The sequence below is a fragment of the Pseudopedobacter beijingensis genome (assembly GCF_042678145.1).
Lineage (GTDB): Bacteria > Bacteroidota > Bacteroidia > Sphingobacteriales > Sphingobacteriaceae > Pseudopedobacter > Pseudopedobacter beijingensis.
This window is the reverse complement of sequence record NZ_JBHUDG010000005.1, coordinates 57,672-173,014: the sequence shown is the minus strand read 5'-3', so window position 1 is coordinate 173,014 and position 115,343 is coordinate 57,672. Positions and strand designations below refer to the sequence as shown.

Annotated in this window: 91 protein-coding genes and 4 tRNA genes (2 of these 95 cut by a window edge); 63 read left to right on the top strand and 32 right to left on the bottom strand. The window is 36.2% G+C overall.

Going from position 1 to position 115,343, the window contains the following annotated elements; translation table 11 throughout:
* On the bottom strand, positions 1–569 hold the 5' portion of the coding sequence (locus tag ACFSAH_RS07040) for a glutamine--tRNA ligase/YqeY domain fusion protein (protein ID WP_379662001.1). 1,105 nt of this gene lie to the left of the window's left edge; 569 of the gene's 1,674 nt are visible here — the first part of the coding sequence; its start codon is at positions 567–569; its stop codon lies beyond the left edge, outside the window.
* 224 nt (positions 570–793) lie between these two features.
* Between ACFSAH_RS07040 and ACFSAH_RS07035 the strand changes: the two genes are divergently transcribed.
* From ACFSAH_RS07035 to ACFSAH_RS06985, 11 genes are all read left to right on the top strand, one after another.
* The gene (locus tag ACFSAH_RS07035) at positions 794–1,576 is read left to right on the top strand and encodes an MlaE family ABC transporter permease (RefSeq protein WP_379662000.1); all 783 of its coding nucleotides are present in this window, start codon (positions 794–796) and stop codon (positions 1,574–1,576) included.
* On the top strand, positions 1,576–2,346 hold the full coding sequence (locus ACFSAH_RS07030) for an ABC transporter ATP-binding protein (RefSeq protein ID WP_379661999.1): 771 nt from the start codon (positions 1,576–1,578) through the stop codon (positions 2,344–2,346). The genes ACFSAH_RS07035 and ACFSAH_RS07030 overlap by 1 nt, the downstream gene beginning before the upstream one ends.
* A 7-nt stretch (positions 2,347–2,353) precedes the next feature.
* Positions 2,354–3,328 (top strand): MlaD family protein, encoded by a 975-nt coding sequence (locus ACFSAH_RS07025; RefSeq protein ID WP_379661998.1) that lies wholly within the window; start codon positions 2,354–2,356, stop codon positions 3,326–3,328.
* Between the two features lie 213 nt (positions 3,329–3,541).
* Positions 3,542–4,312 (top strand): DUF3575 domain-containing protein, encoded by a 771-nt coding sequence (locus ACFSAH_RS07020; RefSeq protein ID WP_379661997.1) that lies wholly within the window; start codon positions 3,542–3,544, stop codon positions 4,310–4,312.
* Positions 4,313–4,452: 140 nt separating this feature from the next.
* Positions 4,453–5,232: an enoyl-CoA hydratase/isomerase family protein gene (locus tag ACFSAH_RS07015; protein ID WP_379661996.1), complete on the top strand. Its 780-nt coding sequence runs from the start codon at positions 4,453–4,455 to the stop codon at positions 5,230–5,232.
* A gap of 97 nt (positions 5,233–5,329) precedes the next feature.
* Complete coding sequence (locus ACFSAH_RS07010) at positions 5,330–6,757, top strand: sigma-54-dependent transcriptional regulator (RefSeq protein WP_379661995.1); 1,428 nt, start codon at positions 5,330–5,332, stop codon at positions 6,755–6,757.
* Between the two features lie 195 nt (positions 6,758–6,952).
* Entirely contained in the window at positions 6,953–7,861 is a 909-nt protein-coding gene (locus ACFSAH_RS07005; RefSeq protein ID WP_379661994.1) for an acyloxyacyl hydrolase, read from the top strand.
* A 72-nt stretch (positions 7,862–7,933) separates the two neighbouring features.
* Positions 7,934–8,941 carry an AI-2E family transporter gene (locus ACFSAH_RS07000; RefSeq protein WP_379661993.1) on the top strand — a complete coding sequence of 336 codons (1,008 nt, stop codon included), beginning with the start codon at positions 7,934–7,936 and terminating at the stop codon, positions 8,939–8,941.
* Between the two features lie 96 nt (positions 8,942–9,037).
* Entirely contained in the window at positions 9,038–9,304 is a 267-nt protein-coding gene (locus tag ACFSAH_RS06995) for a YtxH domain-containing protein (protein ID WP_379661992.1), read from the top strand.
* A gap of 30 nt (positions 9,305–9,334) precedes the next feature.
* The gene (locus tag ACFSAH_RS06990; RefSeq protein WP_379661991.1) at positions 9,335–9,679 is read left to right on the top strand and encodes a phage holin family protein; all 345 of its coding nucleotides are present in this window, start codon (positions 9,335–9,337) and stop codon (positions 9,677–9,679) included.
* 5 nt (positions 9,680–9,684) lie between these two features.
* On the top strand, positions 9,685–10,125 hold the full coding sequence (locus ACFSAH_RS06985; protein ID WP_379661990.1) for a hypothetical protein: 441 nt from the start codon (positions 9,685–9,687) through the stop codon (positions 10,123–10,125).
* A gap of 66 nt (positions 10,126–10,191) precedes the next feature.
* Here the strand turns inward: ACFSAH_RS06985 and fcl are convergent, their stop codons facing one another.
* Both fcl and ACFSAH_RS06975 read right to left on the bottom strand, forming a co-directional pair.
* Complete coding sequence (gene fcl, locus ACFSAH_RS06980) at positions 10,192–11,124, bottom strand: GDP-L-fucose synthase (protein ID WP_379661989.1); 933 nt, start codon at positions 11,122–11,124, stop codon at positions 10,192–10,194.
* A 2-nt stretch (positions 11,125–11,126) separates the two neighbouring features.
* Positions 11,127–13,151, bottom strand: coding sequence for a site-specific recombinase (locus ACFSAH_RS06975; RefSeq protein ID WP_379661988.1), 2,025 nt, complete (start codon positions 13,149–13,151; stop codon positions 11,127–11,129).
* A 54-nt stretch (positions 13,152–13,205) separates the two neighbouring features.
* Here ACFSAH_RS06975 and trmB point away from each other — a divergent pair, with 54 nt between their 5' ends.
* From trmB to ACFSAH_RS06905, 14 genes are all read left to right on the top strand, one after another.
* Positions 13,206–13,856 carry a tRNA (guanosine(46)-N7)-methyltransferase TrmB gene (gene trmB, locus ACFSAH_RS06970; protein WP_379661987.1) on the top strand — a complete coding sequence of 217 codons (651 nt, stop codon included), beginning with the start codon at positions 13,206–13,208 and terminating at the stop codon, positions 13,854–13,856.
* Between the two features lie 81 nt (positions 13,857–13,937).
* Positions 13,938–14,564, top strand: a complete 627-nt coding sequence (locus ACFSAH_RS06965; RefSeq protein ID WP_379661986.1) for a response regulator — start codon at positions 13,938–13,940, stop codon at positions 14,562–14,564.
* A gap of 86 nt (positions 14,565–14,650) precedes the next feature.
* Entirely contained in the window at positions 14,651–15,535 is an 885-nt protein-coding gene (locus ACFSAH_RS06960) for a hypothetical protein (protein WP_379661985.1), read from the top strand.
* A 1-nt stretch (position 15,536) separates the two neighbouring features.
* Positions 15,537–16,862, top strand: coding sequence for a sensor histidine kinase (locus ACFSAH_RS06955; protein ID WP_379661984.1), 1,326 nt, complete (start codon positions 15,537–15,539; stop codon positions 16,860–16,862).
* Positions 16,863–16,897: 35 nt separating this feature from the next.
* Positions 16,898–17,194, top strand: a complete 297-nt coding sequence (locus ACFSAH_RS06950; protein WP_379661983.1) for a hypothetical protein — start codon at positions 16,898–16,900, stop codon at positions 17,192–17,194.
* 50 nt (positions 17,195–17,244) lie between these two features.
* Positions 17,245–17,769: a hypothetical protein gene (locus tag ACFSAH_RS06945; RefSeq protein ID WP_379661982.1), complete on the top strand. Its 525-nt coding sequence runs from the start codon at positions 17,245–17,247 to the stop codon at positions 17,767–17,769.
* Between the two features lie 241 nt (positions 17,770–18,010).
* Positions 18,011–18,553 carry a hypothetical protein gene (locus ACFSAH_RS06940; RefSeq protein ID WP_379661981.1) on the top strand — a complete coding sequence of 181 codons (543 nt, stop codon included), beginning with the start codon at positions 18,011–18,013 and terminating at the stop codon, positions 18,551–18,553.
* A 31-nt stretch (positions 18,554–18,584) separates the two neighbouring features.
* Positions 18,585–19,028 carry a lipocalin-like domain-containing protein gene (locus tag ACFSAH_RS06935; RefSeq protein WP_379661980.1) on the top strand — a complete coding sequence of 148 codons (444 nt, stop codon included), beginning with the start codon at positions 18,585–18,587 and terminating at the stop codon, positions 19,026–19,028.
* 78 nt (positions 19,029–19,106) lie between these two features.
* On the top strand, positions 19,107–19,832 hold the full coding sequence (locus ACFSAH_RS06930; protein ID WP_379661979.1) for a WG repeat-containing protein: 726 nt from the start codon (positions 19,107–19,109) through the stop codon (positions 19,830–19,832).
* Positions 19,833–19,866: 34 nt separating this feature from the next.
* Entirely contained in the window at positions 19,867–20,694 is an 828-nt protein-coding gene (locus ACFSAH_RS06925; RefSeq protein WP_379661978.1) for a WG repeat-containing protein, read from the top strand.
* Positions 20,695–20,789: 95 nt separating this feature from the next.
* Positions 20,790–21,347 carry a DNA-3-methyladenine glycosylase I gene (locus ACFSAH_RS06920; RefSeq protein WP_379661977.1) on the top strand — a complete coding sequence of 186 codons (558 nt, stop codon included), beginning with the start codon at positions 20,790–20,792 and terminating at the stop codon, positions 21,345–21,347.
* 79 nt (positions 21,348–21,426) lie between these two features.
* Positions 21,427–22,212 (top strand): TerC family protein, encoded by a 786-nt coding sequence (locus tag ACFSAH_RS06915; protein WP_379661976.1) that lies wholly within the window; start codon positions 21,427–21,429, stop codon positions 22,210–22,212.
* A gap of 54 nt (positions 22,213–22,266) precedes the next feature.
* Entirely contained in the window at positions 22,267–23,970 is a 1,704-nt protein-coding gene (locus ACFSAH_RS06910; protein WP_379661975.1) for a S41 family peptidase, read from the top strand.
* Between the two features lie 117 nt (positions 23,971–24,087).
* Entirely contained in the window at positions 24,088–25,074 is a 987-nt protein-coding gene (locus ACFSAH_RS06905; RefSeq protein ID WP_379661974.1) for a pyruvate dehydrogenase complex E1 component subunit beta, read from the top strand.
* 751 nt (positions 25,075–25,825) lie between these two features.
* Here ACFSAH_RS06905 and ACFSAH_RS06900 read toward each other — a convergent pair.
* Positions 25,826–27,364, bottom strand: coding sequence for a Do family serine endopeptidase (locus tag ACFSAH_RS06900; RefSeq protein ID WP_379661973.1), 1,539 nt, complete (start codon positions 27,362–27,364; stop codon positions 25,826–25,828).
* Positions 27,365–27,585: 221 nt separating this feature from the next.
* Between ACFSAH_RS06900 and dapF the strand changes: the two genes are divergently transcribed.
* A complete protein-coding gene (gene dapF / locus ACFSAH_RS06895; protein WP_379662060.1) occupies positions 27,586–28,371 on the top strand; it encodes a diaminopimelate epimerase in 786 nt (261 codons plus the stop codon).
* 37 nt (positions 28,372–28,408) lie between these two features.
* Here the strand turns inward: dapF and ACFSAH_RS06890 are convergent, their stop codons facing one another.
* From ACFSAH_RS06890 to ACFSAH_RS06880, 3 genes are all read right to left on the bottom strand, one after another.
* On the bottom strand, positions 28,409–30,022 hold the full coding sequence (locus ACFSAH_RS06890) for a PAS domain S-box protein (protein WP_379661972.1): 1,614 nt from the start codon (positions 30,020–30,022) through the stop codon (positions 28,409–28,411).
* Positions 30,023–30,190: 168 nt separating this feature from the next.
* Positions 30,191–31,621 (bottom strand): pyruvate kinase, encoded by a 1,431-nt coding sequence (pyk, locus tag ACFSAH_RS06885; protein ID WP_379661971.1) that lies wholly within the window; start codon positions 31,619–31,621, stop codon positions 30,191–30,193.
* Between the two features lie 182 nt (positions 31,622–31,803).
* Positions 31,804–32,220, bottom strand: coding sequence for an IPExxxVDY family protein (locus ACFSAH_RS06880; protein WP_379661970.1), 417 nt, complete (start codon positions 32,218–32,220; stop codon positions 31,804–31,806).
* A 144-nt stretch (positions 32,221–32,364) separates the two neighbouring features.
* Between ACFSAH_RS06880 and ACFSAH_RS06875 the strand changes: the two genes are divergently transcribed.
* The 3 genes from ACFSAH_RS06875 to rnc all read left to right on the top strand — a co-directional run bounded on the left by ACFSAH_RS06875 (position 32,365) and on the right by rnc (position 34,675).
* Positions 32,365–32,601 (top strand): acyl carrier protein, encoded by a 237-nt coding sequence (locus ACFSAH_RS06875; protein ID WP_013633783.1) that lies wholly within the window; start codon positions 32,365–32,367, stop codon positions 32,599–32,601.
* Positions 32,602–32,620: 19 nt separating this feature from the next.
* Positions 32,621–33,874, top strand: coding sequence for a beta-ketoacyl-ACP synthase II (fabF, locus tag ACFSAH_RS06870; protein WP_379661969.1), 1,254 nt, complete (start codon positions 32,621–32,623; stop codon positions 33,872–33,874).
* 72 nt (positions 33,875–33,946) lie between these two features.
* Complete coding sequence (gene rnc / locus ACFSAH_RS06865; RefSeq protein WP_379661968.1) at positions 33,947–34,675, top strand: ribonuclease III; 729 nt, start codon at positions 33,947–33,949, stop codon at positions 34,673–34,675.
* 242 nt (positions 34,676–34,917) lie between these two features.
* Here the strand turns inward: rnc and ACFSAH_RS06860 are convergent, their stop codons facing one another.
* Complete coding sequence (locus tag ACFSAH_RS06860; RefSeq protein ID WP_379661967.1) at positions 34,918–35,634, bottom strand: hypothetical protein; 717 nt, start codon at positions 35,632–35,634, stop codon at positions 34,918–34,920.
* A 229-nt stretch (positions 35,635–35,863) separates the two neighbouring features.
* Here ACFSAH_RS06860 and ACFSAH_RS06855 point away from each other — a divergent pair, with 229 nt between their 5' ends.
* The 5 genes from ACFSAH_RS06855 (at position 35,864) to ACFSAH_RS06835 (ending at position 39,373) form a co-directional block, all read left to right on the top strand.
* Positions 35,864–36,154 carry a hypothetical protein gene (locus ACFSAH_RS06855; protein ID WP_379661966.1) on the top strand — a complete coding sequence of 97 codons (291 nt, stop codon included), beginning with the start codon at positions 35,864–35,866 and terminating at the stop codon, positions 36,152–36,154.
* Positions 36,155–36,570: 416 nt separating this feature from the next.
* On the top strand, positions 36,571–37,446 hold the full coding sequence (locus ACFSAH_RS06850) for a YicC/YloC family endoribonuclease (protein WP_379661965.1): 876 nt from the start codon (positions 36,571–36,573) through the stop codon (positions 37,444–37,446).
* Between the two features lie 68 nt (positions 37,447–37,514).
* Positions 37,515–38,084, top strand: coding sequence for a guanylate kinase (gene gmk / locus ACFSAH_RS06845; RefSeq protein WP_379661964.1), 570 nt, complete (start codon positions 37,515–37,517; stop codon positions 38,082–38,084).
* Between the two features lie 98 nt (positions 38,085–38,182).
* Positions 38,183–38,755: a nicotinate (nicotinamide) nucleotide adenylyltransferase gene (nadD, locus tag ACFSAH_RS06840; protein WP_379661963.1), complete on the top strand. Its 573-nt coding sequence runs from the start codon at positions 38,183–38,185 to the stop codon at positions 38,753–38,755.
* A gap of 9 nt (positions 38,756–38,764) precedes the next feature.
* Entirely contained in the window at positions 38,765–39,373 is a 609-nt protein-coding gene (locus ACFSAH_RS06835) for a MiaE family protein (RefSeq protein ID WP_379661962.1), read from the top strand.
* 264 nt (positions 39,374–39,637) lie between these two features.
* Here the strand turns inward: ACFSAH_RS06835 and ACFSAH_RS06830 are convergent, their stop codons facing one another.
* Together ACFSAH_RS06830 and ACFSAH_RS06825 are read right to left on the bottom strand one after the other, a co-directional pair.
* Entirely contained in the window at positions 39,638–40,708 is a 1,071-nt protein-coding gene (locus ACFSAH_RS06830; RefSeq protein ID WP_379661961.1) for a hypothetical protein, read from the bottom strand.
* Positions 40,705–41,418 (bottom strand): SAM-dependent methyltransferase, encoded by a 714-nt coding sequence (locus tag ACFSAH_RS06825; RefSeq protein WP_379662059.1) that lies wholly within the window; start codon positions 41,416–41,418, stop codon positions 40,705–40,707. The genes ACFSAH_RS06830 and ACFSAH_RS06825 overlap by 4 nt, the downstream gene beginning before the upstream one ends.
* Before the next feature lie 262 nt (positions 41,419–41,680).
* Here ACFSAH_RS06825 and ACFSAH_RS06820 point away from each other — a divergent pair, with 262 nt between their 5' ends.
* The 6 genes from ACFSAH_RS06820 to ACFSAH_RS06795 all read left to right on the top strand — a co-directional run bounded on the left by ACFSAH_RS06820 (position 41,681) and on the right by ACFSAH_RS06795 (position 46,705).
* Positions 41,681–42,934, top strand: coding sequence for a DUF6600 domain-containing protein (locus ACFSAH_RS06820; RefSeq protein WP_379661960.1), 1,254 nt, complete (start codon positions 41,681–41,683; stop codon positions 42,932–42,934).
* Positions 42,935–43,589: 655 nt separating this feature from the next.
* Positions 43,590–44,348: a UDP-2,3-diacylglucosamine diphosphatase gene (locus ACFSAH_RS06815; RefSeq protein ID WP_379661959.1), complete on the top strand. Its 759-nt coding sequence runs from the start codon at positions 43,590–43,592 to the stop codon at positions 44,346–44,348.
* A 22-nt stretch (positions 44,349–44,370) separates the two neighbouring features.
* On the top strand, positions 44,371–45,171 hold the full coding sequence (locus tag ACFSAH_RS06810; protein ID WP_379661958.1) for a hypothetical protein: 801 nt from the start codon (positions 44,371–44,373) through the stop codon (positions 45,169–45,171).
* A 48-nt stretch (positions 45,172–45,219) separates the two neighbouring features.
* On the top strand, positions 45,220–46,296 hold the full coding sequence (prfA, locus tag ACFSAH_RS06805) for a peptide chain release factor 1 (RefSeq protein WP_379661957.1): 1,077 nt from the start codon (positions 45,220–45,222) through the stop codon (positions 46,294–46,296).
* A 65-nt stretch (positions 46,297–46,361) separates the two neighbouring features.
* Positions 46,362–46,438, top strand: a tRNA-Asp gene (locus ACFSAH_RS06800).
* A 196-nt stretch (positions 46,439–46,634) separates the two neighbouring features.
* Positions 46,635–46,705, top strand: a tRNA-OTHER gene (locus ACFSAH_RS06795).
* A 64-nt stretch (positions 46,706–46,769) separates the two neighbouring features.
* Here ACFSAH_RS06795 and ACFSAH_RS06790 read toward each other — a convergent pair.
* Together ACFSAH_RS06790 and ACFSAH_RS06785 are read right to left on the bottom strand one after the other, a co-directional pair.
* Positions 46,770–50,807 (bottom strand): hybrid sensor histidine kinase/response regulator transcription factor, encoded by a 4,038-nt coding sequence (locus ACFSAH_RS06790; RefSeq protein WP_379661956.1) that lies wholly within the window; start codon positions 50,805–50,807, stop codon positions 46,770–46,772.
* A gap of 255 nt (positions 50,808–51,062) precedes the next feature.
* Complete coding sequence (locus ACFSAH_RS06785) at positions 51,063–52,244, bottom strand: glycoside hydrolase family 88 protein (RefSeq protein WP_379661955.1); 1,182 nt, start codon at positions 52,242–52,244, stop codon at positions 51,063–51,065.
* A 344-nt stretch (positions 52,245–52,588) separates the two neighbouring features.
* Between ACFSAH_RS06785 and ACFSAH_RS06780 the strand changes: the two genes are divergently transcribed.
* The 4 genes from ACFSAH_RS06780 to ACFSAH_RS06765 all read left to right on the top strand — a co-directional run bounded on the left by ACFSAH_RS06780 (position 52,589) and on the right by ACFSAH_RS06765 (position 61,978).
* Positions 52,589–54,202: a hypothetical protein gene (locus ACFSAH_RS06780; protein WP_379661954.1), complete on the top strand. Its 1,614-nt coding sequence runs from the start codon at positions 52,589–52,591 to the stop codon at positions 54,200–54,202.
* Between the two features lie 231 nt (positions 54,203–54,433).
* Positions 54,434–57,571 carry a SusC/RagA family TonB-linked outer membrane protein gene (locus ACFSAH_RS06775; protein ID WP_379661953.1) on the top strand — a complete coding sequence of 1,046 codons (3,138 nt, stop codon included), beginning with the start codon at positions 54,434–54,436 and terminating at the stop codon, positions 57,569–57,571.
* A gap of 27 nt (positions 57,572–57,598) precedes the next feature.
* Positions 57,599–59,320, top strand: a complete 1,722-nt coding sequence (locus tag ACFSAH_RS06770; protein WP_379661952.1) for a RagB/SusD family nutrient uptake outer membrane protein — start codon at positions 57,599–57,601, stop codon at positions 59,318–59,320.
* Positions 59,321–59,407: 87 nt separating this feature from the next.
* The gene (locus tag ACFSAH_RS06765) at positions 59,408–61,978 is read left to right on the top strand and encodes a heparinase II/III domain-containing protein (protein WP_379661951.1); all 2,571 of its coding nucleotides are present in this window, start codon (positions 59,408–59,410) and stop codon (positions 61,976–61,978) included.
* Positions 61,979–62,073: 95 nt separating this feature from the next.
* Here the strand turns inward: ACFSAH_RS06765 and ACFSAH_RS06760 are convergent, their stop codons facing one another.
* Together ACFSAH_RS06760 and ACFSAH_RS06755 are read right to left on the bottom strand one after the other, a co-directional pair.
* The gene (locus tag ACFSAH_RS06760) at positions 62,074–63,321 is read right to left on the bottom strand and encodes a M14 family zinc carboxypeptidase (RefSeq protein ID WP_379661950.1); all 1,248 of its coding nucleotides are present in this window, start codon (positions 63,319–63,321) and stop codon (positions 62,074–62,076) included.
* A gap of 23 nt (positions 63,322–63,344) precedes the next feature.
* Complete coding sequence (locus ACFSAH_RS06755; RefSeq protein WP_379661949.1) at positions 63,345–65,567, bottom strand: heparinase II/III domain-containing protein; 2,223 nt, start codon at positions 65,565–65,567, stop codon at positions 63,345–63,347.
* A 360-nt stretch (positions 65,568–65,927) separates the two neighbouring features.
* Between ACFSAH_RS06755 and ACFSAH_RS06750 the strand changes: the two genes are divergently transcribed.
* From ACFSAH_RS06750 to ACFSAH_RS06740, 3 genes are all read left to right on the top strand, one after another.
* Positions 65,928–69,023: a heparinase II/III domain-containing protein gene (locus ACFSAH_RS06750; protein ID WP_379661948.1), complete on the top strand. Its 3,096-nt coding sequence runs from the start codon at positions 65,928–65,930 to the stop codon at positions 69,021–69,023.
* A 35-nt stretch (positions 69,024–69,058) separates the two neighbouring features.
* Positions 69,059–71,281, top strand: a complete 2,223-nt coding sequence (locus tag ACFSAH_RS06745) for a hypothetical protein (RefSeq protein WP_379661947.1) — start codon at positions 69,059–69,061, stop codon at positions 71,279–71,281.
* Between the two features lie 82 nt (positions 71,282–71,363).
* On the top strand, positions 71,364–72,674 hold the full coding sequence (locus tag ACFSAH_RS06740; protein WP_379661946.1) for an acetylxylan esterase: 1,311 nt from the start codon (positions 71,364–71,366) through the stop codon (positions 72,672–72,674).
* Positions 72,675–73,002: 328 nt separating this feature from the next.
* Here ACFSAH_RS06740 and ACFSAH_RS06735 read toward each other — a convergent pair whose 3' ends face one another.
* From ACFSAH_RS06735 to mobA, 7 genes are all read right to left on the bottom strand, one after another.
* Complete coding sequence (locus ACFSAH_RS06735) at positions 73,003–75,429, bottom strand: AAA family ATPase (protein ID WP_379661945.1); 2,427 nt, start codon at positions 75,427–75,429, stop codon at positions 73,003–73,005.
* On the bottom strand, positions 75,413–75,604 hold the full coding sequence (locus ACFSAH_RS06730) for a hypothetical protein (protein WP_379661944.1): 192 nt from the start codon (positions 75,602–75,604) through the stop codon (positions 75,413–75,415). The genes ACFSAH_RS06735 and ACFSAH_RS06730 overlap by 17 nt, the downstream gene beginning before the upstream one ends.
* 6 nt (positions 75,605–75,610) lie before the next feature.
* Positions 75,611–76,090, bottom strand: coding sequence for a hypothetical protein (locus tag ACFSAH_RS06725; protein ID WP_379661943.1), 480 nt, complete (start codon positions 76,088–76,090; stop codon positions 75,611–75,613).
* 6 nt (positions 76,091–76,096) lie between these two features.
* Positions 76,097–78,859 carry an N-6 DNA methylase gene (locus tag ACFSAH_RS06720; RefSeq protein ID WP_379661942.1) on the bottom strand — a complete coding sequence of 921 codons (2,763 nt, stop codon included), beginning with the start codon at positions 78,857–78,859 and terminating at the stop codon, positions 76,097–76,099.
* Positions 78,860–78,861: 2 nt separating this feature from the next.
* Positions 78,862–80,085: a DNA methyltransferase gene (locus ACFSAH_RS06715; protein ID WP_379661941.1), complete on the bottom strand. Its 1,224-nt coding sequence runs from the start codon at positions 80,083–80,085 to the stop codon at positions 78,862–78,864.
* Positions 80,086–80,201: 116 nt separating this feature from the next.
* On the bottom strand, positions 80,202–81,467 hold the full coding sequence (gene mobB / locus ACFSAH_RS06710) for a conjugal transfer protein MobB (protein ID WP_379661940.1): 1,266 nt from the start codon (positions 81,465–81,467) through the stop codon (positions 80,202–80,204).
* Positions 81,468–81,471: 4 nt separating this feature from the next.
* Positions 81,472–81,906, bottom strand: a complete 435-nt coding sequence (gene mobA / locus ACFSAH_RS06705) for a conjugal transfer protein MobA (protein WP_379661939.1) — start codon at positions 81,904–81,906, stop codon at positions 81,472–81,474.
* A 15-nt stretch (positions 81,907–81,921) separates the two neighbouring features.
* Between mobA and ACFSAH_RS06700 the strand changes: the two genes are divergently transcribed.
* The 4 genes from ACFSAH_RS06700 to ACFSAH_RS06685 all read left to right on the top strand — a co-directional run bounded on the left by ACFSAH_RS06700 (position 81,922) and on the right by ACFSAH_RS06685 (position 85,054).
* Positions 81,922–82,128 carry a hypothetical protein gene (locus tag ACFSAH_RS06700; RefSeq protein ID WP_379661938.1) on the top strand — a complete coding sequence of 69 codons (207 nt, stop codon included), beginning with the start codon at positions 81,922–81,924 and terminating at the stop codon, positions 82,126–82,128.
* Positions 82,129–82,433: 305 nt separating this feature from the next.
* Positions 82,434–82,880 carry a DUF3408 domain-containing protein gene (locus tag ACFSAH_RS06695; protein ID WP_379661937.1) on the top strand — a complete coding sequence of 149 codons (447 nt, stop codon included), beginning with the start codon at positions 82,434–82,436 and terminating at the stop codon, positions 82,878–82,880.
* Positions 82,881–83,269: 389 nt separating this feature from the next.
* Positions 83,270–83,431 (top strand): hypothetical protein, encoded by a 162-nt coding sequence (locus ACFSAH_RS06690; RefSeq protein ID WP_379661936.1) that lies wholly within the window; start codon positions 83,270–83,272, stop codon positions 83,429–83,431.
* 57 nt (positions 83,432–83,488) lie between these two features.
* Positions 83,489–85,054 (top strand): recombinase family protein, encoded by a 1,566-nt coding sequence (locus ACFSAH_RS06685; RefSeq protein WP_379662058.1) that lies wholly within the window; start codon positions 83,489–83,491, stop codon positions 85,052–85,054.
* Here ACFSAH_RS06685 and ACFSAH_RS06680 read toward each other — a convergent pair.
* Together ACFSAH_RS06680 and ACFSAH_RS06675 are read right to left on the bottom strand one after the other, a co-directional pair.
* A tRNA-Glu gene (locus ACFSAH_RS06680) sits at positions 85,017–85,088 on the bottom strand. The two genes, ACFSAH_RS06685 and ACFSAH_RS06680, sit on opposite strands and share 38 nt — an antisense overlap.
* Positions 85,089–85,114: 26 nt before the next feature.
* Positions 85,115–85,190: transfer RNA gene (locus ACFSAH_RS06675), tRNA-Met, on the bottom strand.
* A gap of 132 nt (positions 85,191–85,322) precedes the next feature.
* Here ACFSAH_RS06675 and era point away from each other — a divergent pair.
* The gene (era, locus tag ACFSAH_RS06670; RefSeq protein ID WP_379661935.1) at positions 85,323–86,201 is read left to right on the top strand and encodes a GTPase Era; all 879 of its coding nucleotides are present in this window, start codon (positions 85,323–85,325) and stop codon (positions 86,199–86,201) included.
* Between the two features lie 94 nt (positions 86,202–86,295).
* Entirely contained in the window at positions 86,296–87,597 is a 1,302-nt protein-coding gene (gene der / locus ACFSAH_RS06665) for a ribosome biogenesis GTPase Der (protein WP_379661934.1), read from the top strand.
* 82 nt (positions 87,598–87,679) lie between these two features.
* Here the strand turns inward: der and ACFSAH_RS06660 are convergent, their stop codons facing one another.
* The 3 genes from ACFSAH_RS06660 to ACFSAH_RS06650 are packed head-to-tail and all read right to left on the bottom strand — an operon-like array spanning position 87,680 to position 92,201.
* Positions 87,680–89,350 carry a sodium/sugar symporter gene (locus ACFSAH_RS06660; RefSeq protein ID WP_379661933.1) on the bottom strand — a complete coding sequence of 557 codons (1,671 nt, stop codon included), beginning with the start codon at positions 89,348–89,350 and terminating at the stop codon, positions 87,680–87,682.
* Positions 89,351–89,383: 33 nt separating this feature from the next.
* On the bottom strand, positions 89,384–90,715 hold the full coding sequence (gene xylA / locus ACFSAH_RS06655) for a xylose isomerase (protein WP_379661932.1): 1,332 nt from the start codon (positions 90,713–90,715) through the stop codon (positions 89,384–89,386).
* Between the two features lies 1 nt (position 90,716).
* Positions 90,717–92,201, bottom strand: a complete 1,485-nt coding sequence (locus ACFSAH_RS06650) for a xylulokinase (protein WP_379661931.1) — start codon at positions 92,199–92,201, stop codon at positions 90,717–90,719.
* 104 nt (positions 92,202–92,305) lie between these two features.
* Here ACFSAH_RS06650 and ACFSAH_RS06645 point away from each other — a divergent pair, with 104 nt between their 5' ends.
* Together ACFSAH_RS06645 and ACFSAH_RS06640 are read left to right on the top strand one after the other, a co-directional pair.
* On the top strand, positions 92,306–93,322 hold the full coding sequence (locus ACFSAH_RS06645; RefSeq protein WP_379661930.1) for a LacI family DNA-binding transcriptional regulator: 1,017 nt from the start codon (positions 92,306–92,308) through the stop codon (positions 93,320–93,322).
* 58 nt (positions 93,323–93,380) lie between these two features.
* On the top strand, positions 93,381–93,845 hold the full coding sequence (locus ACFSAH_RS06640; protein ID WP_379661929.1) for a response regulator: 465 nt from the start codon (positions 93,381–93,383) through the stop codon (positions 93,843–93,845).
* Between the two features lie 125 nt (positions 93,846–93,970).
* Here the strand turns inward: ACFSAH_RS06640 and ACFSAH_RS06635 are convergent, their stop codons facing one another.
* The 5 genes from ACFSAH_RS06635 to ACFSAH_RS06615 are packed head-to-tail and all read right to left on the bottom strand — an operon-like array spanning position 93,971 to position 100,688.
* Positions 93,971–94,252 (bottom strand): response regulator, encoded by a 282-nt coding sequence (locus tag ACFSAH_RS06635; RefSeq protein ID WP_379661928.1) that lies wholly within the window; start codon positions 94,250–94,252, stop codon positions 93,971–93,973.
* Between the two features lie 7 nt (positions 94,253–94,259).
* The gene (locus tag ACFSAH_RS06630; protein ID WP_379661927.1) at positions 94,260–95,351 is read right to left on the bottom strand and encodes a hybrid sensor histidine kinase/response regulator; all 1,092 of its coding nucleotides are present in this window, start codon (positions 95,349–95,351) and stop codon (positions 94,260–94,262) included.
* 26 nt (positions 95,352–95,377) lie between these two features.
* A complete protein-coding gene (locus ACFSAH_RS06625; RefSeq protein WP_379661926.1) occupies positions 95,378–97,537 on the bottom strand; it encodes a sensor histidine kinase in 2,160 nt (719 codons plus the stop codon).
* A 3-nt stretch (positions 97,538–97,540) separates the two neighbouring features.
* Positions 97,541–99,850: an Rv1355c family protein gene (locus ACFSAH_RS06620; RefSeq protein ID WP_379661925.1), complete on the bottom strand. Its 2,310-nt coding sequence runs from the start codon at positions 99,848–99,850 to the stop codon at positions 97,541–97,543.
* Positions 99,851–99,869: 19 nt separating this feature from the next.
* Complete coding sequence (locus tag ACFSAH_RS06615; protein WP_379661924.1) at positions 99,870–100,688, bottom strand: hypothetical protein; 819 nt, start codon at positions 100,686–100,688, stop codon at positions 99,870–99,872.
* Between the two features lie 353 nt (positions 100,689–101,041).
* Here ACFSAH_RS06615 and ACFSAH_RS06610 point away from each other — a divergent pair, with 353 nt between their 5' ends.
* From ACFSAH_RS06610 to ACFSAH_RS06580, 7 genes are all read left to right on the top strand, one after another.
* The gene (locus ACFSAH_RS06610; protein ID WP_379661923.1) at positions 101,042–104,230 is read left to right on the top strand and encodes a SusC/RagA family TonB-linked outer membrane protein; all 3,189 of its coding nucleotides are present in this window, start codon (positions 101,042–101,044) and stop codon (positions 104,228–104,230) included.
* 21 nt (positions 104,231–104,251) lie between these two features.
* Positions 104,252–106,063, top strand: coding sequence for a RagB/SusD family nutrient uptake outer membrane protein (locus ACFSAH_RS06605; RefSeq protein ID WP_379661922.1), 1,812 nt, complete (start codon positions 104,252–104,254; stop codon positions 106,061–106,063).
* A gap of 12 nt (positions 106,064–106,075) precedes the next feature.
* Positions 106,076–107,677 (top strand): DUF5123 domain-containing protein, encoded by a 1,602-nt coding sequence (locus ACFSAH_RS06600; protein ID WP_379661921.1) that lies wholly within the window; start codon positions 106,076–106,078, stop codon positions 107,675–107,677.
* Between the two features lie 273 nt (positions 107,678–107,950).
* On the top strand, positions 107,951–109,465 hold the full coding sequence (locus tag ACFSAH_RS06595; protein ID WP_379661920.1) for a pectate lyase: 1,515 nt from the start codon (positions 107,951–107,953) through the stop codon (positions 109,463–109,465).
* A gap of 91 nt (positions 109,466–109,556) precedes the next feature.
* Positions 109,557–110,975, top strand: a complete 1,419-nt coding sequence (locus tag ACFSAH_RS06590; protein WP_379661919.1) for a pectate lyase family protein — start codon at positions 109,557–109,559, stop codon at positions 110,973–110,975.
* Positions 110,953–111,702: a rhamnogalacturonan acetylesterase gene (locus tag ACFSAH_RS06585; RefSeq protein WP_379661918.1), complete on the top strand. Its 750-nt coding sequence runs from the start codon at positions 110,953–110,955 to the stop codon at positions 111,700–111,702. The genes ACFSAH_RS06590 and ACFSAH_RS06585 overlap by 23 nt, the downstream gene beginning before the upstream one ends.
* Positions 111,703–112,102: 400 nt before the next feature.
* Positions 112,103–113,068, top strand: coding sequence for a pectinesterase family protein (locus tag ACFSAH_RS06580; protein ID WP_379661917.1), 966 nt, complete (start codon positions 112,103–112,105; stop codon positions 113,066–113,068).
* A 384-nt stretch (positions 113,069–113,452) separates the two neighbouring features.
* Here the strand turns inward: ACFSAH_RS06580 and ACFSAH_RS06575 are convergent, their stop codons facing one another.
* Positions 113,453–114,187, bottom strand: coding sequence for a DNA-binding domain-containing protein (locus ACFSAH_RS06575; RefSeq protein ID WP_379661916.1), 735 nt, complete (start codon positions 114,185–114,187; stop codon positions 113,453–113,455).
* 491 nt (positions 114,188–114,678) lie between these two features.
* Here ACFSAH_RS06575 and ACFSAH_RS06570 point away from each other — a divergent pair, with 491 nt between their 5' ends.
* A protein-coding gene (locus tag ACFSAH_RS06570) for a T9SS type A sorting domain-containing protein (RefSeq protein WP_379661915.1) crosses the window boundary here: on the top strand, positions 114,679–115,343 show its 5' portion. 355 nt of this gene lie beyond the right edge of the window; 665 of the gene's 1,020 nt are visible here — the first part of the coding sequence; the start codon lies at positions 114,679–114,681; the stop codon falls past the right edge of the window.

Below are 115,343 nucleotides of genomic sequence, written 5' to 3'. Positions count from 1 at the left end.
TAAATAATAGGATCACGCATGTGCATATTAGGACTTGCCAGATCTATTTTTGCCCTTAAAACTTTTTCTCCGTCGGCATATTTTCCAGATTTCATCTCTTCAAAGAGAGTCAAATTTTCCTCTATGCTTCTGCTTCTAAAAATATTAGGGGTTCCCGGTTGTGTTGGCGTACCTTTTCCTTTAGCTATTTCTTCAGAAGAAGAATCATCTACATAGGCAAGACCTTTATTTATCAGCGTTATTGCAAATTGATAAAGCTGATCAAAATAATCAGAAGTATAAAGCTCTTCGGCCCATTCAAATCCCAGCCAATTAACGTCTTCTTTAATACTTTCAACATATTCAGTATCTTCCGTTACGGGGTTAGTATCGTCGAAACGTAAATTTGTAGTCCCGTTGTACTTTTTTGCCAGACCAAAGTTTAAGCATATAGACTTGGCGTGTCCAATATGTAAATAACCATTTGGTTCGGGTGGAAAGCGGGTTAAAACACGACCTCCATGTTTACCTGTTCGGATATCCTCCTCAACAATTTCCTCAATAAAATTAAGTGACCTTTCTTCAGACATTTTTTCAAAACAAAATATCCTGCAAAAATAGCAAAACCTTAGCTATGAGCGAAATTCTGGAATAGCATATTCATATTTAAAACAAGAATGTTATTTTTTTGTTAAAATTCTCTAATAGTGGCTTAAATGTTGAGATAATGATATTTTTGCAAAATTGGTTTTTAAGATCTACATAGATTTGATTTCTTTTGTAAATTACAAATCAACAATAAACTTTTTTTAACTTGGAAAAACCGAAGTCACGTTTCAGGAAAAAACTAAACAGTATATTCTATGAGTTATATCTTATTCACAGATTTATACTACGTTTCTTCAAGGAGGCATTTTCTACCCCAATAGAAGGTAAAGAAATTATAAGACAGTGTTATCAGGTAGGTTTTAAATCTTTAGGATTGATAACATTAACGGGCTTTATTACGGGGATAGTTTTTACAAAACAATCAAGACCTAGCTTGTCTGAGTTTGGAGCTACTTCTTGGTTGCCATCATTGGTGGCTATAGCCATACTTAGATCTTTGGCACCTTTGCTAACAGCTTTGATTACCGCAGGTAAAGTAGGGTCTAGTATAGGGGCTGAATTAGGTTCTATGAAAGTTACAGAACAGATAGATGCTATGGAAGTGTCTGGAACAAATCCATTTAAATTCTTGGTAGTTACCAGAACATTGGCAACAACAATCACTATTCCTATTCTTACTTTTTATACGGCTTTGGTAGCCATGATTGGAGCGTTTTTAAATGTATATGCGTTTGAAAACACCAGTTTTCAAGCTTTTATCCAATCGGCATTTGAAGCTATAAGTTTTCTAGACATCTTTTCTTCGACTATTAAGGCCATTATATTTGGTTTTACTATAGGGATAGTGGGGTGTTATCAAGGATATAATTCGTCTAAAGGGACCGAGGGGGTAGGTAGAGCTGCAAATGCTGCAGTAGTGATGGGGATGTTTTTAGTGTTTTTAGAAGAAATTATTGGTACTCAGATCACATTTATGTTTAGGACCTAATGAAGAAGCAACAGCATATAGATATGAACACAAAGGTGATAACCATTAGAGATTTACATAAATCTTTTGGAGACTATCATGTGCTCAAAGGTGTAGATCTAGATCTTTATCAGGGAGAGAATCTGGTTGTGTTAGGTAAATCTGGGACGGGAAAATCTGTACTTATAAAAATAATATCTGGTTTATTGACACAGGACTCGGGAACAGTTAATGTTTTAGGGCAAGAAGTCAATAAAATATCACCCAAAGAATTACAACAATTACGTTTGAATATAGGTTTTTCATTTCAGAATAGTGCGCTTTATGACAGTATGACTGTAAGGAAAAACCTGGAATTTCCTTTGGTTAGGAATAAAAAGAACCTAAGCAAAGCGGAGATAGATTATGCGGTAGAGTCGGTTTTGGATGCCGTTAGTTTAAGTCAGACTATTAATCAAATGCCTTCTGAGCTATCGGGAGGGCAACGAAAACGGATTGGTATTGCCAGAACATTAATATTACAGCCAAAAATTATGCTGTATGATGAGCCTACAGCAGGGCTTGATCCCATAACCTGTATAGAGATTAATAACCTTATTAATGAAGTGCAGGAGAGGTTTAGTACCAGTTCAATTGTTATTACGCATGACTTGACTTGCGCAAAACAAGTTGGCGACAGAGTAACTATACTTTTGGATGGCCAATTTAATAAAGCAGGTTCATTTGAAGAAGTTTTTGATACTGACGATGAACGTGTGAAATCTTTTTATGATTATAATTTTATACAATAAATAAAATATGGAAAATACGGAGAAAAAAAGAGGAATAACCGTAGGGATTTTTATTTTTATAGGTATTGCTATATTTCTTTTAGGGGTTTTTACATTAGGTGGACAGAAAAAAACCTTTGTAAAAACCTTTGAGCTTAGTGTGGTTTTTGACGATATACAGGGACTTAAATCAGGGAATAATGTATGGTTTTCCGGAGTTAAAATCGGGACAATCAAAAAAATTCAATTCTATGGGACTTCTCAGGTGCAGGTAATCTTAAATATAGATGAATCTGCACACCAATACATTCATAAAGATGCGAAAGCAAGTATTAGTTCAGACGGTTTAATTGGGAATAAGATTGTTGTGATAGATGGAGGTTCTCTTAAATACCCCTTTGTAGAAGATGGAGATGAATTACAGGTGAATAAAACCTTATCTACCGATGATATTATGAAGACCTTACAGACCAATAATAAAAACCTGGTGGAGATTACCGGAGACTTTAAGGTACTGGCGAGAAGTTTGGTAGAGGGTAAAGGAACTGTGGGAGCACTATTGACGGATGACCAGATAGCTCATAACTTTAAAGCAATTGTAGCTAATTTGAATGCTACAACGCAGTCTGCAAATAATATGGCCATGGAATTGAATAAGTTTAGCAATAAACTAAACAATAGTGAGGGTTTTGTGTCAAAAGTACTGGAAGATACGGTGATGTTCAGGAAATTAGAATCTTCAGTTGAAGAATTTCAGAGCATGGCAAAATCAGCATCAGCAGCTACAGAGAATCTAAATAAGGCTACGGCACAGCTTAATAATAGTAATAATGCTATTGGAGTATTGTTAAACGATGAAGAAGCGGCTCAGCAACTGAAATCTGTGATGGGGAATTTGGAAACCAGTACTCAGAAATTGGATGAAAATATGAAAGCACTGCAAAGTAATTTTTTGTTTAGAGGTTATTTTAAGAAAAAAGCTAAAGAAGAAAAATCTAAGTAGTACCCTTTAAAAGAAAATACAATATAAAGCCCCGTGACATTTTGTCACGGGGCTTTATGTTTAAATATATAAGTAGGGAACTGGTTATGATTTCTGGTAAGAATGAATGGGCTTTTTTCTGAATGATATCAGAGATTTAGTAAAATACCTAATAAGTAGTATTTTTTTATGAATATAATTAAGTTATTTTTGCAAAATTAAACCAATATAAGTATGAATAAAAAACTACTTCTTACAGTTGTTATAGCTATGCTGGTAACTGTGACAAAAGCAGCGGATAAAAAAGAGTCTGTAAAATCAGATGATGGAAAAAATTTAATAAAGCTTAATTTAACTGGGCTGCCATTGAGGACTTACTCTGGTACTTATGAAAGAGCAATAGGTAAAAAAATATCGGCAGGAATAGGTTTCCGATATATGGGGGAAGGAAAACTTCCTTTTTTAGATGATATAAAAAGTGCTATTGATGATCCAGAAACTAATAAGCACATCAGTAATCTGAAATTAGGGAACTATGCTATTACCCCTGAAGTAAAATTCTACATGGGAAAAGGTGTATTTAGAGGGTTTTATATAGCTCCATTTGTACGCTATGCAGTTTATTCTGCAGATCTCCCTTTTGAGTTTACATATGAGGATCAAAATAATATAGAAAAGACTGAAAAAATTCCTCTATCTGGAAATGTTACTACTATTACTGGTGGTTTAATGTTTGGAGCACAGTGGAAATTGAGTAAAAGAATTTATCTGGATTGGATGATTTTAGGGCCAAATGCGGGAAGTGCTAAAGGAGATATTACTGGTAATAAAACATTGTCAGATGATGAGCGTGATGGATTGCAAAAGGAAATTGATAAGTTAAAAGATTCCGATATTCCTATGTTAAAATTATCTGGAGAAGCAACTAATAATGGAGCAAGAATAGATTTTTCTGGTCCGTGGGCGGGGTTAAGAGCAGGTATTAACCTAGGTTTTAGATTCTAATCTTTTTTAAAGATATTTTGAAAGCCCTGATCAGCATTGGTCAGGGCTTTTTGTTTTATGTAGGTTCAACTAAACTTTAATTTTTTATAATATGTGACACAATCTCAGTAAATTTATAATAAGCCCTAATTATAGAGATTATGAGATATGAAACCTTAAGGATAAGCATCGAAGAGAAAATCCTAACCATTACTATCGATAGAGAAAAACAGCTCAATGCATTGAATACGCAAGTGATAGATGAACTTCACCAAGCTCTAAAAGAAGCTTATGGAGATGAAAAGGTAAAGGGGATTATAATAACAGGAGCGGGTAATAAAGCATTTGTAGCAGGAGCAGATATAAAAGAATTTGTAGGTTTAAATAAAGAAGAGGCGTTCCGCTTAGCTAAAAAAGGCCAACAGCTTGTGTTCGATTTTATTGAAAGTGGATCTAAGCCTATACTGGCCGCTATTAATGGGTTTGCATTAGGAGGGGGATTTGAATTGGCATTAGCCTGTCATTTTCGTGTCGCTTCTGCGAATGCACAGTTTGGTTTTCCAGAGGTTGGATTAGGAATTATTCCTGGCTACGGAGGAACCCAACGACTGCCACAAATTGTAGGGAAAGCTAAGGCTATGGAACTTGTCCTGACCGCCAATAGAATAAATGCTGAGGAGGCGAAAAGTCTTTCTTTGGTGAGTCAGGTTGTGCTACCGGAATATTTAATAGAAACCAGTAAACAATGGATGAGTCAGGTTCTGTCTCAATCTCCCGAGGCAATTTCCTCGGCGATAAAAGCTATAAATGCATTTTATAAAGAAGACAGAGATGCAGGTTTTAATACAGAAGTTGAAGAGTTTTCCACCTGTTTTTTAACTACAAATTATACGGAAGGAGTTGATGCGTTTATTAATAAGCGCAAGCCCCAATTTAAGTGAGCTATCTAAAACATTTTCAGCATATTTAAAAAATAAATGCCTGTTTTAGAAGAATAAATTTATAGTTATATTAGCAAGCCCAAAGTAAGTAGCGTTGATGAAAAAAATCCTCATTGTAGATGATGAAGTTAATATAGGACTCTTGCTCTCAAGATTCCTTGGAAAGAATGGTTTCGAGGTGAAAACAGCTTCTACCGGAGCCTCAGCATTTGAGATTTTATCAAAAGAGACCTTCAATTTGGTAATGTGCGATTTTCGCCTGGAAGATACCGATGGAAGAGAAGTATTAAAGAAGATAAAACATCAGTATCCACGTACGGGGGTTATTATTATTACAGGGTATTCGGATATAAAACTTGCAGTAGAATTAATCAAGATGGGGGCTTATGATTATATTACTAAGCCTTTGTATCCTGATGAAATACTCAATACCGTAAATAAGGCTATAGAAACCCAGCAAGCCCTAAACGAGGAATTAGAAGAAAATAAGACTCATAAGAATATCTCTAAGTCTAACGGCGAGAAGAAAAATATTCAATTATTGGATGATTATGTCGTTGGGCAAAGTACAGCGGCAAAAGAGCTTATGCGTCAAATAGATTTAGTTGCTCCCACAAATTATAGTGTCATTCTTATCGGTGAAAGTGGAACTGGGAAAGAGTCTGTAGCAAAAAGTATACACCAGAAAAGTAGCAGAAGAGACAAGCCCTTTATTGCGATGGATTGCGGTTCTTTAACTAAAGAGTTGGCGGGATCGGAGTTTTTTGGGCATGAGAAAGGATCCTTTACCGGAGCCCTATTCACTAAAATAGGACACTTTGAAATGGCTAATGGCGGGACTCTTTTTCTGGATGAGGTAGGAAACCTTTCATACGAAATTCAGGCATCATTGTTAAGAACAGTACAAGAAAGAAAAGTTAAACGTATAGGATCTACCAAAGAGATAGATTTGGATGTGAGAATAATTGTGGCTACTAACGAAAATTTGGTAGACGCTATTTCAAAAGGGAGATTCAGGGAAGATTTGTATCATAGGTTTAATGAATTCGGTATCTACTTGCCCCCTTTGAGGGAAAGAGGAAAGGATATTTTGACTTTTGCCTATTATTTTCTTGATCTAGCGAACCAAGAGCTGAATAAAACCGTAAAAGCATTTAGTGAAGAAGTGGAAGAATGTTTTTTAAACTACTCCTGGCCCGGGAATGTGAGAGAATTGAAAAATGTAGTCAGGCGTTCTGTTTTATTGACAGAGGGAGATACCGTACAGGAGAAAGCTTTACCTTTGGAGATATCTACTTTTATTAAGCTGGCTGCATTAGAATTAGGGAGTAGTGGAGATAATTCTACGAATAGTCCAAAAAAAGAGAAAAAATTAGACCTTAAGAACGCCGCCTTAGAGGCCGAGTACGAAACGATACTTAAGGTGCTAAAAGAAGTTAACTTTAATAAGACAAAAGCAGCTAAACTATTAAAGATAGATCGTAAAACATTGTATAACAAAATGAAAGCGATAAGCCTTGAATAATAGAAGATTACGTGTTGAAAAACTAATATTGCGTTTTTAAATAAAATCTATCGAAAAAGAAGAAAAACAAGAATACAGTATGCTAAATTGAAGTAATTTTGCTAACATTGTATTAATATTGAAATTTGGTACAGCGTTTGTGTATCAAAAACAAAATACAAAACGTATTTTTAACAATTGAACTAAATGACAAAAATGAACTTAAAAAGAACACTAGCAGTAGCTTCAGTATTGTCTGTGGCTACATTGTTTGCGCAGGCTCAAGAGTCTGTTAAAGTATTTGGTGGTGCAAAACAGTACAGAACTTGGTCTATCGGTGTAAATGCAGGCGTTGTTTCTCCGATAATTCCTTTTGGAACAAATGACTATTCAGAATGGGAATCAAAATTAGGATACGGTTTGTTTGTTAAAAAACAATTGGCTCCGTCTTTTGCCCTTAAATTAGATGCACATAGAGGTGAACTAGCAGGTAAATTAAGCGATGCGGGTAATGCGCCAAGCTTTAAAACTGATTTAACTTACGCAGCAGCTTTAAAAGGTGTGGTGAATGTAGGTACAATTTCTTTCTTGAAAAAAGAGAAATCTCTAGGTTTCTTTGTACAAGCGGGTGCTGGTTTAACAGGTTACGATCTTAAAAATAATGCATCAAATAATACAGGGAAAAGAACAGAATTATATATTCCTGTAGGTGTTGGTGCTAACATTAAATTAGGACAAGTAGTAGCGTTAAACTTAGGTTACGATGCTAATTTCTTAGATGCTGATAACTTAGATGGAGGTTGGTTTAACGGACCGTCTAACAAAGACAGATGGTCTTATGCTTATGCAGGACTTGAATTTACTTTAGGATCTAAATCAAAACCAGCGCTACAATGGAATAATGCAGTTTCTACATTATATAACGAATTGCAAGATCCAGCTTTAAGAAACGACCTAGATCAATTGAAATCTCGTACATCAGCGGTAGAAGGTCAGGTTGATAAATTGAAAAAAGATTCAGATGGTGATGGCGTATCAGATCAATTTGATAAATGTCCAAATACACCGGCGGGAACTAAAGTAGACGGATCAGGATGTCCGATAGTTTTCCCTCAAGCACAATAATAAATTAAATTTATTATATTGAAAGCTCCGGACATTGTGTTCCGGAGCTTTTTTTTTGAAAAGAATATTCGTATGCCTGTTTTTACATACAAACAACGAAATAATATAGTTTTAATAGTAATTCTTGCTTCAGCAGCCCTGATTTTATATAGTTTAAAGGCATATATTACAGCTTTCTTAGGTGCAATTGTTATATATACTATTTTTAAGCCTATTTATTTATTCATGGAAAAAAGGATACCGGCATATATTGCGGCAACAATAGTAATTGTTGTCTCTTTTATAATTATGGTTATTCCCTTTTTTGCATTAGGGTATATGGTGGTAAGTAAAGTAGCTGATTGGCGAAGCGATAGTTTTCAATTAAAAGCCCTACTTTATAAATTAGATGATGTAGTAGGAATGCAGTTAAATCAGCCTAATTTAACCAATAAATACTTAGATAAACTAACCGTAATAACACAAGAGATGTTTCCTTCGTTTGTGGGGGGAGCCTTCGATATATTTATAGGCTTGGTATTGATGTATTTTGTTCTCTATTTTATGTTTATTAAAATGGACCTTTTTGAAAGAACTCTAATTAAATATGCCCCACTAAAAGAATATCATGCCAGACAATTTGGCATCGAGCTTAAAAATGCAACTTATTCCAATATTTTGGGACAAGGTTTAATCGCTGTAGTTCAGGGGATGTTGGTTAGTTTAGCATTTTATTTTGTAGATATTAATGATGCTTTCTTTTGGGGAGTAATCAGTATTTTTCTGTCCTTTATGCCGGTTGTTGGAGCGCCTATGGTCACTATTCCTGCTGCAATAATACTTTATCTGAACGGAGAAACGAGCAGTGCAGTCTTTATTGTTCTTTTTACCCTCATTATTTTAATTAATATTGATAATGTAATCCGCTTTATTGTGAGTAAAAGAATGGGGGATATCCATCCGTTGGTGACCATAATAGGTGTGCTTATTGGGATTCCACTTTTTGGTTTTGTAGGTATTGTATTTGGCCCTTTGTTATTAATCTGGTTTGTCCATTTGGTTGAAATATATGAGCAAGACCGTTTAGTAGACAAGGGATGATAAGTTTTTGGTAAAAAAAAACTAAAAATCAAATTTTGGCAAGGTATTTTCTTTATATAAAATGTAAGAATTGAAAACAATTAAACTTGTATTGACATGACAGATAACACAAAAACCGCAATTGCATTATTAGCAGGGTTAGCAGCAGGTGCTGCCTTAGGATTATTATTTGCTCCGGATAAAGGCTCCGAAACCAGAGATAAGATTTCAGATTCTTTAAAAAATTTAGGAGACAGTATAAGAGAAAAAGCAGCAGAGGAGATAGATAACCTTTCTGATTTAAAAGAAAAAATAGTGAAAAATATCAAAGCGAAAGTAAAACAAGCTGAAAGCGAATTGGAAGAAGAAATAACGGGAGTTTGATTTTTATAAAGGCCCTTTAACGATAGAAATATGCAGGAAATCATAGATAAACTTAAAGAATATGTTGATACTCGTTTAAGGCTGGCCAAGTTGGTGGCGATAGAAAAAAGTTCATCTGCTATAGCAGAGATTATAGCTATACTGATAATTTCGGTATTTCTATTACTGGCTTTTTTGTTCGTTAGTCTGGCATTGGGTTTCTATATTTCAGAGTTATTAGGGAACTCTTATTCAGGATTCTTCATTGTCGCACTGTTTTACTTCTTAGTTGCATTAGTTGTCTTCTTGATAAAGGGGAATGTTTTGGAAAGAACCATCGTGAATACCATTATTAAAAAGACATTTAAAGAAGATAGCAAGGAGGATAAGGAATGAGTGTAATGCCGAAAATACAAAACTTACAGCAACTTAGAGCCGAAATTCAGGTACTGAGACAAAAGAAGATAGAGCAAGAGCTTTATTTTAGTCAAAAAAAAGAAAGTTTGCAGGAAGCGGTTCGTTCTCCTTTTAAATTTGCCAGAAAAATGGTTAATTTCTTTAGTGGAGGAAAAGCTAATGAAATTCAGGCAGATTGGACTACTGCGATGTTGAGATTTGCAATTCCCTTTTTACTTAATAAAACCTTGTTGAAAGGTAAAGGGGGGATAATTAAATCAGCAATAGCTTTAATTTCTCAGAAAGCAATAAATCCTTCGTTGTTTAATCAGGCTACCATAAGCGGGCTAGTAGATAAAGTTTCGGGGTGGGTAAGTAACATTCTGCCCGGTAGAAAGAAAAAAGAGGTGGATTATGGGATTCCGCCCGACAGCGAAACTTCTTAATATATCAAATAAAGGATTGTTTGAAAAGCCTGTTTTCTATTTTAATTAAAGAACAGGCTTTTTTGATTATATAGTGTATTTCGTTTTAAAGTCTTCGTAGGCAAGTTTGATTCCTTCTTCAAGTTCGGTTTTATATTTCCAACCTCTTGAAAGAAGTTTACTCACATCCATCAGTTTTCGAGGAGTTCCATCTGGTTTAGAAGTGTCGAAATTAATATGACCGGTATAGCCTACAATTTCTTTAATCATAAAAGCAAGCTCTTTAATACTGATGTCTTTTCCAGTGCCAATATTAATCAGGTTTTCTTCGTCATAATTTAACATCAGGTAAAAACAAGCATCGGCTAAATCATCGGCAAATAAGAACTCTCTTTTAGGTGTGCCTGTTCCCCAAATAGTTACTTCAAGAGAATTGCTGACTTTTGCTTCATGAAATCTTCTGATTAAAGCAGGTAGTACATGAGAGTTTTGTGGATGATAATTATCATTATACCCATAAAGATTAGTAGGCATAACAGATATGAAATTACAACCATACTGACTACGATAGGCATCGCACATCTTAATGCCCGCAATCTTTGCTATGGCATAAGGTTCGTTGGTTTCTTCCAATAATCCGGTTAATAAATAATCTTCTTTAAGGGGCTGTGGGGCCATTTTGGGATATATACAGCTAGAGCCTAAAAACATCAGCTTTTTTACCTGGCTAACATAAGAGCTGTGTATAACATTGTTTTGGATCTGAAGGTTGTCATACAAGAAATCTGCCCGATAGGTATTGTTTGCTACAATTCCTCCAACCTTTGCGGCAGCTAAAAATACATACTCAGGTTTTTCTGCTTCAAAGAACAGGGAAACTTCATTTTGGTTTCTTAAATCAAGTTCTTTAGAGTTTCTGGTGATAATATTACTAAAACCTTCTGCTGTAAGTTTTCTCAATATGGCAGAACCAACCATGCCGTTATGTCCCGCTACATAAATTTTTGATGTCTTTTCCAAGTCTATTCAGTATTTTCACCGTCAAAATTAACATTCTTTTTCTCTTTAGGAGGATAAAAGAAGTCTCTGGTGCTAAAAATAAAGTGAGCAAATACCCTATGCACCAACTCGCTGGATTTGTCAAAATTAATGCGGAGAGACTTGATGGCTACAATAAGTGTCAGCGAAAAACTAACTGTAATGTTTATAATACCCACAAGTAATACACCTATTGCAGAATAAACCATAATGTCGGCAATAGGATTGTGAATCATTGTATAGGTGCTTAAACCATAATTACCCGCAGAAATTGTGATATGCCGGATATCGAAAGGTATTCCTGTGAGTTTACCTATACCGCCTGCACAGCCTAACATAAATCCCAGAAAAAAATTGCCGGCTAATCCACCAGTGTTTTTTTCTACAAAGGCAGCTACTTTGTTAAGCCTTCGTTGTCCTATTCTTTTAGATAAGTATTTATGCTCCCGTATTCTTTTAGGAATTTGATGGGTTATAATCTTGTTTTCGTAGTATCCGGTAATTAGTCCTGAGACAAAAAGAAAAAAACCAGCTATAGCCGCATAAATAACCATCAGGCTTTCGAATGGGTTGTTTTCATTTAAGGCTTTTATAGCATGTGAGCGGCTGTAAAAATAGTCACCTGTTAAATGATAATATCCCCAGGCAAATAAAAAGGATACAGGGACTACTACTATTAAATTACCGATGATTGAAGCAAACTGGCTTCTGGCCATTCTAATAATTATATCGGTAGCCTCGTCAATATTAACCCCGCCCTTTCCACTTCCAGATAAGGCGTTAGCAATGTAAGAACCGGTCATGGAAGGTTGCTTTGTTGCTAAAGAGGAATGGGTGAGATAGATAATAATAAAAGCAGTAGCATAATTTAAGCTATATAAAATATAAGTAGGAACGAGGGGGAGATCCTTAAGCTCTCCAATATAAGCTTTGATAAGTACGGCGAAAACAATAATAAAGCCTCCCTTCATAGCTGCCCATATAGCGTTAAAATATTCTTTTTTTGTAACAGCTACATATTTTTTACCTACAGAAGAGGTATGTTCTATAATCTGATAGGCTAATAAATCGGTGTTTTCTTTAACATGGGCTCGTACACCTTTGCTTTTGTTTTCAGCATATACTAGTTTCTTGAACAGCTCAACAGTAAAATCTAATTGCCTTTGCTTGTCAGTATTGTTAAAATCCAGAAATTGGAGCAACAGTTGCAATCGTTCAATATTTTGTTTTATCCTGAGTATAATGTATACCTGGGCAATAGAAGTACCTCTGTTTTTTTGAGATTTCCTAATTCTTTCTAAGCTATTTAAACATTGCGTCAGAATAACTTTTACTTGTTTTAAGGAATCATTTGCTTCCTGATGATGATCTAAGCGGTGCGCATTTAAAAAAATATGCATTTCTGTACTTAAAGCCAGAAAATCGCTATGGTATTTCTCTACATGCGGCATCCGAGTGAGGATCTCAGGTTCAAGTCCCAAAGATGAAATTCTGTTGGTTAAAATATGTACAGAATTAACTATGGGCATATAGAACGGATCGGGAAGAATAAGATCCTGTGATTTTGGAAGCTCTATCAGGGAAAAGAATTCTTTCCATGTTTCGTCATCAATTCCATTAACCCAAATATGGTCGTGTTTATTGTAAAAAACTTCCTGAAGCAAATCAGTTAGCTCAGATTTGTCTATTGCCGGCGGTAATATTTTTGCGTTCAGCCTTTTCCTCAGTTCTTCCATGAAGTTGGTATTGGAAGAAATACCTAATTCTGTAAAAAGCCTGATGTGGTTTTTTGATTTAAGTAAGTCTGAGATGTATTTTGAGAAAACCTGTTGATATTCAGGGGTATCTTTTAAAAGATTAATGAATATTATTAACCTTTCTTTAGCTCGTTCGCTATTTTTGTAGTCGTATGGCCTTATAATTTTAAAAATAGAAACAAGGTATTCCTGCGATGTTGAATCCTTAGCTTCACGTATTTCGTCTAATATGTTTCTAAAACGAGCTATCATTCGGTTGTAATATAAGAATTGAATCCCTTATTTTTACCAAAATTTTAAAATATCGTGGCCAAAAGAAAATTACAAAGATTTGCAGAAATAGGAACCTTTAAAAATGTAGTTCAGCTTGATGAGGGAAAACCTTATAAAGGAAAATGGAGAGAAGAGTTTTTTAAAAACGATAAACCATTGATATTGGAACTGGCTTGTGGAAAGGGAGAATACAGTGTTAATTTGGGAAGGAAATATCCTGAAAAGAATTTTTTAGGGATAGATTATAAAGGAAATCGTATTTGGGTAGGCGCCAAGATGGCCTTAGATGAAGGGCTTGATAATGTAGGTTTTTTAAGAATTCAGATACAGAATATACTCGATTATTTTAATGAAGGCGAAGTAGATGAAATTTGGATTACGTTTCCTGATCCGCAACCACAAAGCCCATTAGAGAGAAAAAGACTTACCAATCCTACTTTTTTAGAGAAATATAAAACAGTATTGAAAGCACCGGGGATTATGCATCTGAAGACAGATAACGATGGCTTTTTTGAGTATACGATGGAAAAAGTATCGGAGGGAAAATATCCGGTACAGGACCATTCTGTTGATGTTTATAAAACTCATCCTAACGATGAAATCCTTTCTATAAAAACACATTATGAGAGAATTTATCTTCAGAAAGGGAAAAATATCAATTATGTGAGATTTTCTTTTTCTTAGGGGAAAGTGAATTTTTTATACCTATAAAATACTACTAAAATGTAGTTTTTGTGTAGGTTGGCATTAGTTATAATTGTGCTAATGAATATCAGGATTGCTATTGTTGAAGATGAGACCGATACGCGTGAGTTGTTGGTAAACCTTATAAGTGGTTATGAGGGGTATTCGTGTGTAAGTGCCTATAGAAATGCTGAAGAAGCTTTAAAGAATTTACCTTTGATAGAAGTGGATGTTGTGCTTGTCGACATCCACTTACCCGGAAGATCTGGTATTAGCCTGATTGAACAACTTAAAGCTTCTATGCCTCGTACACAATTTATGGTATGCTCGTCATTAGAAGATTCGAACCATATTTTTTCGGCGTTGAAGGCAGGCGCCGCAGGATATATCAGCAAAACTACTACATCCGAAAAGATTATCCAGGCTATATATGAGCTTTACCACGGCGGATCGCCTATGAGTAGTCAGATTGCCCGGAAAGTAGTTGCATCTTTTCAAGAACAAAAAAGTGTAAAGTATGAATCTTGCAAAGACCTTACTAAAAGGGAGCTTGAAGTATTGGATTTTCTTTCTAAAGGTTATCGCTATAAAGAAATAGGAGATAAGCTTTGTATAAGTGTAGAAACTGTTAGAAAACACATTAATAATATTTATAAGAAGCTGCAGGTTAACTCTGCAATAGAAGCTATTAATTTAATGAAAGGTTGAATTGGTTTGTTAATAAAAAGTCGGTTTGAATTAAAAAATATACTATATTTATATTTCAATTCAAACCGTGTTAAGCCAAAACCAAAATGTCTTTATATCAGGCAATCTCTTGGGTGTCTTTTGTGCATCTGTTTATTTTAGGATTTTTGGTGCTTTTTAAAGCAAGAAAGCATCAGGCATTTAAATTTTTTGCTGTTTTCCTGTTCTCTTTTTCCTATGTCCATTTAAATCATCTTTTTATTCTTTACCATAAGGCAGCAGATTTATGGATGATCAACGAAATTGTATTCTTGGCAATATTCATATTAGGACCTTCGTATTTACAGTTTGTGGCCCAAATGGTTGGAATAAAGATTCTCTGGAGAAAATATTTCTGGATACATCTTGTGCCTGTTTTCTGTTTTTTAATCTACTATTTTTCTTTTTTACTGACCAGTAAGCAGGATTTGCAAAGTTTTTATGAGCAATCAATATATCGGCAGCCACTGTCCAATACCCTATTAACGTCTTTTGCTGCATTGCAAAAAGGTATGTATGTTTTGTGGAGTCTTTATATTTTACATCAACATTTTAAAAAGACAGGAGATTATACCCTTAAATGGTTAATGTATGCAACTAAAGGATTGCTTGCTTTATGTTTTGTGATAGCGCCAATAATGATTTTTATTGCCGATAAAGAAGCGGATATTATCTATGTGGCTATGCCTATAACAACAGGGGTTTTGTATTTGTATTTTTCATTTAAGATACTAACGCATGGTGTGTACAATGAGGAGAAAATATTGGCGGTTATAGAACAAAAGTATGTTGCTAATAATTTATCGGGTAGTTTTAAAGAAGAGCTGGATAAACTACTGTACTTTTTTGATAACCCTAATAAGAAAACATTGCCAGGTACGGAACTGAAGCAAAAGGTTTATGATATCAATAATTCATTCAAAAAATTTCTAAGATTACTTAACGAAGACTGATATGGATACACAGGTAACTGCATATTATCTGGCGTGGATTTGTATTATACATCTCAGCGTTTTTTCGTTTATTCTATTTTTTAAGAAAGATAATAAAAAAGCAAATGTAACCCTTGCCATATTCATGCTTATGCTGGTAGCAATACATGCATCGCATCTTTTGTTGCTAACAGATATGGTATATAAGTATTACTGGTTAAATAACCTGTGTTTTTTGTTGTTATTTTTAGAAGGACCGGTTTATTTTAGATATACCACTTTAATGGCCGGTGCTGTTATAGATTGGAAAAAATATTTATGGTTACATATTTTACCATTTTTATTTCCCGTTTGGTATATTCTTAGTTTTTTGTTTAAAGATGCATTAGAGATAAAAACTTATTATCAGTATGCAAAACATGTACAACCTTTAGATGCAACTATTGTCCTTGCCGTTGTTACTATACAAGCTGCGGTTTATTGGTTATGGAGTGTTAAAATATTAAATCAGTATAATAAACGGCTTAAATCTAAGCTGTATAAATCTCAGTTGAGTCTGCAATGGCTTACGGTACTTACCATTATATTGCTGATATCTGCACTGTTGGTTGTTCCGATGTTGTTGTTTGTCATCCAGTCAGACATCTCTGTGCTGTATATCTATATGCCTGTAATAACCATGACAATTTACCTGACCTTATTTTATAAGTCTATCAACTTTCCGGGAACAGAATATGAAAAAAGATTGATAAGAGAACAGGTTAGACAAAGGATTAGCAGAGATATGCATGATGAACTTGGAGCTGGAATAACTAAAATAGCTTTATTGTCTGAGCTGGCTAGAAAAAATAATGAGGAAGATGATCTTAAACTGAGTGAGATATCGGGAAATGCCAAGCGGCTTTCAGAAAATCTTAAAGAAATTATTTGGGATCTAAATCCCGAAAGTAGTCTGTTTTCCAATATGCTAAGTTGTATAAGAGAATATGCATCAGATTTTCTATACGATTCGGGAATAAATTACTTTATAGAACTTCCCAATCAGGAACCTGATTTTATAGTCTCTTACGAAGCCAAGCGTAATCTGATAATGATTATTAAAGAATCATTGAATAATATTTTGAAACATTCAGGAGCTAATCAGGTAAATCTTAGGTTAGAAGCGGTAGACGGACTATTTTTATTAACAATTGAAGATAATGGGAAAGGAATAGGACATTCTAAGGGATCTCAGGGAAATGGGTTGAAGAACATGGCTATAAGAGCCTCACAGATAGGGGCAGATTTTACTTATCAGTCAAATAATGGAGGTCTTTCTGTTCGTGTTAAAAATATCAATCTGAGCTAATGGAAATAATGGTCTTTTTAGGTGTTTTAAGCACAATGAATCTACTTATTTTTGCATTTGTTCTGCTTTTTAAGAAACGTAGTAGCCAAGCGCATAAATTATTGAGTGCTATCCTGGTTGTTTTTTCGGGAGTACATATAGATGATGTACTTATTTTTACAGGGATAGCATGGAAATATCATTTCGTAAATGAAATTGTGCATGTGCTGTTTTTCCTGTTGGGGCCATTGTATTGGATGTATACACTATGTATGGTAGGTAAGCAAATTGTTGTTACCAAAAAAATATATTTATACACGCTTTGCCGCTTTTGTTTGGGTTTCTGTATGTAGCTCTTATTAATGGAAAATCGCCCGAAGAGATCAAGCACATATATGATACCATGAAAACCGAACCGATTGAGTTATTGTTAATAGTGAATTTTATAACAGGACTGCAGATGGGTGTATATCTATTACTTTCTTTAAGATTACTTAATAGATATAATAAATCTCTACATCCCAATTTTAGAAATATTTTAGGTTTGTATTGGTTACGTGATCTTACACTTTATTTGATTTTATTGTGTTATATTATAGCTCCGTTATTGCTTTTATTCGCCCAAACAGATTCCTGGCCGCTGTATGCCTTTCAGCCAATTATGACCACCATTATTTACTTTATACTTTATTATAAGTCGGTGACGTTTATGAATCTGGATGAATTAAACGCTCTGAAACTGCAACAGCAAGAAGTGGTTAAAGAAAGTTCTTATACAGAATTAGAACAGCAAATAACAAATATTATAGAGCTTAGTAGTTATGAGTCTGGTAAAGAGAAATCAGAAAATACGGACCTGATTAGCTATCATGCAAGAAAATTCAAAAGAGCTTTATACGAATTGATTTATGCGGATAAGTATCCATAACTGTATCATCTGGTAGAAGGACACTTCCCTTAAAATATTTAGAACCTTTTAAATAGATCCAAATTAATAGGTTTTTAAATATTACAATAAATACCACTAAAGTGTAATTGAGAAAAATGTAATATATCTTTTCATTTGCTATGAGAACAATGAAAAAGATATTAATCATAAATACATTAATTAGATTAAGTTCTTTTTCAATAAAAAACAACCGAATTAAATGTTTAAAAATTTATTGAAGATGAAAAAATGTCAATTACTATTATCAATTGTTTCATTATTTATATTAAGTAGTTGTGGTAGTATATCCACTCTTTTTATGAAAGAGCGTCCGGTCCACTTAATGGGGGCCCCTTCAGATTTACAGGTTAAAGTCAATGGAGAATCTAAAAATATAAGTAGTGAATATTTTGGACAATCTTTAGATGGTTATTCTACACGTTTTGATGGTTCATCGGTAAGGCATACAACAGATTATTATACAGCAGCTGTTAAATTACCTTTTAAAAATGGTCCCGTAACAATGGAATTATATTCGCCATCTAAAAAACAAAGCGCAACAGTAGAATTAACGCCTAAAAGATGGTCGATTATTTTTTGGGGCAATATGTTCTCATTTCCGCTTAGCGGTCATATCCTTGATGGGATTACGGATAATAACAAAATACTTAAACCAAACTACATTGATGTAGAATATGCTTTGCAGGGAAAGCCTGTTTCTGAATGGAGAGGTAAAGCAAAGCTTAAAAGCAAAGAAAAGAAAGCTATCAGAAAAGGAAAATAAACCAAATAAGTTCATCTAAAAACAAAATGAGATGAAAAACGCAGATAAATACTTTAAAATTGGAACACTGGCACTATTGATTATTGCATCTGTATCATGTAAAAAGGATAAAGGAACCGATTTAAGCAATGACTTGTTAGTTGGAACCTGGAAAATGACCGAAAGAATAGAAGATGAGGCAAGTACAATGGATAATTGTGCCAAATCAAATATTTTTAAGTTTAATGCAGACGGTACAGTGCAGTCGCAAGATTGGATAGACGATGGAACAGGTGGCTGTAAAGACGCTACCCCATCTTCCATAAATATTAAATGGGCAAAAACAGGAGAAAATAAATATAAGTACATTATGAGTTTCGGAGGACAGTCTGAAGAACTTGCATTTACTACTCAATTTTCGGAAAGCAACAATAAAGTGATTATTACAGAGAGTGACGAGGATGGAGTCGCCCATATTACTTTTATAAGGCAATAATAGCGTTTCTTCTATTCTAAGAAAAGTCTTAGAATAGAAGAAACTATTCAACACATCCGCCACTAAAAAGCTAAGGATATGAAAAAAACACTACTTATTATTCTATCCCTGATATACTTTGGGATAACTACACAAGCTCAGGAGTTGATACGTTTTGAAAAAACCGGGAAGTATGGATATACAAACCAAAATGGAAAAACAGTAATATCGGCTAAATATAGTCAGGCATACGATTTTTCGGAAGGTTTGGCTTTAGTGAGAGATAACAGTAAATGTGGCTTTATAGATGAAAAAGGCAAAATTATTATTCCCTTGCAATACTATGCAGGTACTCCTTTTCAGGCAGGAGTTGCTGGAGTTATGGCAATGGTTGGTTCGAAGTTTAAATGGGGGCTTATAGATAAGTCGGGAAAAGAAGTCGCCCCTTTTACCTACGATGGAGCAAAAACTTTCTCTGAAGAAATGTTAGCAGTAAACACCGGTGGAGAAGGACTTTTACTGAAAGGTGTTCCTTTTACCAAAGGGGGGAAATGGGGATTTATAGACAAAACCGGGAAAGAAATTGTAGTTCCTGCGTACGATGCGGTATATAACTTTTCAGAAGGATTGGCCGCAGTTAGTATGGGAGGAAAAGGACTTTTAGGGATAGGCGGAAAATGGGGTTTTGTAGATAACGCTGGCGTAGAAATTATTCCTTTGAAATATGATGCCCTTTTGGAATCTTTTAAGAATGAAAAGGCAAAAGTGAAATTAAATGGGAAAGAACTTTATATTGATAAAGCTGGAAAAGAGCTAAAAGAATAAAGGATTGGAATTAAGAAATAAAGTACCGTTCAGCATGAAAATTAGAAATATATTGATCCTTATTATGGTGATTTTATTGTTCGTTCCGATTCTATCGCATAGTCAGGAATTAAAAGGATTTGTAGATTTACAAACCTCCAGATATGGATTTAAAAACGCTTCGGGTAAAATTATTGTTCCTGCAAAATACAACTATATATCGGACTTCCATAATGGATTAGCTATAGTTTCGCTAGATAAAAAAACAGGGTGTATTGATAAAACCGGAAAAGAAGTTATTCCATTGGAATACAATTCTTTGCTTGGAGATTTTTTTGATGACGTGGTTATTTATTTGTTGGATAATAAGTATGGTATATTACACAAAAGTGGAAAAAGAATAACATCTCCTGTTTACGAATATGCCACCCATTTTGCAGAAGGCTTAGCAGTAGTGAAGAAAAGTAAAGATGGCAATGTGCTTTTTATCGATAAAAAAGGAGATGTTGTATTGGAGACCTCATATACACAGGCAAAATCTTTTTCAGAAGGGATGGTAGCGGTTAGTGCCACAACAAATAGTCTGGGCATCGGAAAATGGGGTTTTATAGATAAACAGGGAAAAGAGATTATTCCACCCAAATACGAGCGTGTGGAAAGCTTTTCAGATGGTTTGGCAGCAGTGTCGGTTTCTGATTACTTTACAGATGATTGGTCGGGAAGTCGAAAATGGGGTTTTATAGATAAAGAAGGGAAAGTTGTAATTCCTTTGCAATTTGAGAATGGAATGTTTGGTCCGGAGTTTCGAAAAGGAAAAGCAAAAGTAAAATTGAAAAACAGAGAGTTTTATATAGATAAAACCGGAAAAGAAGTAAAAGAATAAAATCAGTTATTACTATGTAATAAATTGGACAAGCTCTAGCTGTGCGAAATAGTCTCAATTTCTCTATTTTTGGAGAGAAAATATCAATCCAAAAAATGAATATTAACAGATGTTCCTGGTGTGGTACCGATCCGCTTTATGTAGATTATCATGATAATGAATGGGGAAAACAAGTAACAGATGATAAAATCTTGTTTGAATATTTAGTGCTGGAATCGGCACAAGCAGGGTTAAGCTGGATTACCATTCTTAGAAAAAGAGAAGGCTATAGAAGAGTGTTTTCTGATTTTGATGCCCAAAAGGTTGCCGGTTTTACCCAGAAGGATATTGATAAAGCTCTGAAAGACGAAGGAATAGTAAGAAACAAATTGAAGGTAGTTTCCACTGTTTCCAATGCCCGGCTATTTCTGGAAATACAGCAAGAGTACGGTAGCTTTTATGAGTATCTGTATTCATTTATGCCCTCAAAAGAACCAATCAATAACTTCCCCAGAAGTATGAAAGAAGTACCGGTAAGTACTCCCATATCAGACGCAATAGCTAAAGATATGAAAAAAAGAGGGTTTAAGTTTTTTGGTACAACAATATGCTATGCTTTTATGCAGGCAGTAGGTATGGTAAATGACCATTTTAGGGAGTGCAAATTCAAATAATATTTTACAAGAAAATGTTTAAACAAATTAAAAACCATAATAACATTTTAATATTTTTAGGATGTAAAAAAAATGAATTATGGAATGGCTAAGTAGCCCGGAAATTTGGATATCGTTATTCACATTAACAGTCCTTGAAATAGTATTAGGTATAGATAATATTGTTTTTATATCTATTTTAGCAGGTAAGCTTCCTGTAGATCAACAGAAGAAAGCCCGAACTTTAGGCCTGGCTTTAGCATTAATAACCAGAGTGCTTCTTTTATTCTCCTTAAAATGGGTGATGTCACTTACCGAACCGTTGTTTAATCTGGCAAGTATTGTAGGAATAGAGAATGCTACATTGCTGGGCAAGTTTGAAATTTCAGGACGAGATTTGATACTGATTATTGGAGGACTTTTTCTGATTTATAAGAGTACTTCAGAGATACACGAAAAACTGGAAGGAGCAGAACATGAACAACAGTTAAAAAAGAATTATTCTTTTTCACAGGTAATTATTCAAATTTTAATTCTGGATATTGTTTTCTCGTTAGATTCAGTTATTACCGCAGTAGGTATGGCTAATCAGTTGGGTGTAATGGTTGCTGCTGTTATTATAGCTGTTATTGTGATGATGTTCTCTGCAGCATCTATCTCTGACTTTGTGAATAGACACCCAACAGTAAAAATGCTTGCGTTGTCATTTCTTTTGCTTATAGGGGTATCTTTGCTGGCAGAAGGATTCGATCAGCATATACCTAAGGGTTATATTTATTTTGCAATGGCATTTTCCGTTCTGGTGGAGGTATTAAACCTGAGATCTAAAAAAGGAAAAGATAGTACACCCGTAGAACTGAGAAATCCCAAAGAAAAAGAATTCTAATTAGAGTGGTAACGCTCAAAAAATCATATATTGGCTAAAAAGACGTATAAAGAGATGAAGTCGAGATCAACTATAAGGAAAGTACTTTTTGCGGGTATAATTGTTTTAGGAGCAGGACTGGTCTTTTCATTTAAGACAGATCTTTTTCAGGTATCAAAAAACTTAGAGATTTTCGCCTCGGTATACAAAGAACTTAATCTGCATTATGTAGATGAGGTAGAGCCATCCAAGTTAATGAAAACGGCAATAGGTTCTATGTTGAATGATTTAGACCCTTACACAGAATTTGTAGCAGAGTCCGAGATTGAGGATTATAAAATGAGGTATGTAAGTACACAGTACGGAGGTATAGGTGCAGGTATTTTACATAGAGATGGGAAAGTGTTTATTGCCGAAACTTTTGAAGGTTATCCTGCTCAAATGAACGATTTAAGAGCCGGAGACCAGATTGTGTCCATTAATAATCAATCCTTGAAAGGAAAAAATAACGATGAGGTAAGCCTTTTGCTAAAAGGGCCAAAAGAAACTCCGGTTAATATAAAGTTGTTGCGGGGCGATAAATCTATTGAGAAACAAATAAAAAGGGCCGAAATAAAACAACCCAATGTAAGTTATTACGGGATGCTGGATAATGGTATTGGGTATATTAAACTGGATAAGTTTCTCGAAAACTCAGCTCAGGAAGTTAAAGACGCATTTTTGGCATTAAAGAAAAATAATCCTTCAGGTATGGTTCTTGACCTGAGGTTCAATGGCGGTGGTATATTACAGGAAGCTGTTAAAATAGTGAATTTATTTGTAGGTAAAGATGTAGAGGTGGTGTCGCAAATAGGCAGAGATGCAGAAAAAAAAGTAACTTATAGAACGCCTTCATCAGCGTTAGATGCCGAGATTCCGTTAGTGGTGTTAATTAATGGCAGGTCAGCCTCGGCCTCAGAAATAGTTTCGGGATCGTTGCAAGATTTAGACAGAGCCGTTGTTATTGGACAAAGAAGCTTTGGCAAAGGGTTGGTGCAACAAACCTTTAATTTACCCTATAATACTTTAGTGAAGGTGACGGTAGCCAAATATTATACTCCTTCGGGCAGATGTATTCAGGCGTTGGATTACACCCATCGTTTAGAAGATGGTTCCGTAGAAAAAGTAGCCGATTCGTTAATAACAGAATATAAAACCAAAGGAGGAAGATCTGTTTATGATGGAAGCGGAATCTATCCGGATGTTTTTGTAGAACCCTATAAATACCATCAGATTACACAAACCCTTTCCGGTAAATACCTGATATTTGATTATGCTACAAATTACCGGATAGCTAATAACTCTATTAGTGCTCCAAAAACATTTAAACTTTCTGATGCCGACTATGTGAATTTTACCAATTTTTTGAAAGGAAAAGATTATAGTTATAAAACCTCTTCGGAAGTTATATTGGAATCTTTTGTAAAGGAGGCTTCAGAAGATAAGAGATTGAATGATGTAAAGGCAGAAGTAAATGTGTTGGAAGATAAACTTAAGAAAATTAAAAGTAACGATCTGACAACTTATAAGCCGGAAATAAAACGTATTCTGGAATCGGAAATTGTTCAGCGGTATTACTTTGAAAAGGGGCGCATTCTTCAGGCGTTTCAATATGATGCCGAATTACAGAAAGCCTACGAAGTGTTTAAAGACAAAAGCTTGTATGCATCTGTAATAGAAGGTAAGGGAGTCTACAAAACAATTGGCAAACCCAAACAGGTTACCGCTAAATTAGATTAATGGTAAAGACCTCATGTTTTTATATCCTTTGTTAAATGATGATTATCTGATTGTATTTGAATGAACAATCTCCTATATTTGCGGACGTTCCCTTAAAAATAATTTTAAGATATAGAAATGAGAGTAATACAATATAGAGAGGCGCTTCGTGAAGCAATGAACGAAGAAATGCGCAGAGATGATAAAATCTTCTTAATGGGAGAAGAAGTCGCAGAGTATAACGGAGCTTACAAAGTAAGTCAGGGAATGCTTGATGAATTCGGACCAGAAAGAGTGATTGATACGCCAATCTCTGAGCTGGGTTTCGCAGGTATCGCTGTGGGAGCTGCAATGAGAGGTTTGCGCCCAATTGTAGAGTTCATGACATTCAATTTTTCATTAGTAGCTATAGACCAGATTATTAATGGTGCGGCTAAAATGTTGTCTATGTCAGGAGGTCAGTTTTCAGTGCCAATTGTATTCCGCGGTCCAACAGGAAATGCAGGACAATTAGGAGCACAGCACTCTCAAAATTTTGAAAATTGGTATGCTAACTGTCCGGGACTTAAAGTTGTTGTACCTTCAAACCCTTATGATGCAAAAGGTTTGTTAAAATCATCTATACTAGATCCAGATCCGGTTATATATATGGAATCTGAATTGATGTATGGCGATAAAGGAGAAGTTCCTGAAGAAGAGTATTATATAGAAATAGGTAAAGCTAAAGTAGTTCAGGAAGGTTCAGATGTTACTATTGTTTCTTTTGGTAAAATGATGTCCAGAGCTGTACAGCCGGCAGTAGAAGAACTTACAAAAGAAGGAATCAGTGTAGAGGTAATTGATTTAAGAACTGTAAGGCCAATTGATTTTAAAACTGTTGTAGAATCTGTTAAGAAAACTAATAGATTAGTTGTGGTAGAAGAAGCATGGCCTTTGGCATCTATCTCTTCAGAGATTGCATTCCATGTGCAAAAAAATGCTTTCGATTACTTAGATGCACCAGTGTTAAGAATCACTTGTGCAGATGTGCCGCTTCCGTATGCGCCAACTTTAATTGCTGCTAGTTTGCCTAATGCAGAACGTATTGTTAAAGCAGTAAAAGAAGTAATGTACGTTAAGAAATAAATTTCTTATTTGATATAGAGGATATTTGAAATCCCAACGATGTCAATCGTTGGGATTTTTTTATGGATATATTTAATAATATATCGGTAAGAATGAATGCTAACATAAGTTGCTGTATAAGGGGGTAAACATTGTGTTTGAGCGATGTTTGGTAAAAGCGCTTGGATGAATAAGGGATGTGTTGTGCTGACCTTATATCGAATGTATGGGGTGATGATGTATGTCTGTAGCAGTATGCTCCTTAGAGAATTTAAAAATTTAAGCTTTCCAATACCTGAAAAAGGGATATGGAAGATTTTATTATCGCCTATTTAAAAGGAAGATGTTGTGAATAATCAATTGTAACCAGATGTGATTTTTGAATATTTTGTGATTGTTTTGAACCCTTAGGTCTAAAAATGTTTAAGCTCCAAACGGGGAGAATGGAGCCTAAACTAACCAATTATAAACCAAGTACAAATATAAGGTTTTTTGGATAATCTAGGAGGTAATATGTTTGTTACATTAATGCTACAATAATATAAATGTTGAATGAGAAACAAAAAAGCCTCTATTTGGTGAATAGAGGCTTATTAGATTTATATTTGGATAGTAACAATAACTAAAGTTATGTTTATTTTATAAATAATACAATTTATTTTAAAAAATAATTAACAATAAAAAAGGGACAAAGTAACTTGTTATTCCGATCGAAGTCGAAAAAGACAAGTTACTTTGTCCCTCTATAATAAATTAGAGCTTTTGTTAATCCTTATTGCTTAATGGGGAACGTAAATCTAAACTGTCCTCCATCCGGGCTAATACCTTGAATAGAAATCATGTTTCCTTTGCTGGCAGAGAGGGCTGCATTTACCTGATCCACGTTGTTTACACCTCTTCCATTTATGCTGGTAATGATGGTGCCTTTAGGAACCTCATATATATCAAATAATTTACCAGCGGCAACAGATGTAACCTCAACTCCAGAGCTGATGCCATATTTCTTTTTCTGAGCATCTTTTAATGGAGCAAATGTTGCACCCAGATTGTTTAATACTTCTGCAGCAGCAACAGAGTTTTCTGAACTACCTTTGCTTGCCTCGGCCCCTTTTAATGTTAGTTCAAAAGTTTTTAAACTACCATCTCTCAACACGGTCAGAGATACCTTGTCACCAGGCCTCATTCTACCAATTCTCTCTTGTAGTTCGGCAGAAGTTAGCGCATTTTCGCCATTTAGCTTCTTAATAATATCGCCTTTTTTGATTCCGGCTGTAGCTGCAGCACCGCCCTCAACGGTCGAACTTACATATAAGCCGGTAATTTCTTTAACGTTTAATTGTTTTGCCAGGTCAGAATTTAATTCCTGGAAAGTAACGCCTATAAATCCTCTTTTAACCTCGCCAAATTTGATGAAATCATCCATTACCTTTTTGGCCAGATTTACTGGGATAGCAAAACCGTATCCTTCATAAACTCCGGATTGAGAAGCAATGGCAGAGTTTATACCTATTAACTCACCATTGGTATTTACTAAAGCCCCTCCGCTATTTCCTCTGTTAATTACAGCATCTGTCTGAATAAAAGATTCTATAGAAGAATTTACAGGAGGGTTTTGTGGATCATAATTATTAGGGTCAACATTATCCTGAGCTAATATTCCAATTTGACGAGCTTTTGCGCTAACAATACCAGCTGTAACAGTTGACTCTAGTGTTAGAGGGTATCCAACGGCTAAGACCCATTCTCCAACTTTAACATCGTCTGAGTTGCCCAATTTTACCACAGGAAGATTAGAGGCTTCAACCTTAATCAAGGCTAAATCGGTGTTCTTGTCTTTTCCGATAACTTTAGCTTGTAAAACACGTTTATCAGTTAAGATTACCTCAATTTTGTCCGCATTGTCTACTACGTGATTATTGGTCATGATATAACCATCATCCGTAACAATAACTCCCGAACCTTTACCCATGGAAGGAGTGTTTGATTGAGGTCGCATTCTTCTTCCGAAGAAATCTTCAAACATATCTCCAAATGGATCTCCTCCTCCTTGTCTAGAACTTGCTGAACGATTATAAGTCGTTCTTACGTGTACTACACCCGGAGAAACTGCTGCTGCGGCAGCTGTAAAATCTAAAGATCCTGTTGATGAAACTAACTTAGATGGGTTGTTTGCAAAATAAACTTTTTGCCTTTCATCTAAACTTAAATTACCAATTGATTTGTCTTCAAATAACTTGTAAGCGCCTATTGCTACTGCCCCACCAACAAAGGCAGTAAGTAATGTCAGGCCAATCGACTTCATGTTCTTCATCTATTATTGAATTTTTTAATAAACAAGTGAATACTAATACCTTGAAAACTCCTATTCCCAAAAATAATACCATTAAGACGTCATTAGCAAGTTTATGTTGTTAATTGCATAGTTAAAAAATGTTAATTAATGTATTTAAAGTTAAAAGGCCTCAGAATGTCATAAATATGTTTCCTATTGCATGCGAAAATTATATTATCGATTTTTGTTCATACGAAAATATAAAGATGAAATTCTATAAATATCAGGGGGCTGGAAATGATTTTGTTATCGTTGATAATAGAAAAGAGGGTATCAACCATCATAACCCAGCTTTTATAGCTAAAATTTGTGACCGAAGATTTGGTGTGGGAGGTGACGGGATGATGTTTTTACAGGATAAACCAGGGTATGATTTTGAGATGGTTTACTATAATTCCGATGGTCAACCCAGTAGTATGTGTGGAAACGGAGGAAGATGTATTGTTGCTTTTGCCCATGATTTAGGGGTGATACAAGGTGAAACTAACTTTTTGGCAGTTGATGGGGAACACTATGCCAAAATTTCTGATTCTGGGACATGGGTAAGTCTGCAAATGATAGATGTGGATGTGATAAAAAATGATGGAGAAGATTATGTTTTAAATACAGGGTCTCCGCATTATGTACATCTTACTTCCGGTTTAAATCAACAAAATATGTTCGAAGAAGGTAGAAAAATCCGTTATAACGATGTTTACAGAGAAGAAGGCATTAATGTGAATTTTGTGGAGGACAAAGGAAATTACCTCTTTGTAAGAACTTATGAAAGGGGAGTTGAGGATGAAACATACGCCTGTGGTACAGGAGTAACAGCAGTTGCTTTGGCTATGGCCAAACATCGTCAAACAATCGGTACTATTTCTACGCCAATTAAGGTGTTGGGAGGCGACCTGAATATTCGTTTTGATTATGATGGCAAAAGATTTTATAATATTTACTTAGAGGGGCCTGCAAAAAAGGTATTTGAAGGAAATATTAATGTATAAATACTGAGTCCTGCATAATCCTCAAATCTTTTACAGTTTAGTCGACTTTTTGCGTATAAGTAATATTGATAGAAGTTTTGATGATTTCATCTAATTCATTGCTGCAAATTCTTAATAAACGTAGATATTCCTGTAATTCCTGTTCATTGTCTGTATTGGACATTAAGTCTATCAGTCCTAGGATAGAAGCCAAAGGTTTTCTAACCTGATGAGAATTGATCCATGCCGCTTTATCAAGTAGCCTGTTCTGTTCCTTTATTTTAGCCTCTTTTTGTTTACGCTCTGTTATTTCGTTTTCTATGGCAATATAACCGGCATAGTTTCCATTTTCGTCATAGATAGGACTGCCATCTATTTGTAGCCAAAAATGTCTCCCCTCTCTAGATAAGTTCTCTATCTCCACATCAAAATCCTCCACATTTTCTATAGCCCTTTTGATTTTCATAATCTGTTTTTGGCTGCTTTCCGGAACCTCTATAATGTCCCAGGGTTTTTTTCCAATAGTTTCTTTGCTGGAATATCCGGTAATTTCATAAAAAGAAGAGTTTGTCCACTCTATTTCTCCTTGTTGGTTAGTGATAATCACGAGTGTTTTAATTCTGTTAATGATTTCGTCCAGTCTTTTGTTTTGGAGGTTGACTTTAGCTATCTCATCAATATTTTGGGTAAAACCCTCTAAATAATGAGTTGTTTGGGATTCTTCGGAGGAAAGGAAAGCTTCAAATCTCATAAACAACCAGTCGTCAGCATTTTTAATTCTTACAATACACTCCTTTTCTTTAGCGCCTTTGTAAAAAGTATTGATAAAATCAGTAAGAATAAAAAAATCATCAGCATGTATAAATGGTTGTAATTGTTCTAAAGAGAGCGGTTCATTAGATCTTGGGATCTGGGTAAGCTTAAAGAATTCAGCGTCAAAATCAAACACTCCATTGGTCATATTGTAATTCCATCCGGCAATTTTGGCGATTCTTTGAGTATTATAAAGCGTATTTTGACTAAGTTTAAGTTGTCTGATGTTTTCCTTAAGCTCTATGTTGATAGCCTGCAAAACAATTTGTTGTCTTTCTAGCTGCTGTTCATACTGTTCTTTTTCGCTAAGGTCCAATGCTAATACTAACTTAGAAGGGCGACCGTTATAGATTATGGTATGCGAAATAAGATTTACATTAATAGTGCTGCCGTCTTTGAGCGTGTTTTTCCAAATACCTTTTGATTGTAGCTCTTTTTCGTTTCTGTTAGTTAGGAATTCTTTTAATCGGTTAGCCTCTTCGGGAGGACATATATCAGCCAGTGTCATACGCATAAATTCTTTTTCAGAATATCCGTATCTGAGTGTGGTGGCTTTATTTACCTTTACGAAAGAATAATTTTCCAAATCATACACCCACATTGGATTGGGTGTTTTTTCGAACATGTTCTTGTACTGTTCTTCAGATTTTTCTAAATTCTTGTAATAATAGTTTATCAGTTTATATAATAGCAGTGCACTAATAAGAATAAAAGTGGAGCCTTTGGCTACTTCTAGCCAATGTCTGTTGTGGATAATATTGGCATTAAATAAGTACTCCATCAGTTCGCTGCCAAAATATATCCAGCAAAAGCTAATAAGAGTGTATGATAACACAATTTTTCCAGAACTATTTTTCATACAGGTAGTTTATTGAGCATCAATTTAAGAATAAAAATTGATGCTTAATGGGATTAATAAGATTTACTGCCAGAGATCTTCCTGTTATCCCTATGTCAATTTTTAAAAACCAAAGAAGCCATCTTTTACGAAAGATGGCTTCTTATGGCTAATATTTTAATTGTAAGGTTAATCGATAATATTAACCTTAATCATGTTTGTTTTTCCTTTTTTCTGGATTGGAATAGATGCCGTATTGATAACCACATCACCAGACTCAACCAGTTTCTCAGCTTTTAATATATTGTTAACCTCGCTGATAGTTTTGTCGGTACTGTCAAACTTATCGTAGTAGAAACCTCTAACACCCCAAAGTAAGCTTAAAGTATTCAACAGATTTCTGTTAGAAGTAAATATATATGTATTCGCTTTTGGTCTTTGGCTGGAAATCTGGAATGCTGTATATCCCGAAGATGTCATAGCGATGATTCCGGCAGCTTTAGTTTTGTCGGCAAGGAATACGGCAGAACTGCAAACAGCATCAGCCATATAAGTAGGACAATTCTCATCCAGTTCTTTGTTTTTGTAGTACGGGTAAGAAGTGTTTTCTACGTGAGTGATAATGTTGCTCATAGTTTCTATAACGATTTGAGGGAAATCTCCAACCGATGTTTCACCACTTAACATTACTGCGTCAGCACCATCTAAAACAGAGTTAGCTACGTCATTTACCTCAGCTCTGGTTGGGCGAGGAGTAGTGATCATGCTCTCTAACATTTGTGTTGCAACAATTACCGGTTTTGAAGCTTTGCTACATTTTTGGATAATCATTTTTTGTAGTACTGGTACTTCCTGCATTGGACATTCCACACCCAAATCTCCACGGGCAACCATTACGCCATCAGTAACAGCTATAATAGAGTCTATATTGTCAATAGCTTCAGGTTTTTCGATCTTAGCAATTACTCTTGACGTTTTTCCGCTGCGGCTGATAATTCTTTTTAAATCGATAATATCTTCTGATTTTCTAACGAAAGAAAGACCAATCCATTCAACATCGTTAGCTAAAGCAAAGTCAAGGTTAACTAAATCTTCCTCAGTTAAAGAAGGAATAGAAACTTTAGTGTTCGGAAGGTTTACACCTTTTCTGCTGGTTAATATACCTCCGTGTACAACCTCGCATATAACCGTATCTTTTCTGTTGGTTTCCACTACACGCATCTGAAGTTTTCCGTCATCTAATAAAATAACTTCTCCGGCTTTTACATCTTGCGGAAAGGCAGGGTAAGTAATATAGATCTGGTTATCATCACCAATACACTCGTTAGTAGTGATTTTTATTTGCGTACCGTTGATTAAATTGATACCTCCGTCTTTAACCAGACCTATTCTGATTTTAGGGCCTTGTAAATCTGCCAGGATACCAATGTTTGTTTTGTATTTATTGTTTATTTCACGGATGATATCGATAACTTTTTGATGGTCTTCTTGTTTACCGTGAGAGAAATTTAAACGACAAACATCTACACCAGACTTGATTAGTGATAATAAAACGTCTTTATTAGAGGTAGCGGGACCTAAAGTTGCTACAATTTTTGTTCTTTTTTGAGGAATCTTCATTCGAATTTGCGTGTTATTAATAATAGAGACATAAGAGCTGTCGCTGTTCATATCCAATTGAGTCGAATATATGAATTTAAACGTTTCTTTCCAGATGTCTCCTGATTGATCAATTTAAAAGTACCTAGAAAAATTGAAATCCAAAAATAGTGTATTTTTTACACCAACCCAAGTTAAAAATGTTAAAAGATGAGATTTTCTTTAGATTTGAGTTTCGTAGGGTCAAGTTCTACTAATGCCTGTACATCCGGGATAGATTTAGCTGTTTGTATCAAGAAAGTTAGGTCCTCATCATCGATAAAATCTTTGATAATTATAAAATAATCAGAGCCTTTTAATTCCGGAATAAGGTATCCGTCGGGACTTTTATTGGAGATTAAATAGTAAAAAGGGGTAATATCTTCTATGTAATACAGGTATTTTGAATAAAATTTTGGTGACTGACCCTTTAGGCTTATTTCGTGGTCGTCAATCTTTACGAAGTCAAAATTCAGTACTTTGTTAAGATAATGGCATAGTCTGTAATCCCTTAACTGTGAGGTGATTGAAATTAAAATAAAATCAAAATCAAGTTCTAGCTTTAAAAATTTCTTATTCAAAATAATAAAGATTAAATTCGTCCAGTAAACGTTTTTACTGCTTTTATGTTAAAATCAAAAATAGGTAAAAACAAAAAGGTTTGATATTTAATAGAATTTATTTTTCTTTGCACAGAATTAATTAACCATAAAAATTAAAGTATTATGTCTGATATCGCTTCAAGAGTAAAAGCAATCATCGTTGAAAAATTGGGTGTTGACGAAAACGAGGTTACACCAGAGGCATCTTTCACCAACGATCTTGGTGCTGACTCATTAGACACTGTTGAGTTGATCATGGAATTTGAGAAAGAATTCAACGTGGCTATTCCAGACGATCAGGCTGAAACGATCAGCACTGTAGGTCAAGCAATCTCTTATTTAGAAAAAAACGTAAAGTAATTAACTCTTAATCGAATAGATGGAGCTTAAAAGAGTTGTTGTAACGGGACTAGGTGCGCTTACCCCTATTGGTAATACTGTCGAAGAATACTGGAACGGTTTAATCAATGGAGTAAGCGGCGCTGCTCCTATTACTCGTTTTGACACAGAAAAGTTCAAAACAAAATTTGCCTGCGAAGTAAAGAATTTTGTTGTTGAAGATTTTCTCGACAAAAAGGAAGCCCGCAAATTAGATCCATTTGTACACTATGCATTGGTGAGTACGGCGGAGGCGGTTAAAGATGCAGGTTTAGATTTCGAAAAGTTAAATACAAATCGGATTGGGGTGATATGGGGTGCCGGTATTGGTGGTCTGAAGACGTTCTTAGATGAAGTTACCAACTTTGCTAAAGGCGACGGGACACCAAGGTATAATCCATTCTTTATCCCTAAGATGATTGTAGATATCGCTGCTGGACATATTTCTATGAAATATGGTTTGAGAGGACCTAATTATGCATGTGTTTCGGCATGTGCTTCTTCTACAAACGCACTGATTGATGCTTTTACCTACATTCGTTTGGGAAAAGCTGATATGATTGTTTCAGGAGGATCGGAGGCTATCATTAACGAAGCAGGTATTGGAGGTTTCAATGCTATGCATGCGCTTTCTACCAGAAATGACAGCCCGGAAACTGCTTCTCGTCCGTTCGATAAAGATCGTGACGGTTTCGTAGCAGGAGAAGGTGCCGGAACAATTATTCTGGAAGAACTGGAACATGCTAAAGCAAGAGGAGCCAAAATTTACGCTGAAATTGTTGGTGGTGGAATGAGTGCAGATGCTTATCACATTACCTCTACCCATCCGGAAGGGTTGGGAGCAAAATTGGTAATGCAGGCCGCTTTGGACGATGCAGGTTTGACAACCGGAGATATTGATTACATCAATGTTCACGGAACATCTACACCTGTTGGAGATATTAGTGAGTCAAAAGCAATCGCAGATTTGTTTGGGGAAGACGCTTACCGTTTAAACATTAGCTCAACAAAGTCTATGACAGGTCACCTATTGGGAGCTGCTGGAGCTGTGGAGTCTATTGCTGCTATTTTAGCCATCAGGAACGGAATTGTACCTCCAACAATCAATCATTTTACTGATGATCCGGAATTTGATCCAAACCTTAACTTTACCTTCAATAAGGCACAAGAAAGAGAAGTAAATGTTGCGTTAAGCAATACCTTCGGCTTTGGTGGACACAATGCTTCGGTGATTTTCAAGAAATTTGAAGATTGATAGAGTGTGGTAGTCATAAATTACCTGCGTTTTATAAAACTTTTATAGTATTGTAATTACGTTTGTTATTGTATGCTTTTGCCAAAATTCTATAAGCTATATTTTTCTCCGGACCGTAAGTACGTTAAGGTCCTAAGGAATTTAATAGGATTTGTGCCTGGAAACCTTTCTTTATACAGAATGGCTTTCAGGCATAAATCTATTGCTACTGGTTTAAAAAAAGGAGTCAAAAATAGCAACGAAAGGTTGGAGTTTTTGGGCGATGCCGTATTGGGAGCAGTAGTTGCAGAAGTTCTGTTTAAAATGTACCCTTATAAAGACGAGGGCTTTTTAACAGAAATGCGATCCAAGATTGTAAGCAGAGCTAATTTAAATCAGTTAGCCAAGAAACTGGGATTTAGTGAACTTATAGAGTTCGATTCTACCAGTGTAAACATTACATCTAAACAAAGCTCTTTACTGGGCGATGCTTTTGAAGCCTTAATAGGGGCTGTTTATCTGGATAAAGGTTATAATTTTACCAAAGGTTTTATAACCAATCGTATCCTTGCCGCACATGTGGATATCCATACACTGGAAAATACCGAAACAAATTTTAAAAGCCGATTGATAGAATGGTGTCAGCGCCAGTCTAAAGAGATTTTATTCAGCCTGATTCCTAATCAGGAGGGAGAGAGCGATAAATTGTTTACCATCCAGATTGTAATAGATGGAGAAACTATGGCAAGTGGGGTCGACTACAATAAAAAAAATGCTGAAAAACTAGCTGCTGAAAAAACCTGTGAAATGTTGGGCATTTAGGCTTTAGTATATCTATCGGGTTGTATCCCTTTTATCAGACTCAAGGCAAATTTAATCGAAGCCTTTATAAACAGACTTTTATTTTATTCCGGCAGACCCCTCTATTGAAAAGTAAGGAGGTGTTGATTTGGTAGAAGTGTTGGATAAGATGTGCTCTAATCATGAAGTTTAGAATCCCAATAACAATAACTTTCCATTCCCTATTCATTCAATATTAAAATTTAAAACTCACCATTCCAACCCTACTTAATTTCCTCCAAACTGTCCCTTTCGCTTTTCTCCTGCACAAACTTTTTATAAGAATCCTGTATGTAACGAATGTTATCGTATTGATTCCATTTTTTGACAAGATCTAAAGTTGGTCGGTAGTAGTACATAAATTCCGCAACATTTTCTTCTTTTATGGGGGTATGTTCTAAAATCAGTCGTTTGTTAAATTTAATGTCAACTGCGGTTTGTGCATTCTCTCTGGATATATAACTGCTGAAACGCTTTGCATTTGCTGCATCTTTACTCACCAATTCGTGTATGGCTGTTAAGGGGTGGAATAGAGAAAACAATAGGGGCGGACTCCCATTAAAATATATTCCTTTTGCTCTGTAATCATTCAAGGCATCTTTTTGTTCGGCTGCTTTGCTCTTTTCTTTAACAATAACCTCGTTTAGTGTAATACCCTGATTGAGATAAATTACCAGATTCTGTTGAGTAGCAATAAACTTGGCGGCATCCTGAAAACCACTTTTTTTAAAGAAAAGAGAGTCTCCTACGGCAACCTCAATAGAGAAAGTACCCCATTGATCGGAAGTTGCCAACCTACCGTTTCTTTGGTTTTCTATATTAACACCTTCTACCCTTTGTTTACTCTGATTGAAAATAATTCCCTTTACTTCGAAAGTATTCTGCGCGAAAGCCAGCGAGGCGAAGACCAGTAAAACAAAAGATAGAAATAACTTTTTCATCGGTTCCGATATCAATTATAAACTAAATTAGCGTATATCCTGTAAAAGTTCTAAAATTTAAGATGTTTTAACAAATAGAGCCTTCCTGTGTAGAGCATGGTGTCAGCGATTTGTAATCTTGATGTATTCCTATGCTTTTTTGAAAGTTTACTGGTTTATTTTGCTGGTTGTCTTTGGGTTACATTTTTATGCTTCGGGTATTAACCTATGTAAACCTTAAGTTTTAATCATGGCAAAAGTGAAAAGAAATGTAATCATGCAAGGCATGAGCGGTAAAATTTGTGACCAGTTAGTTTTAAAGACTTATAATTATGGGACTGTGGTGAGTAAAATACCGGATATGAGCAAAGTGGTGCCCAGCAGTCATCAAAAAGATAAACGCAATAGATTTAAAGAAGCAGTAGCTTATGCGAAAGCTATTATTGCCGATGTACATAAGAAAGCAGAAGTAGCCTATCGTACACCTAAAGGTAAATTGGTATATCATCAGGCTATTCGGGAGTACCTGGCCAATTATTAGAAACCTCAATTCGATTATTATTGTGTTGTTTGAATGGTCTTGAATGAGATTGCTTCGTTGTTTCTTTCCGATAAAGCGGAACAGGCTCTCGCAAAGACACTCTTATTTTTCGTTCATTACGAGCCTGCGAAGTAATCTTTATAATACAAGCATGAAGAACACCCATTTTCAGTTTGTTATTAATCGAATTCAGGATAGAAGGCTATACTCTAAAGCTTCTCTTAACGAAAGATGAACGAAAGATGCTTTTTCTTAAGACCATCTCTAGCTATTGTGGTACCTTAACTTTAGGGCGCTGATTTCTATCTATCCTACCAATTCTCATTCAGGTTTTCTCCTTTATACTATCAGGTAAGGCTGCTCTTCAATCTTTTTACTTACTATTAAATACTTGCCGCTTATTTTTATCTTTGTAAATGATAAAATCAATGACAGGCTACGGAGTCGCATCTACAGATATAGCAGGCGGCAAATACACCGTAGAAATTAAGTCCCTGAACAGTAAATTTCTGGAGCTAAATCTTAAGCTTCCCAAAGCATATTCGGAAAAAGAATTTTTCTTACGTAACGAGTGTAACAGATTAATTGAGCGCGGTAAAGCCACTGTATCTATAATCAATGAAAATAATAGCGTTGAGGCTAAATCTGGAGCCATCAATCATGAGTTACTGAAATTTTATTATAAAGAACTGAAACAAACAGCCACCGATTTAGGAGAAAATGCCAATAACTTACTAGGACTTACATTGGGGCTGCCAGAGGTTATTAAATTTGACGAAGCATCTATTTCTGAAGAAGAATGGAAAGCAGTATTAGATGTATTTTATCAAGCTGTACAAAACTTTCAAGATTTTAGAGCGAGTGAAGGAAAAGAGTTAGAGAAAGATTTGACCCTGAGAATTCAAAATATCCTGTCCTATCTTGCAGAAGTGGAAGTTCATGAGCCCAAGAGAGTGCCTGTTTTTAGAGAGCGATTAGATAACTACCTTAAAGATGCGGTAGGTAAAGAAGTTGTTGATTATAACAGGTTAGAACAAGAGTTGATCTATTTTGTAGATAAATTTGATATTACGGAAGAGAAAGTCCGTTTAAGAACGCACTGCAACTATTTTATACAAACACTGGAACAAAAAGACGCAGGAGGTAAAAAATTAGGTTTTATTTCGCAGGAGATAGGCAGAGAGGTAAATACCATGGGATCTAAGGCTAATGACGCCAATATCCAGAAACTGGTAGTGGGAATGAAAGAAGAACTGGAAAAAATAAAAGAGCAGTTGTTGAATGTATTGTAAATATGCTTAGAGCAGAAAGCTTAAGGCCAAAAGCTTTAAGCATTTAGCTTTAAGCCTTTAGCTTAAAAATGAAACAAGGCAAATTAATTATATTTTCGGCACCATCCGGAGCCGGCAAAACCACCATAGTACACCATCTGTTAAATAAGTATCCGGAAAAAATAGCATTTTCAATTTCGGCAACAACCAGAAGTGCAAGAGGAGAAGAAGTAGATGGTAAAGATTACTACTTTATCAGTAACGAAGATTTTTTGCATAAGGTAGCCAAACACGAATTTATTGAATTTGAAGAAGTGTATGCCGGAACATTTTACGGGACTTTAAAAAGCGAAATACAGCGAATTTGGGACGAAGGTAAACATGTGATCTTTGATATTGATGTAGAAGGCGGATTGAGATTGAAAAAGAAATACGAAGAAAATGCCTTAGCTATATTTGTACAGCCGCCATCTTTGGAAGTATTAAAACAACGTTTATCTGGCAGGGGGACAGACTCTGAAGAGAAATTAAAAGAACGTTTTGCCAAAGCAGAGAAAGAGCTGGCTTACTCGCCAAAGTTTGATGTACAGTTGAAAAACTTTGATTTGGAAGTTGCCTGTAAAGAAGCGGAAGATTTGTTGTTAAATTTTATTGGATAAAGTCGGAAGACCGATGTCTGGAGTTTGCATGCCCATTAATGGTCAATAGTCTGTACGTGGTCAAGTAATTAAAGACTTATTTACGAATAAACAAAATAATGAAAATAGGTTTGTTTTTTGGATCTTTTAATCCTATACATACAGGACATCTGATTATTGCCAATTATATGGCAAATCACACTTCCTTGGATAAAGTATGGTTTGTAGTATCGCCACATAATCCTTTAAAAGAAAAAAAAGACCTTATACATGTTTACGATAGGTTAGAAATGGTGAGGTTGGGAATAGAGAAGGCAGAAAATATAGAGGTAAGTGATGTAGAACTACGTTTGCCGCAACCCTCCTATACTATAGATACATTAACCCATTTAAAGGATCTTTATCCGGAACATGACTTTGTTTTGATTATGGGTAGCGATAATTTAAAGACCTTGCATAAGTGGAAAAATTACGAGCTGATTTTGAGAGATTACGAGATTTATGTATATCCGCGTCCCGGCTATGAAGGGAGTGAACTGGCAACGCATTCATCAGTAACTTTAACAGATACGCCATTGATGGAGCTGTCGTCAACATTTATCAGGAAAGCGGTACACGATAAAAAAGACATCAGGTTTTTTATTCCCGATAAAGTTTTTGATTTTATAGATAGTAAAGGTTTATATAGTTGAGTTAAAGATATGAGCGAAAAAACGATGTTTAAATTGCAGTTACCAACAGATCCGTTCTGGGTTAAAAACGTGGTAGAAAGTAATATAGAAGAGTTATTAACCGATCATGCTTTTTGCGAACAGAAGGCAGCTTCTAATGCCATTACGCTGATTGTACAGAACCCTGAACTTTCTGATCTGGTACAGGAAATGTCTTTGCTTGTACAAGAAGAGATGGACCATTTTAAAAGAGTTCATGATATTATTTTACAACGGGGATATACCCTCGGCAGAGAACGTAAAGACGATTATGTAAATGAACTGGTTAAGTTTCTTAAAAAGGGGGGAGGACAGGCCAGAAAAACAGAAAGTTTAGTAGACAGACTGTTGTTTGCTGCGATGATAGAGGCCAGAAGCTGCGAACGATTTAAGGTGCTTTCCGAAAATGTGGAAGACAAAGAGCTTTCCGAGTTTTATCATGAATTGATGATATCAGAAGCTAACCATTATACGCTTTTTATTGGTTTGGCCAGAAAATATGGTGAAGGGGTAGATGTGGACCAACGATGGAAAGAGTGGCTGGATTACGAAGGAAAAGTAATACAGAATTATGGTAAGAAAGAAACTATTCATGGTTAAATTTAAGACGATGGATATATCATAATCCGGGTCTTTGTCCGGCTCAGGGTAAACTGAGTCAACGCCTTTCCTTACTGATTAAGGTAAAAAAATTTACTGCTAAAATATTGCCTCATTCCGTTCGTAATAACAGCCTCATTGCAAACGAGGTGAAGTAATCTCTAATAGCAACGTTATTCATATTGATTCTCAGGGAGAGGGGGTAAAGGCTGCTGTTTTCAGAATTACACCCCCTCTCTTCACAGACAGCAGGTGCTCAAAAAATCAGGGTTTTGATCCTTCTTCAAGTAATATCTCTGCTGAGCTTGTTGATGTATAAAATTTTCTGGGCATATTCATCCCATTTTTAGTTTTAAAGAACAAAAAATTACAAAGGTAATTATCCAGTACTTCCAGATCTATTCTGTCGAGAATGAGTCCAATAAATCTGTCCGGTCTAATTATAATAGTTTTCTTTTCTCCATCAACAACTTTAAAAAACCTGAATATATGGTCATTTCTCTCACTATAGGGGATGTAGAATAAGCGAATAGGGAAGTTTGTTTTAATCCATTTAGCAATATTAAACAAGTTTTGTTGCGATGTAGTACCTAAAATAATCAGGTACAAACTGCCAGGAACAAACCATGAATCAAAAGAAGTCATTGATTTGGTTTTTTCATCATAGATGTCCAGATTAGGAATCAGGTCACCGGCTTCAATAGTTCTGTCCTGACTAAGGTGCAGATTTGTTTTACTTTCTCTAAGATTAATATCCGACGGTTTAGGTTTAGAAAACAAGTTTCTCAATTTAGAAGATAAAGAATCGTCTTTTAGCAAATAAGCTTTTAAAAGAGCCTCTTCGTCCTTCTGATTCATTAAAATATCAGAATGGATATAGTTGTTTAAAATCCCTTCCAGTTTCCAGGACAGAATAGCAACATTTTTGATGGTAAGATTTTCATTGTCTGCAATCAGTAGTTCTTTGCCGTTAATAACCGTCTTGCTTTCATGTTTAATACTGCTCCCGTTTACTATTAAAGAAATATCCCATAACAGTCCCTTTTGCTGCTTAGTGGATAGTTGAGTTTGCCATGAAATATTACAAAGATTCCTGGTAATGATGTTCTTGCTTTCAGAAAAAATATCATTAAAACTTTGCTGATGTTGAAAACCAGCCTCTTTTAAAAATTGTAGAGCATAGCTGTCAAAAGAAAATATAGTATTATCCGGTATACTCTCTCCATTATCAATCATAAATACAGAAATACCGTTTTGCGCCAGATAAGCACCCAAAACCAATGATGCATAATTGATATCAGTAATCAGGACAGAAGACGAAGAGGGGATACTCATTTGTTACGGTGAATTAAAAATATGGTTGGTTTCTTGTGCAGGTTAATCTTTCTGGATTGCCATTCTTCAATAGTCAGGGTTTTAATCATTTCATCCTCAGCAGTTAAGTTACATGCAATACACAGTCGGGTTTCTTTTTTGCAGTTTCTTAATAAATCGTCCAGCAGAGGGTTATTTCTGAAAGGGGTTTCAATAAAAATTTGTGTTTGGTTTAAACGTTCAGATAAAGACTCCAGATCCTTAATACGTTTGGCCCGTCCGTTTTTATCTATGGGTAAGTAACCCACAAAAGCAAAACTTTGCCCATTAAAACCAGCGGCCATCATAGCCAGTAAAATAGAACTGGGACCCACCAAAGGCACTACTTTGATGTTCCGTTTATGTGCTTCAGCAATAATTTCGGCTCCCGGATCTGCAATTCCAGGGCAACCAGCTTCACTCATCAAGCCTACATCTTTTCCGGCCTCCAGTCCTTTGAAAAAGCGATTTAATCCTTTATTGCGTTCATGTTTACCATAATCGTGAATAATGAGTGAATTTTGAGGGAGTTTAAGACCTGCCTCTTTCAGGCATCTTCTGGCAGTTTTTTCATTTTCTACGATATATTCATCAATCATATTGATGGTATCAACCAGATAAGGAGTTAAAGATTTATGGCTGGCATTTTCGGCCATCACCACCGGAATAAGATATAGCGTTCCCTTAGTCATTCTGCAAATAACGGGAATTTGAATTTTATATGAATCAACAAAAAAATAAAAAGGCATGTTACTTTTGATGATTTTTACAGTCTATAAGTAAAAGGGCGTCAGAATACGACTTTTAATAGGTTTTTTGATTTATTTAATTAAAAAGGGATGCCTGCAGTTAAAGATTTGGGCTTATCGGATAGTAATATTACTGTTACCTTCGGCGTTTAAGACAAAAGAATCCTCTAACAGGGACTCCGGGTAAATGAAAGGAGATTTAAACATGTCAGCGTTAGGAAAAATGTTTTTGAAAGCAGGTGTTGTATTGGCGTTTTTTGCTTTAATAACAACAGTAAAAGTACAGGCTCAGGGTCGTAATGTTTCTTTTCAGGTGTTTTACGATGAACTGTCTTATCATGGTGATTGGGTAAACAATCGGGATTACGGTTATGTATGGAGACCAAATGTTGGTGCTGACTTTAGACCGTATTATACAAACGGACGTTGGGTGATGACCCAGTATGGCAATACCTGGGTGTCTGATTATAGTTGGGGTTGGGCACCATTTCATTACGGACGTTGGTTTTACGATAGCTATGATGGTTGGTTGTGGGTACCGGGAAATGAATGGGGGCCTGCATGGGTAGATTGGAGATCTGGAGGTGGATATTATGGTTGGGCACCAATGGGACCTATGCTGAGTATTAATATTAACGTAGGAAGAAGGTATTATCCGGATTTTTATTGGGTGTTTATCCCTCAACGTTATATTTACTATAATAGTTATACTCCCTATTGGCGACCGTCTCATAACGTGACTATTATTAACCACACAACCATTATTAACAATGTTTATGTGAATAATAATGTAAGATATGTTAGTGGTCCGAGTGTGAGAGATGTCAGACAAAATGCAGATCGTAATGTTAGGGTTCATCGTATAGAAGATGTTGCCCGTCCGGGATCGGCCATTGTGGAAAGAAATGCAGTAAGGGTGTATCGTCCCGAGATAGATCGGTCAACAGATGCCAGACCAAGCAGGGTTGCGGTTTCCAGAGATGAAGGCAGAACGGATAACAGAAATACCAGTGCTACCAGACCATCCAGAAATGAAGATGGGATTAATCGTACCGAAAGATCTCAACCTGTAGAAAGAGAAAGAACTGTAATTGGCGATAGAGGAGGAAGACCAGACAGAAATGATGCTGGAAACAGAACGAGTACATCCAGAGAAGAAAGACCATATACTGCTGAACGACCTTCCAGAAATGAAAATACGGTAGGGAGAGATAGAGAAGTAAATAGGGAAGCCCGTCCGCAAAGTGTAGATAGATTAAGGTCAGAACGACCTGCTGTAGAGCGTCAGCCTGTGAGGCAGCCGATGGAGAGGCCACAAAGAGAAGAGCGGACTCAACAAGTCCCTCAGCGTATGGAACGACCTGTAGAAGCACCTTCTGTAAATAGAAATTCTGGTGCAGAAAGAGGAAGCGGCAGATCTTCTGCGCCTTCTTCCAGACCAGAGCGCCCAAGTCGTTAATTTTAATAAATTGAGGGTGAAGAGGAAGTAGATATCGGAGATAGGAGGGGGGCTTAAAATTGTTTTGTTCATTTCGATCAACGGGAGAAATCTTTATAAGAACATGTTACAGTGAGATTCCTCCTATTTTCGAAATGACAAAATGTGGTGGTTTAAGATTTTTCGGATATCCTCTTTTGTGTAGCTACGGTTCGTTGAGGTACGTACTGCAACAGGTTTAAAATGAGATTTTTAGTATAGTGTCTAATCCAATTTTAGCATCAAACAAATCTTTCCACTGTGGTTAAAATGTTGCAGTTTTAATGCCAAATGGGTATCTGGAATTATTCCATAATAACAGGAGACAGGTTGAAGACAGATTGAAGATTGACAGGACACTGGTTCGATATTTCTTCGAGTGTTTTTCGAGTGTTTTTCGGGTAGTCTTCGGTTGTTGCCGAAGGTTTGTCGAACAAGTGTCGAAGAAAACGCCATTTTGTCGAAGGATTGTCGAAGAACACTCGAAGAAACTGTATGATTTTCCGAAGCATTCCCGAAGTAGTCTCGAGTCTGTCCCGAATCTGTCTCCTGTACATCTCGATAAATCAACGTAATGTGAGTACACTTTCACCAGTAAGGAATAAAAATTTTATTTTTACGGTTTATACGTAATATTTTGGAGAACCATAAACTGTATTTTGCTTCGGACTTCCATTTAGGAGCGCCTAATTATCAGTCGAGCCGTAAACGTGAGCGTCAAATTGTATCCTGGCTTGATGAGGTTAAAAAAGATGCGACCGAAATATTTTTGGTAGGAGATATATTTGATTTTTGGTTTGAGTATGCTGCAGTAATTCCTAAAGGATTTATTCGCTTACAAGGGAAACTGGCGGAACTGAGTGATGCAGGAATCAAGATCTATTTTTTTAAAGGGAATCATGATATGTGGGTTTTCGATTATTTTAAAAAGGAGTTTGATGTAACAGTAATTGATGATGAATTAATTCTGGATAGAAATGGCAAGCGGTTTTTTATTCATCATGGTGATGGACTGGGGGCTGGTGATGTGAAATATAAAATGCTGAAAAAGTTTTTCAGGAGTAAGTTTTGTCAGTGGTTATTTGCCCGGATACATCCAAATTTAGGAATAGGTATTGCTAATTACTGGAGTAGCAAGAGTAGGTTGGCAAGTCACCAAAATTTATGGGTACCTACAGAGGGGTCGGAATCAGATTGGGCAAACAATACTTATCGGGATATTAGAAATGAACACGGGGACTTTGATTTTTTAATTATGGGACACAGACATAACCCGTTTCTCATCAGATTGTCTGAGCAAACCACCTATGTTAATTTAGGCGAATGGGTAAACAATTCTTTCTATGCCCGGTTTGATGGTAAGGACCTGGAACTTCTGGAATGGAAAAAGGATTAAACGGTTGTTCTTATTGATAGACATGATGAAAAGACTGCTGACTTGTTTTTTAATATGTTTTGGACTGTCTGCTGTAGCCCAGGATTACACTTCTTTGGCTGTTATTCATGAAGAAGCCCACTTAACAGCAATAGACCAATTAGGAAATGTCTACGTTGTAAATAAAGATAATGACCTTATTAAATACAATGTAAGTGGTAAAAAGGAGTCTGTTTACAGTAATACAACTTTCGGGAATATTGAACAATTGGATGTTAAAGATCCGTTAAGGGTAGTACTTTACTATCCTATGTATCAGCAGATTGTTGTTCTCAGTAATCAGCTGACGGAAATATCTAAATATTCATTTAATAATCGTTCTGATTCGCAGATTACGTTGGTTTGTTCAGCAAATAATAATGGTTACTGGATTTATGACCAGCTGAATAGGGAGCTCAGAAAGCTGAGTAATTCTTTCTCGGATCTTGTCAATACAAAAAGCCTTTTTCAGCGAAATGGACTGGATATGAATGCTGTTTATCTGGATAGTAATGATGAATATGTTTTTATAAACGATAAAGGAGCCGGTATAAGAATTTTTGATCGGTTTGGTAACTATTTTAAAGTGGCTGTTGCCGCGGTAGATCGTGAGTTTAGTGTAGAGGGAAGTAAAATTTACTTTACAGCAGATCATAAGCTTTGCAGCTACGACTTCAGAACTTTCGAACTACAGGAGATTAAAACTCCGGATCGGGTTGGTGTAATTAAATTTCAAAAGCATCAAAACCACTTATTAATAATAGGTGAAAAAGAATTAACTTTGTGGTCTTTAATACAAAAATAACAGCGTAGTATATAGAGAAATCGCTGTTTAACGAATTGTTTTCAAACGATGTTAGATAAATTAGAAGCAATAAAACTGCGTCGGGATGACGTAGAAAGGGAATTGTCAAATCCTGAAGCTACTCAGGATATGAGACGCTTTGCCCAGTTAAATAAAGAATATAAAGACTTAGGTCTTATTGTTGATGAATATTTTAAATATAAGAATGTTGTTAGCAATATAGATGCGAATAAAGAGATTTTAGCTATAGAGAAGGATCAGGAGTTAAGGGAAATGGCTAAAGATGAATTGGATGAATTGGTGCCATTAAAAGAAGATATGGAGGCTAAAATTCGTTTGATGCTTATTCCAAAAGATCCGGGTGACGAGAAAGACTCTATTATTGAGATCAGAGGTGGGACAGGAGGTGACGAGGCTGCTATATTTGCGGGTGACTTATATAGAATGTATACTCGTTTCTGTGAAGATAAGGGGTGGAGAACAGAGGTCCTTGAGGTTACAGAAGGAACCAATGGCGGCTATAAAGAAGTTATTTTTAAAGTTTACGGAGAGGATGTTTACGGTACCTTAAAGTACGAATCAGGGGTACACCGTGTACAACGTGTACCGGAAACTGAAACTCAGGGACGCGTACATACATCGGCTGCTTCCGTTGCGGTTTTGCCAGAAGCAGAGGAGGTAGACGTAGAAATTAACCCGGCAGATATTGAGATGCAAACATCCAGATCTGGAGGTGCAGGAGGCCAGAATGTAAATAAGGTTGAAACTAAGGTTCAGCTTACACATAAACCTACAGGTATTGTTGTGGTTTGTCAGGTGGAGCGTTCGCAATTGGGGAACCGGGAGCGGGCGATGGAGATGCTTCGTAGTAAGCTATATGAGCGTGAATTGGCTAAACATAACGAAGATATTGCGAGCAAACGTAAGACGATGGTATCTACAGGAGATCGTTCTGCTAAGATTCGTACTTATAATTATCCGCAAGGACGTGTTACAGAACATAGAATAGGTTTAACGTTGTATAATCTTCCTGCTATTATGAATGGCGATATCCAGGAGATACTGGATGCTCTGCAATTTGCAGAAAATGCAGAGAAGCTGAAAGAGGGATCTTCTGTTTTGTAAAAAAAGTTTGCAGATAAAAACAAATGTTTATATTTGCACTCCCAATCGCAAGGATGGGGTTAGAAGGTCTGGTAGTTCAGCTGGTTAGAATACATGCCTGTCACGCATGGGGTCGCGGGTTCGAGTCCCGTCCAGACCGCCAAAAGGTTAGCTTTATAAGAAGCTGGCCTTTTTTTGTTTATAACCCTTTAATCGCTCCAAATGTTTTTACTCCTTTGATAATCTTTTTTGTTATCTGGCTTTACTAAATAGGAGAGATTACTGGGTATTATATCTAAATCAATTAGAGATTAGATTTCTTTATCGAGCATCTGGAAGACTGTCGATTAGAAAATATATCTGGTAGTTCAGCTGGTTAGATTATCCCGAGGTTTCGGGAGGGTCGCGGGTTCGAGTCCCGTCCAGACCGCTAAAAGAGGTTAGCTTTATAAGAAGCTGGCCTTTTTTTGTTTTTGGTCTATTTATAGGGTCTTCTATTCGCCTTTTTCTATATTTTGTTTTTTATACTCCGAAGGCGTCATCTTAAAAAACTCTTTAAAACATTCCCTAAAATACTTCAAATCGTTAAAACCAACCTGATAGGCAATTTCAGAAACATTCATTTTGGTTTGGCTTATCAATTGCCCTGCTTTTTTTAATCTGATTGTGCGAATAAATGTCGAAATGTTTTGACCGGTTAATGCCTTTAGTTTAGTGTAGATTACGGTTCTGCTCATATTCATCTGATCGACAAATATGCTGGCATTAAAATCAGGATTATCTATGTTTTTTTCTACAATTGAAATTGCTTTTTCTAAGAAGGTTTCGTCGGGTGAAGTTACTGCCAGTTTTTGAGGTTCAAGTATAGCATCCTTTTTAAACTTCCTAATCAAAGCGGCTCGGGTTTCCAATAAATTAGAAACTCTTAACTCGAGAATTTTTGCGTTAAATGGTTTGGTTATATAGGCGTCGGCTCCTGTATAATATCCTTCTTCCTGATGTGTTGTGGATGTTTTGGCTGTTAAAAGGATAATAGGGATATGGCTTGTTAATAAGTTTGTTTTGATGTTTTTACATAGTTCAAAACCATTCATAATGGGCATCTGAATATCGCTGATGATAAGATCTATAGGGTTTTGTTGAGTTAATTCAATAGCTGTTTGCCCATTATCTGCTATAAAGACTTTATAACGTTTGTCGAAAATATTCTTAATAAATGCCTGAAGTTCAATATTGTCTTCCACTATTAATAGGCTTTGCAAAATATTTTGACTTTCTGGAATATCATGGTCAACTAACGGTGTCGAAACTGCTTTTTCGTTGACTACAAAAAGCTGTTCGTCTTGTAAAGTAGGGGTTGTAGAAGTACGTTCATCAGAACTGATATGTTCCTGACCCAGTTTAAGAAGAATATTAAAACTTGTTCCTTTTTCAGCAGAGCTTTCTACAAAGATTTCTCCATGATGGAGTTCTATTAATCTTTTGCAAAGGGATAAGCCAATACCATATCCCAGGTTTTTTTTCTCATTATCCAATTGATAGAACTGATCAAAAATAAAATCAATGTCTTTTTTGGGGATGACTTCGCTAAAGTTAGTGACACTGATTTTTAACAGATCATTATTTTCGGTATCTGTTTTCCTGGATATGGTAGATAATTCTATAATGACTTCACTGTTGTCATTGCTAAACTTAAAGGCATTGGATAACAAATTAAAAAGTACTTTTTTTAATTTAATATGGTCAAACCAGACTAAGATCTCGTTTTTGTCTACAATAAGTTGATAGTCTATGTTTTTGATAGCAGCAAGACTGTTAAATGAATTTTTTATATCTTTTATAAAAGGAATAATGTTTTCCTGTGTGGCCTGAAGTGTAAGGTCGTTTGATTCACTTTTTCTGAAATCAAGCACCTGATTGATGAGTTGTAACAGCATTTTAGCGTTTCTAAGCATAACGTCGTGTTGTTGCTGTATATATTCATTTCCGATTTTCTCGTCAACCATCTTTTCAAGCGGGCCTATAATCAGGGTTAAAGGAGTACGAAAGTCATGTGATATGTCTGTAAATAACCTTAGTTTAAGTTGATTGATTTGTTCTGACTTTTCTTTCTCTTTTCTTTCTTTAATACGTAAAAGAATAAGCCGCCTGATGTATACAATTACTCCACCTAGAATTATAGCATAGATGGTATAAGCCCACCAACTTCTCCAGGGGGCAGGTAAGACCTTAATATTTAAAGAAGCTTCTTTGTGGCTCCATATACCATCGTTGTTCGAGCCTTTTACTCTAAAAATATAATTCCCTGCTTTAATATTGGTGTAAACTGCTTTGCGTTGAGCGCCTGCATTATTCCATTTTCTGTCATTACCTTCAAGCATGTACTCGAACTCGTTTTTTTCAGGATGCATATAGCTTAAGGAGGTAAAATCTATGCTGAAATTGTTCTCGTTATACTCTAAAATAATTTGTGGAGTTGAGTTTGTAATGCGGGAATACGGTAGGTTATTAACATCGATGTTATTGATGTCAATGGTAGGGATAAATGTGTTTTTCCGAATGTCATTGGGGTTGAAATAAGTTAGTCCATTTGTTCCTCCAAAAAATAAATCTTTGCTTTTTGTTTTGTAAAAAGAACCATAATTAAATTCGTTTCCCTGTAAGCCATCAGATTGATTATAGTTTTTTATGGAACCAGACTCTATATTAATCTTGCTGATTCCGTTATTGGTACTTACCCATATATTTCCATTGTTATCTGATAAAATACCATATATGATGTCATTGGGTAGTCCGTCTTTTATTCCATAAACTTTTGCTTTTTTTCTTTTAGGGTCGTAGATATATACACCAAAACCCTCGGTGCCTACCCAGTAATTATTGAAATTGTCAATAAATAAACAGTTTACATAAATATCCGAGGTTTCCTGATTGATGTTTTTTAAAGAAATTTTACTTCTCTTATGGGTGTTAATATTAAATGTTTCGAGCCCTTTGTCTCCTCCGATTAGTAATATATCAGGGTGCTCTGTTTGAGCTATGCTCATTATTGTACGAATGTCTTTATCTATTCTGGATAGTGTTTGGGTTTGGGTGTTATAAAAAATTAATCCCCCGGTTAGTGTACCAATCCATATATTTCCTTGGGTGTCTTCAAATAAAGTTAAAACTTTATAGCTTTTTAAAGATAGGTTATGTTCTTTTGGGAAGTCAATTTTATGAAACTTATAAGGCTGTTGGTTGGGACGTAATAGGTTTACTCCGCCATCATGCATACCAATCCAGATGTTTTTTTTGTTATCTATAATAACGGCTTTCACATTATTGGCACTTAAGCTGTTTGGATCGCCAGGTATATTTTTGAAATAGGTGAGTTTTTTTGTGGTTCTATTGAGAAAATTAAGTCCTCCTCCTTCTGTACCGATCCATAGATTTCCATTAGAGTCCTCGGTTATTCCACTAATCACGCGGTAGTTTAATTTGTTATTGGTTGTACCAAAAGAGATATGTTTAAAAGCATCGTTATCTCTGTTATAATAATTTAATCCGTCTGCCCAGGTACCAATCCACATATCGCCTCTAGAGTCTCTGATTATTTTATATATGGAGTTTTGGCTTAAACTGGTAGGATTATTTTCGTCATGTATAATATGTTTTAAATCTGCTTGATCGGCTCCTAAGATGTAAAGACCTGAGTAACTTCCAATCCATAAATTTCCGTGAAGGTCTTCGCTAATGCTTCTAACAGCAGTCGTAATGGCTTTTTCCTGACGGAATTCAAAGTCAATAAATCTTTTTAACGAATGGTCGTAAACAGCAAGTCCACCTTCATAACCTAACCATAATGTGTTGTTATGGTCAATGTAAAGTGTAGGCAAGTCATTAAAATGAATGCTTGTACTGTTCTTTTTGGGATAGTCGAATCTTTGAAAGGTTTTAGATTTTATATTGTAATAATCAATATATCTTGTATTGCATATCCAAATATTGCCATTTTTAGTAGGTAGAATGTATCGAACTTTGTTTTCGCTTAAGGAGTTATCAGGGGATTTGTTTTTCTGAATATGGGTTATCTTCTGGTTTATCGTATTGATTTCGCTAATTCCATTTTCTGTAGCTACCCAGATCACTTCTTTATTTATGTTGGTTATATAGGAGATGATGTTGCCTGTTAGATCATTTGAGTTGTTTCCTGATTTATATCGAATAAAATTATCTTCAGTAGGATTATATCTGTTAAGACCATTTTGTGTGCCCACCCAAAGGTTTCCAGTGAAATCTTCGTATATAGCGTGAATATTATTGTTGCTTAAACTGTTGGGATCGTTTAAATCATGTCTGTAAATAATAAATTTGTTTCCATCAAATTTATTGAGCCCGTCTCGTGTACCAAACCATAGATATCCTTTTTTATCCTGTACAATAGCCATTACTGATCTTTGTGATAGACCATTGGCTGATGTAAAGTGTTGAAACTTAAAATCTTCTGGTATGCTGTTTAAATGTTGAGCAAATGTTGCTTGCAAAAGCATCTGGAAAAGCAGAATACAAAAAAAGAAACAGGCTTTCATTAGTTGAACGGTTATTGACCAAATTTAACAAAATATGTTATCTGGTTTGGTTTCTGGTTAATTTAAACTCTTTTTATAATTCCTATAATGTATTAGTTTAGAAACGGGTATTCATTGATTTTATAAATAAAATTCCCATGACATCAATATAAGTTCATGGGAATTTTGGTGTGTTATTATCTGTATTATCAGATAGTTTCTTTCTATTGAGGATTGTTACAGTTCTTTCGCTTTTAAACGAGTTAATGCTTCTATATAATAGTAATCAGCATAATTTAACGGAACGTCTATTTCGTTTCCGTGAGGGATACTGCCAACACTGTGTTTCAGAATGAAATTGCCATTCTCTCCTTGTTTTGCTGTATAAGTGTCAGAAGCCAGCGAATTTAAAATGTGCTGTGCATTTTGTAAATATCTGCCCCCGGTATAATCACTTAATTCTATTAAGGCAGAAGCCAGAATAGCTGCGGATGAAGCATCTCTGGGTTCGTTAGGAATTTTAGAAGCATTAAAATCCCAGTAAGGAACACCGTCTTTAGGATAGTTTGGATGATTTAAAATGAAATTGGCAATCTTCTCGGCAAAATCTAAATATTTCTTGTCTTTTGTGTATCTGTAACACATGGTATATCCATAGACAGCCCAGGATTGTCCACGGGCCCATGCACTTTCATCTGCAAAACCCTGAGCAGTTACACGATGGGCAATTTCACCGGTTTCAGGGTTATAGTCTACTACATGGTAAGAGCTTCCGTCTGGCCTGAAGTGATTTTTCATGGTTGTGTTGGCATGCTGAATAGCAATTTCTTTATAGGTATTATCATTGGTCAATTCAGCTGCTTCAAATAACATTTCCAGATTCATGAGATTGTCTATGATAACCGGGAATTTCCAACCTCTTTCTGCTTGCCAATTACCCACTACATCCCAGCTTTGAAGGCAGCCTACATTTTTGTTAAAACGAGTAATTAAAGATTTGGATGCATCAATTAAAACTTGTTTATAGTAGTCTTCACCGGTTATTTTGTAAGCTTTACCAAAAGAGTTATTGAAGATAAAGCCAAGGTCGTGGTCTGTTGTTAAATCTTTATGTTGCAGGTATAAGTTTTGGATGGCAATGGCAGCTTCTTTCCATTGCTCTTTTTTGGTTATTTCGTATTGCATCCAACAAGTTCCGGGAAAAAATCCTTCTGTCCAATCGTATGGTGATTCAACCCAACGTACGCTTCCATCTGCGTGGGTACTTCTTGGGTTTTTCTGTTCTTTCATAGAAAGTATACGTAAATCTGTAAGTTGTTTTTCGCTTTTTTCTAATATTAGGGCAGTATCTGTCTGGGATTTGCAGCTAAAAAGGATAGGCACAGAAAGTAGTAGTAAGGTCGACTTAACAATGTTCATTTGTAAATTATTTTAATTGTATCGTTTGTATATAGATTGTGTAATGATTAAAATGATAGCCTCTAGGATTGTTGTTGCTAATGTATGGCGTTTTTGTTTTTGGGAATGGGGGGTAATTATCTAAAAGCAAGGTGTGGAATGTCTATTTTAATTCCTATATATGCGTCCTTAATGTGCTTTTCTGTATTAAACAAGTGAATGAATAAAAATATTGTGTATCCAAAATACCCCCTTAATTAAGACAAATATTCCCCTGCATAACAGATGATGTTTCTCCATCTTTGTAAGAGTTGATAGTCGCTATAAACCTAAAAACCAACATTATTTTACTTAACCGCTGAATTATGAAAAATAGAAAGTTACTTTTGCTGCTTTTTTGCTATTTGGCAATAACGGCCTGTAAGGATTCTCTTAAAGATTTAAACAATACTAAAAAACCATCTGACCTAAGGTATGCTAGTGCTACTAATATAAGGGAGGGAGAAGGAATTAAAACAAAACCTCCTACGGTACAAACGGGGGGACTTATACCGGAGTTTGAACTGGTGAGTATAAGAAAAAAAGATGGAACAATTCTGGACAATTCTTATCTGCAACATGTGAGTATAAGCGGTATAAAAACTGTTAATATTAATGTGACACCTGTAGAGGGAGTGGTGGACGAGAACGGGCAACTTATAACGTCTGTAGAAGCTATTAACTCAGCTAATAATGGGGTTATTACTGTGAATGCAGGTAATAATTTTCCTGTAGGAGATTATTATTTTGCTATCAGGGTGAACACGGAGAATGAAGGGGTGAAATATTCGACTGTTTTTGATGATGCTTTTCATCTGCATATTGCACCGTTATTACCAGCAAACTTGATCTATACACCTAAAAATCAAAATCTGGTATATGGAGATCCTAATAGTAAAACAAGTGATCCATTGATACCCAATTCAAATCCAGATGTTTACTTTGAACTAGGAGATCATACTGATAAGCTTTCTATAAACAAGGAAACTGGTGCTATCTCCTTGTCTCCGAATTATGCGTTTTCGGGGCGTGAAAGTTTAAACCCAACTGTAAAAGTTATAAGCAATATCAGCGGTGAGATTTCTGTATTTGAGGGGAAGTTGACAACTGTAATCACAGATGTGCCGGAAACAATGCCTCTGGAGACTATTTATTTCTTTTACCCTACTTTGTATACATCTGGGGCATCTCCAACGGGGGGAACTGGATATGGTGTACAGGTAAATAAGGCAGGTAATGCTTATGGTATCTTTGGAGCAGTAAGAAATAGTGCAGGAAGGTATCTTAATGCACCTACGGAGAGACCGACTACAAATACAGCACAAACTGTAATTGAGACCCAGACTTATGAGAATCCTAATCCACAGACAACACAGCCTTTCAGTGCGTGGATGGTTACTTCGACACAGGATTTAACAGCCTTTCAGTACGGACATAATCTTTCTTTTACTTACTACTATCAGGGATCCTGGCTTAGATATATGAATGATGGACGTACCCCTACAGATTTGGAAGTTTATATCTCCACAGATTATACAGGGGGCAATATCCAAGACGCCAATGGAAATTGGGTAAATGGTACATGGACAAAAGTGAATGCGGATATGAAATGCAGAAGATCAGACGGTACTACTACAGTGGGGAGTAGTGCGTATTCCACCGGTGCCCCATGGGGTGCAGAGTTTATCGGTACGCCTTATCCGGGAGATCAGACAGGGGCAGATCCTGATGGAAAGAAAAGACCAGGATATACATTTAGCAATAAATGGGTACAGTGTACCTATGAGATTTCTCCTGCTCAAATATCTAAGAATTTTACGGTAGCTTTTAAAGTAGCGTCTTATTTTGATCAGACTTTACTGAATGCAGCTCCAATATTGGGAAGAGGAGGGATATATTTTATATCAGACTTTTATTATAAAGCAGTGGAACAAAACTAATATAGAAGGGTGCCCAAAAGTCAAAAAATCTTGTCATCGTTTCGAGTGAAGTGGGAAAAATCTGTTGACTTAGTGCTGCTATTTAACAGATCTCTCCCCTGCGGTCGAGATAACGGAGAGGAGGCAGACCAATGTAGACTATTGGGGGATTCATCCAATTTTAGACGTACAGATATTATAAAAAATTAAACAGACGAATCCGGTATTTACCGGCAATAAGCAATAGAAAATATGAAACTAATCAAATTGATATTATTCTTGCTTTTCCTGTCAACAATAGAAACCTTTGCACAGAAGAGCATTTCCGGAAAAGTAGTAGATTCTAAAGGAGAACCCCTCCCGGGAGTAAATATAAGCATAAAAGGAACTCAAACAGGAACTGTAACTAATCATGAAGGAGGCTATACTCTTACAAATGTTAAGCAAACAGATATTCTGGTTTTCTCTTATATAGGTTTTAAAGCAATAGAAAAACTAGTATTAGACCAACAGAATATTAATGTTGTCCTTGTTATGGATGATGTTAAGTTAGGAGAAGTAGTAGTGATTGGTTATGATGTTGTTAAAAAAGAAGATTTGACAGGGGCGGTATCTGTAGTAGATCCCGCAGACCTGGCAGTTACTGCAACTGCTAACTTTGATCAGGCTTTGGCGGGAAGAGTAGCCGGAGTAGATGTTACGTCTAATGATGGTACACCGGGAAGTGCTCTTAATATTGTTATCAGAGGAGGTAATTCCATTACAGGAGACAATTCACCTTTATATGTTGTAGATGGGGTTCCGCTTGAAGATTTCGATCCATCAAGTATCAATACACGTGATATTAAAAGTTTTGACATCTTAAAAGATGCCTCTGCAACTGCTATTTATGGTTCAAGAGGGGCTAATGGTGTAGTGGTTATTACTACGGTAGGAGGAAGAACAGATGGAAAAACAGATATTAATATTAATTCTTCTACATGGTTTCAGACAATACCAAACAGGTTAGATGTGCTGACCCCTTACGAATATGTTCAATATCAGGAAAAATTAGCCTATGCAAATGATGGTTATGTACCGGGGTTTAATGTAGATATGTTTACCAGAAGATGGATAGATTCTGATTTATATCGGGATGTGAAAGGGACTAATTGGCAGGATGAAATTTTCAGAACAGCGCAGACAAACAATCATAGCATTTCATTAAAGGGTGGAAACCAAAAAACCTCATTATTCTATAGTGGTAATTATCTGAATCAGGAAGGTACACTTATTTCTACAGGTTTCAGAAAAATAAATAATCGTTTAAAAATTACCCATAAACCTATTAATAATCTTGAGCTTAATGGACAGGTAGAATATAGTAATATCAATAATACAGGTTTGCAAGTAGCGGGTAGCCAGTGGACAAGTGTAATAAGAGATGCGGTATCTTTCAGACCAGTACAGCCTTGGAACTATAATCCAGCGGAAGAGGAAGAGATGCTGAACGAGATTATGACTGAGGACCCCTATCTTTATGACCCGGTAAAAACCTTGCAAAATATTGAGCGTAAGCGTAAGAATGATTTATTGTCTGGTACTTTGGGGCTTAATTATAAATTTCTAAAAAAGTTTGAGCTAAGCATGACTGGGAATTACAGAGCCTCCATGTATGAGACTACATTATTTTATAACAAGGAAACTCAGGAAGCAGCCAGAAGCAACAGGGGAATAAACGGGCAAATACAGAATGAAAGAACGGATATTTTTTCAAGTTCTAATATTTTAAGGTTCAAAGACAAAAAAGGGAAACATGATTATGGTGTGCTTGGTGGATTTGAAACCCAATTCAGAGATTTTAAGTTTTCGCAGCTAAGAAATACAAATTTACCTACAGACCAGTTTGGTATTTATAATTTGGGGATTGCAACTACAGCAACTATAGCCCAGTCCCGTTACTCGCAAAGTGCTCTGCTTTCTTTTTTTGGAAGGATAAATTATAATTATGACAGTCGGTATTTAGCAACCATTAACTTCAGGACAGACGGTTCTTCAAAATTTGCCAAGAATAACAGATGGGGGTATTTCCCTTCTTTTGCTCTGGCATGGAGGGTATCTCAGGAAGATTTTTTAAAGTCAGTTAATGCTATTACAGACATGAAATTAAGAGCAGGATGGGGATTAACAGGAAATAATCGTATCGGAGATTTTGATGCCTATAATTTATTTACCATTAATTCGTCAAGCGGTTATGTATTGGGAGAAACGCAAAGTTATTCTCCCGGAGCTTATCAGAGTAATATGGCAGTACCTGATCTGCGTTGGGAAACGACAGAACAATCTAACTTTGGGTTGGATTTGGAACTGCTGAAAAAATTTAACATTACAGTAGACTATTATAGGAAAAATACAAGAGATCTGTTGCTAAATGCAGATATGGCATTGAGTACAGGTTTTGACAGAGTGAGACAAAATGTGGGGTCGGTTTCTAATAGAGGAGTAGAGTTTTCGTTAACTTCACATAACATCCGAAACAGAAATTTCAGATGGACTACCAATTTCAATATGACCTTTAACAAGACCAAAACATTGAAATTAAATAGTGGGCAGAACTTTATTTTAACGGATCCATCATACTCTTCACAGTTTATGCAAACCGAATATCAGTATATTACACAGGTAGGACAGCCGGTGGGCATGATGTACGGACTTATATTTGATGGCATCTATCAGGTAGATGACTTTACGGTTGCAGGCGATGGAAGCTATCAGTTGAAACCGGGTATTCCTTCTTATGAAGTAGTCATGCGCCCGGGTATGGTAAAGTTCAAAGATACGAACGGAGATGGGGTTATCAATCAGGATGACAGAACCATCATAGGAAATCCACATCCGAAACATATTGGAGGACTGAATAATAATTTCCGTTATAAATCATTTGACTTTCAATTCTTATTACAATGGGCTTATGACTTTGATATATTAAATGGCAATCAGTCTGAAATGGGAAACATATATCTTTCGGGTAGAAATGGGTTAAAGTCATTAAATGACATTTGGACGCCAACTAACACCGATACTGATATTGGAGGAATGAGATTTGACGGAAAGAATTTGGTAACTCCTTATGGTTATAAGCTGGATACCCGTCATATAAATGATGGTTCTTATCTGAGGTTGAAAACGGTGGTTTTAGGATATAATTTACCTGCTAAATTTTTAAATAAAATTAATGTTAAAAGGTGCAGACTGTCTCTTTCTGCTCAAAACTTATATACCTGGACTAAATATAAAGGATATGATCCTGATGTGTCTGTAGGACGATATGGCGCTTTAACACCACGTCTGGATTACTCTGCATATCCGCAAAGTTTTACCTTATCAGGAGGGATAGATTTTACATTTTAAGAAACATTGGCATATAAATATAATACAATGAAAAAGAATATTAATTATTTCACTGTAGCGGTATTAATGGTATTTACCATTACGGGTTGTAAAAGCTTTCTGGATTTGGATCCGCAATCTTCGTGGAAAGTAGAGTCTTTCTATTCATCTAAAGCAGAAGTAAAGTTGGCACTGTCTGGGATTTATAGCCAGCTAGCAAAAGAAGATTTATATGGATACCAGTTCAATGTGATGCTGGAGGCTGGGACAGACGAGACATATACAAACTCTACAGGCGCAGTTAGAAATTCTGCAAAATATGCGTTTACACCATCAAGTGACGAAATAAAGAATATGTGGTTAACATTTTATACCTGTATTCAATTAACCAATCAGTTTGAAAAGAATTTAAAACCCGATTTATTCACTGCTAATGAGTATAACAGTTTTTTAGCTAAATCCCGTTTTATAAGAGCTTTTTGCTATTTTACGCTGGCCAACTGGTTTGGCCCTGTTCCTTTAAGGTTAGAGCCCAGTACATCACAGAAAGACAATGATTTTCCTCCATCTCCGGTATTTGATGTTTATAAACAAGTAGAAAAAGATTTTCTGTTTGCCGCAGAACATCTGGAACATGCTAATAGCGCTAAATATGTTCCAGGGGAGCCTAATAAAATGGCTGCTCATGGATTATTGGCTCGTTTGTATTTGAAAATGGGAGGTTTTCAGCCTTACCTGTCAGATAACGATGCAAATTGTTACTTTGAAAATCCACAACAATATTTTGATAAAGCAAAAGAGCAGTGCGAAATTATTATTAATGATGGCTGGCATAGTATAGTGCCCTATTCAGTAGATCCACAAAGTTATAGGAACCACTTTATAAATTATTTGCAGGACAGATATGATCTTAAAGAGTCACTTTTCGAGATTTCTTTTGGTAATTTATATAGTATGGGCATAAATGTAAGCGGAAGACTGGGAAATATTAACGGTGTTGAGTTTGTTGGAACAGCAAATATACCACGTGGTTTTGCTAACATAAATGTAGGAGTTCCTGTTTATAATGCTTATTCTATAGAAGATACCCGTAGAACATGGAGTATTGCCGGATATCGTAATAACTTTTCTTCCTCCACGCAAAAATTTACGATGAGGTATATTTTTGATAATCCTTTAGATGCGGAATATGGCATTGGAAAATTCAGAAGGTGGGAACCTGTAAATATTACAGCCTTAAAAAATAGTACAACTATTGTTGATGCACCTTATGTTATCCTTAATAATACTCCCGGTTCCGAAACCGACCCGAACTTTACAAGTATCAATTTTCCTATTCTGAGGTTTTCGGATGTCTTGCTTATGCATGCAGAAGCCATAATTGGCGGTCGGAATGGAATTACAGATGCAACATCTATAGCAGTAGCAAGTTTAAATAAGGTAAGAGAGCGGGCAGGATTGAGTCCTTATACAGGTAGTACAAATCACAACGATTTCTTTAAGGAAATTGTTGATGAAAGGTTACGCGAACTGTGCTTTGAGGGGCTTAGAAAACAGGATTTGATAAGATGGAACTTGTTAGAAGAGAAGTTAGCGGAAACAAATAATGCTATTAGTAGTTATCCTACTTTTAACGGTACCAATCAGTTTCATTTAACTTTTTTAGAACCAGGTGTTAATTTCAAAAGAAGTAAACATCTTCTTTTGCCTTATCCTTTGCAGGAAACACTTTTGAACCATAGTCTTAAACAAAGAGCAGGCGGATGGTAACAAAATAAGATTTAAAAATACAGAAAGGGTTTTAAAACCCTTTCTGTATTTTATTATGTAACGAAATAAACAAGTAAATAAAATAGTATGTTTCTAAAGAAAGATCAAAAAACTGCTGACGGATATAACTCCATTTTAAAAACTGCTCTTGTTCTTTGTATGTTGGTTTTTTGCCTTCATGTAAAAGCACAGGAACCAGAATCGTATAATTACTCACAAATAAAGGAACATCCCAGACTTTTACTAGGCAAAGATGAGGAAAAAGCTATTAAAACATCTATTGAGAAAAACCCTGAGTTTAAAAAGATAGATTCTTATATACACCAGATATCTGATAATATACTTAAAGAAAACTCCTTGACTTTTCAAATGCAGGGTAAAAGGTTGCTTGCTGTCTCCAGAAAAGCACTGACAAGAATATATTATTTGTCTTACAGTTACAGAATGACAAGAGACATTAAATACCTTAAAAGAGCAGAGCAGGAACTTAATGCTGTTTGTGGTTTTGAAAGTTGGAACCCATCGCATTTTTTGGACGTAGGAGAAATGTGTATGGCTGTAGCTATAGGCTATGATTGGTTGTATGATGATTTACAGGAGAGTACCCGGGAAAATATCCGTAAAGCTATTCTGGAAAAAGCTTTTACGCCGTCTTACGTAAAATCCTATGGGTGGTTTCTGAATGCGCATAACAATTGGAATTCTGTGTGTAATGCAGGTTTAGTATTTGGTGCTTTGGCCATTATGGAAAATGAAAAAGAGCAATCTATAGCCATTATCGAGAGAGCCTTAAAATCAAATATTCTACCTCTCAAGGCATACGCACCAAATGGAAATTACCCGGAAGGTCCAGGTTACTGGAATTACGGAACTACATTTCAGATTATGTTATTTGCGGCATTGGAAAGCGCATTAGGTTCTGATAAAGACTTGTCTAAAGCGCCAGGCTTTATGGACTCGGGATATTATATGTTATTTGCATCAGGTCCGTCAGGTCATTATTTCAACTATTATGATAATGGGAGGGCTGCAACGGCCAGCTCGTCTATGTTTTGGTATGCAAATAAGCTAAAGGATCCTGCATTGATATATCATGAAATACCCTTGATTAGGAATGGGGCGTATACTAGAGCCACAAGTTCAGATGAAGAAAGAGTATTACCGAACGCTCTAATCTTTGGGAAAGATCTTGTGTTTTCTGAAATAAAAGAACCTTCTAAGAAAATATATACCGGGTATGGTATTACTCCTGTTAGTATAGTAAGGACAAGTTGGGGCAAAGACGGGAAATATTTGGGAATTAAAGGAGGTAGTGCTGCTGATGCACATGCACACATGGATCAGGGAACTTTCGTTTATGATACCGGAGGATTAAGGTGGGCAATGGATTTTGGATTACAGAGCTACATTACTTTGGAATCCAAAGGAGTTGATCTCTGGAATATGTCACAGAATTCACAAAGATGGGATGTTTTTCGCTACAATAATTTAAATCATAATACTTTAACTATCAATAATCAACGCCACAATGTGAATGGTCGGGCAGAAATTATAGAAACCTTTAACAGCGGTAAAGAACTGGGGGCTAAGGTAAATCTGACATCGGTGTTAAACCTTGATAATGAATTGAAATCAGCTGTTAGAAAAGCAGTTATTGTAGATGAATCTTATCTTAGAATAGAAGATGTTGTTGAAACGAGTGCTAAACCAGTAGATTTAAGATGGAACATGGTGACAGAGGCATCTGCTGAGATTATTGATAAAAATACCATTAAACTTACTCAGAAGGAAAAAACAATGATTCTGAAGTTTAGTGCTAATATCCCTTTTAAATTAGTTTTAAGGCCATCAGAAAACCCAGGACAATATAAAAGCGAGTTTGGGGATTATAAATATGGTGAATATAATCAACAGAACAGAGAGACAATGATGTTAGGGTTTGATGCGAAAATTCCAGCAAATAAAGAAGGGAAGTTTATAGTAACTTTTACAGAAGGTACAGAAAGTAAAGTAAAGGTATTACTTAACAAAAACACATTTATTCTGGATGCACCCAGTCCTAATACGGCATCTTATGGTGATAGACTTTATTATGATATTTCTCCTTTTGGAATAACCAGTTCTGGTATTTTGGAGCCGCTGGAAACTCCCGATTGGATACCTTATGGAATGACAGATATTAAAAATTTATATGGTAAATCTTTCAATTTTAGGATTGATGCTAAAAGAATTACATCCACAGAAATTGTTAATGCAGGTATAGATCGGTCTGGACATGGGCAATTAGGGGTTAAAGGAGGCGAAAGTCCTGGGATTAATAAAAATGAAGGATATATATTGGGACTTGACTTAAAAGAGATCCCATCTTCTGTTAAGTTCGAATTAACAAAGATTGCCTTTACCTATTTAGGGGAAGCGGAATCTTGTACTATTGTAAACCGACAAATTCCGGGGAAAATGATGATATATAAAGGGAGTGATAAGAAAGTGGTGCAGAATGTTAAGATAACCCCAAACTATAGTAGGGATTTTGTAGATATTTCAAGCTTAGGTATCTCTTTAAAAGGAGGGGAGAACCATTCAGAATTTTTGTCTTTTTTTAATACGAGCGAATCGGGAGATTTTAGGGTTGCAGGTTTTGAGTTTGTAGTTAAATAGGACAAATTTATTTCATAAAAAAACAGGCATATCGGTTAAGTTTCGATATGTCTGTTTTTATTTTGGTATTATACAACTTGTCGTATATCAAAATCTTATTTAAAGAAATCTTTTTGCCATTTACTGCGTCCACCTGTTTCAGCTAAAAACCTCATAGATTCCAGATGTGCGATGATTTGCGCATTCAGAAGCATTTCAGGAGTGTGAGCAGTAGGAGCTCCGGCAAGATTGGTGCCCTGAAAACCATGACTCGGAGATTCGATAACCACACTTAGTGCACCACAATGTAAATTTAAGGCAGTACTTAAATTGTAACGGCTCATTCCTGTTGGTGGGGCAGATTCAACTGCAACGTCTGTTGTGCCCTGTAACTTGTTAAGTGTTAAGCTTGTTTTAATTTTTCTGTAGAGTATTTCAAATATGGGCTGTAATTCGGGCTCAGAAAATGGTCTGTGAATTTGCATGAAATAATTATCCTTGGGTACACCAGTATGCATATTCATAATAAGATCAGGTTTTTCATCGGCGGTTATATCAAATAGCATTTTTGTTTCGGGTTGTATTTTTCCAAAGAAATCGTCATGCATAATGTTGACTCCATTGTCATTTGGATAACCTCCAGGGAAGCCGAAATCAGCAAAGTTCATGGGTATGAATTCCTTTACCTCGGGCCAGCCGATGATGCTTCCGTCTTTTTTACCTCCGGTATTCAGGTACTCATGAACTGTAAATGATTGTGGAGAATCAACCCCCTTATCTGTTTCCATACGTATAGGAATGCGGGCTCTGCCGTCAGGATTAACAAGGGGAATTAGTACAATTCTATCTATGGAGTCGAGCATGGAAGCCAGTTCCGGCCGTTCTTTTCCACTCAGGTCTTTTCCGGTTTCAAAAACCTCAATCATGTTGATAACGCCCATCATACCTTCCAATTCAAAACCATGTACTCCACCTAAGGCCATATAAACCAGTTTGTCATTATCTTTTCCTCTGTAAGGAGCAATGTCGTAAACCCCTAACGATCCTGAGAAAGTTGTTGTCCCTTTACCTGTTCTTTTACTGCCATAAGAAACCGAAAAAATAGGACGCCCACCTGCAGATGTTCCCACAGTTTCTACCTTGCCTTTTTTTACCTTAGTTTTCAGATAGTTGTTTATTTCGTCTATGGAGGCTATCCAAAAAGACGGAATTTGATCTGCCTCGTCCAGATATCCTTCGGGGAAGTAGTAGGTTTGAGAAGTAGTTTCTTTTTTATTGTCTGCTGAACAGGCGGCCATCAATATAACTGCTGCACTTGTTAAACATATATGTTGCAAATGTTTTGCTGCTGTATTAATTCTCATTATATATTATAGTTTTATAGTAATTATTTTATTCCTGTTTTTTTTTGACTACTCTGAAATATGCTTTTTTGTGCTTCTACTTCAGTACTGAAAGGTTCTTCCAAAAGGATTTTTTTTCCTTTACTTATGCGTATGCTGCCCTCGGTTGTTTCCTCGTCTGAAAAAAGTATCCGGTAAGATTTTCCCTGATAGCTAAATTCAATGCCCTTCTTACCTTTCTCTTCTATTGAAGTGGAGGATGTCATACTTTTTTGTCCGGTATCGCCAACCTGTATAAGGTGTAGAAAACTGTCTTTAAGTTTTGGGTTTTTTGGAGCAACTTCAACTCTCCACTGTCCTAACAAAGGAATGGTATCCAAAGGAACCTTGCTTCTGCTTTTTCGGTAATTCCAGTCGTCGGGAGTTAATATTGGCAATGGCCAATTTCTACCATCAGACCAGAATTGTTTTTCCCTTCCTCCAATTTTTGTAAGCTCACCATCTTTTGGAAATACGGTGCGGCAAAATAATTTACCACCGTTAGATTCTTCAAAAAACTCATTGTTTTTAATAATATTTGGTTCAGAAATAGTATGTAATAACCACGTTTTTGGGTAATCGGCTGATTTAGAAACCACTTTGTCGAAAACAACGAATATGTCCGGCTGGATAAATACAAATTGCCTGATTACGGTAGTAGCTTTATTGCTATGATAGGCTTCTGTGGCATCTGAAGCTATATAGACATATTGATTGTTCTGGCTATATCCTATAACTTTTGAGCCTATGATTTTTCGTTGTCCACCATCGTTAGGAATAGGTAATGGTGTTTCTGCACTTGCCGGTCCGCCCCAATATGCGGGGAATTGTTCTCCAGGCATTCTGATAAGGATGCAGTTGTGGGCAACAGTGCGGCAGTAGTAATGGGTTAAATGCTGACCGGGTTCAGGTCTTGTGCCTGAATCAACCGTTCTGAACCCTTTTTTATAAATTACAAAGTTGTTATTATCGTAATGGCGATGCTGATCAAGTATTCCCCCTGCCGAAAAAAGTGCATATGTGTCATTATCTCCTGCTCCCGAACGCATAAAAATCTGTCCCATATTCTCGAAAAACATAGCAGAAGGCATGCTAGGTAAGCTTTCTGTACTAGAAGACTGTTGATCAGAATCTTGAACCTTATCCTTTAGCAGATATTTTGCAAAGGGAATAGCGTCTGCACTTTGCGGTTGTGTTTTAGCGGCTATCCAGTTTAATAAAGACATGGCTTCAGGGTGTTTTTCCTGATAAAAATGTTTTAGCTGCTGTAAATGAATATGCATGTGCCTTAACGGCAATTTATTGCTAAAATGGTCAACATCACCATAACCAAAATGGCGGGCACCCGGTAACCAGTTCCAGGCCACGTAATACAAAAAATCTAGTGGAAATGTCCATTGCTGAGATATATCTATACCGGTTGCTGAATTTACGGAATGGAAAAAGTTGAATTCAACCCAAGGATAAGCCTGAATGGCATATTCCATTACCGCTGTTGAAGCACCTCCGTCATCGCCAGCAACATGCTGACGGTATTTCAATAGTTTCCAATGTTCCTGAAATCCTTTTTTAAGTAACTCTTCCGCTAGATTGTCGTCAATCCCCGTTTTGTAAAAAACCAAACCGGTGTACCATGCCAGAACAGGAGGACCATAATAACCTGTTTTATAGGTACCCGTGTTTTCGCGTGGAAAAGGTTTTCGTCCGTTGAGATGGGTCATTGTATTGATAGCGTATAATAGTGGTCTGCCAATTTCGACACGTTCATGAGATGTTAAATCGCTATATATCCAATCGTAAGCGGTTAAAGCACAAATTCTTGAATAGGCATACCAATGTATGTTCAGTTTTTGTTCGTTTCGCAAGTTATAATACTCTCCAAGTTTTTTTAATATCTTTTTGGTGTACTCAAAATACTCGCGTTCTCCGGTAACAAGATAAATCAATGCAGCGTCAGAAGCAGTAAGTCCGTATTCGTGATCTTTGCTTTGTGTACCATCAGTGATTTTTAGGTCTACAAATACAATAGGCTTTTTCATGTCCTTGTCTATCCTGTCTTTCATTTTGTCAAAATCATCACGAAGGTTTCCAACAGATCTTGCTTTAATATCGCTTAATATTCTGTTATTGATAAATACTTTTGGGTGGCTTTCCTGTATTTTTCCAGATATAGCGGCGAAAGCTTTTTCAATATCTTCATCTGTGGTTTGTTGGGCTTTTAATGTCACAGAAATTATTGAAATCAATAAAAAGCAACAGAAAATCTGAAAATATTTCTTGCACATGTTCTTGAATGGTTAGGAATGTTAAAAATATAGGTTTTTAAAGTTGTACATCACAAATATCAAAAAATCAACTATTGTGTTGAGGGGGATAATTGTCTTAATTAAGGGGGGATACTTGAATCTGTCAAAAGGATTCTATTTTTTAAGATGGTTTAAATTTGATGCAAATGCTGTGATTGTAGTTGTTCTATACAAAAGCAAGAACAGATAGTTTATACCCCTCATTTAGATACTTATCCACCGTTGAGGTACATGCAGTCAACTTAAATTTGTTTGACTGAAACTTTTAAACCAATATAAACCATGAAACAAGAATCGGATAGATTTTCGCAAGCCTTTTTATTTTGGAGTAAATATAGGGTGATCATACTACAGAAACTTAGTCTTCTACTGATTCTGAGTTTTAGTTTTCAACCACTTAATGCACAGGTGACTTTTGAATCTTTGTTTACAGGAGATTTTAATGATGGCTATCTGGTGGAAACTAATTCTAGTAACCCAAGGGTAGTTAATGGAGTTACAGGAGCAGGAAGTAATTACATCAGGGCCAAGGTAAATCCATTGTCTGTAGTAAGTGATGGAAATAATAACGTAGCTGTTGCCTATAATTCGGTAAATAGAATATTAAGAAAGGATGATGGGCAAGAGAATGTTATTGTTGTTCCTTTATCCAGTATTAGTGGAGGTGTGAGGGGAGTGGCTATAGACCAAGAGAGTGAGTTTCTTTATCAGAGTGGGTCTGGAAGTGGCTTAGGGCGTATTAATCTTCTTGTCTGGAAAAATGATGGTACCATGGCATCTGTAGGTTACTATTCGGGTAAGCCGATAGGGACATCCACAACAAATATTAGAACGATACCATTTTTAAGAAGTGGAGGACTGTATTTTGTAAATGGTGCTCCTGCAAGAACCGCTTACAATTTTGAAGGTAATGTAAGAGGGCTGGCATTTGATGCTCAGGGAAACCTTTATATGGCAAATAGTGGAGATCATAGGGTGGATAAGGTTTCAATACTTAAAAAGAAAGTGTCTGCAACTGCAGGTACAGGAAATAGTATTGTACTGGAAAACACCAACGGTTTAAAAGAGGGAGATTTGGTGGGAGGTCTTAACATTCAAGAATTGTCTTATATAGGAGCTGTTAGTGGAAATACAATCACACTGGTAAGTAGTAGTGGGGCAGTCCGTAATATTGAAAGTGAGGTGAATAGTGGATCTACTTTGGTATTTGCTACTGGTATTACCAATATTCTGGGTAACGGAACGTCAGGTTCGGTTTTAAGTGGTGTGGCACTAACTTCACAGTTGGATTTTACAACTACAGTGGCTGCAGATCATTTACAGATAAGTCTTGTTTTTGATATATCAGGCAATTTGTATGTAGCAGACATGGGAAATAAACGGATATTGAAAATACATGCTGAATCTGGTGCTATAGGAGGGAATTCACCCATATCGGTGTTTGTATCAAAAACACCTGAAACTGATCAACTGAGAGGTATGGCTATTGGCAAAGGTGGTAATCTCTATTTTACCAACACGAACAACCATACGGTATACAGTGTAAAAATAAATGCGTTGGCAAATGCAGATGAACAAGGAGACGATGGTACACCACACCCGACTGGTTTGTTTGATTACTCGGGAATTAAAGATCATCCGCGTATCCTATTTTCTAAAGCAGATGAGGAAGAATTAAAAAATATATTGCCAGCCAATGCAGACCTTACAGCTGTTCATAACAGAATAATCACCTATTGTAATTCTGTACTTACTGCAAATCCCGTAGAATGGGAGCTTACCGGGAAGCGTTTACTAAGTGTATCCAGACTGGCTTTAAAAAGAATATTCTATTTGTCTTACGCTTATAGGATGACAGGTGATAATAGGTATCTGGTAAGAGCCGAACAGGAAATAAATGCAGTTTGTGATTTCACAGACTGGAATCCTTCTCATTTTTTAGATATCGGAGAAATGGCTACAGGGGTTGCTATAGGATACGACTGGCTTTATCACAATTTATCAATAAAAACAAAAGATAATATACGTAAAGCGTTAAAGGAAAAAGCTTTTCAGCCCTCATATAACAGTAGTTATGCATGGTTTTTAACTGCGTCCAGTAACTGGAATCAGGTATGTAACACAGGATTGACTTATGCGGCTTTAGCGATATACGAAAGTAACAAGCAGGAAGCCGTAAATATTATAGAAAGAGCTCATAATTCCATAAAACTTCCTTTAGCAACTTATGTGCCTTCTGGTAATTACCCCGAGGGTTATATGTATTGGGCTTATGGAACAACTTATCAGGTAATGTTTTCTGCTGCTCTGGAAAGTGCCTTGGGAACAGATGGAAATCTACAAAGTAGTCCCGGATTTATGCAAACAGCCAATTATATGCTGTATATGGCAGGTACAAACGGACTTTGTTTCAACTATGCCGATTGTTATAATAACGAGTCGCCCAATCCGGCAATGTTTTGGTTTGCACATAAAGCGAATGATCCCAGACTTATTTTTAACGAAAGAAGACTTATAGAAAATGGGGGATTATATATTAAAACTTACGAAGAAGAGCGTTTGTTGCCACTAGCGTTAATGTTTGGAATGAAGCATGATTTTAGTCAGCAATCTGCCGCCCCTTCCAGTAAAATGTATGTTGGTTACGGCGATGTACCGGTAGCTATGGTAAGAACAGGATGGGGAACCGCTAATGATATTTATGTAGGTATTAAAGGAGGTTATGCTGGGGCAAACCATGGACATATGGATGCCGGATCTTTTGTATTTGAGACAAAGGGTATAAGATGGGCTCTGGATTTAGGTCTTCAAAGTTACAATACTTTAGAAAGTAAAGGTGTAGACTTATGGAATATGTCACAGAATTCCCAACGTTGGGATGTACTAAGGCTCAATAATAATTTCCATAATACCTTAACAATTAATGGGAATAAACATTTGGTAAATGGCAAAGCGACCATTACTGAAATCTTTGATGCCGATGCCAAACGAGGAGCAAGGTTAAAATTGACTGACGTGTTTAAAAATGACCTTCGCAGTGCCGAAAGGGAGATTGTATTGATTAATGAAGACTATTTGTTGGTGACCGATCAGGTAAGTACTAATAACAAGGCGGCAACATTTAAGTGGAAGATGGTGACCAAAGCTACACCCGAAATTATTGATAATAGTACTATTAAGCTTAGTCAGGAAGGCAAAATCGTGTATTTAAAAATAAATTCATCACAAGCTGTACAGGCTAAAACATGGTCAACAGCACCTGTAACTGATTATGATGCTGAAAATCCCGGCAGTACTGTTGTAGGGTTTGAAAGTTCATTGGCTGCTAATCATGATTATACGTTTGAGGTGAAGATCGGAAGCAATTTGAATAATTAATTAACCCAATTAGATAATCAATTAAACTATGTGAAATGAAAAAATTATTACTAAAAACATTGAAAAATGTTGGTTTTGTTGCAATTCTATTGTTGAACAACCAATTTCTAAAAGCACAGGTAACTTTTGAATCTCTGTTTACAGGAGATTTTAACACCGGGAGTTTTGTTGAAACAGTAACAGGGCAGATACTGAAAGGTACTACAGGTACAGGCGCAGAGTATTTTAGAACTAAAGTAAACCCGCTTTCTGTGGTAAGAGACGAAAATAATAATGTAGCAGTTGCCTATAATTCTGTCAACAGAATATTAAGAAAAGATGATGGGCAGAATAATATTACCATTATTCAGCTTTCCAGCCTCAGTGGAGGAGTAAGAGGGATAGCTATTGATAAAGACAGTGAGTTTCTTTATCAGGGAGGTTCTGCAAATAATTTAGGCCGTGTCAATATGATTATCTGGAAGAATGACGGTACTCCTGTATCTGCAGGTTATTATTCCGGTAAGTCGGTGGGAACTCTTACAACAGATATTAAAACCATTCCCTTTATAAGAGGCGGCGAACAGTATTTTGTAGACGGGGCCGCAATGAGAACTACATACAATTTTGGAGGGCAGGTAAGAGGCTTAGCGTTTGATAGTAAAGGTAATCTTTATATGGCAAACAGAGACGATCATAAAATAATAAAGGTTTCGATAGTTAAAAAGAAAGTCTCGGGAGAGGTTAATGTAGGTAATAGCATTGAATTGGAAGATGCCAGTGGTTTGAAAGCAGGCGACTTTGTTGGTGGACTTAATATTCAAGAACTTTCCTATATAGGAGATGTTAGTGGAAATACGATTACGTTGGTGAATAACACTGGTGCGGCCCGTAATGTTTCGGATGTGGTACCTGATGGCACTACCTTGGTTTTTGCTACAGGCATTACTAATATTGCTGGCAATGGAACTGCAGGAAATATTTTAGGTAGTACGGCAGAAACTTCGCAATTGGATTTTTCAACTACACTTCAAACAGATCATGTACAGATAGGTCTTGCTTTTGATACGGAAGATAATCTGTATGTAGCAGATATTAATAATAAAAGGATATTAAAAATAGAAACAGTCATTGGAGATATAACTGCAAGTTCACCAATATCTGTATTTGCTGCTAAAGCACCTGCAACAGATCAGGTAAGAGGACTTGCCATAGGTAAAAATAATAATGTTTATTTTACGAATACAAGCAACCATACTTTGTACAGTACAGAAGACGGAACAAATATTAAAGTAGTAGCAGGTTCTGGAGCAAGATTAACATTGGGAGCTAATAATCTTTATAGTCTGGTTCAGGGCAGCAATGTTGTGCAGATGAATATGAGTTCATCACATGCTAGCATAACAGATATGCTGGATAATGCTGGTGTAGGTATGTATGTAAGGTCGAGTAGTGATAATAAAATTACCGGGGCAAAAATTACAGCTATAGATAAAGACGCAAAAAATATCACTTTAAATATGGTATCAGCCAGAGATGTGGCTTTAGGTAGCGGTTTAAATAATTCAGGTACGTTGCTTCTTGTTCCGGATGATGGATTTGTAACAACCGAAAGTAATAAAGGTTATTTAGATGGTCCCGGTTCGTTAACCATATTAGATAGGGGAACTAAAGAAGATTTGGTAGTGGCAGATGTAAATGGAGTTTTTATTCGTGTTTTAAAAGGGGTGAGTACCCTTCCGGTAACTCTTGCCGGAGATTTTGAAGCAAAGCTTAATTCTACAGGTACAGTGGGTCTATACTGGAAAACTGCATCAGAACAAGATAATAGCCGTTTTATAATCAAAAGAAGTACAGATGGAATTACCTATGAGGAAATAGAAGCGATACAGTCAAAAGGTACGACAGGAGCTAGTTACCATACTACCGATACTAACCCCGTGTCGGGAGTAAATTACTATCAACTTAGCCAGACAGATATAAACGGAACGACAAAAATATTAGGGATAAAATTTGTAAACGTGGTAGTAACAACAAAATCAGATGTGGTGGTTTATCCTAACCCGATAAAAAACAATCAGTTTACCATAAAAACAACCTCTGAAAATAACACAATAAACGTCATCCTTGCAGATTTAAACAGTAGCAAAGTATTTGAAAGCCTGATTCCAGGAAATGGAAGTAATACTTATACAGTACAGCTACCTGAAAAAGTGGCTGCAGGTATCTACCTGTTGAGCGTAGATGGGAAGTATGTACAAAAACTAGTAATAGAATAGTTGAAAAATATAGTTTAGAATTATAGAAACAAAACTATTAACTTAGAAAACCATAAATAACTTAATAATCAATCCAAACTCAATGAAGAAGAATAAAAGAATACTCCTTTCAAACCTGATCTTTATTTGGTTAACAGGTCTTTTCTTTGTACAAAACCTAAATGCACAAACAAATTCAGCAGTTACTATCTCGGTTACAGCCGATAAACCTGATTGGGTTTATAGTGTGGGAGAAAAACCAAAATTTAAGATTGCCGCCATGCAAAATGGTAAACCGGCAAAGGACGTTAAAATAAAATACGAGATTGGTCCGGAAAAAATGCCAGCTATTAAAACAGAAAATCTGGTGTTAACCAACGGAGAAATAGTTATTGAGGCAAACTCATTAGCAGAACCTGGTTTTTTAAGAATGACTGTTACTTCACAAGCAGGTGGAAAAACCGTAAAGAGTCTGGCAACTGCTGCTTTTGCGCCACAATTAATTAAACCTACTGTTACTATGCCTGATGATTTTAATTCTTTCTGGCAAAAAGCAATAGAAGATTTAAAGAAAGTGCCTGTGGATGCAAAGCTGGAATTGCTTAAAGAACGATCAACCGCAACAGTTGATGTTTATCAGTTGAATCTGCAGAATATAGGGGCCTCCAGGGTATATGGTATTTTATGTGTTCCCAAAAAGGAAGGGAAATATCCTGCGGTACTAAAAGTTCCTGGGGCAGGGGTGAGACCTTACAATGGAGATATCGCTTTGGCAGAAAAAGGATTTATAACATTGGAGATAGGTATACATGGTGTTCCGGTTAATCTTAACCCTGAAGTTTATAATGATTTAAGAACCGGAGCTCTTGCCGGATATCCTTCTTTTAACTTAGATAATAAGAATAGCTTTTATTATAAAAGAGTTTATTTAGGATGTATCAGAGCAATAGATTATCTGGTGGATCATCCTTCATATGATGGAACAAATCTTGCCGTACAAGGAGGAAGCCAGGGTGGTGCCTTGTCCATTGTTACAACAGCTTTAGATAAAAGAGTGAAATATTTGGTAGCATTTTATCCAGCGCTTTCAGATGTGACAGGATATTTGTTTAATAGAGCAGGTGGGTGGCCACATTATTTTAATGCGTATAATAAAGTGCTGAATAATACACCACCAAAACTGGAAACCTGTCAGTATTATGATGTAGTGAACTTTGCAAAGCAACTGACTGTTCCGGGTTTTTATAGCTGGGGATTTAATGACGAAACCTGTCCGCCAACATCTATGTATGCGGCATATAATGGTATTACGGCACCCAAGGAATTGGCTATTTATAAAGAAACAGGACATAACACAGTCCCTTCTCAAAGAGGGGAAGCTACTAATTGGCTAATCAGTAAATTGAAACAATAAAGGAATAAAATAATTTAAAGATAGAAGATGGGCTCCGATATTTGTCGGGGCCTGTTTTGTTTGTATGAAACGCACCAAATTAGTATTGGTTCTTTTTTGTTAAAACTGTGCTAAGGAAGAGGATTGAAGAACTATTGTGTTGAAAAGAAAGAAAAGTACTGAAAAGCAAAAAGGCAATAGCTTTTAAACTATTGCCTTTTCGTAGCCGAAACCGAACAAATCTCGAAACATTTTTTGGAGGATTTGGAACGGCTAACCTCGTTAAGTCACGAAACATTATAAAAAGCCGTTTAAAACACAGAATAAATTTTATATCTCGATGTGTAAACTATTTCCATTCATATTTTGTAGTGTCACAACCACATCTAATTTTCTTTGCGACATTATCATAGTTTTTTATTGAAACTTTTGGTCTTGTGCAAGTTGATTCCTGACAATAAAATATGCTTTCAAGCTCTTTTATGTCAGCCCAAAACGCTTTTAAATCTCCAATTTTAGGATTAAACGGATTATCGTGTGAAAGTAAATTTCCAAGTAAAGAAGAATTTGCAACACGTTCAATAACGGGAACTTTCGCTTTTATGTCTTGTCCGCCTGCTTTATTGATTTTTGATTTTAATTCATTCAATAATTCATCGGGCATTCGCTTTTCATTGACCTCATTTAGTCTGAAACTGACTTTTACGTCTAAATTCAAACAGATGTCTTTTAATTTGGCTTCCAAATATTTTCGTATTGGGTTGCCAAGTGTTTCAACCGAACTGTTTGCAAGTTCACGTTCAATAAATTCTTTAAGGTCGTTTGGTTTTTCTTCAAGATGTGTTCCTTTTGCTTCTGACCATTTAATCTCTCCGATTGTCCAACTTTTTCGTTTCGCTAATTGCTGAACGTAGCTAAACCATTCCGCCTCGTGTGTCAAAAGAATAAATTGATAATCTGCAAACTTTTCAAACAATAAATCAGCAAAGCGTTTTCTATGCGTGGTATCAAAGCTTGATATAACATCATCTAAAACAATAAATTTATTTTCCTTATTAAAAGCGATTACGGAAGCCAAGAAAAATGAAATTCCGAAACAGTTCAAGTGCGATTCACTAAAATACTTTTGGGGTGGCGAAACCCATTCGTCATTATATTTGTATTCAATTGTAATTCCGTTTAGTTCATCATCTTCACCAATGGTTACAATCCTGATTTCGTGGAATTGTTCATTAGGATTCATATATTGATAGAAGTCGTTAATGTATGAAGAAAACGCATTAATGAAACTTTCTAATCCCTCTTTTTGGCGTTTTACAAATTCATTATAAATAAGTTCTAAAGAGTTCTTTTGATACTCCAACTTGCTCCTGTCTTTTTCAAAGCGTTTTATTCTCAAAAAGGCGTCTTTTGCAGCCGAAATGTTTGCGTAAAGCTCGGTTGATTTATCGTTTTTTATTGCGGTTTGTATTGCTTCAAGTCTTTCAGCAATTTGCTCTTGAATTTTGAAATCATCTTCTGCCAAAATCAAAGTACTGTTTGCAGGTAATTTGTTTCCCGATGTAACTTTTTCATTGGCTGATTTTTGGTATTCGATTAGTTTATCGTTTAAACTACTGATTGCCTTTTTAATACTTTCATTTTCAGGCTCAGCCAACAAAGCATTATTAGCAACTATTTCAAGTCGTTTCAATCGCTCTGCTACAATGTCAGTAACAGACTTTTTCGCTGTGTCAAAAGCAACCTTCTTTTTAGATGATTCCTCAATTTCTTTTAACCTGCTTTGAATATCCGTTTTTAATTCTTCAAGATTTTTTTGCTGTAAGCATAATGGGCAATTATCCTCTTTGTGATATTTCTTAGCAATAACAGTTTCTCCTGATTTTAAAAGTTCTGCCAAAAATGTTTGCATTATGCTTTGAACATCTTCGGCAATTTTGTTGAACTCAGTAAAATATTTCTGATATTCTCGGTCAATAAACGATATTTCGCCTTTAAGTGTTGAAAGTGCTGTATTGGTATTTTCTAAAAATTGAAGCTCTGTTATTTGTTTGGTGTTTGCAGGTTTTTTGATGTGATTTAAAACCTTGTCAATATCTTCAATGGTGTTTACGATAATTCCTATTTTTAAGGGCTCTATAATCTCATTTATCTTTTCAAAAAGATTTTTTTCTTGACTTACTGCTGCACCAATTTTGGCTATTAACGTTTGTTTTTCATTGTTGATTTGTGCCTCAAAGTTTTGGATTTTTATCTCTGATTTAATTGAATTAAATGCTTTTCTTAAAACGTCTTTCGTTTTGGTCACTTCCGAAAAACCGATAATATCTGATAAGTATTTTAGTTTATCACCTTTGGTTTGGTCAATGAAATCACGCAAAAATTGATATCTGAGTAATAAATTTTCACTTTGAGAATCGGAATAGTATTTCTGAAAATCATCGGACGAATTAGATATTTCAGATATTAGTTTTCCTCTTTTGCTAAACAAATTCTTTGTAGCATCAATTACATTCTTATTATATAAAATAGTAGTAGAAGAGGTGTCGGTATCTTTTTGATATGAATTTCGTAAAGCATCTTTTAAATCTATTTCACTACCCGATAAATGAGAAACCTTATCTGTATAAAACCACTCAATGGCATCAGAAATGCTACTTTTTCCTGTTCCATTATCGCCATAAAGCAATACAGATTTTTCATTAAGCTGTAATGAAATCGTATCTCGTATGCCTCTGATTCCCGCTATCGTTATGCTTTTAATTTTCGTTATCATTGTCGGTTCGGATTTTTTGCAACTCATTAACCACGTTTTTGTCGGTTAATTTGCCATTGGTGTATAATTCTGCCAAACTTTCGGCAATCGTTTTATCAACGTTTTCAATAGATGAGATTTCTCTGAAAAAATCATCTAAAATTTCTTTGCCCGATTTTACTTTTGTTTCTGCCATTGTTCTTTATTTGAAGTAATTCCAATCAATTTTAAAATCTGTCGTAAGCGTATTATTCAAAATCTCAAATCCTGTTTTGTTGTTGCAAATTGGATATACGCCATAATGTTCTACAAAATTCAGAATGAAATAACTTTCTAAATCTTCAACTCTGAAATTCCAAATATCTCGTAGCATTTCAATATTGATATAAGTAAACCAAAGAGGTTCAACCTTTCTGTAATTTACCAATCCAACATTTTTTGATTTGCCCTCAAAGTGTCCAATTAAACGGCTTCCTATGCTATTTGTTCTTTTTTCACTCATTCCGATATACAGCAACTTTGATTTGTCAAAAGGATATTGCACTTGAATTGTTGAACTGAAAATGAAATACAAGCCCGTAATGCCACCCAAAGGTTTGATATTTTTTGCTTCAAATAACATTGGACTATCGAAATAGATAGTAACAGTTTTATTGCCCAATTCATTAATCATATCAGCCATATCAATTTAATCTTTAACAGCAAATCTTATTCTGTAGAGGTGTAACAGCGATTCTTTTATGGAATCGTAATACTCTACAATTCCGTAAGTGTTGAATAATACTTGCTCAAAATTAATTCTATCTTCTTGTAAAATCTCTTGCTCCAAAGGCAATCGGTTTCTTTGTGCAATTGGTTGAAAGGCGTTTATAATTTCCGCCTTTTGCTCGTTGTTCAATAAATTAGGATTAAGGATTTTGAAATCCCTTTCAAACTTTGTTGCTCTTAAGTCAAGAGCTCCCAATCCTCTACCAAAACCAAAACTTTCAATAAAGAACATACTAAGTATGCTATTGAAAAGTGCAAGGAAAAGAGTTTTGTTTTCGGCTTGATAGTCTTCTTTGATAGAAAAACCTATCATTCGTTGGTCAATAAATGAACGTGTCTCAAATCGAGCGATGAATAAGCTTTTATCATAATTCACATTGGCAACATAGTCAGCCATATTGTTTGTGTTCATCTCATACCAATACATATTTGCTCTACGTAATGATTGAGTCAAAGGAACGCCTGTTTCATTTACCTGATTTTCAAATGACCTAATCCAATTTAACGCACCTGTATGACCTAATGCTTCAAGTTCTTCAGTACTTCGTGAACAACAAAAAGCTTCTACCTCTGCCACACAAGTTAAGGATGGTGTACCTCTTAGATTTTTTAGAACAGGTTGTATATATTCATTTTCTATTCCGTGCCCTATTGCTGGATAAAACAAAGGATTCCAACCTCTCCTTTCTCCTCGTGTAAAATTAAAAATTTGATTAGAATCAATAAGTCTATCAGCAATGATTGGAAGCCAATTTAGATTGGCAAAATAACCGCACCAAGGCACTCCAATTTCTTCTAATTCCCTGATTTGAGTTAATGAATAAGGTTGAATTTTAACCTGCTCTGATTCTGTTTCAAGAATAATATTGTTGCTCAATTGCTTAATATCATCTATTTCCTCAATTTTTTCTTTTAATGTACAAAATGAAATAGTCCTATCTATGTTTTCAGGCTCGGCAGGGTTTCTCTTAGTCGCTATCAGAAAAGTTGTGACAACATCTGCGTTATGAAACCATTTACCTTTTCCTGAAATAACAACAATATCAATGTCAAAGTATTTTTGAACTAACTCTAAAAATATTTCTCCATAATCTGTTCCGAGCCAAGCATTTGAAAGAATTAAACCAATCCTACCATTATCTGACAAAATATTGTGCAAGTAAAAAGGTATATAGGCAAATATATCACTCTTGCCACTCAATGATTTGGGAGTATTGGTTTGAGCTTGGATTACACCATTTATTTCCGTAATGTTCGGATTCAGTACTTCTATCTCTTTGCTTTTTATAAAAGGCAGATTGGAAACAACATAATCGACACGAGGCAGACGCTTGTCTATATCATTACCATTATTAGGGTCTTTAAAAGTAACCGTTTGCCCTGTTTGCAAGTCTATTACATCTGCTCTGAAAATATTCAAAACCCTGCCGATGTTATCAGGCTTGGCTAAAGTCAGTGTAGATAACTGTATAGGAAAAGAATGCTTATCAGAAGCCCAGATACTTTCAAGAATACTGTCTTGAGCGATTTCGTATTCTTCTTTAAGTAAATATGCTTGTTTTATAATCGTTCCTGTTCCGCAACAAGGGTCTATTACAATACCCTCTTTGTCATTAATGGTTAATCTCGTTAGTAGGTCAGCTAACTTTTTAGGCGTTGCAAATTGCCCTGCAACCTTTCTTTTGGCAGAAACAATTGATGATTGCAGTAAATTGTGTAAAATCTCAATTTCAATACCGTCAATATTAATTGTCGAAAGGAATAAGTTTAATTGTACTATTTGTTTCCAAGCTGTATCTGAAATCAATTCAATAGCAAGGTTGTCGCTAAAAATATTCCAAAAATTACAATGCTCGGATATTCCTGCAATTACCTGCTTTGCTTCATTTACTGTCGTGTCATAATCAACAGTTTCAATAGCTCTTGCTTCATTAAAATGTCGTTTAAGGACATTGGCAAAGACGATTTTAAAAACCCAGTCCGTCAAAACCACTTTCGATAGGGTTGGAAATTTGTTAGATTTATCTCGTGCCGATGTCGGATTATAACCATATTCAGTTGCAGATGAAAGCCACCAATTATTTATTTGAGCATCAAGTCTTGCATTTCTTCTTGTTTTGTTCCGTATGTTTTCAACGGTTGACGGTATATTTTCAAGTACAACATCAATAACTTTATCAATGGATAGAATATCGCCTTGTGCATCTTCAGAAATATCTCCCGATTCAAAATAATTGTTTAAATCTTGGAGAATTGTATGTAGAAGTGTCTTCCAAAGTGCTTCATTTGCTCTGACTTCTAAACGAGTGTTGATAGCAATATCATTCCATGTCTTTAATATAGAATAGTTTTCTCCATTCTTTACATATAAAACCGCACTCTTTACGTTCCAAAGAATAAAGCTGTCCCTTTGAAGAATTTTTGCTTTCGTTATGGCATTACTTATTAACTCTACATCATTTATCGGCGTGTCAGGCATTTTAAGCTCCCAACCCTGTAAAATAATTTCTTTGGTAAGGTCTTTAAAAATCAGAACATCAGGGAATAAACTTGATTTTTCGTTCCTAATTGTACTTTCCCCTCCCGCACTTTTAAAGTGCCATCTTTTGTTAGCAAGGAATAAATTAATCTCACTGATTACATCAATAGCCCAGCTTCTTTCGTTGTAGTTGATTTTTGCCATATTTATTTATAATTCAGTGTGTGGTACTTTGCTATTGGTTCTTTGAAAAGGAGCAATGTTGATTCTTCAACTTCTTTTCGTTTTAATGTTTCTTCGATTCTGTCTGTGCAAACTTTGATATAGTCAACAGGCTGTACTTTGTGCAACAATACATCTTCGTTTTTCTCAATTCCGATAAAATTCCTGTTTTCCAAGATGGCAGAAAGTAAAAAACTTCCACTTCCACAAGCATTGTCTAAAACAATATCACCTGGATTGGTAAAGGTTCTAATTAAGTAGCGCCCTAATTCTATTGGTTTTTGTGTCGGATGATAAACAATCCCCTCTGATTCGGCTGTTTTTACATATACATAATCATCAATATTTTGTTCTTCGTAAAACACTACATCATTCGGATAGCGTTCACCGTTACTTTTAACGTGTTTTGGCTTAAAATCTCCGTAGCTTCCAGTGTATTGGTCTTTCCTAATTCCTTTGTCGTATGCTTCGCCTTTTGTCATTTGAGGATTATATGTCGGTTGCTTTCTGTAAAAAACACAAATATCTTCGTGCTTGCGAAGTGGTTGTTTTTTTGCGTTCAAAAAGTTAGTTGGTTTCGATTTTATCCAAGTGATTTTATACTTGAATAATTTTTCATTACTCAAAATCAACTTTGCCGTAAAAATACCTTGTGATGTTAAAACAATCGCCCCATTATCTTTTATGATTCTTTCGTACTCCGCCCAAAGTTTTTGCAAGTCAATAACAGAGTCCCATTTATTTTGTGTCGTGCCATAAGGTAAATCACAAAGAATCATATCTACTGATTTATCGGGGATGGATTGCATTACTTCCAAACAATCTCCTTGAACAACTTTGTTTACAAAGTCGTTGATTTTTCTTTTGTGCTTATGCCCCTTTAGTGATAAGACAAAGCCGTTCGTATGATTCTGCCCGTTGGTTCCGTATTTAATTTTTTCTTCTGCAACCTGCATCGCTTGCAACGCAAAATCTTCGTCTTGTACTTCATAAACAAGTTTATCACTAAGCCATTGAACAATAATTTCGTTCTTTTCAGCCTTGTAATATTTACATAGTTGGTTTACCTGTTCTCTTGTTGGCAAGCGTTTCCCATTCTCAATTCTGCTTAACAAAGTCTTGTTTATACCCGTCTTTTTTGTTACATCTTCTAATAACAGTTTTCGTTCCTCACGTATGTTTTTAAACGTCAAGCCTATCGTTTGCATATAGTCAATTTAAAGTTGTCAATTTTTGTCAAATTTAGTTATTCTGTCTTTGATGCCAAAATTTTTAGCTGAAAGATTTACTTTTCTTTTTCTGCATTCAAAATCAACAAGCATATTTACAATCGCCTCCCTTTTTTCTTCTTTTTCTTCATTCGTTTGGCAAACTGTTCTTCTTCGTAATCCACGCCCTGTGCATCGGGTAACAGGCTGAACAATCCCAAATCGAAATTAGACGAATGTTCTTGTAGGATAAACTCAAAAAGGTTCTTCGTCGGTAAATCGTCTATTGTGGTTGTATTTGAAAGATGGTTGTCCTGTGTTTTTAGTTCAGGTTTGGTTCCGTTGTTCCACCAATCATTGAATACATTTGCTGAAAGGTTTCTGTCTAACTGTGAACCGTTCCAAACGGTACGGCTACCGTTGTCAATAAAGGTTATTCCGTAAATCCGTCCGTTGTCGTTACGCCTTACAACGGTATGAATGCTCTGTTCTGCAAGTTGCTTTTTAAATTCCCTTTCGCTGTTTGTGGTGTGCATAGCCAATTCAACGGTATTCTTTAGGACAGACCTTGCAGGGTTGGTCTTCATTTTCTCTTTGGACTGCTCAAAGTGTTTTTGCAGTTGCGCAATCCCTGCATCCTTCCCGAACAGCGATGATTTGAACGGATTGCTTACCTTGTTTCCGTTTTCGTCCAATGCCACATAAACTAATCCGTGTACAGGCTTGCCGTTCCGTTCGCTCTTAACTTCTTCTGCCATAATATTAAAAAATGAAAGCAAAGCGTTGTAAGTTCCAAGACTTGTGTACTGATAATATTTTGGCAGATGCCGTACCACCGAAGCCATTTGACTTTTAATGTCGCCTTTTTGTTGTTCTACCTTTTTGAAAATCTTATCGGCTTGTTTCTGCTCCTGCTCGGTGGCTTTGTGCAGGTTGTATTTCTGCTCCAAATCCCGACAGATAGCCATTGAACGTGGGTGGTCGTAATCATCGGGGATTTTCTTTCCGTCAATGCCCACGCAGGTCGAAACGATATGGATATGCGTTCGGTCAATGTCCGTATGCTTAAAAACAATATAAGGCTGATTGCCATAGCCCATACGTTCCATATATTCCTGTGCCATTTCCGTAAATTGTTCATCGCTTACCCTGTCTTTCGGGTCGGGGTTCAATGAAATATGCCGTACCGTCTTTTCCGTTTTGATGTTCGCAGACAAATACGGCTCAAAACATTTATTAAAATACGCTACGGAATACCTGCCGTTTATTGTGTCGGGTATTTTGTTCAGCAACAAAACCTCTCCGTTTTCCCTGTCCACTTTCTGCTGATTGTACAAAATCGCTCCGTACATATTGCTTCCCTTTCCGATTTTTGCAATCATATTTTTACTCTTTATTCAGGTATTTCTTTTCAAATCTGTCGGTAAGAATTAAAACCTTTAGCAACAATTCTTTCATTTCTGCCGTCTGTTTTTCCAATTTATAGAGGTACGCAGATGCTTTTTTCTCTGAAAAATTGGCGTTCAATAACCTTACAATCTGATTGTAATTGGTTGCTATTCCCCGAAACTGACCGAAAAATCTGGTCAGTTCTGCGTGGTATTCCACTGCATTCATATCAATTTTTACGGTCTTTACCGTCTTCTGAAAGATGCAAGCCGTAATGAAATGTGCCTTTACATTTATCCCCGATTGGTCAAAAAGGGCAAGGCACTTGGCGTTTTCCTCTGCATTCAGGTTAATGGAATACCGATTGACCGCAGGATCAATCTTTGGTTTCCTTCCTGCTTTCTTAATCTGTTTTCTGTTCTTTTCTTCCATAATAAATCCATTTTAATGTTAAACCTAAACTGCGACTACGGAGCGGTTTTCAGCCCCCTGCAAGGGCAAGTGCTGTTGAGGTACGGAAATTTATTTCGAGTACCTCAAAAGATAACTTGCTCTGAACAGGGGTTCAGAAAAATCCGTTTTGCAAACGGATTGGAGTTAGCCGAAGAAACCAACCACTTCCGTTTACAAATTTCGGGAAGACTATTTGAATAACAGCGATTTACAAACGTGACTTTGAACGCCAAATAGTGCCACTGACTGCCACGTTTATACGGATTGGGATTGCTTTTATTTCCTTTGTATGGTTAGCTGGTTGATTGGTTACAGTCTTAATGAAGTAACCAAACAGCATAAATCCCAAAAGCAAACTTGCGTGATTGATTGCAGATGAATTACGGATTTTTCAGCTAATGAAACAGTTAATTAAGCGTATGCAGGTGGATAGGTACAGCAGTATATACAACTGACTGTTCAGCTAACCAGACAGCTAATCTGATATAATATTAAAAACGATAGGTATGATACAAGAAGAAAACAAAAAACAGCAACCCGAAGAACAGGATTTTATGGAAATGATTATCGGTAACGACAAGAAAAATCCCCAACAGGAACAGCAGACCGTAACACATCGGGACGACTTTACCGCAGACGAAAAATCCGCAGAAACGGAAGATACAAAACCGACTGCAAGTAATACCAAACGAACGACCTCAAAGCCAAAGAAGCTGACGAAAGAGGATTACTGCGGACAGTTCTTTAAAATCCCGAACACTGCGGCAAGCAAAGGCAAATCGGTCTATGTACGACAGGAACACCACGATACGTTCAACAGGCTTACCAACATTATAGGTATCGACAAGCTCACGATTTATGCGTATCTGGACAATATTGTCGAATACCATTTTCAGGAGTTCGGAGAGTTGATTAAGGAAATCTATAATGAAAAGCACAAGCCGTTGTTTTGATAGTGGTGTGCTGGTGGGTAGTACGTTCCTCCCTCTTAAAATTGTTTCCAAAAGAAAAAAACAGAAAAAAAAGAAAGGCATTCAATCAAGGCGGACAGGCGGAAAAACCAAAAGGAAACGGAATAAGTCCCGAAGGGTGGCAGGGCAACACACAACAACTCGGCGAAGCCACCTTTTTTGTCCTGCCATTATGCCGTAAGCTTTTGGTTGGGCGGTGCGGTGGCTGTCCGCCTTACCTTTGCTACCTTTTTGTTCTTTTTTGGGTACATTTTTAAATATTTCTTTTATAGTATTTGGCATCTGAACGCCAAATGCAACCTCTGACTGCAACATTTTAATCCCGACCTATTTCCCTAACTACCTTAGCCATAACAACACGGCGTTAGGTAATGCAGGAGAGAAAGGAAATAGAGAAAATACCTATCGAAGAAGCAATGGAGCTTCTCCGCAAAGAGGGTATTGATGTGGGGCAGGAAGAAGCCGAACTGATTATGGATTTTCTGTACAACCTTACGATGATAGTTATTCGGGAATGCTTTGATGTTGAATGATTTATTTCGTAAATTAGCTAATCCCCAAGACACATTGTCCATTTAAAGAGATTAGCAATGAAAAGAGCAGATTTATACATACGTGTTTCCACCGATGAACAGGCAGACAAAGGATATTCACAGCGTGACCAAGAGGAACGCTTGAAACGATTTTGTTCAACCAATAAGATTGCTGTCGGACAGGTTATCTACGAAGACCATTCCGCTAAGACCTTTAACCGTCCTGAATGGACAAAACTCCTGAACAATCTTAAAAAGAAAAGTTCAAAGGCCAACCTTATCCTGTTTACCAAATGGGATAGGTTCAGCCGTAATGCAGGTGATGCCTATCAGATGATTAGCACACTTAACAAACTTGGCATAGAACCGCAGGCTGTGGAACAGCCCTTAGACCTTTCCATTCCCGAAAACAAGATGATGCTTGCGATATATCTTTCTGCTCCCGAAGTGGAGAACGACCGCAGGGCATTGAACACATTCTACGGTATGCGCAGGGCAAGGAAAGAGGGGCGTTTGATGGGGAAAGCACCATTCGGATACATCAACAGGAGCAAAGAGGACGGACGAAAATACATCGCTCCCAAAGAACCCGAAGCGTCAAGTATGCGTTGGGCTTTCAACGAGATAGCTAAAGGCGTGTTCGCCTGTGACCAAGTACGGCAGAAAATGAATGCACAGAGCCAAACGAAATTGAGCCGAAGTGCTTTCCACGTAGCCGTCCGCAATCCGCTATACTACGGCAAGATATTCATAGCCAAATTCAAGGACGAGGAAGCCCATTTGGTGCAGGGTCAGCACGAACCGCTTATAAGTGAAGAACTTTTCAATAAGGTGCAACTTATATTGGACGGAAACAAAAGGGTGGAACGTCCGAATACCAAAATACTTTCGGATAAGAACCTACCATTAAGAGGTTTTTTGGTGTGTCCTGAATGCGGTCGTAACCTAACAGGAAGTGCTTCCAAAGGAAGAACGAACCGTTATTACTATTACCATTGTGTTTCTTCGTGTGGCTTCCGTCAGAAAGCCGAAGTTGCCAATGATATTTTTGAAAAAGGAATGCGTCAGTTTGAACTGAACGTTAGTGTAAAGAATATTCTCAAAAAACTGCTATTGGACAACTACAAAAAATTTGTGCAGAACCCATTTGATGAAAAGAAACGGATTGCACAGGAAATAGACAGGCTTAACGCAAAGTTGTCGGTAGCAAGGAACAAACTACTTGCGGAAACCATTGATGACGAGGAATATCTTGAAATTAAAAGTGAATGTAAAGAACGGATTGAAAGTCTGGAAGAACAGTTGAGCAAGGACGGTTTGGATACCAAGAAAATCAATATAGATAAGTCTTTGGACAGGGCTTTACAGAGTATCATAAATATCCCGAAACTGTACAGCGAGGGCGAAATCCATACAAGGAGAGCGGTAATTGGTTCGATATTCCCCGAAAAATTAGAGTTTGACGGAAAAACTTATCGAACCGCCCGAACGAACGTAATCGCACACCATATCTTTCAGATAAACAACGGATTACCCCAAAATAAGAACAGGACAAACGAAAATATATTTCATTTATCCTGTTTAGTAGCCCGTAGGGGAATCGAACCCCTGTTTCAAGAATGAAAATCTTGCGTCCTAACCCCTAGACGAACGGGCCAATTGGAAATGTCTTTCAATTTCCTTTGGTAGCGGGGACACGACTCGAACGTGCGACCTTCGGGTTATGAGCCCGACGAGCTACCAACTGCTCCACCCCGCACTGTATTTTTTTGTTTTTTTCTTAGCAATCGCTGCTTTCAATTCGTTTTTTGATATATATCTTGTTCCGAATTGGACTGCAAAGATATAATTCGTTTCTTTGTAAAGCAAATAAAATTTAAAAAATATTTAAATGTCACATAAAGCAGGTTTTGTAAGTATCGTAGGAAAGCCCAATGCGGGGAAATCAACATTGATGAATACATTGGTTGGAGAGAAAATGGCCATTATTACTTCTAAAGCACAAACCACCAGACACCGTATTATTGGGATTGTGAATGAGGAAGATTATCAAATTGTTTTTTCAGATACGCCTGGAGTTATAAAACCTGCATATAAACTGCAGGAAACAATGATGGACGCTGTTAAAGGGTCTCTTGTTGATGCAGATATTATTCTGTTTGTAACAGATATTAACGAAAAGCATGATGAACAGGATGTGATAGATAGGATAAAAGGCTCTTCTGCTAAGTTGATGGTAATTGTGAATAAGATAGATGAATCAACAGAGGAAGAGGTGACTCAAAAAATGAACTATTGGAAAGAAAAACTGAATCCAGATGCAATCATAGGAATATCTGCACTTCATAATTTCAATATAGAGAAGATAATGCCGTTTATTATTGAGCATTTACCGGTGCATCCACCATATTATGAGAAAGATGAGTTGACTACCCGTAGCGAACGTTTTTTTGTTTCGGAGATGATAAGAGAAAAAATATTCAAATTCTATAAAAAAGAGATTCCATACAGTACAGAGGTTATCATTACATCTTTTAAGGAAAATAAAGATCTTATCAAGATTAGTTCGGAGATAATAGTAGAGAGAGATTCTCAGAAAAATATTTTGATTGGTCCGGGAGGAGCTATGCTTAAGAAAATTGGAACTTATGCCAGACAGGATATGGAAGATTTCTTGCAGAAAAAGGTCTTCTTAGAGATATTTGTTAAGGTAATTCCTGATTGGAGAAATAGAAGTAGTTATCTGAAACAGTTTGGTTACGAAGAATAAATTATCATAAGCTGCGGTTTAGCAGCGTTAATTGATTATTTTTGCAAAAAACAAAATTATGCCGGCAAGATAAGGCTGGGAAAAACAAATAAATATGGGAAATATAGTAGCGATCGTCGGGAGACCGAACGTAGGAAAATCTACCTTGTATAACAGATTAACAGAGACCAGAAAAGCCATTGTGGACGATATGAGTGGTGTTACCAGAGATAGGCATTATGGTGTGGCAGAATGGACAGATAAGTCTTTTACAGTTATTGATACAGGAGGGTATGTAGCTAATTCAGAAGATGTTTTTGAAATAGCCATCAGAGAGCAGGTTATTATTGCCATTGAAGAGGCAACTGCTATTATTTTTATGGTTGATGTTGTTACCGGAACAACAGATTTGGATGATGAGATAGCTGGTGTTTTAAGAAGAAGTAAGAAGCCCGTTTTTGTAGCTGCTAATAAAGTAGATAACAATATGCTACTCGCCCAATCTGCCGAATTTTACGGATTTGGTTTGGGTGAAGTTTATTGTATTTCATCTATGACTGGTTCTGGTACAGGTGAATTGCTGGACGAGGTTGTTAAAACGTTTGAAGATGTAGAAGAAGAGAAAAATGAACTTCCTGTTTATGCTATTGTTGGCAGGCCTAATGTTGGTAAATCATCCATGATTAACTCTTTATTAGGTAGGCAACGTAATATTGTTACTGATATAGCAGGTACAACAAGAGATTCTATCCATATCCATTATAAGCAGTTTGGACACGATTTTATGTTGGTGGACACTGCCGGATTACGTAAGAAAACCAAAGTAAGGGAAAATATTGAGTTTTACTCAGTAATGAGGACTATAAAAGCCCTGGAAGAAGCAGATGTGATTATTTTGATGCTGGATGCTTTAGAAGGAATAGAATCTCAGGATATTAATATATTCCATTTGGCGGAAAAGAATAGAAAAGGGGTGGTTTTAGTCGTTAATAAATGGGATTTGGTAGAGAAAGATCATAAGACTGCAAAAGAGTATGAAAAGACGATAAAAGAGAAGCTAGCGCCCTTTACAGATGTTCCTGTTATTTTTACTTCTGTAACCGAAAAGCAAAGAATATTTAAAACGATAGAAAGTGCTCAAAAAGTTTATGAGAATAGAGCCAAGAAAATAAGCACATCTAAATTAAATGATATTTTATTGCCTATAATAGAGAAAACACCACCGCCAGCAACTAAGGGAAAGCATATTAAGATAAAGTATATTACACAAATAAATGCGTCTTCACCTATGTTTGCTTTCTTTTGTAATCTCCCCCAGTACATTAAGGAGCCCTACAAAAGATTTCTGGAGAATAAATTGAGAGAACATTTTGACTTTTCTGGAGTACCAATCCAGCTGTTTTTCAGACAAAAGTAAAAGAGATATTTGTTTATTGATAAAAAAGTCCGGTTGGTATATACCAACCGTACTTTTTGTTCTTTATTATTATTGATCGTTATTACCAGTAAATGGAATATAGAGCAACCAATAATAATATAATAATTAATGATCCGGCTATAAAAGCTGGATGTGATTTGAACATTTTTGTGTCTACTTCTAGCCCTTGCGGAGTAATACCACGTTTATTGTCTATCAAGGAAATAATAATCATACCTACGATACAGATAATGAATACAAAGCCCATTCTGTCTAAGAAAGGAATTTCGTAAATGGTAATGCCATCAACAATCTTTGGTGCCGAAAAGCCCATGCTGTATAAAAACTCAAGATCTACCATGCCTGGTAATATTTTGAAGAAAACAGATAAAATAAATCCTCCTATAGTAGCAAAAAGAGCGGCGTTAGAAGTTGTTTTCTTCCAGAAGAAACCTAATATAAACATTGCGAAAATACCCGGAGATACAAATCCGGTATATTCCTGAATGTATTGAAATCCTCCTTTTTTGTCGATCCCCAAATAAGGGGCAATAAATACCGCTAAAATCATGGATACTACTACGGTGATTTTACCCACCTTAACCAGGTTTGCTTCTGAAGCATTTTCGTTTAATGCTTTCTTGTAAACGTCCAATGTAAATATTGTAGCAATACTATTTGCTTTACCCGCTAAGGATGCAACAATGGCAGCTGTTAAAGCAGCAAAAGATAAGCCTTTTAGTCCTGTAGGTAATAAGTTCAGTAGTACAGGATAAGCCTTATCAGGGTTTATTTCTCCATTCTGTAAAAGTTCTGTTTGGAACCCGCCACGTTGGTAAAGTACAAAAGCAGCAATACCCGGTAATACCACAATAATAGGCATTAACATTTTTAGAAATGCAGCAAACAGAATACCGTTACGGGCAGTTTTTAAGTCGGCGCCCAAAGCTCTTTGAGTAATGTATTGGTTACAGCCCCAGTAATTCAGGTTTACAATCCAAAGCCCCCCGATAAGCATTGTCATTCCGGGAATATCAAGATAATGTGGATTGGTTTTATCGAATATCATGTGGAAATGATCCGGAGCTTCTTTTGTAAGAACATTAAGTCCTTCTATAACTCCTTGTTGGTCTGAAACCAAGTTCAGCGCTAAATAAGTAGTTATTAATCCTCCAAGAATAAGGAAGAAAACCTGAATAACGTCAGTAAATCCAATTACCTTCATCCCTCCCAGCGTAATTACAATAGCGAAAATGGCTAATGCATACATACACATGGTAATATTTAATCCGGAAATACTGTTAATAGCCAGCGCGCCCAAATACAAGATTGATGTTAAATTCACCACAACATATAATAATAGCCAGAAAATAGCCATAATCATAGCTACAGTCCCATTATAGCGTTGGTTAAGGAACTGTGGCATGGTGAAAATCTTGTTTTTGAGGTAGACCGGAATAAAGAATATCGCAACAATAATTAAAGTTGCTGCAGCCATCCATTCATAGGCAGCAATAGCTAGCCCTAATGTAAAACCTGAGCCGCTCATTCCAATGAATTGTTCTGCAGAAATATTAGAAGCAATTAAAGACGCTCCGATTGCCCACCATGTTAGTGAACCTTCTGCTAAGAAATAATCTTTGGAACTGGCACTCTCAGCCTTTTTCCGATTGTAAATCCATAGACCGTAGCCCGCTACGATCACAAAGTAAATCAGAAATACAATGTAATCTGAAGTGTGAAGTGTACTCATTAATGTATAGTTTGGTTTGGAACACCGAATTTATTAAAAAATAAACTTATTAATAGTGTTTTCCAAAAATTCTTGTTTTCCACTTTTAACCTGCGGTTCGCCGTTGCTAATAGCATAAGCTCTTAAATCTTCCAGGTTTAGTTTTCCCTGTTCAAATTCAAGACCTGCTCCTGTGTCGAAAGAAGAATATCTTTCTTTTCTTATCTTCGTGTAATCAGATTTTTGGATAATTTCATCGGCAATCAACAATGCTTTTGCAAAAATGTCCATGCCGCCAATGTGTGCATAAAATAGATCTTCAGGATCTGTAGAGTTTCTGCGTATTTTTGCATCAAAATTAATTCCACCGCCTTGTAAACCACCAGCTTCGATAATAACCAACATAGATTCTACCAGTTCTGTAATATTGTTTGGGAATTGATCAGTATCCCATCCGTTTTGATAGTCTCCTCTGTTTGCATCAATAGAGCCTAATAAGCCAGCATCTGCTGCAACCTGTAGTTCATGTTGAAAAGTGTGTCCAGCAAGTGTTGCATGGTTTACTTCCAGGTTTAGTTTGAAGTCGCCCAGTAAATCATACTGTCTTAAAAAACCTACTACTGTTTCGGCATCGTAATCGTATTGATGTTTTGATGGTTCACAAGGTTTAGGTTCAATAAAGAAAGTTCCTTTGAATCCGTTTTTTCGGGCATAATCTTTAACCATGTGCAAGAAAGTTGCGAAATGTTCTTTCTCTCGTTTCATATTGGTATTTAATAAGGACATATAGCCTTCTCTACCACCCCAGAAAACGTAATTTTCGCCACCTAATGCAATTGTTGCATCAATTGCAGCTTTTACCTGTGTAGCACCATGAGTTAATACATGAAAATCTGGGTTGGTGATTGCTCCGTTCATATACCTTCTGTTCGAAAACAAATTAGCCGTTCCCCACAATAATTTAACTCCGCTCTCTTTCTGCTTCTGTTGAGCATAATCTACAATAGCCTGCAAACGTCTTTCATTTTCTATAATATCTGAAGTGTAATCTACAAGATCTACATCATGGAAACAATAATATGGCATACCCATTTTGGTAATAAATTCAAAAGCAGCATCCATTTTATCTTTAGCTCTTTCGACAGCATCTTTTTTTGCATCCCACGGAAAAATATGTGTAGATTCTCCAAAAGGATCGCCTCCATTTCCACAGAAGGAATGCCAGTATGCACATGCAAATTTCATGTATTCTTTCATGCTCTTGCCTTGTATCATCCTGTTCTCATCATACCATCTGAAAGCTAATGGGTTGTTTGACTCTTTTCCCTCGTAATTGATTTTTCCTATACCTTTGAAAAACTCAGTTTCTCCTTTTATTACTGACATGTTATATGGTTTTTATTTTGTTGTTTAATAATTCTTTCCAATTTTGATATATTTCTTCATATTCTGAAGATCTTTTTGGTTCTATGGTTTTGAGCTTTTTGATATTCAAGAATGCGTCCTTGGGTTCTTTGTAATATCCTATGCCTATACCTGCTCCCAATGCAGCACCTACACTTCCATCATTTTCATATATATCAACAGGTACATTGGTAGATTCCACGAAGTCAGTCTGGAAAACCTCGCTTAAAAATAGGTTTGAATTTCCTGCTTTGATTATTTGAGGATTTAATCCGTTTTCACGCATAATATCGAGACCATACCTAAAAGAGAAAGCAATGCCTTCTTGTATTGATTTAAGGATGTGTGGAGTTTGATGTTGGTTTAGATCAATATTTTCTATATGTGCACCAACAAGTTTGTTGCTTAGCATTCTTTCGGCACCATTTCCGAAAGGAAGCATTCTTAGTCCATTACTTCCCAGTGGAATATTTGATGCCAGTTTGTTCATTTCCGGATAGGAGAGTTCTTTACCCATAACTTTCTTTGCCCAGCTATATGAGATACCTGTGCCATTAATGCAAAGTAATACACCCGTACGTGTTTTTTCGGGAGTATAGTTTATATGGGCAAAAGTGTTTATCCGAGATTCTTTATCGTAAACCAATTTGTCGCTAACACCATATATAACACCAGAGGTGCCGGCTGTAGAAGCTACTTCTCCGGGCTCGAGCACATTGAGAGATAATGCGTTGTTGGGTTGGTCACCCGCTTTGTAAGAAACAACAACCTGATCATTTAATCCGAGTTCAACGGAAATTTGTTTGTCTATTTTTCCATGTACTGAGAATACTGGTTTTATTTCTGGAAATAACTCTAAATCAAAACCATAATAATCAAGTATGGTTTTAGACAACCGGTTGTTTTTGAAATCCCAAAAAATCCCTTCTGATAAGGAGCTGACACTTGAAGTTATGGTATTGGTAAGCTTCATGGCTACATAATCACCGGGAAGCATAATCTTATTTATTTTATCGTAAATCTCAGGTTCATGTTGTTTTACCCACGCTAATTTTGAAGCGGTGAAATTGCCTGGTGAATTCAGATGATGGCTCAACAGCCTGTCTTTCTCTAAATCATGAAAAGCCTTATCTCCAATATCTACAGCTCTGCTGTCGCACCAAATGATGGAGTTTCTGAGAGGAGTTTGAAATTTATCTACAACTACAAGTCCATGCATCTGATAAGCGATGCCTATAGCTGTAATTTGTTTTGGGTCATATTTTTTGGAAGAATGAGCCTTTAGAACGGCTAATTTAATGTTACTCCACCATTTCTCAGGAGATTGTTCTGCCCATCCGGACTTAAGGACTATAATCTCTTCTTCGGTCTCCGGATATTGTGAAGAACATAATGTTTTTTGTGTATCTGCTTCTACTACAGATACTTTTATAGATGAAGTTCCTAAATCGATACCTAAAAATAGCATAAGTTAGTTTATTTGTTTGCACATCAACTGTGCAACCGGTTGCATAAAAGTATAATTAAATTTTCATTTGCCAAAGTTTCATAGAAATTTATTTACTTTAAGTATTGAAAAAGAAGACAACCATATACGATATAGCCAAGGAGCTAAATGTAACAGTTTCTACGGTTTCCAGAGCACTGAACGGGTTTTCGACTATTAGTGATGCGACTAAAAAGGCCGTTTTGGAAACCGCAAAAAAAATGAATTATAGCCCAAACAAACTGGCTTCTTCCCTTAAGTCGGGAAAAACCCAGACGATTGGAGTAATTGTGCCTAGTACTCAGGTTCATTTTTTTGCATCAGTAATACACAGTATAGAGCAAACTTTGAAGAATAATGGGTATAGAGTTTTGCTTTATCAGTCTAATGAATCGTTGGAAAATGAGATTAATGGAGTGAAAACATTACTGGAAGCACAAGTTGATGGTATTATAGCATCTATGTCACTTGAAACAGAAGATGTGAGCCATTTCAAATCGGTTATTAAACAAAATAAACCATTAATTCTGTTTGATAGAACTCATAAAGACATAGAAGCCCCATCTGTGACTATAAATGACTTTGATGCCGGTTATATGGCTACGCAACATTTGGTAGATAAGGGGTATCGAAATATTGGTTTTGTAACAACATCGCATCAAATAAAAATATTTAACGATAGGTACGAAGGGTTTAAGCAGGCTCTGAAAGATAATAATTTATCGATAGCTGAAGAAAATATAGTCTTTGGAGGACTTTCAATTAAAGATGGTCGATTTGGGGCTGGTAAGCTGCTGAGATCTACAAATCTTCCTGATGCTATTATTGCAGGAGATGATTTTACTGCACTTGGAGTAATTAAAAAATTAAAGGAGAATAATTTGGTACCTCCACATATTGGTGTGATGGGATTTGCTAATGAAACTTTTTCGGCATTTATTACACCCAGTTTGTCAACTATAGATCAGCAGGCTAATAAGATGGGGGCAGAGTGTGCGAAGATGTTTCTGAAAATGGTAAAAAAGAAAAATCCTTACGATAATATAGAACATATTATACTTGAACCTGTTTTAGTAGAAAGACAATCGACGGATAAAAATTAATCTGGAAATATTGTATCTTTATTGAAGAATAAATTAGTTGTTTAGAACCGATAATAATATGTCTGATAAAAAAATTAAAGTACTTTATGTGGATGATGAGGAGAATAATCTGATTTCTTTTAAAGCTAATTTTAGAATTAAATATCAGGTTTATACTGCCTTAAGTGGGGAAGAAGCCATTAAAATTTTAGACCAGAAAGAAATAGATATTATTATAACGGATCAACGTATGCCTCATATGACTGGTGTTGAGTTTCTGGAAAGTATAATCCCGAAACATCCTGATCCTATGAGAATTCTCCTGACAGGATATGCGGATATGAGTGCTGTGGTAGATGCTGTAAACAAAGGAAAGATTTTCCATTATTTGAGTAAACCATGGGATGAAGATGAGTTAGATATTACCATAACCCGGGCCTACGATGTTTTAAACAAAAAGCGGGAGATTGAAGTGATGAATAAAAAACTTGAAACTTCTAATGACCAGCTTGAGTTTATGTTAAGACAAAAACTACTATCTTAGGAATTAGTAGTTTTGTTTATTCTGTATAGAATCCAGAGTTTTAATAATATCTTCTATGGTATAGGGTTTTTGCAATACTTTTATTACAGACGGATAATTTTCTATTCTGTGAATATCATTTTTATTTAAAGAGTTGTTATTGGAACTACCCTATATTGGCTTTTCATATCTTCTGATAATGCTTCAAAAGCATCTAGGAATTCAAATCCATTCATTATAGGCATCATAATATCTAATAATATTACAGTGATATTATTGCTGAATTCTCTGGACTTGATGTGGTCCAAACAAGCGTTAGCCTCATGGAAAGATCTTCTTTCGTAGCTGCGCTGAGTTTTCTCTATTATTTTTTCAGCGATATAACAATCAAGTTCTCTGTCGTCTACAATGAAAAATGAAAAGTCCATTTAAATGCTATTTGTGAGGTATTATAATTGTGAATTTTGCACCTTTGTTGACTTCTGAGTCAACTGTGATTTTTCCATTAAGTTTGGTTAATGCACTTTTTAAGTTGAATAAGCCGAACCCGGAACCGGTAGCATGGTGATGCGCCCTGAAAAACAGATTGAAAATTTCTTTTTGATATTTTTCTTCAATTCCATATCCATTATCTTCAACTATTATAGTTGCTTCGCCTTTGTATACCTTAATGTTTAAATTTACTATTTTATTTTCATTATTCGCAATTTGATATTTAAATGCATTGGACAGGAGATTGTTAATGATAAGCTTTATAGATACTTCATCATTCCAGAACGATTCGTTTTGCTCTATATCAATTGTGAATTTGATATTGGCAGATTTAGCATAAATGTTGTATACGTCGGCAATTTCTTGTACTATTTCCTGAAAGTTGATGTTGGTGATTTTTAACTCACCCCGCTCTAAACTATAATAATCATGCATACTAAGTATAAAGGAATCCAGTTTTTCAACAGATTTGTTCATCATTTTTAGGATTTCCTTTACTTCGTTGATATCGTTTGTTGCTAAAGCCAGATTAATTCCTCCTGATATTCCTACTAATGGACCTCTGATATCATGACTTACACTATAGGCAAATTTATCTAACTCCGAATAGGCGCGTTCAAGTTCTTCATTTTTTTGAGACAGCATAGAATGAGCCAGATAAAATTTATTAGCTTCTTCTATTGCGGTAATTATATCTACATCTAACCAGGGTTTTTTAACGTATCTGAATACGTGACCTTTATTTATTGCACCAATAACAGCTTCGATATCAGAGAAAGCAGTAATCAGTATTCTAATGGGGTGTGGATTGGTGCTTCTTATTTCCTCAAAAAACTCTACCCCTGTTTTTTCAGGCATTCTCTGGTCACAGAAAATAACTCGTATATCAGGGTGCTTTTCCAGTATTTCAAATGCTTCGTTAGCCTTTTTTGCGCAGAAAACATTATAATCAAACCTGAGTAAGGCTTTAAAACCTATGAGGTTGTTCGCTTCATCATCTAAATATAAGACTTTAATTTTTTCACTTTCAGCCATTGTTTTCGCTCTTTCTTTTTCGTACTCTATGCTTCGGCCTGCTGCTGATGAACAATGGGAAGTGTGATTTTTATTCGGGTCCCTTTGCTAAGCTCACTGCTAACCTCTATAGTGCCATTATGTTTTTTTACTGTGTTATAGGCAATAGACATGCCAAGACCAGTGCCCTCACCAACATCTTTTGTAGTGAAGAAAGGATCGAATATCTTAGAAATGGTGATATCTCCCATGCCACACCCATTATCGATAAAGGTAACAGACACTTCATTTGGTCCTTCCTCTTTTACGGAAATAGTTAGCTTTCCGTTTCCATTATTTTTATGGATTTGGCTAACGGCATGTATAGCGTTAGAAATAATGTTCAGGAAAACCTGATTTAATTTTCCCGGGTAACATTCTATTGGAGGTATAGCGTTATAATCTCTCTCTACAACAATATTATTTGAGTTAATAAGACTATTCATGATCACTAAAGTAGAGTCGAGTCCGTCAGTAAGATTGGCCTTTTTGAGGTCATCTTCATCTACGCGGGAAAATATCCTAAGCCCTTTTACTATTTCAGCAGTTCTGGATGCTCCATCATTGATGCCTTTTAGTAAATGATCGATCTCTATTTTTAAATAATCGTAATCTAAATCTTCTTTATATTGTTCAATTTCCTGACCTATTTCCTGTTTAGATTTGTCGGAAAGAGAAAGCTCCTCAAAGGTGTCAATAGTGTCGAATAACATTTTTACATCCCTTTGTAAAGGAGATACATTAGAAGTTACGAAGTTAATAGGGTTATTAATTTCGTGAGCGATACCTGCTGTAAGCTGTCCTAAAGAAGCCATCTTTTCTGCGGCAACTAGCTGTGTTTGGGTTTGTTTCAGGTCTTCTAGAGTAACATGTAATTCCTCATTAGCTTCTTGTAATTCAGCAGTTCTTTCAGTTACTTTTTGCTCTAGTACAATGTTTTGTTCTCGGATGATTTGTTCGTTTTCTTTGGATATTCTTAAAGCCTCTGCTTGTGATAATTCTTTTTCTTTTTTTAGTATATTAATTCTGTCAGCTAGAGCCAAAGATAACAATGTGACCTCTAGTGTTGTGCCAATCTGCATTGTGTAGTTTGTATAGAAATTATATGGAAGTATTCCTGAATTTCTAAGAATATACAGTATAAGTCCGATGAAAAATACACTCCAGGCTAACAAGAAGAATTTTGCTGGTCTATATCCATTTAAAGCAATTTTTGTAGCTACTATATATATGACAAATATAGTGTATATGGCAGAGATATCTATTAATCTATAACTAATCGTACCTAGTCCTATTACTCTGAATATAACTGCGCTAGAATATAATAATAGCGAAAGAATAAAGGCTTTATTGAGAGAAGGAGTTCTTACTTTAGTCTGAAGGAAGGATTGAATAAACAATATCCCAAAGATACCTGCAAGACCAGGGAAAACAACAAGAGCTTTGTTGTAGATTGCAGGATAATTATAGAAAATGTACTTAAAAGTATAACCAGATAGTGTAATCTGAGTTAATAAAGTAAATGCTGTGTATAATATATAGTATAAATAACTGCTATCTTTTGTGGAAATAAATAGGAAAAGATTATAAAATATCATTACCCCGAGTATACCAATAAGAATTCCCCAAACAATGTCATGGTTTATAAGATAGTTGGTGATATTCTGAGGAGCGCCCAGGATAATAGGTAAGATCATTTGCTCTGTACTATTTATTCGAATATAAAATGTTTGTGTGCTGTCTTCAGGTACATTTAAATCGAAAAGGGCATTTTGATGAGGATATTTTCTTTCATTAAAACGTTGATTGGTTGATATGTTTTTACTCTCATACTTTCCATTTTTGAAATAAAATAACTCGCAATTATCTAATGTAGAATTTTCTATCATCAGAACCAGATCGTCTCCGTGGGATCTGTTTTCGATTGAAAATTTTAGCCAAAAGTTTGAATTGCTTAATTTTAGACCAGGAGTTTGGGAGTCCGAAGGCGTGAAATCCGTAGATTTTTGGATTTCTTCTATTTTAAGAATCTTGCTTTTATCTTCTAAGATAGACAAGGAGTTTCCAATAATTATATTTTCTCCCTGAAATATGACAGGAGCTTGCGAGTAGCTTTTATCAATTAATAAAAGATGAAAGCAAATTAAGATAATGAAGACTTTCTTCATGGATTAATCAAAAAATAGTACATTATTTATTGGCAGTCGATAAGATTTTAATTCCGGTTCTGGAGCAATAGCAATTTTTGCTAAAAACACTTCTGCATGATTATCGGTGAGTCCGGTAATAGATTGAAACTCTCGTCTTAGTGTGTGTAATTCATTAATGTTATTCTCATCAATACCTTCTCCTTTTCCGTGTATTAATCTTGTAAATAAATATAGAGGAGATATTAAGGGATGAACAGCTAAATTAAGTTGTGTTGCTTTTAACCAAAAGCGTTCTATTGCCATTCCCCCTCTAAAAAAACTTTCAAGACTATACTGAGGGATAGTTATAAGGCATAGAGCAGAAGCACCAGAAATTGTACGGTTAGCTAATGTGTCAAATGCTTTTCCTCCTTGCCAGTCTTTTAGATACGAAATTACTTTACTGTCTTTAAGCATGGATAAAGCAGCTAATTGTGAGTTATTTAAACCAAGTGTTTTAACATCTATTCCATCTTTTGTAGACTCCGCAGATTCACCAGTCCATCTCATCTCTCTATTTACAAAATCGTGATGACCAGCTGGATTCAATAACCTTATTCTGTCACAAGCTCCAATCATTTTAGCAAATAATCTTAGATCTTTATCATTAGTATAATATTGAATGTTTGCACCTTCAATGGTTGTTGTGGTATTAGCAAGAGCTTCTAAAATATCATTTGATATGATTTTTTTTTCGGAAAAGTTCCTATTAGTGTGCCTTCTTTGTATTTCTTTACCTAAGGTTTTAATACTTTCTATGTTCCTTGTGTTCTCGATCTGGCTGAAATTGATGACAGCGACCAGTTTTGCTTGATTTGGAAGAGGGTGAAACTTTATAGAAGCGTTAATTCCTTGATTTAAAGCCTCTATGTATAAATTTTCAAAAGCTGCTCCCAAAGAAATGTAAGATGCTGTTTTTTGAAAATCTCCAAAAGAATGTGAACGGCTTTCTTCATGAAATAAGAAAAGTGAATTCTCTTTATAAAGCCATTTCCATGGTTGATCATTTCCGGTAGAAGGGGCAGCTATTGCTGCTTTTACTAGATCTGATACTACTGTTTTATCTAGATAAAAGCTTTTATTTGTTTTAAAAGGATATTCTGCTAGGATTTGTTTCATCTCGTCTAACGAGATTGGTAAATGTGGATTATTATATGTGTATTTAGAGGGATTATTGATAGATGTATCTGAGACGAGTTCTTCAATATCTATATAGTATCGCCCTGAGGAGGTGTATTGGTTAAGCAGAATTCTTCTGCTTACATCTGCAGCTACGGCCCCACCTAATGTTACAGAACTGGCCAGTTGAGGCCAAGTATTTATTGTTTGCTGAACCTCAACCATTGATGCCTTCCCTCTTGAGGATATATTTTCAGCACCTAGTAATTGTAGAATAATAGGAACCTTATCTTCATTAGATAATTCTTTAATAGTGTGCGGGTTTACACCGTCGGCTTTTCCATGCAATAATGGTCTATTAGGTTCAAGGTCAAATCGTTCCACGTCTAACATTCCTCTATCGCTCGTATCCATAATAACAGGAATTTTTAGATCTCTGGCCTTATGCCTTGCGATAATCTTCATATCCAGTCCGTCACATTCATCTACTAACAAATCTAATTTCCCATTTTTTAAAAAGAAATCATCAATATTATTATCAGTTAGGCCATCGAAAAAACAAGAAATATTTAAGAAGGGATCTATTTCAAGCATTTCTCTGGCTGCAATAGTGACTTTAGGAATATTAAGGTTTGAAATACTCGTTCTTATCCTATTCATGTTGCTCAATTCAAGCACATCAAAATCAGCTAATCGAATTTCCCCAAAACCTCGTTCCATAGCGAGAGTTAGAGCTATAGATTGACCTACAGAAAGGCCTATAATTCCTATTTTTTTTTGTGCAAGTATATCTTGTTCCTGTTTAGTTATTTTGTATTGGTTTCTGTTTGTACGTACCTGTTTATATTCTTCTTCATCTAAAATATGAACCATCTTTTGGTTCCAGGGGTAATATACCCATACACCATAATCTTGTAGAGAGTAGCTACCGATGTGGTCTTTAATGAGTTGTGTATAATCCTCATCAGCTAGTCTTTTTGATGGGTTCTTACATTTGATAAGATCTTTTAGTTGGTCGTATATTTCGTCATGAACAAAGCTTATTCTATTATTGTTCAATAAACTTTCGAACTCTATATATTCTTCTTTTCTATAAATGCGAAAGAATAAAGGGGAGTATGTCCTGTCTAAGTTAGAAGAATGCTCTTTTAGTTTATTAATTTTTTCTAGCATGTCTGATATTACGATCTTATTACTGAATGTTTAAATCTTCTTCGTCAACCTCATTGTCGAATAGGGGTTTCTCACGTCTTTTGGTGTTTTCTATTGTTGCTTTTAGATCCCAGTTCTCTAAACCTGGAATCTGTATTTCGTAATGAATCTCTATTTCCTTTCTTCTAAGTTCCTCTAACCGTATAATGTTAAGATGTTCTCTTAGTCTGAAAATAGCATTCCTTTCTTCATCGATAGCTTTGATTAAGGTTTCCGGATCTTTTAATATCATGGTAGTGGCTATGAGATCTAATTTGGGATAATAGAAAGTACCATTATTGCCTACTGTAGTTTCTACTTCGTATCCCGAATTAATTCCCATTTGCACTGTATAGGGAGCGCACAAAGCAAGAATTGAGCTCAGGCCTATTTGTGTGGAAATTGCTACGCATGCTCTTGATAGAAATATACTCCCTACGCCGTAACCGGCTATTTCCCTAGAATTCCATAGACCGCAAAATTCACCTGTTCCTCCTTGAGCATAGTCATAAACGAGGTCGTAAACCGAAGAGTCAAGAGGTCCTGTAGCCTCTTCAATAGGTAGTGGCTGGCTTCCGCCTGCTACGTGAATTCGTACTCCTCCGTACACTTTTTTCTTGTCCAGAGACTCTACTATAAGTACAAATGCGGCAGGATTATACATCCATTCATTTTTAGAGGAAGTTACCTTGGTGACTCCAATGTTAGTTAATACTTGTGTATGTCCTTCGATGAATAGTTCGCAGGTCTTGGGATCATCTATTGCTCTAAAAGCCCTTAATCTGACTACAGGTTTGTCCCTATTTAAGCTGGATTCCATCTTTGAGATATATTCCTTGATTAATGAGTAATAAAATATGGTATGAAGATAGTAAAATTGGGCTTTAGGACACAAAAATATCTTTATATAAAATTAGAGTACAAACATAAATTGAAAAATGTATTGTCACAGGATTATTATAACAATTCATAATAACCAACCATTCTGTACTGTCCCGGTATCGATGCCGGCATCGATTGCGTATTTTTTTTATCTTATATCTTTCTTTTTTGTTTAAAAACTGGTTACAATTGTTCAAGCCAATTAATTTTTTAAGAGATCTAAATAATCAAAAACATACAAAAGGAACATGTGTTATTGGCTATGCTTGTTAGACCTAAAATTAGTTTAATATGATAAATAAAGTTTTTAAGTTGCTGATTTGCTTGCTGCTGACTTTTGAAGCTATACATGCTCAAACAAAGCAGATAAAAGGAAAGGTTAGTGACAATACCGGAGAACCACTGGCCGGTGTTGGGATTAACATCAAAAACAGTACAGTAGGAGCCCAGACTGATGTAAACGGCCAATTTACCCTTAATATTCCGGGGACTGTATCTAATGCCGTATTGGTTTTTAGGTATATTGGGTTTAAAGCAAAGGAAGTTACTGTGGGAAACCAAACTTCAATCAATGTTGTGCTGGAACAGGAAGCCACTATGTTAAATGAGGTGGTAGCTATTGGTTATGGTACGGTTCAAAAGAAAGATTTAACCGGGGCTGTAGCTTCTGTTAGTGCTGAAACCATTGCAGCTGCACCGGTTTCTTCTGCATTAGAAGCGATACAAGGTCGGGTTGCAGGTGTAAATATATCATCAACCGAGGGATCTCCTGAAGCAGAAATGACAGTCAGAGTAAGAGGAGGTGGATCTATTACTGGAGATAATTCCCCATTATACATTGTAGATGGATTTCCTGTAGCTTCTATTTCCGATATCGCTCCTCAGGATATTGAGTCTATTGATATTTTAAAAGATGCTTCTTCTACGGCGATTTATGGTTCAAGAGGAGCTAATGGCGTTGTTTTGGTTACAACCAAAAACAGTAAAACAGGCAAAACAAGTATTAGCTTTAATGTATTTGGAGGGCCGAAGAATCTGGCGAATAAATTAGATGTTTTGCAACCCTATGATTATGCAACCTGGCAATATGAAAGGTCGTTATTAGCCAATAAACCCAACGATTACACTAAATATTTTGGAAATTATCAGGATATAGATTTATATAAAGAGGTAGAATCTAATGATTGGCAAGAGATTGTTTTTGGACGAACAGGGAGTACCTACAATCAGAACCTTAACATTAGTGGAGGTGGAGAAAAAACCAAATTCAGTGTTAGTCATAGTTTAATCAAGGATAAGGCTATTATGCAGCTTTCTAATTATGAGAGACAGAATATCAACTTTAAATTGAATCATAAATTATATGATAAGTTAACACTTGATTTAGGTGCTCGTTATGCTGATACAAAAATAAAAGGCGGAGGTGCGAATGAGCAAAAAGAGATTTCCTCAGGTGATTCGAGGTTGAAGCATGCTATGATTTATCCCCCTTTTGCTATAGGAGGATTAACCAATTCAACAGATACTGATGATGATTTTAACTTATATAATCCTGTAATAGCTCTATCAGACAATGATCAATATGTAGGGCGTAAGGCTTATAACCTGAATGGAGCATTAAATTATCAAATTGTAAGTAATCTAAAACTTCGTTCAGAAATAGGGTATGACAATTATAGGAATGATCAGGATCGTTTCTATGGAAACACTACCTATTATGTGAGAAATATTCCAGCAAGTGAAAATAAAGAGCATCCCGCTGTCATTTTTACAAATACCAGCCGGAACATTATTAGAAATACAAATACCTTGAGTTATGACTTTAAGAAGGTGCTTCCAAAAGATCATTCCCTGAATGTATTAGCTGGACAAGAGTTTATTAAAACAGAAGAGGCAATCTTAACAACCGCAGTACACGGATTTCCTAAAACATTTGATTTTGATAATGCCAGAAAACTATCCACACAAGGGCAGGCTTATTCAATAGACAATTACATGTCACCTGATGACAAGCTACTGTCTTTTTTTGGAAGAGCTAGTTATGACTATCAAGGCAAATATCTGTTAAGTGCTACATTCAGAGCAGATGGTTCTTCTAAATTCTCTGAAGGAAACCGCTGGGGGTATTTCCCTTCCGTTTCTGCGGGATGGAGAATATCTCAGGAAAGCTTTATGGAAAGCACAAAGTCCTGGCTGGCAGATTTAAAATTAAGAGCCAGCTATGGCGCGGCGGGTAATAACAATATTCCCTCTGGTCAAATGACACAATCTTTTCAAAACTCTACAACATCCTGGGTAAACGGTACCAATAACTATTGGGCACCATCTAAAACTATGGCAAATCCAGATTTGAAATGGGAAACAACAGTTACGCGCAATCTGGGTTTAGACTTTTCTTTGTTTAATTCAAAGGTTAATGCCACAGTAGATGCCTACTTGAATAGAACAAAAGACTTGCTTATCCAATTCCCTGTACCGGGAACAGGATACGATTACCAATACCGAAACTTAGGAGAAACGGAAAATAAAGGTCTGGAGTTTGCATTAAACTGGAATACTATACGTAAGAAGAACTTTGATTTAACCGTAAACGCTAATATTAATATGAATAGAAATAAGGTGATTTCTTTAGGTTCTGTAAAGAATATAACCGGATCTTCTGGTTGGGCATCTAGCGAAATAAATGCTGACTATTTAGTGGCAGAAGGTGCTTCAATAGGTCGTATTTACGGATACATAAGCGAAGGAAGATATGAAGTTTCTGATTTTGACGGATATATTAATGGAAAATGGGTGCTGAAAAGTGGTTTAGGAAATGCAACCTCCAGTGATGTTCTGGACGAAATCCGTCCAGGTTCTATTAAGATAAAAGATCTTACAGAAGATGGGAAAATAGATGCAAGCGACAGAACCATTATAGGAAACACAAATCCATTACATACAGGAGGTTTTTCTATCGTATCCAGAGTGTATAACTTTGACTTGGGAGCATTTTTTAACTGGAGTTATGGAAACGATGTATATAATGCAAATAAAATAGAATACACATCAACCAGTAAGTATCATTCAAGAAATATGTTGTCTATTATGGAAACAGGCAACCGTTGGACCAATCTTCGTTCTGATGGAACGATTAGCAATGACCCGGCCGAATTGGAAGCTATGAATGCTAATACAACCATGTGGTCTCCATATATGAAAAAGTTTGCATTAACAGATTGGGCAATTGAAGATGGATCCTTCTTAAGACTATCAACCTTTACAATTGGTTATACATTGCCAAATGCTATTTCTTCAAGATTGAAAATGCAAAAACTAAGAGTGTACGCTTCAGGATATAATTTATGGTTATGGACAAACTACTCAGGTTTTGATCCGGAGGTATCTACCAGACGTAATACTCCACTTACACCAGGCGTAGATTATTCAGCCTATCCCAGAAGCAGGTCTTTTGTGTTTGGTTTGAATGTTAATTTTTAGTAACACACTTAATTGGAAAAGATGAAAAAGATTGCAAATATATTATTCACGCTATCGGCACTTACCTTTTTGGGCAGTTGCAGTAAAACCCTGGATGCTCCAACAAAATCTTCTTTGGACGAGTCGGTTATATTCTCCACTCCAGGGTTGGCTAAAGGAACTGTTACCGGAATCATCCAGTCTATGTGCGAAACAGAATCGTACAGAGGGAGATATCTGGTATATTATGGAACCAATACAGATGTTGAAGTTTTTAATAGCTTAAGAACTCCCACAACAGATAAAGCCCGTTTGTCAAACTACAATACAAACGCAAACAATACCGAAATGAATAAAGAAACCAATGTTTGGGCTAAATCTTACGAAGGTATCGAGAGAGCTAATATAGCTATCAGAGGGTTAAGAAAATACGGTAATGTAGAGTCTAATCCAGAACTGGCTCAAATTCTGGGAGAGGTATTGACCCTGAGAGCAGTTTTGTATGGTGATTTGATTAAAGGCTGGGGAGATATTCCGGCAAGGTTTGAGCCTGTAACCTCAGAAACTGCTTACCTGCCGAGAACAGACAGAGATATTATCTATAAACAACTACTGGCCGATCTTGATGAGGCAGCTGGTCTATTGGCATGGCCCAATGAAACATCGGCTACATCATCTGTAGAAACAGTAAATAAAGCATTTGCAAAAGGGCTTAGAGCAAGAATTGCATTATATGCCGGAGGGTATGCACAGAGAATGGACGGGACCATACGTAAAAGTACCGATCCAGATCTGGAAAGTACCAAAATGTACGAAATAGCCAAAAAAGAATGTCTTGATATTATAGAAAGCGGTAAACAAAGGTTATTGGGTTTTGAAGAAGTATTTAGGAAACTTAATGAAGAATCTACTGCCGCTGGTTTAGAGTCTATGTGGGAAATTCCTTTTAGTGAAGGTAGAGGAAGGGTAATATTTGATTTGGGAGTAAAACACGAAACAGAAGATAAATATACAGGACAAAATAAAGGTGGTACAGTAGGACCAAATGCCTTAATGCTTTATGAGTATGATAAAGAAGACGTAAGAAGAGATGTGTCTGTAGTACCCTATAAATGGAAAGATGGAATACAAGATCCTTCAAGTCTGAATGCCTTGTATTTTGGGAAATATAGATACGAGTGGATGAAAAGAAGAGTAACTTCGACCAATGATGATGGACTAAACTGGATATATATGCGTTATTCGGATATTCTATTGATGGCAGCCGAAGCCATAAATGAATTAGATGGTCCGGGAGCAGCCAGTACCTATCTGAAAGATGTTCTGGACAGGGCGTTCCCTTCTAACAGTAGTAAAGTAACAACCATATTGGCTGATGCCACAGTATCTAAAGATGCATTCTTTTCAGAAATAAGACACCAGAGAGCTTTGGAGTTTTGTGGAGAGATGTTGAGAAAAGCAGACCTAATCCGTTGGAACATGCTAAGTGCTCAGTTAAACGTTGCTAAAGAGAAACTCCAAAAACTAGAAGCCAGAGAAGTATACATAGAACACAGTAATGGACTTCCTGATAAAGTATTTAATTATAATCAGTTACCAGCCAAGATTTATTATAAGACTAAAGCAGATGGTGAAACAGTAGAAATCTATGGTTTAAATTTTGGAGATACAGATGTAGCCGGCGCTTCTTATGCATCCAATAAAGCATGGAAACTAGTAGGTGATACAGATAAAGATAAATATTGGGATTGCTTATTTACAAAAGACCCTAATACCAGACAGTATTGGCCTATTTGGCAAGTATTCCTGGATACTTCTAACGGAATGTTAAATAATGATGGTATTAATTTCTAAAGAAACCAAACGATGAGAAATACGAAAATAATAGCATTATCTCTGCTTTTAGCATGTCCAACTATTTATAGTTGTTCAGATAATATTCTTTCAGAGATTACCACTCTCGAAACATCAAGAGCATTTTCCCCATCAGGGTTTGAGGCTACTGTTTTTAACCTGTCCAGTGTGCGTTTAAGCTGGAAATCAGTAACCAATGCTGCTTCATATAGGTTGGAGTTATTTAAGAATGGAAACGAAGACTATTCCGGAGAACCGATGGAAGTAGCAGAAGTAGGACTAACTGAATTGCCCTATACCATTACAGGGTTGGATGAAGGAACAGACTATTCTGTAAGAGTAAAAGCTTTAGGAGAAGGTAATGATGACTCAAAATGGATGTCAATTAAATTTAAAACAGGCGTAGAACAGATGTTCTCTCCTGTTAGTTTATCAGACATTCTGGATAATGCAGTTATATTAAGATGGACTAAAGATAATACACTAACAAAAATAGTTTTAACAGATAAGGATAACAATAGTACGGATTATCCGCTTTCGCAGACAGAACTGGATGCAGGTAAGATAGAGATTGATGGCCTTACCGGAAGCACAGCTTATACCGCCAGAATTTACAGAGAAAGTAAAGTTGCCGGAACAGTTACTTTTACTACTAAGGAGTCCTTATCTGGCGATGTTATTGATTTGAGAAATATATCAGGAGATCCGGATGCATTGACTACTGCACTAACAGATCCCGGACTACAATCAGGAACAACCATTCTACTCAGAAGAGGAGAAACCTATAATGTCAATAATTACACCATTAATAAATCTATTAAGATTATGAGTGGTGCTGCGTTTGAAGGAGACAGGGCAATTCTTAATGTACAGAAAGAGTTTAACTATAGCGGTACATTAGACTTTGTGAAGTTTGAAGATGTAATTCTTAAGCAGGGGGGAGGTGCAAATTATATTATTAATGCAAGTAATGACAATGCGAAAATAACTAACCTTTCCTTTGTGAATTGCGAAACAGCAGGGGCTTTTGCCAACTCGTTTATAAGACTGCAAAAAACAGGTCAGGAGATAAGTACGTTAACCATAGATAATTGTATAATAGGAGATTTTAGCGTTAATAACACCTATGCGATTATATTTGCCAATGGGGCAAATTCTGCTAAGATTGATAATATCTCTATAACCAACAGTACATTTTATAAATTCAGTTATTTTATAAGACAAGACGGTGTAATAGGAACATCTCTAAAAATCAGTAACTGTACATTTGATAACTTTATCCGTAACGGGTATTACTTCGTTCGTTACTCAGCCAATAATCCCAATAATCCGTCCACTTTTGAAGTGAAGAATGTGATTTTTGGAAAAACAATGGAATCAACAAATGCCAAATGGATAGATAGCGCTAACGGGTTACCAGTGATGGAAGGATGTTATTATACAAGCGACTGTGTGTTTTCTGGCAATTCGATTACGCAAAAGAAAGATGCAGGAGCAAAAGAATACTCAGGCACCTCAACAGACTTATTCAAAGACCCAACCAATGCAAACTTTACCATTAAAGATGCAGATTTTGTAGGTAAGTCTACTGCGGGCGACCCAAGGTGGAGATAGCAATTAAATATAGGAGGCTGTCTCATAAACAGGAATTGTCATATTGAGCACTTCGACAAGCTCAGTACAGGCTTGTCGAAATATGCTTTGAGTGGCACTATAGAGGCTTCGACAGAGTTTATCCTGAGCCCGACGAAGGGCTCAGCCTGACAAAAAGCACTAATTTGAGACAGTCTCCTCTTCGTAAGCTACATTTCAAATGCTGAAACAAGTTCAGAATGATGGATGTAAGCGCTTTTTGGATACTTTTATTGATGCTTGTCCAGATTCAATATGAAAAAACTACTTGTAATGTGTGTATTGCTGAGTTTCTTATCGGCAATAGGATGCAAAAAAGATAAAACCACTGTAAAAGAAGAAGAAGGAGGTACCGAAGGTCCTGGTAACGGAGATAGCGGAGGACCTCAACCCGTAGAAGAAACAGCTTATGCCTTCCCCGGGGCAGAAGGTTGGGGTAAAAACACAACAGGAGGTCGTGGTGGAAAAGTGATTAAAGTAACCAATCTTAACGATTCAGGAACAGGCAGTTTAAGAGATGCCATAAACCAGACAGGCAAGCGTATTGTAGTGTTTGAAGTATCGGGTAATATTAAACTGAAAAGTAGGCTGAGCATTAAGAACGGAGATATTACCATAGCCGGGCAAACAGCTCCCGGAGATGGGATATGTTTGCAGGATTATGACTTTGTGGTATCGGCAAATAACGTTATTATCCGTTATATGCGTTTTAGGTTGGGTGATACCAATGTGGCAACCATAGAAGATGATGCTATAGGAGGCAGAGAAACCGAGAACGTAATACTGGACCATTGTTCTATGAGCTGGTCTATAGATGAAGTAGCCTCATTTTATCATAATAAGAATTTTACCATGCAATGGTGTATCATTTCCGAAAGCATGAATAACTCAGGACATCAGAAAGGAGCACATGGCTATGGTGGTATCTGGGGAGGCAGTCCAGCAACGTTCCATCATAACTTATTAGCACATCATAAGAGCAGAAACCCAAGGTTTGACGGTGGAAAAAGATATAGTAAGGGTAGTGGAACCAAAATGGGTAAGTACGGAATAGATAAGGTAGATTATCGGAACAATGTTATTTACAATTGGTCAGACAATAGTGCGTACGGGGGCGAAAACGGAGAATACAATATCGTAAATAATTATTATAAGCCAGGTCCGGCAACCCCTTCCAGCAAAAGCAAAAGAATTATGCAGGTTTCCAAAGACGATGCTACCGGAGCTCCAAATCCAACGGATTATGCACCGGGATACGGAACTTTCTATGTGACCGGAAATTATGTTGATGGAAATGCCACTACAACCAGTGACAACTGGAATGGAGGAATGGATTTTGATCCGGGAATAACCAAAGAAATGGTTCAGAAGCTAATACCTTTTGCTGCGGAGCTTATTGCTGTACATACAGCAGAGCAAGCCTACAACGCTGTTTTATTGTATGCGGGGGCAAGTTATAAGAGAGATGCCGTAGATACCAGGATTTGTAAAGAGGTAAAAGATAAATCGGCTGGTTTTAAAGGAAGTATCTCTGGTTTATCAGGAATAATAGATACACAAAAAGATGTTGGCGGTTGGCCAGAACTAAAACAGACCACAGTTTTATTAGATACCGATGGTGATGGTATGCCGGATGAATGGGAAATTGCCCACGGATTAGATCCTAAAAAGGCAAATGCTAATGGACGTAACTTAAGTACAGCCTATGATAACATAGAAGTGTACATGAATAGTCTGGTTAAAGAGATAACAGAAAAGCAAATCCAATAAATCAATCTTATAAGGGGAGACTTAAGAGGGATATCATGAATGATGAACGATAAACGGGTTTAAATGATGAACAATAAACGATGAACTTTTAATGATGAATGATGAAAGAGACACTATGAATAATGATGAACTATTAACCATGGACTATAGGCCATGGACCATGGATAATGGTCTAAACAAACTAATTCTTCTGATAGGTCTGTTACTTGCTTTTCATTCGTCTTATGCGCAAACTCTGTCTTTTCCCGGGGCAGAAGGTTTTGGAAAATATACCTCTGGTGGCAGAGGGGGAAAGGTTATTTATGTAACCAATCTAAACGACTCTGGCGATGGCAGTTTGCGAAAGGCTATAGCTACCAAGGGCCCCAGAACTATCCTGTTTGCGGTAGCCGGGAATATAGAATTGGAATCACCTCTAAACATCAATAATCCAGATGTTACCATAGCAGGTCAGTCTGCACCAGGCGAAGGTATTTGCATCAAAAACTACTCATTAAATGTAAAAGCAGATAATGTTATTATCCGCTTTATGAGGTTTAGGATGGGAGATGAAAAAGGCTATGAAGGTGATGCCATCGGGGGAAACCGTCATAATCAAAACATCATCATAGACCATTGCTCTATGAGCTGGGCTACTGATGAATGTGCTTCATTCTATCATAATAAAAATTTCACCATGCAATGGTGTATTATATCAGAAAGTCTTAACCAATCGGTTCACGCAAAAGGAGCGCATGGTTATGGAGGTATCTGGGGAGGCGAAAATGCGTCCTTTCACCATAATCTGTTAGCTAATCATAACAGTCGTAACCCAAGATTTAGTGGTTCATCAACCACTTTAAACGGAGAGGATGAGTTGGTTGAATTTGCTAATAATGTTATTTACAATTGGGGGATGAACAGTGCTTACGGAGGCGAGAAAGGAAAGTATAATATGATTAATAATTACTACAAACCCGGTTTGGCTACCCATCAGGCCAGACGGAACAGGTTGGTAGAAGTATGGTCGCCCTACGGTCAGTTTTACATAGCAGGCAATTTAATAGAGGGTAACCAGCAAGTAAGTGAAAACAATTGGGATGGGGGAGTACAGGGTAAAGCACCAGACTCGGCAAGGGTAAACAATCCGTTTAAAACAGACAATATAACCCTACAAACTGCAAAAGATGCCTACCTCAGCGTGCTGGCAAAAGCAGGAGCCAGTTATGTAAGAGATGCTGTAGATGCCCGAATAATAGAAGAGGTAAGGTTAGGAATATCACAGAACGGAAAGAATAAAAACGGGATTATAGACTCACAAAAAGATGTTGGCGGCTGGCCTGTTTTAAAAGACGGTAAACCAGTAGTAGATACAGATAAAGACGGTATACCAGATAGCTGGGAAAAAGCAAATGGATTAAACCCAAATGACCCTGCTGATGCGGTAAAGTTTGACGAAAAGGGCTCTGGGTACACCTACTTAGAACTTTATTTAAACAGTTTGGTTAATGAGAAAAGTAAGCGTAAATAGGCCCGTTTTATTGCTGTTGGTATTACTGTTAACTTCATTTAGTACAGCACAGAAGAAGATAAAGATATATTTAGTAGGAGACTCTACCCTTGCACAAAAGGCTAAATATAAATATCCCGAAACCGGTTGGGGAGTCCCTTTTACCTGGTTTTTTAATCAGAATGCAGAAGTAGATAACAGAGCGCAAAACGGTAGAAGTACCCAGTCTTTTATAAATGAGGGACGATGGACTGCTATCTTAGATTCATTGAAAGCAGATGATTATGTTTTGATCCAATTTGGGCATAATGATGAAGTACCTACAAAAAAATCAGCAACTACCCCTGCTCAGTTTCAGGAAAACTTAAAGAGATATGTAAACGAAACAAGAGCGAAGAAAGCAAATCCTATCTTAATAACACCGGTAGCCCGTAGAAAATTTGATACCCACGGAAAAGTTGTAGATACACATAAAGAATATGCACAGTTGGTAAGGAATGTTGCCCACGAAATGCAAGTCCCTTTAATAGATCTTAGCGAGAAAAGTATGCTGCTATTACAGGAGTTTGGCGAAGAGAAATCTAAGTTGTTGTTTTTACACCTGAAAGAGGGACAAAACCCCAATTACCCTGAAGGAGTTAAAGATGATACCCACTTTAATGAATTGGGGGCCCGCTATATGGCAGAGTTGGTTGCAAAAGAGTTAAAGGAGATAAAATCACCTTTGGTAAATTATATAACAAATTGAGAATTAACGATGTTAAAGCTGCGGCAGAAGAGCTTTTGACAGAGATCCCTCCACTGCGGTCGGGATAACGTAAAAGGAGGGAGCAGGAGTTCATCTTGAGCGAGCTTGCGAGTCGAAAGATCTGTTTCAAATTCTTGCTGTCAGAATCACTGATTTAAAAGATTACACTGATACAAGTGCACTATACTTATCAAATCTGTGAAATCCAATAATCCTGTATAATCCGTGATTCAGATAAATAGAAGGTAGTTCATCATTTAACCAGTTAAAGTTGGAGATCCCTCCATGGTGGTAAGGATGATAGAGAAAAGGAAACCAGAGCAATGAATAATAGGGAGAAATGATTGGGATAATGCAATTATATACTGCATTCTTGTAAAGAAGATACTATATAAATAAGATGTATAAAATTAAGACACTTGGACTGTTACTTGTATTAATTTGTAGTGTAAGCCAACTATTTGCAAACAACTACGATTTTATAGTTGATGGGCAAGGAGAGGGAGACTTTAAGACCGTACAGGAAGCCATTAACGCAGTTCCCGATTTTCGGAAAAACCCAACCCTTATCTTTATTAAGAACGGTATATACAAAGAAAAGCTAATATTGCCCGGTTCTAAAAAGAATGTGAAGCTTGTAGGCGAAAGTGCAGAGCATACAGTCCTCACCTATGACGATTACGCTTCCAAGAAAAACAAGTTTGGGGAAGAGATGGGAACCTCAGGGTCGGCATCCTTTTATATTTATGGAGATGGTTTTACTGCAGAGAATATTACCTTTCAAAACTCGTCAGGTCCCGTAGGACAAGCCGTAGCCGTACAAATAATAGGAGATCAGGTACGTTTTAAGAATTGCCATTTCCTGGGCTTCCAGGATACTCTATATACTTATGGGCGTGGTACCAAACTATTGTTTAATAAATGTTATATAGAAGGAACTACCGATTTTATTTTCGGGTCTTCTACTGCATTTTTTAAGGAATGTGAGATATATTGTAAGAAAGGAGGTTCGTTTATTACTGCCGCATCCACTCCTGATACCGTAAAATACGGTTATGTATTTAAAGATTGCAAAATTACAGGAGAAGAAGGGGCATCCTACTATTTGGGAAGACCCTGGAGGCCTTACGCAAAAACGGTTTTTATCAATTGCGAATTAGGAAAACACATTAAACCGCAAGGTTGGGACTTTTGGGGAAAAGAATCTAATAAGCAAACTGCTTTTTATGCTGAGTATAAAAACATAGGAGAGGGATTTAAACCAGAACAGAGGGTTAATTGGTCGCATCAATTAACGGATGAGGAAGCAAAGTATTATACCGTAGCTGAAGTTTTGGGGAATGGGTTCTTTGAAGAAGGGTTTTAATGATGAACTATGAATGATGATGAAGTAATGATAAACTATGAACTATGAATGGGGAATGATGGACAAGAACTGCTTAACGATGAACTTCTGGTTTCAACATCATTTCGATTGGAGCATAGCGGAATGGAGAAAACTGTATAAGTTATGATGTATTCAGCTAAGGAGAAATGATAAGCTAAGGGAAGAAACCATCAACTGATAATATATTATAGAGTAAGCATTCAATACCGAATGGTTACGATGACCCCAATCGGTCGGTTACGATGACCCCAATCGGTCGGTTACGATGACCTCAATCGGGCGGTTACGATGACCTCAATCGAGCGGTTACGATGACCGTAACCGTTCGGTATTATTAAATGTGTCTGTTTGCAAGCTTTATTATTATCCTATTACAGTTAGTTCTTTATCAAAAATAGCGGTGCGTGGTTCTTTTAATGTATAGTTTATTGTGTACTGGGTTGTAATTTCTAAACGATAATTTCCAACATCCAAATCAGGGATAATAACCATTATTTCTGAGGGGTTGTTAATTACTATATCTTCCGCAGGTACTGGTGTACTTACCAGGGTCTCCAGATTGATGAAGAAGACACCATTGGTTAAATTATCGCCAGAAACTCTTATCTTCTGTCCAATGATTTTGAGGTTACGGCCTGGTGTTAGTAAATCGTTAATGGTACCACTCTTTTTATCTTCTACCTGTAAAATAATGGCTGTTGTATCTGCTAGACCCAGTATATTTACTTCAATATTGCGGATTTCTGCTCTTAAGCGGTCACCCTGTGCAAAACGGAACATCAGGTTTTGTTTACGGAGATTAAAGTTTTCGGTAGGACTGTCGAAAACACCTTTAATAGTTACCGATGCCGTGAAATAGCCTGTATTTACCGAAAAGCCATCGCATAGCTGATAAGCCATTTCTTTTAAGAATAACTCGGTAGCATGTTCCATAGCAGCGGCTGATACATCTGCACCGCCCCGGTTTACTGCTTCGTTGCAGATTTGTTTTACGTTCAACGATCGCTCACTTATGGTACGAGCAATAAAATCGTTGGGTTTGTCTTTGGTTAAAAGATTATCATACAGATAAGCTTTGATTTTGTGTAATACTGCCATGATTTATAAAGTTTATGTTAAAAATTAAAAAGGCTTAAGACACAAGATAAAAACGCAAGTGATTGACGTTAGCTTTTTATCTATAACTGGTTGTTATAAATATATAAATAAACTCTAATAATAAAAAATTATGTAATATGAAATATTGGAAGAAGGGGAATGATGAACTGGTTTAAATGATGAGCTTTTGAACGATGAACAAATAATGAACTTTTTAATGATGAACGATAAACGAAAGACGATGAACTATAAACAATCCAACTTTGGTCTCTAGTCTTCATTAACCTATATCGTTCCCGGCAACGATTGCGTGGATTTTGTTTTGTAAATGCTTCATTTTCAGTTTTAAACTTGCTAAAATTGATTGACCAATTAATGAAGAAGAGACATCGTATTATGATTTAGATTATTCTATTTCTACAGTTATAATGTTAAACCAATTAAACACATATGTTATGAAAAAACTTTACTTTTCAATTTTATGCTATCTTATGTCTATAACGTTTTATGTTAAGGCACAAGAATTAACTTTTGATGTGACTGCGGAATATTTTCCCATCACGGCAAATACTACATTTAATGATTATACACAAGGAGGAATAACAATAGGAGGGGGAGCAAGTGGAAGTATAGCAAGGGTAGATGGGGACTATAAATATATAGAAATAGGGAAAGGAACCGCAAAGTATATTTCTATTACATCTGTTAGCGATATAAAGAAAATTACTATTTATTATAGAGGAGCCGGGAATTCTACGGAATCTAATCCTATTATTACTTATGGAAATGATGCGAGTGCAACTAATACATATACAGATAATAGTGTTAAAACAACTGTACCGGGGGCAGAAAAATCTTTTGTTTTTCCTGCTAATACAAAGTATATCAGGATTAGTAATGGGCTTGATGCTACTGATGTAAATGCAACTACAAGAGTTTACAAAATAATTGCGGGTTTCTCAGAGTATACCCTCCCCCTCAACTTCCTTTCTTTCACGGCAAAACCTAACAATCAAAATAGTTCAGTAACCTTGAACTGGCAAACTACTAACGAGGTAAATACCAAAGAATTTGTTATTGAAAGAAGAACGGAAAGCACTGAGTTTAAGCCAATAGATACTAAAGTCAGCAATAATACTTCGGGGGTGCATCATTA

Bases quoted from the DNA above. Each gene is read 5' to 3' on its own strand.
- ACFSAH_RS07030 (WP_379661999.1), top strand. From the start codon at position 1,576: ATGAAGAAGCAACAGCATATAGATATGAACACAAAGGTGATAACCATT.
- ACFSAH_RS07025 (WP_379661998.1), top strand. From the start codon at position 2,354: ATGGAAAATACGGAGAAAAAAAGAGGAATAACCGTAGGGATTTTTATT.
- ACFSAH_RS07020 (WP_379661997.1), top strand. From the start codon at position 3,542: ATGAATAAAAAACTACTTCTTACAGTTGTTATAGCTATGCTGGTAACT.
- ACFSAH_RS07015 (WP_379661996.1), top strand. From the start codon at position 4,453: ATGAGATATGAAACCTTAAGGATAAGCATCGAAGAGAAAATCCTAACC.
- ACFSAH_RS07010 (WP_379661995.1), top strand. From the start codon at position 5,330: ATGAAAAAAATCCTCATTGTAGATGATGAAGTTAATATAGGACTCTTG.
- ACFSAH_RS07005 (WP_379661994.1), top strand. From the start codon at position 6,953: ATGAACTTAAAAAGAACACTAGCAGTAGCTTCAGTATTGTCTGTGGCT.
- ACFSAH_RS07000 (WP_379661993.1), top strand. From the start codon at position 7,934: ATGCCTGTTTTTACATACAAACAACGAAATAATATAGTTTTAATAGTA.
- ACFSAH_RS06995 (WP_379661992.1), top strand. From the start codon at position 9,038: ATGACAGATAACACAAAAACCGCAATTGCATTATTAGCAGGGTTAGCA.
- ACFSAH_RS06990 (WP_379661991.1), top strand. From the start codon at position 9,335: ATGCAGGAAATCATAGATAAACTTAAAGAATATGTTGATACTCGTTTA.
- ACFSAH_RS06985 (WP_379661990.1), top strand. From the start codon at position 9,685: ATGCCGAAAATACAAAACTTACAGCAACTTAGAGCCGAAATTCAGGTA.
- ACFSAH_RS06975 (WP_379661988.1), bottom strand. From the start codon at position 13,151: ATGATAGCTCGTTTTAGAAACATATTAGACGAAATACGTGAAGCTAAG.
- ACFSAH_RS06965 (WP_379661986.1), top strand. From the start codon at position 13,938: ATGAATATCAGGATTGCTATTGTTGAAGATGAGACCGATACGCGTGAG.
- ACFSAH_RS06960 (WP_379661985.1), top strand. From the start codon at position 14,651: ATGTCTTTATATCAGGCAATCTCTTGGGTGTCTTTTGTGCATCTGTTT.
- ACFSAH_RS06955 (WP_379661984.1), top strand. From the start codon at position 15,537: ATGGATACACAGGTAACTGCATATTATCTGGCGTGGATTTGTATTATA.
- ACFSAH_RS06950 (WP_379661983.1), top strand. From the start codon at position 16,898: ATGAATCTACTTATTTTTGCATTTGTTCTGCTTTTTAAGAAACGTAGT.
- ACFSAH_RS06945 (WP_379661982.1), top strand. From the start codon at position 17,245: ATGAAAACCGAACCGATTGAGTTATTGTTAATAGTGAATTTTATAACA.
- ACFSAH_RS06940 (WP_379661981.1), top strand. From the start codon at position 18,011: ATGAAAAAATGTCAATTACTATTATCAATTGTTTCATTATTTATATTA.
- ACFSAH_RS06935 (WP_379661980.1), top strand. From the start codon at position 18,585: ATGAAAAACGCAGATAAATACTTTAAAATTGGAACACTGGCACTATTG.
- ACFSAH_RS06930 (WP_379661979.1), top strand. From the start codon at position 19,107: ATGAAAAAAACACTACTTATTATTCTATCCCTGATATACTTTGGGATA.
- ACFSAH_RS06925 (WP_379661978.1), top strand. From the start codon at position 19,867: ATGAAAATTAGAAATATATTGATCCTTATTATGGTGATTTTATTGTTC.
- ACFSAH_RS06920 (WP_379661977.1), top strand. From the start codon at position 20,790: ATGAATATTAACAGATGTTCCTGGTGTGGTACCGATCCGCTTTATGTA.
- ACFSAH_RS06915 (WP_379661976.1), top strand. From the start codon at position 21,427: ATGGAATGGCTAAGTAGCCCGGAAATTTGGATATCGTTATTCACATTA.
- ACFSAH_RS06910 (WP_379661975.1), top strand. From the start codon at position 22,267: ATGAAGTCGAGATCAACTATAAGGAAAGTACTTTTTGCGGGTATAATT.
- ACFSAH_RS06905 (WP_379661974.1), top strand. From the start codon at position 24,088: ATGAGAGTAATACAATATAGAGAGGCGCTTCGTGAAGCAATGAACGAA.
- ACFSAH_RS06900 (WP_379661973.1), bottom strand. From the start codon at position 27,364: ATGAAGAACATGAAGTCGATTGGCCTGACATTACTTACTGCCTTTGTT.
- ACFSAH_RS06890 (WP_379661972.1), bottom strand. From the start codon at position 30,022: ATGAAAAATAGTTCTGGAAAAATTGTGTTATCATACACTCTTATTAGC.
- pyk (WP_379661971.1), bottom strand. From the start codon at position 31,621: ATGAAGATTCCTCAAAAAAGAACAAAAATTGTAGCAACTTTAGGTCCC.
- ACFSAH_RS06875 (WP_013633783.1), top strand. From the start codon at position 32,365: ATGTCTGATATCGCTTCAAGAGTAAAAGCAATCATCGTTGAAAAATTG.
- fabF (WP_379661969.1), top strand. From the start codon at position 32,621: ATGGAGCTTAAAAGAGTTGTTGTAACGGGACTAGGTGCGCTTACCCCT.
- rnc (WP_379661968.1), top strand. From the start codon at position 33,947: ATGCTTTTGCCAAAATTCTATAAGCTATATTTTTCTCCGGACCGTAAG.
- ACFSAH_RS06860 (WP_379661967.1), bottom strand. From the start codon at position 35,634: ATGAAAAAGTTATTTCTATCTTTTGTTTTACTGGTCTTCGCCTCGCTG.
- ACFSAH_RS06855 (WP_379661966.1), top strand. From the start codon at position 35,864: ATGGCAAAAGTGAAAAGAAATGTAATCATGCAAGGCATGAGCGGTAAA.
- ACFSAH_RS06850 (WP_379661965.1), top strand. From the start codon at position 36,571: ATGATAAAATCAATGACAGGCTACGGAGTCGCATCTACAGATATAGCA.
- gmk (WP_379661964.1), top strand. From the start codon at position 37,515: ATGAAACAAGGCAAATTAATTATATTTTCGGCACCATCCGGAGCCGGC.
- nadD (WP_379661963.1), top strand. From the start codon at position 38,183: ATGAAAATAGGTTTGTTTTTTGGATCTTTTAATCCTATACATACAGGA.
- ACFSAH_RS06835 (WP_379661962.1), top strand. From the start codon at position 38,765: ATGAGCGAAAAAACGATGTTTAAATTGCAGTTACCAACAGATCCGTTC.
- ACFSAH_RS06830 (WP_379661961.1), bottom strand. From the start codon at position 40,708: ATGAGTATCCCCTCTTCGTCTTCTGTCCTGATTACTGATATCAATTAT.
- ACFSAH_RS06825 (WP_379662059.1), bottom strand. From the start codon at position 41,418: ATGACTAAGGGAACGCTATATCTTATTCCGGTGGTGATGGCCGAAAAT.
- ACFSAH_RS06820 (WP_379661960.1), top strand. From the start codon at position 41,681: ATGTCAGCGTTAGGAAAAATGTTTTTGAAAGCAGGTGTTGTATTGGCG.
- ACFSAH_RS06810 (WP_379661958.1), top strand. From the start codon at position 44,371: ATGATGAAAAGACTGCTGACTTGTTTTTTAATATGTTTTGGACTGTCT.
- prfA (WP_379661957.1), top strand. From the start codon at position 45,220: ATGTTAGATAAATTAGAAGCAATAAAACTGCGTCGGGATGACGTAGAA.
- ACFSAH_RS06790 (WP_379661956.1), bottom strand. From the start codon at position 50,807: ATGCTTTTGCAAGCAACATTTGCTCAACATTTAAACAGCATACCAGAA.
- ACFSAH_RS06785 (WP_379661955.1), bottom strand. From the start codon at position 52,244: ATGAACATTGTTAAGTCGACCTTACTACTACTTTCTGTGCCTATCCTT.
- ACFSAH_RS06780 (WP_379661954.1), top strand. From the start codon at position 52,589: ATGAAAAATAGAAAGTTACTTTTGCTGCTTTTTTGCTATTTGGCAATA.
- ACFSAH_RS06775 (WP_379661953.1), top strand. From the start codon at position 54,434: ATGAAACTAATCAAATTGATATTATTCTTGCTTTTCCTGTCAACAATA.
- ACFSAH_RS06770 (WP_379661952.1), top strand. From the start codon at position 57,599: ATGAAAAAGAATATTAATTATTTCACTGTAGCGGTATTAATGGTATTT.
- ACFSAH_RS06765 (WP_379661951.1), top strand. From the start codon at position 59,408: ATGTTTCTAAAGAAAGATCAAAAAACTGCTGACGGATATAACTCCATT.
- ACFSAH_RS06760 (WP_379661950.1), bottom strand. From the start codon at position 63,321: ATGAGAATTAATACAGCAGCAAAACATTTGCAACATATATGTTTAACA.
- ACFSAH_RS06750 (WP_379661948.1), top strand. From the start codon at position 65,928: ATGAAACAAGAATCGGATAGATTTTCGCAAGCCTTTTTATTTTGGAGT.
- ACFSAH_RS06745 (WP_379661947.1), top strand. From the start codon at position 69,059: ATGAAAAAATTATTACTAAAAACATTGAAAAATGTTGGTTTTGTTGCA.
- ACFSAH_RS06740 (WP_379661946.1), top strand. From the start codon at position 71,364: ATGAAGAAGAATAAAAGAATACTCCTTTCAAACCTGATCTTTATTTGG.
- ACFSAH_RS06735 (WP_379661945.1), bottom strand. From the start codon at position 75,429: ATGATAACGAAAATTAAAAGCATAACGATAGCGGGAATCAGAGGCATA.
- ACFSAH_RS06730 (WP_379661944.1), bottom strand. From the start codon at position 75,604: ATGGCAGAAACAAAAGTAAAATCGGGCAAAGAAATTTTAGATGATTTT.
- ACFSAH_RS06725 (WP_379661943.1), bottom strand. From the start codon at position 76,090: ATGGCTGATATGATTAATGAATTGGGCAATAAAACTGTTACTATCTAT.
- ACFSAH_RS06720 (WP_379661942.1), bottom strand. From the start codon at position 78,859: ATGGCAAAAATCAACTACAACGAAAGAAGCTGGGCTATTGATGTAATC.
- ACFSAH_RS06715 (WP_379661941.1), bottom strand. From the start codon at position 80,085: ATGCAAACGATAGGCTTGACGTTTAAAAACATACGTGAGGAACGAAAA.
- mobB (WP_379661940.1), bottom strand. From the start codon at position 81,467: ATGATTGCAAAAATCGGAAAGGGAAGCAATATGTACGGAGCGATTTTG.
- mobA (WP_379661939.1), bottom strand. From the start codon at position 81,906: ATGGAAGAAAAGAACAGAAAACAGATTAAGAAAGCAGGAAGGAAACCA.
- ACFSAH_RS06700 (WP_379661938.1), top strand. From the start codon at position 81,922: ATGTTAAACCTAAACTGCGACTACGGAGCGGTTTTCAGCCCCCTGCAA.
- ACFSAH_RS06695 (WP_379661937.1), top strand. From the start codon at position 82,434: ATGATACAAGAAGAAAACAAAAAACAGCAACCCGAAGAACAGGATTTT.
- ACFSAH_RS06690 (WP_379661936.1), top strand. From the start codon at position 83,270: ATGCAGGAGAGAAAGGAAATAGAGAAAATACCTATCGAAGAAGCAATG.
- ACFSAH_RS06685 (WP_379662058.1), top strand. From the start codon at position 83,489: ATGAAAAGAGCAGATTTATACATACGTGTTTCCACCGATGAACAGGCA.
- era (WP_379661935.1), top strand. From the start codon at position 85,323: ATGTCACATAAAGCAGGTTTTGTAAGTATCGTAGGAAAGCCCAATGCG.
- der (WP_379661934.1), top strand. From the start codon at position 86,296: ATGGGAAATATAGTAGCGATCGTCGGGAGACCGAACGTAGGAAAATCT.
- ACFSAH_RS06660 (WP_379661933.1), bottom strand. From the start codon at position 89,350: ATGAGTACACTTCACACTTCAGATTACATTGTATTTCTGATTTACTTT.
- xylA (WP_379661932.1), bottom strand. From the start codon at position 90,715: ATGTCAGTAATAAAAGGAGAAACTGAGTTTTTCAAAGGTATAGGAAAA.
- ACFSAH_RS06650 (WP_379661931.1), bottom strand. From the start codon at position 92,201: ATGCTATTTTTAGGTATCGATTTAGGAACTTCATCTATAAAAGTATCT.
- ACFSAH_RS06640 (WP_379661929.1), top strand. From the start codon at position 93,381: ATGTCTGATAAAAAAATTAAAGTACTTTATGTGGATGATGAGGAGAAT.
- ACFSAH_RS06635 (WP_379661928.1), bottom strand. From the start codon at position 94,252: ATGGACTTTTCATTTTTCATTGTAGACGACAGAGAACTTGATTGTTAT.
- ACFSAH_RS06630 (WP_379661927.1), bottom strand. From the start codon at position 95,351: ATGGCTGAAAGTGAAAAAATTAAAGTCTTATATTTAGATGATGAAGCG.
- ACFSAH_RS06625 (WP_379661926.1), bottom strand. From the start codon at position 97,537: ATGAAGAAAGTCTTCATTATCTTAATTTGCTTTCATCTTTTATTAATT.
- ACFSAH_RS06620 (WP_379661925.1), bottom strand. From the start codon at position 99,850: ATGCTAGAAAAAATTAATAAACTAAAAGAGCATTCTTCTAACTTAGAC.
- ACFSAH_RS06615 (WP_379661924.1), bottom strand. From the start codon at position 100,688: ATGGAATCCAGCTTAAATAGGGACAAACCTGTAGTCAGATTAAGGGCT.
- ACFSAH_RS06610 (WP_379661923.1), top strand. From the start codon at position 101,042: ATGATAAATAAAGTTTTTAAGTTGCTGATTTGCTTGCTGCTGACTTTT.
- ACFSAH_RS06605 (WP_379661922.1), top strand. From the start codon at position 104,252: ATGAAAAAGATTGCAAATATATTATTCACGCTATCGGCACTTACCTTT.
- ACFSAH_RS06600 (WP_379661921.1), top strand. From the start codon at position 106,076: ATGAGAAATACGAAAATAATAGCATTATCTCTGCTTTTAGCATGTCCA.
- ACFSAH_RS06595 (WP_379661920.1), top strand. From the start codon at position 107,951: ATGAAAAAACTACTTGTAATGTGTGTATTGCTGAGTTTCTTATCGGCA.
- ACFSAH_RS06590 (WP_379661919.1), top strand. From the start codon at position 109,557: ATGATGAATGATGAAAGAGACACTATGAATAATGATGAACTATTAACC.
- ACFSAH_RS06585 (WP_379661918.1), top strand. From the start codon at position 110,953: ATGAGAAAAGTAAGCGTAAATAGGCCCGTTTTATTGCTGTTGGTATTA.
- ACFSAH_RS06580 (WP_379661917.1), top strand. From the start codon at position 112,103: ATGTATAAAATTAAGACACTTGGACTGTTACTTGTATTAATTTGTAGT.
- ACFSAH_RS06575 (WP_379661916.1), bottom strand. From the start codon at position 114,187: ATGGCAGTATTACACAAAATCAAAGCTTATCTGTATGATAATCTTTTA.